General features: G+C 72.9%; 100 protein-coding genes, 13 tRNA genes and 1 other RNA gene (1 of these 114 only partly in view). 62 read left to right on the top strand and 52 right to left on the bottom strand.

Features of this window, described 5'->3' with window-relative positions; translation table 11 throughout:
* From IE248_RS13850 to IE248_RS13810, 9 genes are all read left to right on the top strand, one after another.
* Positions 1 to 299: the 3' portion of a DUF6344 domain-containing protein gene (locus tag IE248_RS13850; protein WP_073797719.1), read on the top strand. 142 nt of this gene lie to the left of the window's left edge; the window shows 299 of its 441 coding nt (coding positions 143–441); its start codon lies off the left edge, out of view; its stop codon occupies positions 297 to 299.
* A 602-nt stretch (positions 300 to 901) separates the two neighbouring features.
* Positions 902 to 1,213, top strand: coding sequence for a hypothetical protein (locus IE248_RS13845; RefSeq protein WP_073797718.1), 312 nt, complete (start codon positions 902 to 904; stop codon positions 1,211 to 1,213).
* Between the two features lie 159 nt (positions 1,214 to 1,372).
* A complete protein-coding gene (locus IE248_RS13840) occupies positions 1,373 to 2,545 on the top strand; it encodes an acyl-CoA dehydrogenase family protein (protein WP_190030880.1) in 1,173 nt (390 codons plus the stop codon).
* The gene (locus IE248_RS13835) at positions 2,542 to 3,483 is read left to right on the top strand and encodes a bifunctional MaoC family dehydratase N-terminal/OB-fold nucleic acid binding domain-containing protein (RefSeq protein ID WP_190030879.1); all 942 of its coding nucleotides are present in this window, start codon (positions 2,542 to 2,544) and stop codon (positions 3,481 to 3,483) included. Before IE248_RS13840 ends, IE248_RS13835 begins: the two co-directional genes overlap by 4 nt.
* Entirely contained in the window at positions 3,483 to 4,619 is a 1,137-nt protein-coding gene (locus tag IE248_RS13830) for an acyl-CoA dehydrogenase family protein (RefSeq protein ID WP_190030878.1), read from the top strand. Before IE248_RS13835 ends, IE248_RS13830 begins: the two co-directional genes overlap by 1 nt.
* Positions 4,616 to 5,014, top strand: coding sequence for a MaoC family dehydratase (locus IE248_RS13825; protein WP_190030877.1), 399 nt, complete (start codon positions 4,616 to 4,618; stop codon positions 5,012 to 5,014). The genes IE248_RS13830 and IE248_RS13825 overlap by 4 nt, the downstream gene beginning before the upstream one ends.
* Positions 5,011 to 6,177 (top strand): lipid-transfer protein, encoded by a 1,167-nt coding sequence (locus IE248_RS13820; RefSeq protein WP_008741012.1) that lies wholly within the window; start codon positions 5,011 to 5,013, stop codon positions 6,175 to 6,177. Before IE248_RS13825 ends, IE248_RS13820 begins: the two co-directional genes overlap by 4 nt.
* 145 nt (positions 6,178 to 6,322) lie before the next feature.
* Complete coding sequence (locus IE248_RS13815) at positions 6,323 to 6,856, top strand: SigE family RNA polymerase sigma factor (protein WP_037792771.1); 534 nt, start codon at positions 6,323 to 6,325, stop codon at positions 6,854 to 6,856.
* 206 nt (positions 6,857 to 7,062) lie between these two features.
* Positions 7,063 to 8,712 (top strand): long-chain fatty acid--CoA ligase, encoded by a 1,650-nt coding sequence (locus IE248_RS13810; protein ID WP_124289041.1) that lies wholly within the window; start codon positions 7,063 to 7,065, stop codon positions 8,710 to 8,712.
* Positions 8,713 to 8,719: 7 nt separating this feature from the next.
* On the opposite strand, the gene IE248_RS37340 is transcribed toward IE248_RS13810, so the two are convergent.
* From IE248_RS37340 to IE248_RS13795, 4 genes are all read right to left on the bottom strand, one after another.
* Positions 8,720 to 9,088 carry a putative antibiotic biosynthesis monooxygenase gene (locus IE248_RS37340; RefSeq protein WP_229895306.1) on the bottom strand — a complete coding sequence of 123 codons (369 nt, stop codon included), beginning with the start codon at positions 9,086 to 9,088 and terminating at the stop codon, positions 8,720 to 8,722.
* A 6-nt stretch (positions 9,089 to 9,094) separates the two neighbouring features.
* Positions 9,095 to 9,292: a putative antibiotic biosynthesis monooxygenase gene (locus IE248_RS37335; protein ID WP_229895305.1), complete on the bottom strand. Its 198-nt coding sequence runs from the start codon at positions 9,290 to 9,292 to the stop codon at positions 9,095 to 9,097.
* A gap of 13 nt (positions 9,293 to 9,305) precedes the next feature.
* Positions 9,306 to 12,758 (bottom strand): PAS domain-containing protein, encoded by a 3,453-nt coding sequence (locus tag IE248_RS13800; protein WP_190030876.1) that lies wholly within the window; start codon positions 12,756 to 12,758, stop codon positions 9,306 to 9,308.
* Between the two features lie 119 nt (positions 12,759 to 12,877).
* Positions 12,878 to 13,333: an SSI family serine proteinase inhibitor gene (locus IE248_RS13795; RefSeq protein WP_008741005.1), complete on the bottom strand. Its 456-nt coding sequence runs from the start codon at positions 13,331 to 13,333 to the stop codon at positions 12,878 to 12,880.
* Between the two features lie 221 nt (positions 13,334 to 13,554).
* On the opposite strand from IE248_RS13795, the gene IE248_RS13790 reads away from it, so the two are divergent.
* From IE248_RS13790 to IE248_RS13735, 12 genes are all read left to right on the top strand, one after another.
* Positions 13,555 to 13,645, top strand: a tRNA-Ser gene (locus tag IE248_RS13790).
* 248 nt (positions 13,646 to 13,893) lie between these two features.
* A tRNA-Arg gene (locus tag IE248_RS13785) sits at positions 13,894 to 13,966 on the top strand.
* A 221-nt stretch (positions 13,967 to 14,187) separates the two neighbouring features.
* Complete coding sequence (locus IE248_RS13780) at positions 14,188 to 14,553, top strand: PH domain-containing protein (RefSeq protein WP_008741003.1); 366 nt, start codon at positions 14,188 to 14,190, stop codon at positions 14,551 to 14,553.
* A gap of 124 nt (positions 14,554 to 14,677) precedes the next feature.
* Complete coding sequence (locus IE248_RS13775) at positions 14,678 to 15,112, top strand: Lrp/AsnC family transcriptional regulator (protein WP_008741002.1); 435 nt, start codon at positions 14,678 to 14,680, stop codon at positions 15,110 to 15,112.
* Positions 15,109 to 16,017, top strand: coding sequence for a DUF2797 domain-containing protein (locus IE248_RS13770; RefSeq protein ID WP_190030875.1), 909 nt, complete (start codon positions 15,109 to 15,111; stop codon positions 16,015 to 16,017). Before IE248_RS13775 ends, IE248_RS13770 begins: the two co-directional genes overlap by 4 nt.
* A gap of 93 nt (positions 16,018 to 16,110) precedes the next feature.
* Positions 16,111 to 16,452, top strand: a complete 342-nt coding sequence (locus IE248_RS13765) for an antibiotic biosynthesis monooxygenase family protein (protein ID WP_037792769.1) — start codon at positions 16,111 to 16,113, stop codon at positions 16,450 to 16,452.
* On the top strand, positions 16,427 to 17,314 hold the full coding sequence (locus tag IE248_RS13760; RefSeq protein ID WP_190030874.1) for an amidohydrolase family protein: 888 nt from the start codon (positions 16,427 to 16,429) through the stop codon (positions 17,312 to 17,314). The genes IE248_RS13765 and IE248_RS13760 overlap by 26 nt, the downstream gene beginning before the upstream one ends.
* Positions 17,315 to 17,401: 87 nt before the next feature.
* The gene (locus IE248_RS13755; protein ID WP_008740998.1) at positions 17,402 to 18,169 is read left to right on the top strand and encodes a response regulator transcription factor; all 768 of its coding nucleotides are present in this window, start codon (positions 17,402 to 17,404) and stop codon (positions 18,167 to 18,169) included.
* Complete coding sequence (locus IE248_RS13750; protein ID WP_373301514.1) at positions 18,169 to 19,773, top strand: sensor histidine kinase; 1,605 nt, start codon at positions 18,169 to 18,171, stop codon at positions 19,771 to 19,773. The genes IE248_RS13755 and IE248_RS13750 overlap by 1 nt, the downstream gene beginning before the upstream one ends.
* 25 nt (positions 19,774 to 19,798) lie before the next feature.
* Positions 19,799 to 21,079: a bifunctional glycosyltransferase family 2/GtrA family protein gene (locus IE248_RS13745; RefSeq protein WP_073797707.1), complete on the top strand. Its 1,281-nt coding sequence runs from the start codon at positions 19,799 to 19,801 to the stop codon at positions 21,077 to 21,079.
* Positions 21,076 to 23,352 (top strand): glycosyltransferase family 39 protein, encoded by a 2,277-nt coding sequence (locus tag IE248_RS13740; protein WP_190030873.1) that lies wholly within the window; start codon positions 21,076 to 21,078, stop codon positions 23,350 to 23,352. Before IE248_RS13745 ends, IE248_RS13740 begins: the two co-directional genes overlap by 4 nt.
* 102 nt (positions 23,353 to 23,454) lie before the next feature.
* Complete coding sequence (locus tag IE248_RS13735; RefSeq protein ID WP_190030872.1) at positions 23,455 to 24,177, top strand: TetR/AcrR family transcriptional regulator; 723 nt, start codon at positions 23,455 to 23,457, stop codon at positions 24,175 to 24,177.
* A 63-nt stretch (positions 24,178 to 24,240) separates the two neighbouring features.
* Here the strand turns inward: IE248_RS13735 and IE248_RS13730 are convergent, their stop codons facing one another.
* Together IE248_RS13730 and IE248_RS13725 are read right to left on the bottom strand one after the other, a co-directional pair.
* Positions 24,241 to 25,827 carry an MDR family MFS transporter gene (locus IE248_RS13730; RefSeq protein WP_465269660.1) on the bottom strand — a complete coding sequence of 529 codons (1,587 nt, stop codon included), beginning with the start codon at positions 25,825 to 25,827 and terminating at the stop codon, positions 24,241 to 24,243.
* Between the two features lie 83 nt (positions 25,828 to 25,910).
* Positions 25,911 to 26,363, bottom strand: a complete 453-nt coding sequence (locus IE248_RS13725; RefSeq protein WP_047960622.1) for a MarR family winged helix-turn-helix transcriptional regulator — start codon at positions 26,361 to 26,363, stop codon at positions 25,911 to 25,913.
* Between the two features lie 103 nt (positions 26,364 to 26,466).
* On the opposite strand from IE248_RS13725, the gene IE248_RS13720 reads away from it, so the two are divergent.
* Positions 26,467 to 26,706 (top strand): hypothetical protein, encoded by a 240-nt coding sequence (locus tag IE248_RS13720; RefSeq protein WP_008740992.1) that lies wholly within the window; start codon positions 26,467 to 26,469, stop codon positions 26,704 to 26,706.
* 103 nt (positions 26,707 to 26,809) lie between these two features.
* Here the strand turns inward: IE248_RS13720 and IE248_RS13715 are convergent, their stop codons facing one another.
* From IE248_RS13715 to IE248_RS13665, 11 genes are all read right to left on the bottom strand, one after another.
* Positions 26,810 to 27,628 carry a hypothetical protein gene (locus IE248_RS13715; RefSeq protein WP_229895304.1) on the bottom strand — a complete coding sequence of 273 codons (819 nt, stop codon included), beginning with the start codon at positions 27,626 to 27,628 and terminating at the stop codon, positions 26,810 to 26,812.
* Between the two features lie 62 nt (positions 27,629 to 27,690).
* A complete protein-coding gene (locus IE248_RS13710; RefSeq protein ID WP_037792764.1) occupies positions 27,691 to 28,530 on the bottom strand; it encodes an RNA polymerase sigma factor SigF in 840 nt (279 codons plus the stop codon).
* A 220-nt stretch (positions 28,531 to 28,750) separates the two neighbouring features.
* Positions 28,751 to 29,668 carry an RNA polymerase sigma factor SigF gene (locus IE248_RS13705; protein WP_229895303.1) on the bottom strand — a complete coding sequence of 306 codons (918 nt, stop codon included), beginning with the start codon at positions 29,666 to 29,668 and terminating at the stop codon, positions 28,751 to 28,753.
* A gap of 263 nt (positions 29,669 to 29,931) precedes the next feature.
* Entirely contained in the window at positions 29,932 to 30,093 is a 162-nt protein-coding gene (locus IE248_RS13700; RefSeq protein WP_164496315.1) for a hypothetical protein, read from the bottom strand.
* Between the two features lie 364 nt (positions 30,094 to 30,457).
* On the bottom strand, positions 30,458 to 30,745 hold the full coding sequence (locus IE248_RS13695) for a hypothetical protein (protein WP_037797861.1): 288 nt from the start codon (positions 30,743 to 30,745) through the stop codon (positions 30,458 to 30,460).
* A gap of 207 nt (positions 30,746 to 30,952) precedes the next feature.
* A tRNA-Ser gene (locus tag IE248_RS13690) sits at positions 30,953 to 31,039 on the bottom strand.
* A gap of 57 nt (positions 31,040 to 31,096) precedes the next feature.
* Positions 31,097 to 31,525 carry a tRNA adenosine(34) deaminase TadA gene (gene tadA, locus IE248_RS13685; protein ID WP_073774149.1) on the bottom strand — a complete coding sequence of 143 codons (429 nt, stop codon included), beginning with the start codon at positions 31,523 to 31,525 and terminating at the stop codon, positions 31,097 to 31,099.
* Positions 31,526 to 31,638: 113 nt separating this feature from the next.
* Entirely contained in the window at positions 31,639 to 32,187 is a 549-nt protein-coding gene (locus tag IE248_RS13680; RefSeq protein WP_008740985.1) for a tRNA adenosine deaminase-associated protein, read from the bottom strand.
* Between the two features lie 335 nt (positions 32,188 to 32,522).
* Positions 32,523 to 32,717: a hypothetical protein gene (locus IE248_RS13675; protein ID WP_037792810.1), complete on the bottom strand. Its 195-nt coding sequence runs from the start codon at positions 32,715 to 32,717 to the stop codon at positions 32,523 to 32,525.
* Positions 32,718 to 32,844: 127 nt separating this feature from the next.
* Positions 32,845 to 33,795, bottom strand: coding sequence for a universal stress protein (locus IE248_RS13670; RefSeq protein WP_037792759.1), 951 nt, complete (start codon positions 33,793 to 33,795; stop codon positions 32,845 to 32,847).
* Entirely contained in the window at positions 33,792 to 33,977 is a 186-nt protein-coding gene (locus tag IE248_RS13665) for a hypothetical protein (protein ID WP_190030869.1), read from the bottom strand. Before IE248_RS13665 ends, IE248_RS13670 begins: the two co-directional genes overlap by 4 nt.
* Before the next feature lie 90 nt (positions 33,978 to 34,067).
* On the opposite strand from IE248_RS13665, the gene upp reads away from it, so the two are divergent.
* Positions 34,068 to 34,703: a uracil phosphoribosyltransferase gene (gene upp / locus IE248_RS13660; RefSeq protein ID WP_008740982.1), complete on the top strand. Its 636-nt coding sequence runs from the start codon at positions 34,068 to 34,070 to the stop codon at positions 34,701 to 34,703.
* A gap of 174 nt (positions 34,704 to 34,877) precedes the next feature.
* On the opposite strand, the gene IE248_RS13655 is transcribed toward upp, so the two are convergent.
* Together IE248_RS13655 and IE248_RS13650 are read right to left on the bottom strand one after the other, a co-directional pair.
* Positions 34,878 to 35,537, bottom strand: coding sequence for a LytR C-terminal domain-containing protein (locus IE248_RS13655; protein ID WP_073797701.1), 660 nt, complete (start codon positions 35,535 to 35,537; stop codon positions 34,878 to 34,880).
* 79 nt (positions 35,538 to 35,616) lie between these two features.
* Positions 35,617 to 35,913, bottom strand: a complete 297-nt coding sequence (locus IE248_RS13650) for a type II toxin-antitoxin system VapB family antitoxin (RefSeq protein ID WP_008740979.1) — start codon at positions 35,911 to 35,913, stop codon at positions 35,617 to 35,619.
* An 87-nt stretch (positions 35,914 to 36,000) separates the two neighbouring features.
* Between IE248_RS13650 and IE248_RS13645 the strand changes: the two genes are divergently transcribed.
* On the top strand, positions 36,001 to 37,593 hold the full coding sequence (locus IE248_RS13645) for a helicase HerA-like domain-containing protein (RefSeq protein ID WP_190030868.1): 1,593 nt from the start codon (positions 36,001 to 36,003) through the stop codon (positions 37,591 to 37,593).
* A gap of 60 nt (positions 37,594 to 37,653) precedes the next feature.
* On the top strand, positions 37,654 to 38,568 hold the full coding sequence (opcA, locus tag IE248_RS13640) for a glucose-6-phosphate dehydrogenase assembly protein OpcA (RefSeq protein ID WP_073797700.1): 915 nt from the start codon (positions 37,654 to 37,656) through the stop codon (positions 38,566 to 38,568).
* Positions 38,569 to 38,718: 150 nt separating this feature from the next.
* Here opcA and IE248_RS13635 read toward each other — a convergent pair whose 3' ends face one another.
* Positions 38,719 to 39,321 carry an HhH-GPD-type base excision DNA repair protein gene (locus IE248_RS13635; protein WP_100581367.1) on the bottom strand — a complete coding sequence of 201 codons (603 nt, stop codon included), beginning with the start codon at positions 39,319 to 39,321 and terminating at the stop codon, positions 38,719 to 38,721.
* A gap of 103 nt (positions 39,322 to 39,424) precedes the next feature.
* On the opposite strand from IE248_RS13635, the gene IE248_RS13630 reads away from it, so the two are divergent.
* From IE248_RS13630 to IE248_RS13620, 3 genes are all read left to right on the top strand, one after another.
* The gene (locus IE248_RS13630; protein WP_008740975.1) at positions 39,425 to 40,249 is read left to right on the top strand and encodes a VOC family protein; all 825 of its coding nucleotides are present in this window, start codon (positions 39,425 to 39,427) and stop codon (positions 40,247 to 40,249) included.
* A gap of 113 nt (positions 40,250 to 40,362) precedes the next feature.
* A complete protein-coding gene (locus IE248_RS13625; protein ID WP_008740974.1) occupies positions 40,363 to 40,554 on the top strand; it encodes a DUF1059 domain-containing protein in 192 nt (63 codons plus the stop codon).
* A 148-nt stretch (positions 40,555 to 40,702) separates the two neighbouring features.
* Positions 40,703 to 41,122 carry a TOBE domain-containing protein gene (locus IE248_RS13620; protein WP_008740973.1) on the top strand — a complete coding sequence of 140 codons (420 nt, stop codon included), beginning with the start codon at positions 40,703 to 40,705 and terminating at the stop codon, positions 41,120 to 41,122.
* A 47-nt stretch (positions 41,123 to 41,169) separates the two neighbouring features.
* Here the strand turns inward: IE248_RS13620 and IE248_RS13615 are convergent, their stop codons facing one another.
* The 3 genes from IE248_RS13615 to IE248_RS13605 form a co-directional block, all read right to left on the bottom strand.
* Positions 41,170 to 41,616 carry a molybdopterin-dependent oxidoreductase gene (locus IE248_RS13615; protein ID WP_229895302.1) on the bottom strand — a complete coding sequence of 149 codons (447 nt, stop codon included), beginning with the start codon at positions 41,614 to 41,616 and terminating at the stop codon, positions 41,170 to 41,172.
* A gap of 80 nt (positions 41,617 to 41,696) precedes the next feature.
* Positions 41,697 to 44,504, bottom strand: coding sequence for a molybdopterin-dependent oxidoreductase (locus tag IE248_RS13610; RefSeq protein WP_190030867.1), 2,808 nt, complete (start codon positions 44,502 to 44,504; stop codon positions 41,697 to 41,699).
* Positions 44,501 to 45,328, bottom strand: a complete 828-nt coding sequence (locus IE248_RS13605) for an FAD binding domain-containing protein (RefSeq protein ID WP_190030866.1) — start codon at positions 45,326 to 45,328, stop codon at positions 44,501 to 44,503. The genes IE248_RS13610 and IE248_RS13605 overlap by 4 nt, the downstream gene beginning before the upstream one ends.
* 225 nt (positions 45,329 to 45,553) lie before the next feature.
* Between IE248_RS13605 and IE248_RS13600 the strand changes: the two genes are divergently transcribed.
* Positions 45,554 to 47,041 (top strand): helix-turn-helix domain-containing protein, encoded by a 1,488-nt coding sequence (locus tag IE248_RS13600; protein WP_190030865.1) that lies wholly within the window; start codon positions 45,554 to 45,556, stop codon positions 47,039 to 47,041.
* A gap of 48 nt (positions 47,042 to 47,089) precedes the next feature.
* Here the strand turns inward: IE248_RS13600 and IE248_RS13595 are convergent, their stop codons facing one another.
* On the bottom strand, positions 47,090 to 47,488 hold the full coding sequence (locus IE248_RS13595) for a TOBE domain-containing protein (protein ID WP_008740971.1): 399 nt from the start codon (positions 47,486 to 47,488) through the stop codon (positions 47,090 to 47,092).
* A 9-nt stretch (positions 47,489 to 47,497) separates the two neighbouring features.
* Positions 47,498 to 48,148: a TetR/AcrR family transcriptional regulator gene (locus IE248_RS13590; protein ID WP_190030864.1), complete on the bottom strand. Its 651-nt coding sequence runs from the start codon at positions 48,146 to 48,148 to the stop codon at positions 47,498 to 47,500.
* 158 nt (positions 48,149 to 48,306) lie between these two features.
* Here IE248_RS13590 and IE248_RS13585 point away from each other — a divergent pair, with 158 nt between their 5' ends.
* Positions 48,307 to 49,209: an NADP-dependent oxidoreductase gene (locus IE248_RS13585; protein WP_190030863.1), complete on the top strand. Its 903-nt coding sequence runs from the start codon at positions 48,307 to 48,309 to the stop codon at positions 49,207 to 49,209.
* 653 nt (positions 49,210 to 49,862) lie between these two features.
* Complete coding sequence (locus tag IE248_RS13580; protein ID WP_073797694.1) at positions 49,863 to 50,654, top strand: alpha/beta fold hydrolase; 792 nt, start codon at positions 49,863 to 49,865, stop codon at positions 50,652 to 50,654.
* A gap of 103 nt (positions 50,655 to 50,757) precedes the next feature.
* Here the strand turns inward: IE248_RS13580 and IE248_RS13575 are convergent.
* Positions 50,758 to 50,845: transfer RNA gene (locus IE248_RS13575), tRNA-Ser, on the bottom strand.
* 129 nt (positions 50,846 to 50,974) lie between these two features.
* Between IE248_RS13575 and ffs the strand changes: the two genes are divergently transcribed.
* The 6 genes from ffs to IE248_RS13545 all read left to right on the top strand — a co-directional run bounded on the left by ffs (position 50,975) and on the right by IE248_RS13545 (position 59,378).
* Positions 50,975 to 51,073, top strand: an RNA gene (gene ffs, locus IE248_RS13570) — signal recognition particle sRNA small type.
* A 109-nt stretch (positions 51,074 to 51,182) separates the two neighbouring features.
* Positions 51,183 to 53,417, top strand: coding sequence for a DNA polymerase III subunit gamma and tau (locus IE248_RS13565; RefSeq protein ID WP_190030862.1), 2,235 nt, complete (start codon positions 51,183 to 51,185; stop codon positions 53,415 to 53,417).
* A 60-nt stretch (positions 53,418 to 53,477) separates the two neighbouring features.
* Positions 53,478 to 54,731, top strand: a complete 1,254-nt coding sequence (purD, locus tag IE248_RS13560; RefSeq protein ID WP_037797860.1) for a phosphoribosylamine--glycine ligase — start codon at positions 53,478 to 53,480, stop codon at positions 54,729 to 54,731.
* 306 nt (positions 54,732 to 55,037) lie between these two features.
* Positions 55,038 to 56,657, top strand: a complete 1,620-nt coding sequence (locus tag IE248_RS13555; protein WP_008740961.1) for a M48 family metalloprotease — start codon at positions 55,038 to 55,040, stop codon at positions 56,655 to 56,657.
* Between the two features lie 250 nt (positions 56,658 to 56,907).
* Complete coding sequence (locus tag IE248_RS13550) at positions 56,908 to 58,389, top strand: N,N-dimethylformamidase beta subunit family domain-containing protein (RefSeq protein WP_190030861.1); 1,482 nt, start codon at positions 56,908 to 56,910, stop codon at positions 58,387 to 58,389.
* Positions 58,390 to 58,475: 86 nt separating this feature from the next.
* Complete coding sequence (locus IE248_RS13545) at positions 58,476 to 59,378, top strand: phosphoribosylaminoimidazolesuccinocarboxamide synthase (RefSeq protein ID WP_008740958.1); 903 nt, start codon at positions 58,476 to 58,478, stop codon at positions 59,376 to 59,378.
* 46 nt (positions 59,379 to 59,424) lie between these two features.
* Here IE248_RS13545 and IE248_RS13540 read toward each other — a convergent pair.
* The 8 genes from IE248_RS13540 to IE248_RS13505 form a co-directional block, all read right to left on the bottom strand.
* Positions 59,425 to 59,497 (bottom strand) — tRNA-Gly (locus tag IE248_RS13540).
* 24 nt (positions 59,498 to 59,521) lie between these two features.
* Positions 59,522 to 60,133 (bottom strand): response regulator transcription factor, encoded by a 612-nt coding sequence (locus tag IE248_RS13535; protein ID WP_008740957.1) that lies wholly within the window; start codon positions 60,131 to 60,133, stop codon positions 59,522 to 59,524.
* Positions 60,130 to 61,365 (bottom strand): sensor histidine kinase, encoded by a 1,236-nt coding sequence (locus IE248_RS13530; RefSeq protein WP_190030860.1) that lies wholly within the window; start codon positions 61,363 to 61,365, stop codon positions 60,130 to 60,132. Before IE248_RS13530 ends, IE248_RS13535 begins: the two co-directional genes overlap by 4 nt.
* Before the next feature lie 18 nt (positions 61,366 to 61,383).
* Positions 61,384 to 62,163: an ABC transporter permease gene (locus IE248_RS13525; RefSeq protein ID WP_100583916.1), complete on the bottom strand. Its 780-nt coding sequence runs from the start codon at positions 62,161 to 62,163 to the stop codon at positions 61,384 to 61,386.
* Positions 62,160 to 63,113, bottom strand: coding sequence for an ABC transporter ATP-binding protein (locus tag IE248_RS13520; protein WP_190030859.1), 954 nt, complete (start codon positions 63,111 to 63,113; stop codon positions 62,160 to 62,162). Before IE248_RS13520 ends, IE248_RS13525 begins: the two co-directional genes overlap by 4 nt.
* 154 nt (positions 63,114 to 63,267) lie before the next feature.
* A tRNA-Gly gene (locus tag IE248_RS13515) sits at positions 63,268 to 63,340 on the bottom strand.
* 81 nt (positions 63,341 to 63,421) lie between these two features.
* Positions 63,422 to 63,493 (bottom strand) — tRNA-Gly (locus tag IE248_RS13510).
* A gap of 111 nt (positions 63,494 to 63,604) precedes the next feature.
* Positions 63,605 to 63,922: a histone-like nucleoid-structuring protein Lsr2 gene (locus IE248_RS13505; protein WP_073774106.1), complete on the bottom strand. Its 318-nt coding sequence runs from the start codon at positions 63,920 to 63,922 to the stop codon at positions 63,605 to 63,607.
* Positions 63,923 to 64,267: 345 nt separating this feature from the next.
* Here IE248_RS13505 and purS point away from each other — a divergent pair, with 345 nt between their 5' ends.
* The 5 genes from purS to IE248_RS13480 all read left to right on the top strand — a co-directional run bounded on the left by purS (position 64,268) and on the right by IE248_RS13480 (position 68,936).
* Positions 64,268 to 64,519: a phosphoribosylformylglycinamidine synthase subunit PurS gene (purS, locus tag IE248_RS13500; RefSeq protein WP_008740952.1), complete on the top strand. Its 252-nt coding sequence runs from the start codon at positions 64,268 to 64,270 to the stop codon at positions 64,517 to 64,519.
* A 2-nt stretch (positions 64,520 to 64,521) separates the two neighbouring features.
* Positions 64,522 to 65,202, top strand: coding sequence for a phosphoribosylformylglycinamidine synthase subunit PurQ (purQ, locus tag IE248_RS13495; RefSeq protein ID WP_008740951.1), 681 nt, complete (start codon positions 64,522 to 64,524; stop codon positions 65,200 to 65,202).
* Positions 65,199 to 67,448 (top strand): phosphoribosylformylglycinamidine synthase subunit PurL, encoded by a 2,250-nt coding sequence (purL, locus tag IE248_RS13490; protein ID WP_008740950.1) that lies wholly within the window; start codon positions 65,199 to 65,201, stop codon positions 67,446 to 67,448. Before purQ ends, purL begins: the two co-directional genes overlap by 4 nt.
* A 131-nt stretch (positions 67,449 to 67,579) precedes the next feature.
* Positions 67,580 to 68,362, top strand: a complete 783-nt coding sequence (locus IE248_RS13485) for a maleylpyruvate isomerase family mycothiol-dependent enzyme (protein WP_037792749.1) — start codon at positions 67,580 to 67,582, stop codon at positions 68,360 to 68,362.
* Between the two features lie 58 nt (positions 68,363 to 68,420).
* Complete coding sequence (locus IE248_RS13480; protein WP_190030858.1) at positions 68,421 to 68,936, top strand: META domain-containing protein; 516 nt, start codon at positions 68,421 to 68,423, stop codon at positions 68,934 to 68,936.
* Positions 68,937 to 69,016: 80 nt separating this feature from the next.
* Here IE248_RS13480 and IE248_RS13475 read toward each other — a convergent pair whose 3' ends face one another.
* Together IE248_RS13475 and IE248_RS38560 are read right to left on the bottom strand one after the other, a co-directional pair.
* A complete protein-coding gene (locus IE248_RS13475) occupies positions 69,017 to 70,420 on the bottom strand; it encodes a sulfatase-like hydrolase/transferase (RefSeq protein WP_100583920.1) in 1,404 nt (467 codons plus the stop codon).
* A 137-nt stretch (positions 70,421 to 70,557) separates the two neighbouring features.
* Complete coding sequence (locus IE248_RS38560; protein ID WP_350877587.1) at positions 70,558 to 70,653, bottom strand: putative leader peptide; 96 nt, start codon at positions 70,651 to 70,653, stop codon at positions 70,558 to 70,560.
* A 147-nt stretch (positions 70,654 to 70,800) separates the two neighbouring features.
* Between IE248_RS38560 and purF the strand changes: the two genes are divergently transcribed.
* A complete protein-coding gene (gene purF, locus IE248_RS13470) occupies positions 70,801 to 72,318 on the top strand; it encodes an amidophosphoribosyltransferase (protein WP_008740944.1) in 1,518 nt (505 codons plus the stop codon).
* A 105-nt stretch (positions 72,319 to 72,423) separates the two neighbouring features.
* Positions 72,424 to 73,494, top strand: coding sequence for a phosphoribosylformylglycinamidine cyclo-ligase (gene purM, locus IE248_RS13465; protein WP_073774112.1), 1,071 nt, complete (start codon positions 72,424 to 72,426; stop codon positions 73,492 to 73,494).
* 79 nt (positions 73,495 to 73,573) lie between these two features.
* Here the strand turns inward: purM and IE248_RS13460 are convergent, their stop codons facing one another.
* Both IE248_RS13460 and IE248_RS13455 read right to left on the bottom strand, forming a co-directional pair.
* Positions 73,574 to 73,840, bottom strand: coding sequence for a DUF3073 domain-containing protein (locus IE248_RS13460; RefSeq protein WP_008740942.1), 267 nt, complete (start codon positions 73,838 to 73,840; stop codon positions 73,574 to 73,576).
* Between the two features lie 301 nt (positions 73,841 to 74,141).
* Positions 74,142 to 75,248 (bottom strand): Leu/Phe/Val dehydrogenase, encoded by a 1,107-nt coding sequence (locus tag IE248_RS13455; protein WP_271244335.1) that lies wholly within the window; start codon positions 75,246 to 75,248, stop codon positions 74,142 to 74,144.
* A 215-nt stretch (positions 75,249 to 75,463) separates the two neighbouring features.
* Between IE248_RS13455 and IE248_RS13450 the strand changes: the two genes are divergently transcribed.
* Both IE248_RS13450 and bldC read left to right on the top strand, forming a co-directional pair.
* Positions 75,464 to 76,294, top strand: coding sequence for a DUF8083 family protein (locus IE248_RS13450; protein WP_037792786.1), 831 nt, complete (start codon positions 75,464 to 75,466; stop codon positions 76,292 to 76,294).
* Between the two features lie 589 nt (positions 76,295 to 76,883).
* A complete protein-coding gene (gene bldC, locus IE248_RS13445) occupies positions 76,884 to 77,090 on the top strand; it encodes a developmental transcriptional regulator BldC (RefSeq protein ID WP_003949541.1) in 207 nt (68 codons plus the stop codon).
* 343 nt (positions 77,091 to 77,433) lie between these two features.
* Here bldC and IE248_RS37330 read toward each other — a convergent pair whose 3' ends face one another.
* The 3 genes from IE248_RS37330 to hrpA all read right to left on the bottom strand — a co-directional run bounded on the left by IE248_RS37330 (position 77,434) and on the right by hrpA (position 81,803).
* Entirely contained in the window at positions 77,434 to 77,631 is a 198-nt protein-coding gene (locus IE248_RS37330) for a DUF6274 family protein (protein WP_229895301.1), read from the bottom strand.
* 42 nt (positions 77,632 to 77,673) lie between these two features.
* A tRNA-Asp gene (locus IE248_RS13440) sits at positions 77,674 to 77,747 on the bottom strand.
* A 114-nt stretch (positions 77,748 to 77,861) separates the two neighbouring features.
* Positions 77,862 to 81,803 carry an ATP-dependent RNA helicase HrpA gene (gene hrpA / locus IE248_RS13435; protein ID WP_190030857.1) on the bottom strand — a complete coding sequence of 1,314 codons (3,942 nt, stop codon included), beginning with the start codon at positions 81,801 to 81,803 and terminating at the stop codon, positions 77,862 to 77,864.
* A gap of 107 nt (positions 81,804 to 81,910) precedes the next feature.
* Between hrpA and IE248_RS13430 the strand changes: the two genes are divergently transcribed.
* From IE248_RS13430 to IE248_RS13420, 3 genes are read left to right on the top strand one after another with little or no spacing between them, the layout of a single operon-like run.
* Positions 81,911 to 82,366, top strand: a complete 456-nt coding sequence (locus IE248_RS13430) for a hypothetical protein (RefSeq protein ID WP_190030856.1) — start codon at positions 81,911 to 81,913, stop codon at positions 82,364 to 82,366.
* Positions 82,367 to 82,419: 53 nt separating this feature from the next.
* On the top strand, positions 82,420 to 83,148 hold the full coding sequence (locus IE248_RS13425; RefSeq protein WP_037797859.1) for a DsbA family protein: 729 nt from the start codon (positions 82,420 to 82,422) through the stop codon (positions 83,146 to 83,148).
* A complete protein-coding gene (locus IE248_RS13420) occupies positions 83,145 to 83,981 on the top strand; it encodes a cytochrome c biogenesis CcdA family protein (RefSeq protein WP_037797858.1) in 837 nt (278 codons plus the stop codon). Before IE248_RS13425 ends, IE248_RS13420 begins: the two co-directional genes overlap by 4 nt.
* Positions 83,982 to 84,026: 45 nt before the next feature.
* Here IE248_RS13420 and IE248_RS13415 read toward each other — a convergent pair.
* From IE248_RS13415 to IE248_RS13405, 3 genes are all read right to left on the bottom strand, one after another.
* Positions 84,027 to 84,103 (bottom strand) — tRNA-Phe (locus IE248_RS13415).
* A gap of 22 nt (positions 84,104 to 84,125) precedes the next feature.
* Positions 84,126 to 84,199 (bottom strand) — tRNA-Asp (locus IE248_RS13410).
* A 39-nt stretch (positions 84,200 to 84,238) separates the two neighbouring features.
* Positions 84,239 to 84,311: transfer RNA gene (locus IE248_RS13405), tRNA-Glu, on the bottom strand.
* Between the two features lie 127 nt (positions 84,312 to 84,438).
* On the opposite strand from IE248_RS13405, the gene IE248_RS13400 reads away from it, so the two are divergent.
* From IE248_RS13400 to IE248_RS13380, 5 genes are all read left to right on the top strand, one after another.
* A complete protein-coding gene (locus IE248_RS13400) occupies positions 84,439 to 84,789 on the top strand; it encodes a metallopeptidase family protein (RefSeq protein WP_030726307.1) in 351 nt (116 codons plus the stop codon).
* Positions 84,786 to 85,328, top strand: a complete 543-nt coding sequence (locus IE248_RS13395; protein ID WP_078899711.1) for a FluC/FEX family fluoride channel — start codon at positions 84,786 to 84,788, stop codon at positions 85,326 to 85,328. The genes IE248_RS13400 and IE248_RS13395 overlap by 4 nt, the downstream gene beginning before the upstream one ends.
* Complete coding sequence (gene crcB, locus IE248_RS13390; protein ID WP_073774117.1) at positions 85,325 to 85,699, top strand: fluoride efflux transporter CrcB; 375 nt, start codon at positions 85,325 to 85,327, stop codon at positions 85,697 to 85,699. The genes IE248_RS13395 and crcB overlap by 4 nt, the downstream gene beginning before the upstream one ends.
* An 82-nt stretch (positions 85,700 to 85,781) precedes the next feature.
* Positions 85,782 to 86,372: a hypothetical protein gene (locus IE248_RS13385; protein ID WP_190030855.1), complete on the top strand. Its 591-nt coding sequence runs from the start codon at positions 85,782 to 85,784 to the stop codon at positions 86,370 to 86,372.
* 260 nt (positions 86,373 to 86,632) lie between these two features.
* Entirely contained in the window at positions 86,633 to 88,954 is a 2,322-nt protein-coding gene (locus IE248_RS13380; protein WP_073774119.1) for a DEAD/DEAH box helicase, read from the top strand.
* 156 nt (positions 88,955 to 89,110) lie between these two features.
* Here the strand turns inward: IE248_RS13380 and IE248_RS13375 are convergent.
* Positions 89,111 to 89,183: transfer RNA gene (locus IE248_RS13375), tRNA-Lys, on the bottom strand.
* Between the two features lie 292 nt (positions 89,184 to 89,475).
* Between IE248_RS13375 and IE248_RS13370 the strand changes: the two genes are divergently transcribed.
* The 3 genes from IE248_RS13370 to IE248_RS13360 all read left to right on the top strand — a co-directional run bounded on the left by IE248_RS13370 (position 89,476) and on the right by IE248_RS13360 (position 92,276).
* A tRNA-Met gene (locus IE248_RS13370) sits at positions 89,476 to 89,549 on the top strand.
* 55 nt (positions 89,550 to 89,604) lie between these two features.
* Positions 89,605 to 90,906 (top strand): PP2C family protein-serine/threonine phosphatase, encoded by a 1,302-nt coding sequence (locus IE248_RS13365; RefSeq protein WP_373301513.1) that lies wholly within the window; start codon positions 89,605 to 89,607, stop codon positions 90,904 to 90,906.
* A 302-nt stretch (positions 90,907 to 91,208) separates the two neighbouring features.
* Positions 91,209 to 92,276 (top strand): M23 family metallopeptidase, encoded by a 1,068-nt coding sequence (locus tag IE248_RS13360; protein WP_190030854.1) that lies wholly within the window; start codon positions 91,209 to 91,211, stop codon positions 92,274 to 92,276.
* Here the strand turns inward: IE248_RS13360 and IE248_RS13355 are convergent.
* From IE248_RS13355 to IE248_RS13340, 4 genes are all read right to left on the bottom strand, one after another.
* Entirely contained in the window at positions 92,185 to 93,510 is a 1,326-nt protein-coding gene (locus IE248_RS13355; protein WP_229895344.1) for a PrsW family intramembrane metalloprotease, read from the bottom strand. The two genes, IE248_RS13360 and IE248_RS13355, sit on opposite strands and share 92 nt — an antisense overlap.
* 86 nt (positions 93,511 to 93,596) lie before the next feature.
* Complete coding sequence (trmB, locus tag IE248_RS13350) at positions 93,597 to 94,403, bottom strand: tRNA (guanosine(46)-N7)-methyltransferase TrmB (protein ID WP_037791430.1); 807 nt, start codon at positions 94,401 to 94,403, stop codon at positions 93,597 to 93,599.
* A 119-nt stretch (positions 94,404 to 94,522) separates the two neighbouring features.
* Positions 94,523 to 95,761, bottom strand: coding sequence for an L-2-hydroxyglutarate dehydrogenase (lhgD, locus tag IE248_RS13345; RefSeq protein WP_190030853.1), 1,239 nt, complete (start codon positions 95,759 to 95,761; stop codon positions 94,523 to 94,525).
* A gap of 29 nt (positions 95,762 to 95,790) precedes the next feature.
* Complete coding sequence (locus IE248_RS13340) at positions 95,791 to 97,359, bottom strand: NsdA family TPR-like regulatory protein (RefSeq protein ID WP_008738588.1); 1,569 nt, start codon at positions 97,357 to 97,359, stop codon at positions 95,791 to 95,793.
* A 686-nt stretch (positions 97,360 to 98,045) separates the two neighbouring features.
* Here IE248_RS13340 and IE248_RS13335 point away from each other — a divergent pair.
* Both IE248_RS13335 and IE248_RS13330 read left to right on the top strand, forming a co-directional pair.
* Positions 98,046 to 100,334: an asparagine synthase-related protein gene (locus IE248_RS13335; RefSeq protein ID WP_373301512.1), complete on the top strand. Its 2,289-nt coding sequence runs from the start codon at positions 98,046 to 98,048 to the stop codon at positions 100,332 to 100,334.
* 99 nt (positions 100,335 to 100,433) lie between these two features.
* Positions 100,434 to 103,673 carry an ATP-binding protein gene (locus IE248_RS13330; protein ID WP_190030851.1) on the top strand — a complete coding sequence of 1,080 codons (3,240 nt, stop codon included), beginning with the start codon at positions 100,434 to 100,436 and terminating at the stop codon, positions 103,671 to 103,673.
* On the opposite strand, the gene IE248_RS13325 is transcribed toward IE248_RS13330, so the two are convergent.
* Both IE248_RS13325 and IE248_RS13320 read right to left on the bottom strand, forming a co-directional pair.
* On the bottom strand, positions 103,660 to 105,633 hold the full coding sequence (locus IE248_RS13325) for a sigma-70 family RNA polymerase sigma factor (protein ID WP_190030850.1): 1,974 nt from the start codon (positions 105,631 to 105,633) through the stop codon (positions 103,660 to 103,662). The genes IE248_RS13330 and IE248_RS13325 overlap by 14 nt on opposite strands.
* 304 nt (positions 105,634 to 105,937) lie before the next feature.
* Positions 105,938 to 106,708, bottom strand: a complete 771-nt coding sequence (locus IE248_RS13320; RefSeq protein ID WP_073798072.1) for a TetR/AcrR family transcriptional regulator — start codon at positions 106,706 to 106,708, stop codon at positions 105,938 to 105,940.
* Positions 106,709 to 107,048: 340 nt separating this feature from the next.
* Here IE248_RS13320 and IE248_RS13315 point away from each other — a divergent pair, with 340 nt between their 5' ends.
* Positions 107,049 to 108,443, top strand: coding sequence for an NAD(P)/FAD-dependent oxidoreductase (locus tag IE248_RS13315; RefSeq protein ID WP_190030849.1), 1,395 nt, complete (start codon positions 107,049 to 107,051; stop codon positions 108,441 to 108,443).
* A gap of 178 nt (positions 108,444 to 108,621) precedes the next feature.
* Complete coding sequence (locus IE248_RS13310) at positions 108,622 to 110,379, top strand: ATP-binding SpoIIE family protein phosphatase (RefSeq protein WP_190031021.1); 1,758 nt, start codon at positions 108,622 to 108,624, stop codon at positions 110,377 to 110,379.
* 71 nt (positions 110,380 to 110,450) lie between these two features.
* Here the strand turns inward: IE248_RS13310 and IE248_RS13305 are convergent, their stop codons facing one another.
* Positions 110,451 to 111,740 carry an MFS transporter gene (locus tag IE248_RS13305; protein ID WP_073798074.1) on the bottom strand — a complete coding sequence of 430 codons (1,290 nt, stop codon included), beginning with the start codon at positions 111,738 to 111,740 and terminating at the stop codon, positions 110,451 to 110,453.
* A gap of 124 nt (positions 111,741 to 111,864) precedes the next feature.
* Here IE248_RS13305 and IE248_RS13300 point away from each other — a divergent pair, with 124 nt between their 5' ends.
* Positions 111,865 to 112,401 (top strand): MarR family winged helix-turn-helix transcriptional regulator, encoded by a 537-nt coding sequence (locus IE248_RS13300; protein ID WP_008738578.1) that lies wholly within the window; start codon positions 111,865 to 111,867, stop codon positions 112,399 to 112,401.
* The last annotated feature ends 333 nt before the right edge of the window (positions 112,402 to 112,734 follow it).

The following is a 112,734-nucleotide window of genomic DNA, read 5'->3' as shown; positions in this document are numbered from 1 at the left end:
CGACCGCCGCCGTACGCCGTCCGGTGATGATGGCGCGGCGGACGTGGCGGGCGATGATGCGGGGCGGTTCGCTCCCGCCGACCATCAAGCAGCGCATCCGTGCCGAGGCCCATGGCAAGACCCCGTCCGTCCGCCGCTCGACCACCGCTGCCACCGCCCTGTCCGACGGAGCACCTGCCGGAGCGTCTGCCGGTACGCCGACGGGAGCAACGGGCCGGGCGATCACCCGAACGTCGGCTGCGATGCCGGCCGGAGCGTCCGCCGGAGCCGCCCGCGAAGCGCTGGCGCTCGCCGCGTAGCCGTTGCGAGTCCACGTACAAGCCGTAGAAGTCGTACAAGCCGCACAAGCCGCACAAGCCGTAGAGGTCGCACAGGCCGTGCAGGGCACGGCGAGCACGCAGAGCATGTAGCTCAGGCAGTCCACGCAGTCGATGTAAGACGTACGCGAACGCAGGCGCTGGAGACCGGTCGGTGACGGCCGTGGCTCGCGCCGTGCTGTGCCCCGGCGTGGGGCACCGCGTGATCGCCCCGGCGGGCGCCGGGGGCGCGCAGGGGGCGCGAAGCTTGGTAGCGCAGGGCCGCAGGCTCGGGAGACGGTGGGGTTCCCGAACGACGCGGCCCTCATCGGCATGTCCGGGGTGCGCCGTTTTGCCGGAACGTTCATCCCGTGGGGCGCCCGGGTTTCAACCGGTTCCGGGGTGCTGACCTGGGGCGTTGGGGGCGCGAATGAGGTTTATCCGATGTTGCTCATGCTTGCGGGGGATTCGGGGCCTCTCGGGTGGTTCGCCGGGGATCCGTGGGCAACTCTGATCTCGCGAAGACGTCACCGCGTAGATCGATCGGGGCAGTCGGCCAACTGTCCTGGAGCAAAGCCCATTTCGGTTTTCTGGAGGATGAATACATGGCAAGCATCCGTACCGCCCGCGTCGTCGCCGTCATCGCCTCGCTCCCCCTCGCCCTCGCGGTCTTCGGCGGGGTCGCCTCGGCGGACAACGGCGCCCTCGCGAACGACGGATCGAATGCGAGCGTGGCCGGCATCCTCGGCAGCGGCGTGGGTGGCGACAACAACGGCAACTCCGCCACCTCGCAGCAGGTCGCCACGGGCTCAGGTGCGTCCAACCAGAGCAACACGGCGCAGGTCAACGGCTCGGCCTCCACGGCCCTCAACCAGGAGAGCCAGAACATCGCGGTGAACTTCCTCCCGCTGCCGTAGGCGCTCCTGAGTCGCTCCGACCACTGAGGGCGCCCGTGTGACCGGACCGGCTGGGGTCCGGTACCGCGGGCGCCCTCGCGCGTTCCCGACCTTGACACCGACCAGGAATCTGACGGACAGTCAGGTTCACTCGTCGATGTCGTCCGGGAGGCCCGCGCCGTGCACCTCGCCCCGACCGAAGGTCAGTTGAGGCTCCGCGCCGAACTGCGTGAGTACTTCCGCGATCTATTGCCCGACGGAGCCCCCGAGGATCCCGCGGCCCAGCGCGCGCTGCTGCGCCGCATCGGCGCCGACGGACTGCTCGGCCTGGGCTGGCCCGTCGAGTACGGCGGCCAGGGCCGGGGCGCCGACGAGCAGTTCGTGTTCTTCGACGAGGCCTACCGGGCCGGGGCACCCGTCTCCATGGTCACCCTCAACACCGTCGGCCCGACCCTGATGAAGTACGGGACGCGGGAGCAGAAGGACTACTTCCTGCCCCGCATCCTCGCGGGGGAGCTCGTCTTCGCCATCGGGTACTCCGAGCCCGAGGCCGGCACCGACCTCGCCTCACTGCGCACCCGGGCCGTCCGCGACGACGGCGCTGGCCGGGGCACCGCCGGGGACTGGGTGATCGACGGACAGAAGATCTTCACTTCCAACGCCCAGAACGCGGACTGGATCTGGCTCGCCTGCCGCACCGATCCGCGGGCACCCAAGCACAAGGGCATCTCCATCATCCTGGTGCCCACGGGCGCCCCCGGCTTCGCCTGGACCCCGATCGAGACCGTCGGAGGGCTGACCACCACGGCGACGTACTACGACTGCGTCCGCGTACCGGCCGGCAACCTCGTCGGGCCCGAGCACGGCGGCTGGGGACTGATCACCAACCAGCTCAACCACGAGCGCGTGGCCCTCGCCGCCATCGGCATGCAGGCCGAGGACTTCTACGAGGACGCGCTCCGCCACGCCCGCACCCCCGACCCGGTGACCGGCGAGCGCCCGGCCGACCGGCCCTGGGTACGGTCCCGGCTCGCCGAGGCGCACGCCCGCCTGGCCGCCGTACGCCTGCTCAACTGGCGCCTCGTCCAGGACGTGGGCGGCGGCGCCCTCGCCCCCGGAGACGCCAGCGGCGTCAAGTTCCTCGGCACCGAATCCACCGTCGAGGTGTACCGGATGTGCCAGGAGGTGGTGGGCGAGGAAGCCCTCGTCCGGGGGCCCGGGGCCTTCGCGGGCGGGGAACTGGAGCGGATGAACCGGGCCGCCCAGATCAACACCTTCGGCGGCGGGGTCAGCGAGGTCCAACGGGAGATCGTCGCCATGATGCGGCTCGGCATGAAGGGGAGGAAGCGATGACGGCCACGGCCGACGAAGAGGCGGCCCGGTTCCACGAGCTGCTCAAGGCCTTCGAGGGGCGGCCCGCGGCCATCGCCGGACGGGCCAAGGACCCGGTCAACGAGCCGATGATCCGCCACTGGTGCGAGGCGATGGGCGACACCAGCCCCGCCTACACCGGTCCGGACGCCATCGCACCGCCCACGATGCTCCAGGCCTGGACCATGGGCGGGCTCTCCGGCCACAGCGACCGCTCCTGCGCCTACGACCAGCTCCTCGCGCTGCTCGACGGGGCGGGCTGCACCTCCGTGGTCGCCACCGACTGCGAGCAGGAGTACCTGAGGCCGCTGCGCCCCGGCGACGCGGTCACCTTCGACGCCGTCATCGAGTCGGTGTCTGCGCGCAAGACGACCAAGCTGGGCACCGGCCACTTCGTGACCACCCGCATGGACGTCCGCGCGAACGGCGAGCCCGCCGGGACGCACCGCTTCCGGATCCTCAAGTACCGGCCGGCGGCCACGACAGCGCAACCCGCGCGGCCACTGCCGCCGAAGCAGCCCGCCCGGCGCCCCCGCCCCGTGATCAACCGCGACAACCACGGGTTCTGGGAGGGCGTCCGCGCGCACCGGCTGCTGATCCAGCGCTGTTCCTCCTGCGCGACGCTCCGCTTCCCGTGGCTCCCCGGCTGCAACGCCTGCGCGAGCCCGGAGTGGGGCACCGTCGAGGCGTCCGGAGCCGGCACGGTCTTCTCGTACGTCGTCATGCACCACCCGCCGTTCCCGGCCTTCGACCCGCCGTACGCGGTCGCGCTCGTCGAACTCGCCGAGGGCGTCCGGATGATCGGCAACATCACCGGTGTCCCGTACGACAAGGTGCGCATCGGCATGCCCGTGCGGCTGGAGTTCCTGCGCGTGGACGAGGACCTGGAACTGCCCGTCTTCCGGGGGAGCGAGGGCTGATGGACTTCCGTCCCACCGAGGAGCAGGCCGCCGCGGCCGGACTCGCCGCCCGGATCTTCGGCGACCTCGCCACCCACGACCGCCTCGCCGCCGCGGGCACCGGCAGCGACGCCGAGCTGTGGAAGGCCCTCACCACCGCCGGCCTGACCGCCGCCGTCGAGGACGTCGGCCTGCTCGGCCTGGTGCTGCTGCTGGAGGAGCAGGGTCGCACCACCGCGCAGGTCCCGTACGCCGCCACCTGCGTGTACGGCATCCTGCCGGTCGCCGGACACGGCAGCCCCGAGCAGCGGGCCCGGCTGCTGCCCGTGCTCGGGACGGGTGAGGCGGTGGCCACCGGCGCCTTCCCCGCCCGCGGCCGGATCACCGCCTCGCCGGACGGGCGGCTCACCGGAACCGCGCCCGTCGTGCCCTGGCTCCGCGAGGCCACCCACGTCCTGGTCCCCGACGCGGACCGGGCCCTGTGGTTCGTACGGACGGACGCGCCCGGCGTGCGCACCGAGCCGGTCGAGACCACCGCCCCCTGGTCGGCGGGCCGGCTGAGCCTGACCGGGGCGCCGGCCGAGCGGCTCGGCGCCGGGGACGCCCACGACCAGGTCCTCGCCGCCGCCCGGACCGCCTTCGCCGGGCTCCAGGCGGGGGTCTGCGCGGGCTCGCTGGCCCGCGCCGTGGAGTACACCTCCACCCGCGAGCAGTTCGGCCGCCCGCTGTCCACGAACCAGGCAGTCATGCTGCGCGCGGCCGACGCCCACATGGACACCGAGGCGATCCGGGTCACCGCCTACGAGGCGGCCTGGCGCATCGACGAGGGGCTGCCGGCGCGCGAGCACGCGCTGACGGCGGCCTGGTGGGCCTCCGAGGCGGGCAAGCGGGTCGTGCACACGGGCCAGCACCTGCACGGCGGGATGGGCGCCGACCTGGACCACCCCGTCCACCGCCACTTCCTGTGGGGACGCCAGCTGGACGCGTACCTGGGCTGCGGCAGCGAGCTGCTGGCCGAGCTGGGCGCCCTCATATCCGCCGAAGAGCCGGACACACCCGACACACCGGAGGCGCCAGATCCGGCTGATCCGGCTGATTCGGCTGACGCACCGGACGCGCCGCACGTGTCCGGCACACCCGAGGGGGATGACGCATGAACGTCGGCGACACACTGGCGCCGCTGGAGATCCCCGTGACCCGCACCCTGATCGTCGCGGGCGCGATCGCCTCCCGCGACTACCAGGACGTGCACCACGACGCCGAGCTCGCGAGGGCGAAGGGCTCCCCGGACATCTTCATGAACATCCTGACCACCAACGGCCTGGTCGGCCGCTACATCACCGACCGCCTCGGGCCGTACGCCGTCCTGCGCAAGGTGGCCATCCGCCTCGGCGCCCCCAACTACCCCGGCGACACGATGACCCTGTCCGGCACCGTCACCGCCCTGAACGGGAACACCGCCGAGATCCGGGTGACCGGCGCCAACGGGATCGGCCACCACGTCACCGGAACCGTCACCGTCACCCTCGGCGCCGAGGAGGTCCCGGCATGAGCGTGCGCAACCGCGACGGACTCGGCGGCCGCGCCGCCATCGCCGGCATCGGCGCGACCGAGTTCTCCAAGGACTCCGGCCGCAGCGAGCTGGGGCTCGCCGTCGAGGCCGTCCACGCCGCGCTCGACGACGCCGGGCTCAGCCCCGGCGACGTCGACGGCATGGTCACCTTCACGATGGACACCAGCCCCGAGATCACCGTGGCCCAGGCGGCAGGCATCGGTGACCTCTCCTTCTTCTCCCGCATCCACTACGGCGGCGGCGCGGCCTGCGCCACCGTCCAGCAGGCCGCCCTGGCCGTCGCGACCGGGGTCGCCGAGGTCGTGGTCTGCTACCGCGCCTTCAACGAGCGGTCCGGGCGCCGCTTCGGCTCCGGCGTGCAGCAGCGCGAACCCTCCGCCGAGGGAGCTGCCCTCGGCTGGGCGCTGCCCTGGGGGCTGCTCACCCCCGCCTCCTGGGTGGCCATGACCGCCCAGCGCTACCTGTACACCTACAACCTGACGCCCGACGCCTTCGGCCACGTCGCGGTCACCGACCGCCGCCACGCCGCGAACAACCCCGCCGCCCACTTCCACGGCAAGCCCATCACCCTCGCCGACCACGCCGCCTCGCGGTGGATCGTCGAACCGCTGCGGCTGCTGGACTGCTGCCAGGAGACGGACGGCGGCCAGGCCCTCGTCGTCACCAGCACCGAACGGGCCAGGGACCTGAGGCACGCACCCGCCGTGATCACGGCGGCCGCGCAGGGCGCCGGCCGCCGCCAGGAGGCCATGACCTCCTTCTACCGCGACGACCTGACCGGACTCCCGGAGATGGACGTGGTCGCCCGCCAGCTGTGGCGGACCAGCGGGCTGCGCCCGTCGGACATCGACGTCGGCATCCTCTACGACCACTTCACCCCGTTCGTGCTGATGCAGCTGGAGGAGTTCGGCTTCTGCGGGCCCGGAGAGGCCGCCGATTTCATGGCCGCCGACGCGCTGCCCGTCAACACCCACGGCGGCCAGCTCGGGGAGGCGTACCTGCACGGTATGAACGGCATCGCCGAGGCCGTCCGCCAGCTCCGCGGCAGCTCCGTCAACCAGGTCGCCGGCGCGGCGCACACCTTGGTCACGGCCGGTACCGGGGTGCCGACCTCCGGTCTGATCCTCGGCGCGGACGGCTGAGGAGGTCCCGCGGACTGGTACCGCGGGACCCCGTCCCCTCCACCTTCAGGAGGTGGGACGGGCTCCGCCCCTACAACCTGAGACGGATCCCCCTTCGGCACCTGCGGCCGATCCCAGAACAGGAGCGCGCTCATAGCGTGGACACATGACCACGCCTGTGTGCACGCTCGCCTCGAATCCGACGCCGTACCCGTCGTTCTCGGCGTACGTAAGGACCCGGGGCACCGTCCTGATGCGCACCGCCCGCTCCCTCACCGCCAACCCGTGCGATGCCGAGGACCTGCTCCAGACGGCCCTCGCGAAGACCTACGTCGCCTGGGACCGGATCGAGGACCATCGCGCCCTGGACGGCTATGTCCGGCGGGCCCTGGTCAACACCCGCACCTCCCAGTGGCGCAAGCGCAAGGTCGACGAGTTCGCCTGCGAGGAGCTCCCCGAGACCGAAGCGGCCCCGGCAGCCGATCCCGCCGAGGCGCAGGCGCTGCGCGATGCCATGTGGCGCGCGGTGACCCGGCTGCCCGACCGGCAGCGGGCGATGGTCGTCCTGCGCTACTACGAGGACCTGACCGAGGTGCAGACCGCCGAGCTCCTCGGGGTCTCGGTCGGCACCGTCAAGAGCGCCGTCTCCCGCGCCCTGGTCAAGCTCCGCGAGGATCCGGAACTCACCCCGGTCCGCTGACCGGGCGATGTTTCACGTGAAACGGGCGCGCCGTGTTTCACGTGAAACAGAGCGGGTGTTTCACGTGAAACCTCCCGCCGACGGGCTTACGCGGCGAATACTCGACGTGTTTGTACATTCGGGTAGTGACATGCCGACCGGTACGTGCGCAGAATCGGCAGCATCCGTAGCCGTCGCAGCGCCGCAGCGCCTTCCGGGAGGACGCTTTGCTGAGCACCATGCAGGACGTACCGCTCCTCGTCACCCGCATACTCCGACACGGGATGACGATCCACGGGAAGTCCCAGGTCACGACCTGGACCGGGGAGGCTGAGCCGCAACGCCGCAGCTTTGCCGAGATCGGTACCCGCGCCACCCGCCTCGCCAACGCTCTGCGTGATGAGTTCGGCGTCCAGCAGGACGAACGAGTCGCCACCTTGATGTGGAACAACGCTGAGCACGTCGAGGCGTACTTCGCGATCCCCTCCATGGGCGCGGTGCTGCACACCCTCAACCTCCGGCTGCCCCCGGAGCAATTGGTCTTCATCGTCAACCACGCCGCGGACCGGGTCGTGCTGGTCAACGGCTCCCTGCTGCCGCTGCTCGCGCCGCTGCTGCCGCACCTGCCGACCATCGACCACGTCGTGGTCTCCGGCGTCGGCGACCGCTCCGTGCTCGAAGGCCTCGACGTGCGCGTGCACGAGTACGAGGAGCTGATCGCGGGCCGCCCCGACACCTACCCCTGGCCCGAGCTGGACGAGCGCCAGGCAGCCGCCATGTGCTACACCTCCGGCACCACCGGGGAGCCCAAGGGCGTCGTCTACTCGCACCGATCGATCTACCTGCACTCCATGCAGGTCAACATGACCCAGTCGATGGGGCTGACCGACAAGGACACCGCCCTCGTCGTCGTCCCGCAGTTCCACGTGAACGCCTGGGGCCTGCCGCACGCCACGTTCATGACCGGCATCAACCTGCTGATGCCGGACCGCTTCCTTCAGCCGGCCCCCCTCGCCGAGATGATCGAGCGGGAGAAGCCCTCGTACGCCGCGGCCGTCCCCACGATCTGGCAGGGACTGCTCGCCGAGGTCACCGCCAACCCGCGCGACCTGAGCTCGATGAAGCAGGTCACCATCGGCGGCGCGGCCTGTCCGCCCTCGCTGATGGAGGCATACGACAAGCTCGGCGTCCGGCTCTGCCACGCCTGGGGCATGACCGAGACCTCCCCGCTGGGCACCATGGCGCACCCGCCGGGCGGCCTGAGCGCCGAGGAGGAGTGGCCGTACCGGATCACCCAGGGCCGCTTCCCGGCGGGCGTCGAGGCGCGCCTGGTCGGCCCCGGCGGTGACCTCCTTCCCTGGGACGGGGAGTCGGCGGGCGAGCTGGAGGTGCGCGGCGCCTGGATCGCGGGCGCCTACTACGGCGGGGCGGCCGGCGAGCCCTTCCGCCCGGAGGACAAGTTCAGCGCCGACGGCTGGCTGAAGACCGGCGACGTCGGCGTGATCAGCGCGGACGGCTTCCTCACCCTGACCGACCGGGCCAAGGACGTCATCAAGTCCGGCGGCGAATGGATCAGCAGCCAGGAGCTGGAGAACGCCCTGATGGCGCACCCCGAGGTCGCGGAGGCGGCGGTCGTCGCCGTGCCCGACGACAAGTGGGGCGAGCGGCCGCTGGCCACCGTCGTCCTCAAGGAGGGCGCGACCGTGGACTACGCGGGGCTGCGCGCGTTCCTCGGCCAGTCGATCGCCAAGTGGCAGCTGCCCGAGCGCTGGACCCTCATCGAGGCGGTTCCCAAGACCAGCGTCGGCAAGTTCGACAAGAAGGTGATCCGCAAGCAGTACGCGGACGGCGAGCTGGCCGTCACCACGCTGGAATAGCCGTGGCTCACTTCGTCAGCCACGGCCGCAGCAGCCTGCTGACGGCCGGCATCGCCAGGTAGGTCATCAGGGTGCTGAAGACGACGGCGAAGGCGGCCGTCCGCAGGACGAAGTGCAGATCCACCAGGTACGGCCCGAGCACCGCGTTGCCCGCGAGCGAGATCGGGAAGATGGCCAGCCCCGAGCTGACCGCCATCTTCCAGCGCGGCGGCGCGGGCCGGGTCGTACCCGGCTTGGCGAACCAGGTCTCCATCCCGTGCAGTTCCCGCCGGGCTATCTCCGTGTGGTGGTGGCCGAGGCAGTTCGAGAACCACTGGGCCCGCTCGGCGGAGTCCTGCCAGCGCTGGAACGCCGCCTCGTTGCGGAAGCGGTGCACCAGGAATCAGGGGCCGCCCTCCGTCGCCGGACGGAACAGTCCGTACCCCAGGTGGTCCGGGAAGGCCGCGGCCGTCTCCAGGATCCCGTGGGCCCACGCCTCGAACGTCTCCTCGTGGCCCGGCTCCACCTGGCGGGCGATGAGCAGGTTCACCTCACCGTTGTCGGCGGGGACGGTGTGCTCGGGCGTGTCGGTGATGGCCATGCGGCCAGGATGACTAGTTGGTTCCGATCTTGGCCAGCAGGTCCACGATGCGGCCCTGTACGTCCGCCGTGTTGGCCCGTTCGGCGAGGAACAGCACGCTCTCGCCCGAGGCCAGCCGCGGCAGTTCGGCGGGCTCGATCCCCGTCGCCGTGTAGACGACCAGCGGAGTGTGGTTCAACTGTCCGTTGGCACGCAGCCAGTCCACGATCCCGGCGCGCCGACGGCGGACCTGCATCAGGTCCATGACCACCAGGTTGGGTCGCATCCGGGTCGCCAGCTCCACGGCGTCGGTGTCGGCCCCGGCCCGGGCGACCTGGAGGCCGCGCCGCTCCAGCGCGGCGGTCAGCGCGGTCGCGATCGCGTCGTGCTCCTCGATCAGCAGCACCCGGGAAGGGTGCTGTTCGCTGTCCCGGGGCGCGAGCGCCTTGAGGAGGACGGCCGGATCGGCGCCGTACGCCGCCTCGCGCGTGGCGTGTCCCAGCCCGGCCGTGACCAGTACGGGCACCTCGGCGGCCACCGCAGCCTGGCGCAGGGACTGCAGGGCGGTCCGGGTGATGGGACCCGTGAGCGGGTCCACGAACAGCGCGGCGGGGAACGCGGCGATCTGCGCGTCCACCTCCTCGCGGGAATGCACGATCACCGGGCGGTAGCCGCGGTCGCTCAGCGCCTGCTGCGTCTGCGCGTCGGGCGCGGGCCACACCAGGAGCCGGCGCGGGTTGTCCAGGGGCTCCGGGGGCAGCTCGTCGTCCACGGGCGCCGGTACGGGCCGGTTGACCACCTCGACGGCGCCACCGGGGCCGTCCAGCGGCTCGGGGCCCTCGGCGGAGCCCGCTTCGGGAGCCCCTATGGCGAACGCCCGCCCCTGGGGCGCGGGCTCGGCGAGCCGGCGACGGCGTCCGGAGCCGGAGGCGTCTACGGAGATGCCCTGGCCCAGGGTGCCGAGCGCACGCACGCTGATCGGCTGCCCTGACTCAGCCGGGGCCTCCTGGGGACGACGGGCACCGGGTACGGAGAGCGGCCCCGCGGCGGAGTCGTCCTCGTCGGGGGTCCGCGCCGCCGGTACGGGCCACGCGGGGGTCGCGGGCAGTGCACGGCGCCGCCCCGTCGGGGGCACCGTCTCCCCGGACTCCGGCGCCGCCTCGGGGGCCTGCGCGTCGGGAGCCTCGGGCTGCGCCGCGGGGGCGCTCAGGGTCCGGCGGGCACGACGGCCGGCCGGGGCTTCGCCCTCGGCGTCGGTCCCGGCGGGAGCGGGCACCGCACCGGCCATGGCGGGGGCCTGCGGTGCGGAAGGCGCGGGCTGCGCGGAAGGTGCCGGAGGGGCGGAAGGAGCGGAAGGAGCCGGAGGAGTCTGCGAAGCCGGCGGAACCGGCGCGGCGGCCTGGCCGGGCGCGGCGGCGGGGGTCGGTCCGGCCGGCAGCGCGAAGCCGCCCTCGGGCGCGATCGGCCGTACCGGAGCCGCGGCCGGAGCGGCGGGGGCGAGCCCGGTCGCCGGCACCGGACCACCGGCCTGCGCGGCCGGGCCGGCCGGACCCAGCGCCCTGCGGCGCGCGGCCGGATGCTCGGTCACCGGGATCGGGGGCACCGGCACGGGCGGCAGCGCGGGCATGGCGGTGCCCTGCGGGGGCACCGGCCGCCCGGAGCCGCCCTGGCCGCCCTCGCCGCTGCCGTCGCCGTCCCGGCCGCGACGGCGCCCGGTGCCCAGGCCCGCCGGGTTCACCGGGGACTGCGCGAGCTCGGGGCCCGCGTCACGGGCACCGGCCTCGCCGCCCCGCCGCCGCCCGGACGGCAGCGCCAGCGCGCCCCCGCCCTCGCGGCCCTCGGGAGCCTTGGCGGAGGCCGCCGCGGCGTCGGCCGCCTCGTCTTCCAGGAACGCGTCCACACCGCGCCGGGCACGCCGCCCGGCGGGACCCGCGGGCCCGCCGGCCTTGGCCGCGTCACGGTCGCCGCCCTCGCCGCCCCCGGCCGCCTTGTCGCCTTCCGGCTCCTCCGCCGGCTCGGGCAGCGTCACCGTCCCGGCCCCCGCGCCCAGCGGAAGCTCCAGCACGTACGCCCCGCCCGGAGCACCCGGCACCTCGACCGTCTGGAGCACCCCGCCGTGCGCGGTCACGATGCCCCGCACGATCGGCTCGTGCACCGGGTTGCCGCCCTCGTAGGGGCCGCGCACCTCGATCCGTACGACATCGCCCCGCTGCGCGGCGGCCACCACGATCGTGGAGTCCATGTACCCGCTGCCCTGGGGCGTCTTGCCGGTGGCGTCCACCCCGGCGACATCCGCGACCAGGTGCGCGAGCGCGGTCGAGATCCGCTCCGCGTCCACCTCGGCCTCGATGGTCGGCGCGTGGATGGCGAACTGGGCCCGCCCGGGCCCGATCAGCTCGACGGCGCCGTCGACACCGGCCGCGACGACCGTGTTGATCAGGACCTTCTTCTTCGCGAGCCTGTCCGTGCCCGCGTCCAGGCGCTGGAAGCCGAGCACGTTGTCCACCAGCGTGGTCATCCGGGAGTACCCGGCGGCCAGATGGTGCAGCAGCTGGTTGGCCTCCGGCCACAGCTGGCCCGCGTCGTCGGCGGCCAGCGTCGCCAGCTCCCCGCGCAGTTCGTCCAGCGGACCGCGCAGCGAGTCGCCGAGCACGGCCAGCAACTGGGCGTGGCGCGCGGCGAGGGCGTCGTAGCGGCGCCGGTCGGTGAAGGTCATCACGGCGCCGACGAGCAGCTCGCCGTCCCGTACGGGAGAGGTCGTCAGGTCCACGGCGACCGGCTGCCCGGCCTTGTTCCACAGGACCTGGCCGCGGACCCGGTGCTTGCGGCCGCTGCGCAGGGTGTCGGCGAGCGGGGACTCCTCGAAGGGGAACGGCGAACCGTCGGCGCGCGAGTGCTGGATCAGCCCGTGCAGCTCGCGGTTGCCGAGGTCGGTGGCGCGGTAGCCGAGGATCTGGGCCGCGGCCGGGTTGACCAGGACGACCCGGCCGTCCGTGTCGGTGCCCACGACGCCCTCGGCGGCCGCCCGCAGGATCATCTCGGTCTGGCGCTGCGAGCGGGCCAGCTCGGCCTCGGTGTCCACGGTCTCGGAGAGGTCCCGTACGACGAGCATCAGCAGCTCGTCGCCGGTGTACGAGGGCTGGGGCTCGCGGTAGGCGTCACGGCCGTCGAGATGGGCGCTGGTGACCTCGACGGGGAACTCGGAGCCGTCGGTACGGCGCGCGATCATCCGCTGTGGTTTGGCGCGCCCGCCCTCGTCCTCGCCGGGCCGGCGCATGGAGCCGGGGATCAGCTTGGAGTCGAACTCGGGCAGGAGGTCGAGCACCCCGCGGCCGACGAGCCCGGTGCCGGGGCTCTCCATGACCTCAAGGGCGATCGAATTCGCGTTGACGACCGTGCCGTTGGCGTTGACGAGCAACAGCGCGTCCGGAAGAGCGTCGAGTATTGCTGCGAGGCGAGCAGCGCCTCGGGATGGCCTGCTGCTCACGACGAGCTTCCTCCCTGACCACAACTACCGGCATGTCACGGGAGGAGTCTAAGCGCACTGCCCCGCGGCGGGGTGGCGGATGCGGGTGCGGAACCTCCACATCCCGGCATCCTCCCTGGTCAGGCGCGCGCGGGCGGAAGCACAGGTTCCAAATCGTTCCAACGGCTGATCTCACAGCCGTTCTTCCTCCGGAACGTGGTGTCCACTTTGTGTCCCTGCCAGGTGCCGGTGACATGGGCGGTGGCCGGACCACCGTCCTGCATCGTGCACAGCTGCCGCCTGTTGTCGGCCGCGAAGGGGTCTTTGCCCGCTTTCGCGAACTCGCCGAGGCGGGCGCACGCCTGCTCGGCCTCGGGGTGGTTGCCGCCGACGGGTTCGCACTCCAGCAGGTACTCGCCGTCGGCCAGCGGATTGCCGGTGCCGGAGACGACGATGGTGAGGCGGTCGGGCTGCCCCCCGTTCAGCAACCGGGTCACGGGCAGCGAGGACAGCGGTGGCAGCGGAGGCCCGGCGGCGGCCAGTGCGGCCGGGGCGGCCAGGGCGGAAGTGACGGCGAAGGCGGCGAGACGCAGCATGGTGCACTCCAGGTCGTCCGTACGCGTACGCCTGATCAACGACGCGCGTGCCCCGACGTTGCGTACGGGGGCACGTTCGATTGCGTCGCCGCCTCCGGGTGCGGGCGCGGGGATAAGGCTTTGCCCTGCGGCCTCCGCTGCTTGTACCGTGGGAGCGGATTGGTGAGCGGCCCCCGGGCTGTGTCATCATCTGCACGCACCCTCGTACGCGGGGGTGTGCTGGAGGCGTCGCCTAGTCCGGTCTATGGCGCCGCACTGCTAATGCGGTTTGGGGCTTACCCCCCATCGAGGGTTCAAATCCCTCCGCCTCCGCACCTTGCGAAGCCCCGGTCCTCACGGACCGGGGCTTCCGTGCGTTCGGGCCCCGTTCCCGCGCGGAGCACCCCGGGACCTGCGGCCCGCCCCTCCTCAACGCCGCCGCCGATCACCGTCGAATGATCTTCGTTCTGGCCGTTTCCGCAGGTCAGAGGCGGTTCGCCTAATGGATTTCGCGTCCCGCCGAGGTCCATGTATTGTTGTTCTCGCAAGGCCAACGGGGCGCAAAACCCCGGGAAGCCCAAGCACTCGTAGCTTAACGGATAGAGCATCTGACTACGGATCAGAAGGTTGCAGGTTCGAATCCTGCCGAGTGCACAGCCGAAGAGGCCCCCCGGTTCGCCGGGGGGCCTCTTGCGTTGTCCGGTGTGGTTCTGGGTTCACCTCTCCTCCTCTGTGGGGAGGGGTGGCTCGGGGGAGCTTCCGGGTTCGGGTCGGTCCGGCGGGGGACGTGGGGGGCCGGGGGCCTGGCTACGGTTTCGGGAGATCGTCCGGAACGGCCCCGTGGCCGGTTCCGGCACCGGCAAAGGGGGACTCTCATGGGCCTGTTCGGGAACGCGCACTCCACCGATCCGGCGACGGCGCAGCGCGACTACGCGCGGCTGCTCGGCCAGGGGGAGCAGGTGCACGCCGCCTACCTGCTGATACGCGACACGATCCTGTTCACCGACCGGCGGCTGGTGCTCATCGACAAGCAGGGGCTCACGGGCAAGAAGGTCGAGTACCACTCGGTCCCGTACCGGAGCATCACGCACTTCTCGGTGGAGACGGCCGGCCACTTCGACCTCGACGCCGAGCTCAAGATCTGGATCTCGGGCACGGCCGCGCCGATCGAGAAGACGTTCACCAAGGGAGTGAACATCTACGAGGTGCAGGCGATCCTCACCGAGTTCGTCGCCCGCTGACCGGGGCGGTGGAAGTCCCCCTCGGTCCGGGATGGATTTTCGAATCTTGTTCGGTGTGATGGTGGGATTGCAGGATCAGGTACCGTCTGCGCAAGAACTGACGGGCCGGTGGAAGGAAGATCGCGTGGACGACATCGACCGGGCGCTCGTCCGGTGCCTCCAGGAGGACGCGGGTCAGTCGTACGCCGTGCTCGGCGCGGCCGTCGGGCTGTCGGCCGGGGCCACCCACGAGCGGGTGCGCAAACTGCGCGAGCGCGGGGTGATCCGGCGGACGACGGTCGACGTGGACCCGGCCGCGGTCGGCATCGGGGTGCTGGCCTACGTCATGGTCGACTCCAACGCGTGGATGGGTGACTCGGGGGCCGCCTTCGAGGGCATCGCCGAGATCCAGGAAGCGCACGTCATCGCGGGCAGTGCCTCCGTGCTGGTGAAGGTGCGCACGGCGTCGACCGAGCAGCTGCAGGACGTGCTGCGCCGCCTCTACGCCATCGAAGGCGTCAGCGGCACCCACGCGACCGTCGTGCTGGACACCTTCTTCGAGCGCCCGCTCCCGCTGTGACCTGGTGGTGCACCGGCATCCGGTGGAGCGGCGGGAGCCCGGCCATCGGCTGGTACGGGGAGGGGCGCGGGGAGCGCACCAGCCCGCTCGCGTACGGCCGGCCCCTGGCGTTCGCCGCGCGGGGCGAGCGCCACTGCCTCGGCGTGTGGCGGGCCGGGAAGCGGACGGCCTGTCCGACGGCCCGGGCGGTGCCGGGGCGGACCGGGAGCGCGCAGTGCCCCGAGTGCGCCCGGCTGGACCGGTCGTTCTCCGTCGCCGCCGACACCAACGCCGCCGATCCGCGGACCTACCGGGTCTACCTGGCTTGGTTCGGGCCCGGGATGGTCAAGGTCGGCATCACCGCCGAGGAGCGCGGCGCGGCCCGGCTGCTGGAGCAGGGCGCGGTGACCTGGACCTGGCTGGGGCGGGGGCCGCTGATGGCCACCCGCCGCACCGAGGAACTGCTGCGGGCGGCGCTCGGGGTGCCCGACCGGATCGCGTACGCCCGCAAGCGCGCCGTACGGGACCGGTTGCCGCCGGCCGCCGAGCGGGCCGGGGAGGTCGCCGAGCTGCACGCCCGGGCCGCGGCGCTGCCGGGCTGGCCGGATTCGCTGGAGCGGCTGGGCTGTGAAGTCACCGACCATGCCGGGGCGTTCGGGCTGGCCGGGCTGCCGGTCGCCACGCGGGTGGTCACGGAGCTGGTGCCCGGCGGGACCGTGGCGGGGCTGCTGGCGGGAGCCGCCGGGCCGGACCTGCACTTCGCGGACGGGCTCGTGGTGGACACCCGGCTGCTGGCCGGCTGGGAGCTGACGGCTCCCGCGGCGGACGGGGCGGGCCGCGGCTCCCGTTCCGGGCCCGGCACCGACGTGCCCGTCGCGGAGATCGCGCCCGCCGGTCCCGCCGCCGAGCAGGACGGGCTGTTCTGAGACTGCCGTCCAAGGTCAAGACTTGGATCCCGTTGGCCTCCGGGGCCCCATTCCGCTGGACACGCCGGGGGGCCGCCGCCGAGGGTGGAGGGCATGAGCATCCAGCCCGTACAGGCATTCGAACCGCCGTACTTGATGGCCGTTTTCACCAATGTCCGCACCCCTGACGAGACCGGATACCCCGAGACGAACGCCCGGATGAACGAGATCGTCCGGGCGAACCCGGGTTTCCTCGGATACGAGTCCGCGCGGACCCCCGGCGGCCTCGGGATCACCGTCGCCTACTTCCGCGACCACGCCTCCCTGGCCGCCTGGCGCGAGGACATGGAACACCAGGCGGCCATGAAGCGCGGCCGCGCCGACTGGTACGAGAGCTACACCCTGCACGTCGGGACCGTCGAGCGGAGCCATGGCTTTGTCCGCGACCACGGCTGAGGCCCTGCGCGCCTTCCGGGAGCGGCTCGGACTGCCCGGACTGGTCGACGTCCACACGCACTTCATGCCCGAGCGGGTCCTGTCGAAGGTGTGGGACTACTTCGACGCGGCCGGCCCGCTGACCGGCGTCGCATGGCCCATCACCTACCGGCACGAGGAGGAGCAGCGGGTCGCGCTGCTGAGGGAGTTCGGGGTCCGGGCCTTCACCGCCATGGTCTACCCGCACAAGCCCGGGATGGCCGCCTGGCTGAACTCCTGGTCCGCCGGCTTCGCGGCGCGGACCCCCGACTGCCTGCACACCGCGACCTTCTTCCCGGAGGAGGGCGCGGCGGCGTACGTCCGGCAGGCCGTGGAGGGGGGCGCCCGGATCTTCAAGGCGCACATCCAGGTCGGCGGCTACGACCCGAACGACGGTCTCCTCGATCCGGTCTGGGGGCTGCTCGCCGAAGCCGGCATCCCCATCGTGATCCACTGCGGGTCGGGGCCCGCCCCGGGCAAGCACACCGGGCCCGGGCCGGTCGCCCGGCTGCTGTCCCGGCACCCGGCGCTGCCCCTGGTCATCGCGCACATGGGCATGCCCGAGTACACGGACTTCCTCGACCTGGCCGACCGGTACGCGCAGGTCCGGCTCGACACCACCATGGCGTTCACCGACTTCTCCGAAGGGATCAGCGGGTTCCCGCCGGGCGAACTGGGCCGGCTCGCCGACCTCGGCGACCGCATCCTGCTGGGCACCGACTTCCCGAACATCCCCTATCCCTACGAGCACCAGCTCGACGCCCTCGACCGCCTGGGGCTGGGCGACGACTGGCTGCGCGCCGTCTGCCACGACAACGCGGCCGGGCTCTTCCGGCTCGTCTGAGGGGCCCCCCGGGGCCGCCGCCCGTTTCTCAGGAAATTCACAGGAAGGGCCAAGGACGCTCTCAGAGCCGCCGGTCAGCGTGGCCCCATGACAGCGACGACCACCTCCCACGCGTCCACGTCCACCAGCAACCCCACGGCCCTCGTCCGGCCCGACGGCGGCCCCTGCCGGGTGCTCGTCGTCGACGACGAGGCCTCGCTCTCCGAGCTGCTGTCCATGGCCCTGCGGTACGAGGGCTGCGAGGTCCGCAGCGCGGGCGACGGGGCGGGAGCGGTGCGGGCGGCCCGGGGATTCCGGCCCGACGTCGTGGTCCTCGACATCATGCTCCCCGACATGGACGGGCTGGCCGTCCTCGGACAGCTGCGCCGGGAGATCCCGCAGGTCCCGGTGCTCTTCCTGACCGCCAGGGACTCCGTCGAGGACCGCATCGCCGGCCTGACGGCGGGCGGCGACGACTACGTCACCAAGCCGTTCAGCCTGGAGGAGGTCGTGGCCCGGCTGCGCGGACTGGTCCGGCGCTCGGGCGCGGCCCAGGCGGCGCGCGGCGGCTCCGTCCTGGCCGTCGGTGACCTGCGGCTGGACGAGGACAGCCACGAGGTGACCCGGGGCGGCCAGGAGGTCCACCTGACGGCCACCGAGTTCGAGCTGCTGCGCTACCTGATGCGCAATCCGCGCCGGGTGCTGAGCAAGGCGCAGATCCTGGACCGGGTCTGGTCGTACGACTTCGGCGGCCAGGCCAACGTGGTCGAGCTGTACATCTCCTACCTGCGGCGCAAGCTGGAGGCCGGTACCGGTCTGCCGCCGATGATCCACACCCGGCGCGGCGCCGGCTACCTGATCAAGCCGGCCGAGTAGTGGCACCCGGACTCGCGCGCGGACCCCGCCGGGCCAAGGGCGAGCCCCGCGAGGCCCCGGAGCCCCGCCGACGGCGGCTGTGGCGGCCCTGGTCCCTGCGGACCCGGCTGGTCGTCTCCGCCGTCGCGCTGATCGCCGTCGTCGGCGCCGCCATCGGCGCCGTCACCACCCTCTCCCTGCGCTCGTACCTCGTCGACAGGCTCGACGACCAGCTGCGCACCTCCGTCGGCATGGCCACCCGCGGTCCCGGCGGGAAACCGCTCCGCGAGAGCGGGCTCGGCTTCGTCATGGCCCCCGGCACCCCGCTCGGCACCGTCGGGATCCGCCTCGACGCCGACGGCAACGTCCTCGGCTCCGCCCGCAGCGACGCCATCGGCGGACCCTCGCTCGACCACCGCCAGCCCCTCACCGACGCCCAGACGGCGGTCCTCACCCAGGCCGTCCGCAAGGCCGCCGCGCAGAGCCGGCCCGATCCGGTGGACCTGGAGCTGCCCGAACTCGGCGGCTACCGGGTGCTGACCGCCCCCGAGGGGAGCCTGCTCCTCGGCTTCCCGCTCGACGACGTCGACTCCACCGTGCGCACCCTGATCGCGGTCGAGGTCTTCGTCACCCTGGCCGGTCTCGTCGCCGCCTCCCTCGCCGGACAGGCCCTCGTCGGGGTCGCCCTGCGCCCGCTGCGCCGGGTCGCCGCGACCGCCACCCGAGTATCCGAACTGCCCCTGCACAGCGGCGAACCCGCCCTGCACGAGCGGGTCCCCGATGCCGAGGCCGACCCGCGCACCGAGGTCGGCCAGGTCGGCGCCGCCCTCAACCGGATGCTGGGCCATGTCTCCTCGGCCCTCACCGCCCGCCAGCAGAGCGAGACACGGGTCCGGCAGTTCGTCGCCGATGCCAGCCACGAGCTGCGCACCCCGCTGGCCTCCATCCGCGGCTACGCCGAACTCACCCGCCGGGGCAGGGAGGAGCCCGGGCCCGACACCCGGCACGCCCTGGGCCGGATCGAGTCCGAGGCCACCCGGATGACCGGGCTGGTCGAGGACCTGCTGCTGCTGGCCCGGCTCGACGCGGGCCGCCCCCTCTCCCGTACCGACACCGACCTCGCCCCGCTGGTCGTGGACGCCGTCAGCGACGCCCGGGCCGCCGGGCCCGTGCACCACTGGCGCCTGGAACTCCCCGACGGACCCGCGCCCATCCGCGCCGACCCGGCCCGGATCCAGCAGGTCCTGGTGAACCTCCTCGCCAACGCCCGCACCCACACCCCGCCGGGCACCACCGTGACCGCCCATGTTTCACGTGAAACACGCGCCGTCCGGCTACGGATCGAGGACGACGGACCGGGCATCGCGCCCGATCTGCTCCCCCACGTCTTCGAGCGCTTCGCGCGCGGAGACGCCTCCCGCTCCCGCTCGGCGGGCTCCACCGGCCTCGGGCTCGCCATCGTCGCGGCCGTGGTCTCGGCGCACGGCGGACAGGTCGACGTGGCGAGCGAACCCGGACGCACCCGCTTCGAGGTCCTGCTGCCCCTCGACGACCGCGACGAGGACATCGCGGACCTGGTCCCGGCCGACTCACAGACAGGCCACAGGCTCACCACACAGCGGTGACAGGCCGCCCGGCGAATGTCGGTCCATGAGAACCGACACCTCTCCCGGACCCGGTGCCCTCCCGGCCCGGGCGCCCCTCGCGCTCGTGCCGGGGATGCCCGTACTCGACGTGGTGATCCCGGTGTTCAACGAGGAGAAGGACCTCGGGCCGTGTGTGCGCCGGCTGCACGAGCACCTCACCCGCACCTTCCCGTACCCCTTCCGCATCACCATCGCCGACAACGCGAGCACCGACCGCACCCCCGAGGTCGCGGCCGCCCTCGCCACCACCGTCGAGGGCGTCCGCAGCACCCGGCTGGAGGAGAAGGGCCGCGGCCGCGCACTGCGCACCGTGTGGTCCCGGTCGGAAGCGCCCGTCCTCGCGTACATGGACGTGGACCTCTCCACCGACCTCAACGCACTGCTGCCGCTGGTCGCCCCGCTGATCTCCGGGCATTCCGACCTCGCGATCGGCACCCGGCTGGCCCGCTCCTCGCGCGTGGTGCGGGGAGCCAAGCGGGAGTTCGTCTCCCGCGCCTACAACCTGCTGCTGCGGTCCTCCCTCGCCGCCCGGTTCAGCGACGCCCAGTGCGGCTTCAAGGCCATCCGCAGGGAGGTCGCCGAGCGGCTGCTGCCGCTGGTCGAGGACTCCGGCTGGTTCTTCGACACCGAGCTGCTGGTGCTCGCCGAGCGGGCCGGGCTGCGGATCCACGAGGTGCCGGTCGACTGGGTGGACGACCCCGACTCCACCGTCCACATCGTGCGCACCGCCACCGACGACCTCAAGGGCGTCTGGCGGGTGGGCCGGGCGCTGGCCGTCGGAGCGCTCCCCCTCGACCGGCTCGCCCGCCCCTTCGGCGACGACCCGCGCGACCGCACCGCGCTGCCCGGCGTACCGCGCGGACTGGCCCGCCAGCTCCTCGGCTTCTGCGCCGTCGGACTGCTCAGCACCCTGCTCTACCTGCTGCTGTACTCCGCCTTCCGGTCCGGGACCGGGCCACAGCTCGCCAACGCCGCCGCGCTGCTGCTCTCGGCCGTCGCCAACACCGCCGCGAACCGGCGGCTCACCTTCGGGGTCCGCGGCCGGGACCGGGCCGTGCGCCACCAGGCCCAGGGCCTGCTGGTGTTCGGCATCGGACTGGCCCTGACCAGCGGCTCGCTGGCCGCGCTCGACGCGGCCGTACCCGCCCGGTCCGCCTCCCACAGCACCGAACTGGCCGTCCTGATCGCCGCCAACCTCGCCGCCACCGTGCTGCGCTTCCTGCTCTTCCGCGCCTGGGTCTTCCCCGACCGGCGCGCCACCTCCGCGAAGGACGACAACCGATGACCACGGCCGTACCACCCCTGGGCTCACCCTTCCCGGAACGGGGCCCGAACGCGGCGGCGGACGCCGCGACGGACCAGGCGCCCGCCACGGCGGCCACCGCGCCACGGCCCCGCTGGGAACGCCCCGCCTACCTCGCGCTGCTCCTCGGCACCGCCGCGCTGCTCCTGTGGAACCTGAGCGCCTCCGGCTACGCGAACTCCTTCTACTCCGCCGCCGTCCAGGCGGGCAGCGAGAGCTGGAAGGCCTTCTTCTTCGGCTCCTCCGACGCGGGCAACTCCATCACCGTCGACAAGCCCCCGGCCGCCCTGTGGCCGATGGCGCTGTCGGTCCGGCTGTTCGGGCTCGGCTCCTGGCAGATCCTCGTCCCGCAGGCCCTCATGGGCGTCGGGACGACCGCCGTCCTCTACGCCGCCGTACGCCGCCAGTTCGGGCCCGCGGCCGCGCTGCTGAGCGGCGTGACCTTCGCGCTGACCCCGGTCGCCGCGCTGATGTTCCGCTTCAACAACCCCGACGCGCTGCTGACCCTGCTGCTGACCGTCACCGTGTACTGCGTCCTGCGCGCCCTCGACGGGGCGCACACCAAATGGCTCGTCCTGGCCGGCGCCGTGATCGGTCTCGCCTTCCTCACCAAGACGCTCCAGGCGTTCGTCATCCTGCCGCCGCTCGCCCTGCTCTACGCCGTCTGCGCGCCCACCCGGCTGCGCCGGCGGCTCGGCCAGCTGCTGCTCGCCGGGCTCGCCATGGTGGTGGCCGGCGGCTGGTGGGTGGCGATCGTCGAACTCTGGCCGGCCGGCTCGCGCCCGTACATCGGCGGCTCCCAGAACAACTCCTTCCTGGAGCTGACCCTCGGCTACAACGGCCTCGGCCGCATCAGCGGCGACGAGGTCGGCAGCGTCGGCGGCGGCGCCCGCCGCGCGGGCGGAGCCGGCGCGGGCGGTGGGGGCGGAGGCTGGGGCGAGACCGGGATCGACCGGCTCTTCTCGGCCAACATCGGCGGTCAGATCTCCTGGCTGCTGCCGGCGGCCCTGATCATGCTGGTGGCCGGTCTGGTCATCACCTGGCGGGCCCGCCGGGCCACCGACTCGGTGGAGAGCATGGCCCGCGCGGCCTTCCTGGCCTGGGGCGGCTGCCTGCTGATCACCGGGCTGATCTTCAGTTACATGCAGGGCATCTTCCACGAGTACTACACCGTCGCGCTGGCGCCGTTCGTGGCCGCGCTGGTCGGCATGGGCGTCGCCGTGCTGTGGGAGGAGCGGGGCGGCCTGGCCGCCTCCCTCACCCTTTCCGCGACCGTCGCGCTGACCGCGTGGTGGTCGTACGCACTGCTCGGCCGGGCCTCCGGTTACCTGCCGTGGCTGCGCTGGACGGTGCTGGCCGCCGGTCTCCTCGCGGCGGCCGGGCTGCTGATCGGCTCGCGGTGGCGGCCGGGGTCGCGGACGGGCGGCCGGCTCCTGCGGGGCGCGGCGGCGCTGGGCGTGGGCGCGGCACTGGCCGGGCCCTTCGCGTACTGCCTGACGACGGTGGACTCCGGGCGGAGCGGTTCGATCGTGACGGCCGGGCCCGCGGTGGCGGGCGGCGCCGGCGGTCCGGGCGGCATGCGGTTCAAGCGGGCGGCCGCCGAGGGCTTCCGGGGCGGTTTCCCGGGCGGCCCGCAGGGCGCAACCCAGGGCGCGCCGCAGGGTGGTTTCCCGGGCGGTGCGCAGGGCGGTCCCCAAGGTGGCATGCCAGGCGGCGCTCCCCAGGGCGGGCAGGCCGGAGCGGCCCCCGGCGGCCAGGGTGGCCAGGGTGTTCCCGGCGCGGCCGGTGGCGCCGGAGGGCGCGGCGCCCGCAGTGCCATGGGCGGCCCCGGCGGCGGCCTGCTGAACGGGACCAAGGCGAGCGCCGAGGCGACGGCCGCGCTGCGCGCGAACGCGGGCGGCTACACCTGGGCGGCGGCAGCCGTCGGCGCGCAGAACGCGGCGAGCTACCAACTGGCCTCGGGCGAGCCGGTGATGCCGATCGGCGGGTTCAACGGCAGCGACCCTTCGCCGACGCTCGCGAAGTTCCAGGAGTACGTCAAGGCGGGGAAGATCCACTACTTCATCGGGCAGAACGACGGTGGCACCGGCGCGGAGGGCGGCCAGGGCGCGCGCGGCGGGGCCGGCGGCCCCGGCGGACCCGGAGGCGGCACCAGCAGCGCCATTGCGGAGTGGGTGAAGGCCGGCTTCAAGGCCACCACGATCGGCGGGGCCACCTTCTACGACCTCACGGCGCCGGTGTCCGGCACGTCCTGATCCGGCCGGAACACGGGACGCACCCCCTAGCATCGAGAGGAGCATCAACAGGGCGGACCGGGCATTCCGGGCTGATCCGCCTGTCGTGAGGAGGGTGCCTCCGTGGTGACCGCGGCCGATCCCGAGGAGACCCGGACCAGCGTCTGGCTGACCGCCAGGCCCGCCGCCCCGGCCAGACGCCGCAGCGAGGCGCCGTCCGGCCTCGACCGGGAGCGGATCACCGCGGCGACGGTCCGGCTCCTCGACGCGGAGGGGCTGGGCCGGTTCTCGATGCGGCGGCTCGCGGCCGAGCTGGGGGTCACCGCGATGTCCCTGTACTGGTACGTGGACACCAAGCACGACCTGCTCGAACTCGCCCTGGACCGGGCGCTGGGAGAACTCGCGCTGCCGGCCGCGCCGGACCCAAAGCCCGAGTCACCGCCCGAGGCACTGCCCGAGTCACCGCCCGAGGCGGGATCCGAGGCGGGGCCCGGGACGGGGCCTGCGGCCTGGCCCGGTCGGCTGCGGGTGCTGGCATGCGGGTACCGGAAGCTGCTGGTGGCCCACCCGTGGGTGGCCCCGCTCACCGCCGCGTACCCGAACATCGGGCCGCACGCCCGGGCCTTCGACGCCGCTCTGCAGCGGCTGCTCGACGCGACCGGCCTCGCGGAGGCCCGCCGGACCGGCGCCCATCTGGCCGTCTCGTACTTCCTCCACGGCTGCGGGGGCGCGGCCCGGCGGTTGCCCGAAAGGGACTTCCGCCTCGCGCTCGACGTCCTGATCGCGGGCATCGGGGGCGTCGCAGGCATCGGGGGCGTCGCGGGGAGCGCGGCCAAGACCGCCTAGGACGGAACGACCGCGGGGCCGGGGCCTGATGGCCCCGGCCCCGCGGTCGTCGTCGCTCCGCCGTCAGGCCTGCGCCCGGGCCGCCTCCACGGTGGCCGGGGCCTCCGCGGCCGCCTCCGCCGCGCCGGATGCCTTCGGGGCGTGGGCGGCCGGCTTCGACTTCAGCGCGACCTCCTTGATGAACAGCACCAGCACCAGCGAGAGCAGCGCGAACGGGGCCGCGTAGAGGAACACGTCGCCGACGCCGTGCCCGTACGCGGACTCGAAGACCTGGCGGAACGGCGCGGGCAGCTTGTCGAGGTCGGGGATCCCGCCCCCGGCGGTGCCGCCGTGGCCCAGGGCCGCCGCCTTCGGGCCGAGCGCGGTCAGGCCGTCCTGGACGTAGGAGGTGACCCGGTTGGCCATCACCGCGCCGAGCGCCGAGACGCCCATGGCGCCGCCGAGCGAGCGGAAGAAGGTGACGACCGAGCTGGCCGCGCCGAGGTCCTCGGGGGCGACCTGGTTCTGCGTGGCGAGCACCAGGTTCTGCATCATCATGCCGAGGCCGAGTCCGGTCAGCGCCATGTAGATGGCGATGTGCCAGTACGGGGTGTCGTACCGCAGGGTGCCCAGCATGCCCAGACCGGCCGTCAGGAGCACGCCGCCGGAGACGAGCCAGGCCTTCCACTTACCGGTCTTGGTGATCACCTGACCGGAAAGGGTGGAGGAGACGAAGAGCCCGCCGATCATCGGAATCGTGAGGATTCCGGACATCGTGGGGGACTCGTTGCGGGCCAGTTGGAAGTACTGGCTGAAAAACACGGTGCCCGAGAACATCGCGATGCCGACGAACAGCGAGGCCGCCGAGGCCAGGCTGATGGTCTTGTTGCGGAACAGCCGCAGCGGGATGATCGGGTCGCTCGCCCGGGACTCGACCAGGATGAACAGCAGGCCGAGCGCCACCGCGCCGCCGGTCATGGCCCAGGTCTGCCAGGAGATCCACTCGTAGGAGTCGCCGGCCTGGGTGACCCAGATCAGCAGCAGGGACACGGCCCCGCTGATCAGGAAGGCGCCGAGCCAGTCGACCTTGACGTCGCGCCGGACGACCGGGAGGTGCAGGGTCCGCTGGAGGACGATCAGCGCGATGATCGCGAAGGGGACGCCGACGTAGAAGCACCAGCGCCAGCCGAGCCACGAGGTGTCCGTGATGACGCCGCCGAGCAGCGGGCCGCCGACGGTGGCGACGGCGAAGACCGCGCCGAGGTAACCGCTGTACCGGCCGCGCTCGCGCGGGGAGATCATCGCGGCCATCACGATCTGTGCGAGGGCGGAGAGGCCGCCGACGCCGATGCCCTGGACCACGCGGCAGGCGATGAGCATGCCGGTGTTCTGGGACAGGCCGGCCACGACCGAGCCGAGCACGTAGATGACCAGGGATATCTGGACCAGCAGCTTCTTGCTGAAGAGGTCGGACAGCTTGCCCCACAGCGGGGTCGCGGCCGTCATCGACAGCAGGGCGGCCGTGACCACCCAGGTGTAGGAGGACTGGGTGCCGCCGAGGTCGCTGATGATCTGCGGCAGTGCGTTGGAGACGATCGTCGAGGACAGGATCGCCACGAACATGCCGAGCATCAGCCCGGACAGCGCCTTCATGATCTGGGCGTGGGTCATGGGGGCGCTGTCGGACGTGGTCTCCGACCGGCCGCCTTCCCGCACACCGCCTGGTGTGGTCGTAGCCATGTGTTTCCTTTGCTCTAGAAGCTCGATCGGAGTCGGGCCAGCAGGGTGTTCAGTACGTCGATGTCTTCGGCCGGCCAGTCGGCCAGGGCTCTTTCCAGTGCGCCGGTGTAGCGGGCGCTCAGGTCGGCCAGCAGGGCCACCCCGGCCGGGGTGAGGCGCAGGATCCGGCAGCGGGCGTCGCCGGGGTCGGTCTCGCGGGCGATCCAGCCGTGGTCCGCCACGTACGTGACGTGGCGGCTGGTCACCGAGACGTCGACCGCCATCAGCTCGGCGAGCCGGCTGAGCCGCATTTCGCCGTGCCTCTCCAGCACGGTCAGGACGGCCGCAGCGCCGGGCGGGCAGTCCGGGGGGAGGTGGCGGGCGAGGTCGCGCTTGACCGCGCCGATGCCGGTGAGCTGGCGGGCCAGCTCCTCGTACGTGCCCCGAGCCGCTCGTACGGCCTGAATCGTCACCGGGCTGCCCCCCATCTCGTTGCTTAGAGCAACCATAGGATCAGATGGTTGCTACAGGCAAATTAATGGAGGGGGGTGAGCGGTAAAGGAATCGGAAAACCCGCTAGGGTCCTGCTCCATGGCTGACAACCACACCACACAGGGCCCCGAGGGCAACTACGACCCCGCGGGCAGCACCCAGATGTTCCGTGCGTTCGTCGAGGAGGCCGCGCCGACCGGGCCCACGACGCCGGGGGCGCGGACGCAGCGGCGCGCGGCGGCCCGGCAGGAATCCGGATCGTCGACGGGCGCGCGGATCGGGCTGGCGTTCGGTCTGCTGCTCATCATCGCGGCGGCGGCCTGGCTGACGCTCCGCTAGAAGTCGCTTTCGCTCGGACGCCGTTCGCCCGGGCGCCGTTCGCTCGGGCGTCGTTCGCTCGGGCCCGGCCCGCCCAGGCCCGACCTGCCCAGGCCCGGCCCGCTCAGGACCAGGTCGCCGTGACGTTCCGGGTCTCCACACGCATGCCCAGCGGGACGCGCCATGCCTCCAGGCAGACCGTGTAGGTCCGGGTCGCGGCCGTGCCCCCGGCGATCGGGGCCGGGAGGGGCTGGGCCGTGGTGATCGTGGCCCAGTCGATGCCCAGGGCCCCGATGATGTGCGTCGCGAAGGTCACCGTGCCCGAACGGGCCGCGGCGCCGCCGGTGTTGGTGAACGTGACGGTGACCCGCTCGCACCACCGGTCGGAAGCCGCCGCGCGGGCCGGAGGGCTCAGGGTCAGCTTCGCCGGGGTGGCCGGACCGCCGCCGCCCGGAGGTGTGGTGGGCGCGGTCGGCGTGGCCGGGCCCGGGGTTCCGGGCCTCGGGGTGGCGGGCTGGGTGGCGGCGGGCCCGCCGGAAGGGGCTCCGGGGCCGGGTGGGCTGCCGCCCGGGGCGGGTGAGGTGCCGGGCCGCGTCGCGGAGCCGCCGGGTGCGGCGGGCGGGCCCGCGCCCGGGGTGGAACCGGCCGCGCCCTCGGATCCCGGGGCACTGGCCGACGTACTCGACGAGGCGGACGACGCGGACGACGCGGGCGACCCAGCGGAGCCGGCCGGCGCGTCCGGTGCGGAGAGTGGCTGGAATTCGACCCCGCTCCGGGGTGCCACGTTCTCCCCCGCGCCCCGTTCGGGACCCGGGGCCGCGGCCCCCACGGCCACGTAGCCGTCCGGTGCCGGGCCGCCGCATCCCGTGAGGGCGACGACGGCCGTACCGCACAGGGCGAGCCAGGCGAACGTGCCTCGTGGTGCCCGTGGTCCCCTTCGCATCGCGCCAGTGTCACTGACGCTCCGTCAAATGGGAACCCGGGTGCGGCGGATGCGCGGCCGGGCTACTCGCCGATCAGGCCCAGGCGCAGCTGCGCGAGGGTGCGGGTGAGCAGCCGGGAGACGTGCATCTGGGAGATGCCGACCTCCTCGCCGATCTGCGACTGCGTCATGTTGGCGAAGAACCGCAGCATGATGATCTGCCGTTCCCGGGGCGGGAGTTTGGCCAGCAGCGGCTTCAGCGACTCGCGGTACTCGACGCCTTCGAGCGCGGTGTCCTCGTAGCCGAGGCGGTCCGCGAGCGAGCCCTCGCCGCCCTCGTCCTCGGGGGAGGGCGAGTCGAGCGAGGAGGCCGTGTACGCGTTCCCGACGGCGAGGCCGTCGACGACCTCCTCCTCCGACACCCCGAGCACGGCGGCGAGTTCCGGCACGGTCGGCGAGCGGTCGAGCTTCTGGGCGAGCTCGTCACTGGCCTTGGTGAGGGCGAGACGGAGCTCCTGGAGGCGGCGCGGGACGCGCACCGACCAGGAGGTGTCCCTAAAGAATCGTTTGATCTCGCCCACGACGGTCGGCATCGCGAACGTCGGGAACTCCACGCCGCGTTCGCAGTCGAACCGGTCGATCGCCTTGATCAGGCCGATCGTGCCGACCTGGACGATGTCCTCCATCGGCTCGTTGCGGCTGCGGAACCTGGCGGCCGCGTACCGCACCAGCGGCAGGTTCAGCTCGATCAGGGTGTCGCGTACGTAGGCCCGTTCGGGGCTGTCCGCGTCCAGGGCGGCCAGTCGCTGGAAGAGGGAGCGGGAGAGGGTGCGGGTGTCGATGGCTTCCGAGCGGTTGGACACTGCCGGCAGCTCACGCTTGACGAGCGTGAGCACCTTGGAGCTGCCCTGGTCTACGGACATGCCACCCCCTTGAGGTCGCGGACGGTCGCGTTCTCTGCGCGCCCGTCGGAGGAACGCAGCCTCCACCTGAATACCGGAGGCGGGGCTGCGGCAAACGCGGTTCCAGCAGAATGTCACATGTCGGCAACACGCTGTAGCGCCATGTCGACATGTAGTTCCAGCGACAGACCGGAATGAGCCCGTTCTGCCGGAATCGCGGAGCGATCTCCACTCGAACCGGTTACGCCTCGATCCTGTTTGCGGATCGCAGCCGGGCGAAGCTCCGGGCGAGCAGCCGGGACACGTGCATCTGGGAGACGCCCAGCTCGGCACTGATCTGTGACTGCGTCAGATTGTTGTAGTACCGCAGGAGCAGGATCCGCTGTTCGCGCTCGGGCAGCTGTACGAGGAGGTGGCGGACCAGGTCGCGGTGCTCGACCCCGGCCAGCTCCGGGTCCTCGTAACCGAGCCGGTCGAGCAGCCCGGGCAGCCCGTCGCCCTCCTGGGCGGCTTCGAGCGAGGTGGCGTGGTAGCTCCGCCCGGCCTCGATGCAGGAGAGCACCTCCTCCTCGGTGATCCGCAGCCGCTCGGCGATCTCGGGCGTCGTCGGGGTGCGGCCGTGGAGGGTGGTGAGGTCCTCGGTGGCCGCGTTGACCTGGACCCACAGCTCGTGGAGCCGGCGCGGTACGTGGACGGTGCGGACGTTGTCGCGGAAGTACCGCTTGATCTCTCCCACGACCGTCGGCATGGCGAAGGTCGGGAACTGCACCCCGCGGTCCGGGTCGAAGCGGTCGATCGCGTTGATCAGGCCGATGGTGCCGACCTGGACCACGTCCTCCATCGGCTCGTTGCGGCTGCGGAAGCGGGCGGCCGCGTACCGGACGAGCGGGAGGTTGGCCTCGATCAGGGCGCCGCGCACCCGGGTGTGCTCGCTGGTGCCGGGCTGGAGGCCCTTCAGCTGGCCGAACAGCACCTGGGTGAGGGCCCGGGTGTCCGCGCCCCGGCTCTGCGGTCTGGGGGCGGGCGGGGGCTGCTGCGGGGGCTCCGCCGGAGGGTCCTGCGGGGCGTCCTGCTGGGGCGGGACCTGGGAGTCGTGCGGGGAGTCCCGGGCGTCCCGGGCATCCCTGGCATCCCGGGCGTCGTCCTGCTGGGGTGGCACCTGAGGCGCTGTACTGGCCGGCACGGTCACGCCACCCCTTCAGTCGACTATCCGTCAAAAGCGGTCATAGCATCACAAGACATGTGCATTGTGTGCAAGCACCGTATATCGCCGTGTTGAGGGCAAGTTGGGCGTATTGGGGCGTGCAGGCTATCGCCGTGCAAGGCCCCGGACCCGGCGCCGGACCGCACCGGAACACGAAAAGCCCCCCACGTGCGCGAGTGGGGGGCCGGACGGCCGAAGAACCGATTCAGCGCAGAGGCTCAGCGCACCAGCTCGGTCATGAACGCGCCGATCGCGTGGGCGGCGTCGGAGATGCCCTGGAAGCCGAGGAGCACGAGGTCCGCCGCCTTCACCGGCTCGGTGATGATCACGAAGAGCACGAACACGACGAGCGCGCCCATGACAAGCTTCTTGGTCTCCATGAGCGGTGTCGGCCTCCCCAACCGGTACTGCAAAGTCGGGTGAGTCTAACCGGTCGGGTTTGGACACTCACCCGGCCTTTAAGGACCAAGGACCCGGTGGTCCGGGTCCTTTGGCGGTCCGCCCGGGGGCGGGGGGAGCGCAGGATGGGAGGCGAGCCCGCCGGTTCTGGCAGGAAACCGGTGGGTGAGGGACAGGGCCTGACTGCGGGGTCCGAGCCGTCGGCTTCCCCCTGACGCGGCGCGGACTGGCAGGTCCGTCCTCGTCGGGGGAAGTGGCTTGTCCCCCCGACGCCACTTCCCCCGTCCCGTCCCGTACGTCGAAGGCCCCGATCCCGGTCGGGGCCTTCTTCGCGTTCCGGAGGTCCTACTGGATGGCGCCGGCCAGGTCCGTGATCGGCTGTACGGGGGCGATCACGGGCGCCAGCTGGTTCGGCAGGTCCATCAGCTGGTTCAGCTGGTTCAGGTCGTTGAGCTTGGCGCCGATGTCCTGGACCGAGTTCGGTGTGGCCCCCTCCGGCATCCCCGGGGCCGCCGTCGGCAGGTCCGGAAGGGTGAGCGGGGCGATCGGGGCGGCGGAGGCGGCCGGCGCGGCGAGGCCCGCGGCGGCCCCCGCGAGGGCGATGGCGGCGAGCATGCGCTGGGTCTTGGTCATGCCGTGACAACGGCCGAGCGGGCGGCCGGTCACGCGGATGTCCCCCGTAGGGCCCTCGGCCGCCCGGCGCGGCCGCGGAGGCGGGCCGCGGACGCGGGCCCCGTATCCCGCTTCCGGACCTCGGTTCCGGACCCCCGGCCACCGCCGCGTGCGCACCGGAAAACGCCGAGAGCCCCGACCCTTGCGGGGCGGGGCTCTCGATCAGAGCGGTAGCGGTGGGATTTGAACCCACGGATAGCTTGCACCATCACACGCTTTCGAGGCGTGCTCCTTCGGCCGCTCGGACACGCTACCGAGAGAGAGCTTAGCCCAAGGTGGCCCGTGCTCTGAAATCCGTATCCGCGGGGCCCGTCAGAGATCGCGGAAGAAGTCCGTGAGCTGCCGGGCGCACTCCTCGGCGAGCACCCCGCGGATCACCTCCGGCCGGTGGTTGAGCCTGCGGTCCCGTACGAGGTCCCACAGCGACCCCGCCGCGCCCGCCTTCTCGTCCCCCGCCCCGTAGACGACACGGGCCACCCGCGCCTGTACGAGCGCGCCGGCGCACATCACGCACGGCTCCAGGGTCACCACCAGGGTGCACCCCGGAAGCCGCCATTCCCCGAGCTCGGCGGCCGCCCGGCGCAGTGCCAGCACCTCGGCGTGCGCCGTGGGATCGCCGGTGGCCTCCCGTTCGTTGTAGCCGGTGGCGAGGAGTTCCCCGTCCGGGCCGAGGACGACGGCGCCGACCGGCACGTCGCCGGCCGGTACCGCCCGGGCGGCCTCCCGGAGCGCCAGGCGCATGGAGGACCGCCACGGGTCCCGGACGGGATCGCCGACGCCACCGGGGTCGCGTGCGGGATCCCGGCCGGGATCGGAACCGGGGTCGTGCGTAGAGGTCGCGTACGGGTCGGTCACTAGCGGACGGCCTCCAGCACCTCGGTGGCGCCGAGCGAGTCGGCGATCTCCGAGAGGGCGTCCCCGTCGAGGGTCATCAGTTGTTTGTGGCTCACCCCGAGGTCGTCCAGCAGCCGGGGATCGCCGAGCGGACCGGCCGGTACCGGCTCCGCGCCGGTCCCGCCCTTCTCGTCCGCGTCGTCGTCCTCGTCCGTGAACGCGGCGATGGATTCCTCCTCGCCGTCCTCGGTGCCGTCCAGGTCCAGCTCGTCGAGTTCGTCGTCCTCCTCGTCGCTGCCGAGCAGCTCGTCGGTCAGCATCGAGCCGTAGGAGCTGCGGGAGGCCGCGGAGGCGTTGGATACGAAGTACCGCGGGTCCTCCTCGCCGTCCACGCGGACGACGCCGAACCAGGCGTCCTCCTGCTCGATGAGGGCGACCACCGTGTCGTCGTCGACAGCGGCGGACCGGGCGAGATCGATCAGATCACTCAGAGACTCGACATCGTCGAGTTCCATGTCGCTCGCTTCCCACCCGTCTTCGGTGCGCGCGAGCAGTGCGGCGAAGTACACCGTGACTCTCCCACTGGTCATAGGCGTGCCGGTTGGAGGTCCCCCCGGCCGGAGGTTGGGGGTGGAACGGCCGTCGTGCTCACCGTTCATGCCCCGCCCAATCGGCATCGTGGCAGAAACAGCGGCTTTGCGAGAGGTCTTCCGCGCTGCGTCGTTCCGTGCCGTGTGCTCGGCGGCTCTTACGGGGCCTGCCCGGCGGGGCTCCGAACGGGCTCGGCGAGGCGCCGGCGCGGCGCCGGAACGGCTTCCGGGGACCCGGTTCGGCGCCCGGCGCGGCGGTTGCTGCGTGTGGCGGTACGAGGGTCACCCGGCGGGGCGCGGCGCACCCCGGCGGACTACCAGCGGAAGGTGCGCATGCGCATCTGCTGGCGCATCCGGGCCGCGCGGGCGCGCCGGGGCTGGACGCGGTCGCGCAGCTCCCGCGCCTCCATCAGGTCGCGCAGGAACTGCGCGCGGCGCGCCCTGCGCTGCGCCGGCGTCTCCGGCGCGTGGAGCTCGTCGCTGTCGTCGGTCGGGTGCACGTCGGGCATCGGCAACCACCCCGGGCTGGTCCGGTCGTCCTCCTCCGCCGGCGCGAAGCAGTCCCCCCGCACCCACCTTCCCCCCGATGGCCCGATTGATGCCACCCCCTCGCAGGTCAGGGACCTCAGTGCCGGATCAGGGGGAGCCGGGCGGCCGGCCGTCGTCCCGCAGCGGCGGTACGACGGCCACCGGACCGTGCGCGTGCTGGAGCACCGCGTTCGCCACCGACCCGATCAGCAGGGACCGCACCCGCGGATGGTGGCGGCCGACCACGACCAGCGCCGCCGACCGCGAGGCGTCCACCAGCGACCCCGCCGCGTCCCCCGGCACGGCCACCTGTTCGACCGGCACGTGCGGGTACCGCTCCCGGTACGGGGCCAGCCGCTCCGTCTGGGACCGCAGCATCTCCCGCTCGGCCGGGACCCCGTCGCCGCCGTCGGCCAGCCCCTCCGGGGTGATCACCGCGAAGGGCGAGTCGATCAGCGCCACCGGCGAGGGCGGCACGGCGTACGCGGAGACCACCTGGACAGCGGTCCCCCGCGCGGCCGCCTCAGCGAACGCGAAGTCGGGCACGTCGTCGGGCGTCTCGGCGGCGTGCAGCCCGAGCACCACCCGGCCGGCCGAAGCCCCCTCGGCCGCGCCCGCGCTGCGCGCCCCGTGCGGGACCACCACCACCGGGCACGGCGCGCTGGTGGCCACCGCCCGGCTGTTCGAGCCCAGCAGCAGCGTGGCGAACCCGCCGCGCCCGCGCGAGCCCATCACCAGCATCAGGGCCTCGGCCCCGATCACCCGGAGCGCCTCGGGGACGGAGCCCTCCAGGGACTCGTACCGCATCTCGGCGGGGAGTTCGGGGGCCCGCGCGAGGAGGGCCCGCAGGTTTTCGGCCACCGGATCGACGAAGGCGTCCGGCTCGGACCGGTCGTGGAGGGAGCTGCGGCGGCCCGCGTACAACTGGGAGCTGTCGGAGAGCACATGGGCGACCATCAGCCCCGCCCCGTGCCGCAGGGCCTCGGTCCGGGCCCATTCCAGGGCCACCAGGCTGTGCTCGGATCCGTCGACGGCCGCGATCACCAGTCCGTTGCTCACCAGTCCAGCGTGCTGGCCATCGCGCGGGCGCGCATCCCCGGCGGTCCGGCCGCGCGGACCGGCGTGTCCACCGGCGCGTGCACAGGAGCGTCCACCGGCGTGTCCGCCCCCGCGCACCCCCACGTGTCCGCCCGCGCGTCCGCCCACACCTGCACCCGCGCGGACGCTTCGGGTCGGCTCACCGCGTAGCCTTTTGCGTGTGGGTCGCGTGTTGCGGCCGTTTGCGCAGGTCGCAGGTCGAAAACCCGAAGCTTTGAGTCTTGGAGGATGTTGTGCGTTTGCAGGTCGTCGATCACCCGTTGGTGGCGCACAAACTGACCACCCTGCGCGACAAGCGCACCGACTCCCCCACCTTCCGCCGGCTCGCCGACGAGCTGGTGACCCTGCTGGCCTACGAGGCCACCCGTGACGTGCGCACCGAGCAGGCCGACATCGAGACCCCGGTCGGCCCGACCACCGGCGTGAAGCTGTCGCACCCGCGCCCGCTGGTCGTCCCGATCCTGCGCGCCGGTCTCGGCATGCTGGACGGCATGGTGCGGCTGCTGCCGACCGCCGAGGTGGGCTTCCTGGGCATGGTCCGCAACGAGGAGACCCTGGAGGCCTCCACGTACGCGACGCGCATGCCGGAGGACCTCTCCGGGCGCCAGGTGTACGTGGTGGACCCGATGCTCGCCACCGGCGGCACGCTGGTCGCGGCGATCCAGGAGCTCATCAAGCGCGGCGCCGACGACGTCACGGCCGTGGTGCTGCTGGCCGCGCCCGAGGGCGTCGAGGTCATGGAGCGCGAGCTGGCGGGCACGCCGGTGACGGTGGTGACGGCCGCCGTGGACGAGCGGCTCAACGAGAACGGCTACATCGTGCCGGGCCTGGGCGACGCGGGCGACCGCATGTACGGCTCGGCCGAGTAGGACCCGCGCCCGGACTCCGGTGACGACGGCCACGCCTACGGGAACGCGTTCACGCTCCCGTACGCGTGGCCGGTCACGTTCAGGCCAGGTCGGCTCCGGCCAGGTCGGCTCCGGCCAGGTCGGGTCCGGCCAGGTCGGGTCCGGTCAGGTCCGGTCGGGTCAGATCGGGTCGGGTCAGCACTTCTTGGCGACCGCGGGCACCGGGTTGGCCAGCAGGGCCAGCGCCTTGTCCGCGTCCTCCTTGGTGCTGAGCTCCTTGAAGGAATCGCCGAGGATCAGGTCGATGTCCGCGGTCTCGCGGGTGTCGCTCTGCTGGGTGGTGCCGGCGAGCTGGGTGCCGAGGACGGAGTAGGCGGCCTTGTCGGTCTTCGGGGAGCCCAGCAGTATCCCGGTGCCGGGGACCTTCTTGTCGAAGTCGGCCGGAGCGTTGCCGACGTTGCCGATGGTGAAGCCGCGTTTGCGGAGTTCGTCGCCTACGGCCTTGGCGAGCCCCGCGCGCGGGGTGGCGTTGTAGACGTTGACCTTGATCTGGGCGGGCTGGGGGAGGGCGACGGCCGGTTTCGGGGACGCGGCGGCCGCCGAGGCGGCGGCGGGGCCGGCCTTGGGCGCCGTGGTCGGACAGTCCTTGCCCGCGGCCGCGTTCCGCTTGGCGGTGTCGCCGCGGAACACGTCGATGAGCTGCAGAGCCCCGTAACCGAGCAGGGCGAGCGTGAGGACCGAGCCGAGCAGGGCGAGCACGATCCGGCGGCGACGCCGCGGACGGCTCATGCGGGGGTAGGCGGCTCCCGTTACGCGGTACTTTCCGCCCATGCCGGGGGGAGTGAGCATGCTCATGGGCGCAGCGTAGTGCCGTACCGGAACGATGCCTACTAAATGATCTGTTGATCGGGTAAGGCAGACCCGAAAGGCGCAATCAGTCCATCTCAAGGACGCGTGCATGCAGCACCTGGCGCTGCTGCAGGGCCGCGCGCACGGCGCGGTGCAGCCCGTCCTCCAGGTAGAGGTCGCCCTGCCACTTCACGACGTGCGCGAAGAGGTCGCCGTAGAACGTCGAGTCCTCGGCGAGGAGCGTTTCGAGGTCCAGCTGCCCCTTGGTCGTCACGAGCTGGTCGAGCCGGACCGGGCGCGGGGCGACATCCGCCCACTGCCGGGTGGTTTCCCTGCCGTGGTCGGGGTACGGCCGCCCGCTTCCGATGCGCTTGAAGATCACACGGAAAGCCTACCGGGCCGGTGCCTGCGGGCGCAGCCTCGTACCAGCGGTGCAAAAGTGACAAGGAGTGCTATTTCGGGAGTGATCATGAGCGAGAGCACCGACCCCGCGTCTCCGGCCGGCCGGATCGCCGCCGGGTACGCCTTCACCGGGCCCGCCCTCGACCTGGGCGCGCTGCTCTGGGACGGGGCCTGCCGGCCCGACCTCCAGATCCGGATTCCGCTGTCGATGCTCAACCGGCACGGCCTCGTCGCGGGTGCCACCGGCACCGGCAAGACCAAGACCCTCCAGCTCGTCGCCGAGCAGCTGTCGGCGAACGGCGTCCCCGTCTTCCTCGCGGACATCAAGGGCGACGTGTCGGGGATCTCCGCGCCGGGCGTGGCGAACGAGAAGGTGACGGGGCGCGCCGCGGACGTGGCCCAGGAGTGGGAAGCCACCGGATTTCCCTGTGAGTTCTACGCGCTGGGCGGGATCGGCACCGGCATTCCGGTACGGGCCACCGTGACGGGTTTCGGTCCGGTGCTGATGTCCAAGGTGCTCCAGCTCAACCAGACGCAGGAGCAGTCGCTCGGCCTGATCTTCCACTACGCCGATTCCAAGGGACTGGAGCTGATCGACCTCAAGGACCTCCGGGCGGTCGTCGCCTTCCTCGTCTCCGACCAGGGGAAGGCCGAGCTCAAGGGCATCGGCGGGCTCTCCACGGTGACGGCCGGGGTGATCCTGAGGGCGCTGACCGCCTTCGAGCAGCAGGGCGCCGGCGAGTTCTTCGGGGAGCCCGAGTTCGACACGAGCGAATTCCTGCGGACGTCCGCGGACGGCCGCGGGGTGGTGTCCGTACTGGAACTCCCGGCGGTGCAGGACAAGCCGCAGCTGTTCTCCACCTTCCTGATGTGGCTGCTGGCCGACCTGTACGCGGACCTGCCCGAGGTCGGCGACGTGGAGCAGCCGAAGCTGGTCTTCTTCTTCGACGAGGCGCACCTGCTGTTCAACGGCGCCTCCAAGGCCTTCCTGGAGTCCATCACCCAGACGGTCCGGCTGATCAGGTCGAAGGCGATCGGGATCTTCTTCGTGACCCAGACCCCGAAGGACGTGCCGGCGGACGTGCTGGCCCAGCTCGGCAACCGGGTGCAGCACGCGCTGCGCGCCTTCACCCCGGACGACGCGAAGGCGCTGAAGGCGACGGTGAAGACCTTCCCGAACTCCCCCTACGACCTGGAGGAGCTGCTGACCGGGCTGGGTACGGGCGAGGCGGTGGTCACCGTACTCAGCGAGAACGGCGCCCCGACGCCGGTGGCGGCGACCCGGCTGCGGGCCCCGCAGTCGCGGATGGGGCCGGTCGAGCCTGCGGCGCTGGAGCAGGCCGTGAAGTCCTCGCCGCTCTACTCGCGGTACGCCGAGGCGGTGGACCGGGAGTCGGCGTACGAGAAGATCAGCGCCGAGCAGGCGGCCGCCGAGGCGCAGGCGGAGGCCGCGGCGGCGGCAGCGGCGGCCGACAAGCAGGCCAAGGAGCAGGCCAAGGAGGAGCAGAAGACCGCCCGCGGCGCGCCCAAACCGGATCCCTCGCTGGCGGAACAGGTGGTGGGGAGCGGGCTGTTCCGCTCGCTGGCCCGGTCGGTCGGGACCCAGCTGGGACGGGAGATCTCGCGGTCCCTCTTCGGGACGGCGAAGCGGAGACGATAACTCCGGTCGGATGTTCGTACCGGGTGCCCGTTCCCGGGCGGACGCTGACAGACTCGGGGCATGCGGACCGAACTCACCGACACCACGTCCAGCAAGATCGACCGGGCGCTGCTCGCCGCCCGACGGGCCGTCGGCAGCCCCACCATGGGGCTGGTGCTGACCCTGGTCATAGCCACCGACGAGGAGAACGCCTACGACGCCGTGCGCGCGGCCTCCGAAGCCTCCCGCGAGCACCCTTGCCGGATCATCGTGGTGATCAAGCGGACCTCGCGCGGGCCGCACAAGCTCCGCCAGACCCGGCTGGACGCCGAACTGCGCGTCGGCTCCGACGCCGGTTCCGGGGAGATCGTGGTGCTGCGGCTGTACGGGGAGCTCACCGGACAGGCCGGTTCCGTCGTCCTCCCGCTGCTGGTGCCGGACGCCCCCGTGGTGGCCTGGTGGCCCGCCGAAGCCCCCGCCGACCCGGCCCGCGACCCGCTGGGCGCGCTGGCGCAGCGCCGGATCACGGACGCCGACGCCACCGAGGACCCGATCGCGGCGCTGGCCGAGCGGGCCGCGTCGTACGCCCCTGGGGACACCGACCTGGCGTGGACCCGGCTGACGCCGTGGCGGGCGCTGCTGGCCGCCGCCCTGGACCAGAAGCCGGTTCCGCTGACGGGCGGCGGCGTGGAGAGCGAGGCCGGCAACCCGAGCGCCGAGCTGCTGGCGCGCTGGCTGGAGGAGCGGATCGCGGTGCCGGTGGACCGGCTGGCCACCGACGGCCCGGTGATCACCGGGGTCCGGCTGGACACGACGGCCGGGGAGATCCGGGTGGACCGCCCGGACGGGGCCCTGGCCACGCTGATCCTGCCGGGCGCCCCGGACCGTACCGTGGCGCTGAAGATCCGCAGCACCGCCGAGCTGCTCGCGGAGGAACTCCGGCGGCTGGACGCGGACCTGAGCTACGCGTCGGCACTGCGCCGACTCCCGGCCTGACGTCCGGGCGGTCGGTCCGCGCGTTCCGCCAGCGGCAGGCTGCGGGTCGGCCGTGGGTAAGCCGCGGGTCGGCCGTGGGTCACTCCGCGGGTCGGCCGCCGGTCAGCCGTGGGTCAGGCCGCGGTCAGCCGTGGGTCGGCCGCCGGTTGGTCAGTTGGAGGCGGCCTTCTGCTCCGCCTTGGCGGCGGCCTTCATCTCCTGCTTGTGCGCCCGCACCTTGGCCAGGGACTCCGGGCCGGTGATGTCGGCCGCCGAGCGGTAGACGTTCGCCGGGCCGTAGCCGCCGGCGGCCTCCCGCCAGCCCTTCGGGCGGACGCCGAAGCGCTTGCCGAGCATGGCCAGGAAGATCTGCGCCTTCTGCTCCCCGTAGCCGGGCAGTTCCTTCAGCCGCCGCAGCACCTCCGCGCCGGTGCCGACGCCCTTCCAGACGGCCTCCGCGTCCCCGTCGTAGTGCTCCACCAGGTACGCGCACAGCTGCTGGATCCGCTTCGCCATCGAGCCGGGGTAGCGGTGCACGGCCGGCTTGCGCGAGAGCAGCGCGGCGAAGGCCTCCGGGTCGTACGCGGCGATCGCGTGCGCGTCCAGGTCGTCGGCCCCGAGCCGTTCGGCGATCGTGTACGGCCCCGAGAACGCCCACTCCATCGGGACCTGCTGGTCGAGCAGCATGCCGACGAGGGCCGCGAGCGGGCTCCTGGCCAGCAGCGCGTCCGCCTCCGGCTGCTGGGCCAGACGCATGGTGATGTCCTTGTCCATGGCTCCAGCCTCCCCCTCGGACGCGTTCCCCGCGCGGTCGCCGCACCGCGCGCCTAGCGTGTGTCGGGTACGCCGTCGGACCCGACACAGGAGTCGATCGAGCATGAGTGAGTACCCGGAAGGCGCCCCGTGCTGGGCGGACGCGATGTTCGCCGACGTGGAGGGCGCGAAGGCCTTCTACGCGGACGTGCTGGGCTGGACCTTCGGTGAGGCCTCCAGCGAGTACGGCAACTACACGCAGGCCTATTCCGACGGCAAGGCGGTCGCGGCCGTGGTCCCGCCGATGCCGGGTGCCGACGCCCCCTCGCAGTGGTGTCTGTACTTCGCCTCGCCCGACGCGGCGGCCACCGCCGAGAAGATCAAGTCGGCGGGCGGCGAGCTGCTGATGGAGCCGATGCAGGTCGGCACCTTCGGCACGATGGTGATCGCGAAGGAGCCGAGCGGAGCGGTCTTCGGCGTCTGGCAGCCGGGCGAGCACAAGGGCTTCGAGAAGGCGGGGAAGCCGGGCTCGTTCGCCTGGGCCGAGGTCTTCTCCCGGGACGTGGGGAAGGTGGACGGATTCCTCCCGAAGGTCTTCCCGTACGAGGTCCAGCAGATGGACATGGGCGACAGCCCCGAGGGCGCGGCCATGGACTTCAAGATCTTCAGCCTGGGCGGGCGCGGCCCCGAGAACGCGGTGCTGGGCCGGATGGGCATGGGCGACGAGTTCCCGCCGGAGATCCCCTCCTACGTCCAGGTCTACTTCGGCGTCCCGGACTGCGACGAGGCGGTCTCCAAGGCCCAGAAGCGGGGCGGCCAGCTCCACTTCGGTCCGATGGACAGCCCGTTCGGCCGTTTCGCGGCCCTGACCGACCAGCAGGGCGCGGCGTTCGCGGTGATCGACCTGTCGAAGACTTCGGGAGAGATGCCGCAGACGAAGGACGTCTAGCCCGGCGGGTACGGCCGGCTCGGCCGAGCCGGCCGTACCGCCCGGCGAGGGCCCGGCTTCCGTTCCCGCGGCCCGCGGAGGATCGTGGGGAGGGAAGGGAAAGGAGGCGCGCCATGCGCAAGGTCATGGACTGCAGGGAGTACCCCAGCGACATCGGGTGCACCCTGACCATCATGGGTGAGGAAGACGAAGTCATGGGGGCCGCCGTCCAGCACGCCGTCGCCGTGCACGGCGAGGAGGACACTCAGGAGTTCCGCGACGCGCTGCGCGGCATGCTGAAGCCCGAGGTGCCCCAGCACGCCTGACACCCGCAGCCGCAGAGGCGAGCCGGTCGGGTGGTTCAGGGTGGCGGATGCGACCGGCTGAACACGGGTCAACGCCGCGGTGCCTACGGTCGGTCCCGTGCGGTCGCCCCCGGCCGCACGACACGCCTACACACGAGGTCAGCCACTCATGAGCCTGAGCATCCGCAACCAGATCCCCGGCACCGTCACGGCCGTCACCAGCGGTGAGGCCATGACGACGGTCAAGGTCCGGCTGGAGGGCGGCCAGGACATCGTCGCCGCGATCACCACCGACGCCGTCAAGGACCTCGGCATCACCACGGGCACCGCGGTCAAGGCGCTGGTCAAGGCCACCGAGGTGGCGCTCGCCACCGCCGCGGTCGACGGGATCAGCATCCGCAACCAGATCCCCGGCACCGTCGCCGGCATCGCCTCCGGCGGCGCCATGGCCTCCGTCAAGGTCGACGTGAACGGCGGCGGGCTGACCGCCGCCATCACCAACGACGCCGTGGAGGCGCTCGGCCTGGGCGCCGGCTCCTCGGTCGTCGCGCTGATCAAGTCGACCGAGGTCTCCCTCGCGACCGTGTGATCCGGCCGCGTCGTCACCCGCCCCGCGTCGTCACCTGCCCCGCCTCGTCACATGCCCAGGCTCGGCGGGGACAGCGCGCCGAACCACACGTGCGTGACCGCGCTGACGTAGCGCGCCCCGCACAGGTCCGTGGGGACCACCAGCTGACAGCCCGCCTCGTCGAGGTCCTCCCCGTCGAGGCGGGTCGCCAGCAGTACCGGGTTGTTGCCGAAGTCGGCGTCCAGCTCGGCCCAGGACAGCACCGTGTGGTGGCCGTCCCCGCCGCTGACCGCGATCAAGAACCGGCTGCGGTCCTTGCGGCGGCGCGCGTCGAAGGCCGGACCCGCGTGCGCGACGACGTCGCGGAGCAGCGGGCCCTCGAACACGTGGTGCTGCGGGCCGTTCGTCGCGCAGTCGAACGTGACCTCGGCCCGGTGCTGTACCCATTCCCGCAGGTCCGCGGCGCTCAGGGTCGCCGGGTGGTCCAGGTCTCCGTGGAGCATGAGTTTGGCCATGGGGATGTCATGCCCGGGAGCGCCCATTCCGGAACCTCACCTGCAAGGTCGGCGGCTCATTGTGAGCCGCAGATGAGCGCCTATTGCCCGCCTGTGCCTGGCAGATCCGGCGGGCGTTCCCCCGACCGTTCCCGCGCGATCCGCTGCCACACCACGTCACGCGTCACCGGCAGCTCCGTGAAGCGGATCCCCGTCGCGTCCCGGAGGGCGTTCGCGAAGGCCGGGGCCACCGGGTTGAAGGGGCTCTCGCTCATGGACTTGGCGCCGAGCGGGCCGATCGCGTCCGAGGTCTCCATGAAGTGGACCTCGGTGCGCGGGACGTCCGCGTACTGCGGCAGCCGGTAGCGGCGGAACGCGGCCGTGGTGACCTCCCCGCGCTCGTCCACCCGTACCGTCTCGAACAGGGTCGCGCCCAGCGCCTGGGCCACGCCGCCCTCCACCTGGCCCCGGCACTGCATCGGGTTCATGACCTTGCCGGCATCCGCCGCGTGCACGCTGCGCAGGATCCTCATCTCGCCGGTGTCCGGGTCGACCGCCAGCCGGAACCACTGCGCGTTGAAGGCGACCGAGCGGGGGGAGCCGCCCCAGTGGCCGTCCGCGGCGATCTCGTCGAGCGCGTTCCTCTCGTACGCGGCCTCGTAGAGCTCCTTCAGGGTGACGGTCCGGCCCGCGCAGTCGAAGGCCTCGGCCCCCGGCTCGCACAGGTGCCGGGCGACGCCTGTGTGCCGGGCCGCGAAGGTCCGCAGCCGCTCGGCGAGGGAGTTCGCCGCCAGCATCACGGCCTTGCCCGCCACCACCGTGCCGGCCGAGCCGAAGGCGCCGGTGTCGTGGCGGACCACGTCCGTGTCGGACTGGCGGACCGCGATCCGGTCGACCGTGGTGTTCAGCGCGCCCGCGGTGATCTGTTTGTGGACGGTGGTGGTGCCGTTGCCGAACTCGGCCGTGCCGACCGCGATGTCGTACGTGCCGTCGCGCAGCAGGCTGACCCGGGCGTCGGCGAAGTGGCCGCCCGGCGGTCCGGTCGCGATCATGGCGACGGCCGCTCCCGTGCCGGTGAGCCAGCCCTCGGGGACGTCCTCGTGGCTGCGGTCCTCGGCGATGGCCTTGCGGACGACGTCCATGCACTGCTTCATCCCGTACGAGGCGATGAACAGGTCCTCCTCGTGACCGATCGGGGTCACCAGGTGGTCGCCGGCGCCGATGACGTTCTTCTCGCGCAGGACGAGCGGGTCCATGCCGAGCCTGACGGCGAGCTCGTCCATCACCGATTCGAGGGCGAAGAGGACCTGGCCCAGGCCGTAGCCGCGGAAGGCGCCCGCCGGCACGCCGTTGGTGTAGACGGAGTACGCCTCCACCTCCTTGTTCGGCGCCTTGTAGACGGCGAAGGACTCGCCCACGCTGTGGAACATCACGGCCGGGCCGTGGTTGCCGTAGGCGCCGGTGTTGGAGAGCACGCGGATGCGCAGCGCGGTGAGGGTGCCGTCGGCCTTGGCGCCGATCTTGACGGTGATCTTGAAGGGGTGGCGGGTGGTGGCGCCGTAGAACTGCTCCGCGCGGGTGAATTCGAGTTTCACCGGGCGCCGCAGCTTCAGGGCGGCGAGGACCACGATGTCCTCGGTGAGCATCTCCTGCTTGCCGCCGAACCCGCCGCCCACGCGGCCCGCGACCACGCGCACCTCGTCCTCGCCCAGGTCGTAGAGGGCGCACAGCGCCCGCCGGGTCAGGAACGGCGCCTGGGTGGAGGAGCGGACGGTGATGCGCTCGCCGTCGCCCGCCTCCTTGGGCTCGAAGTACGCGACGCTGCCGTGGGTCTCCAGGCTGGCGTGCTGCACGCGCTGCGTCTGGAAGGTCTCCTCGTGAACGACGTCCGCCTCCGCGTACCCCTTCTCCATGTCGCCGAGCGTGTGGTGGACCTCGCCGCACACGTTGTTCTCGGCGCGGAAGATCCCCGATTCGGGGCCCTTGGGGTGCAGGACGGGGGCGCCCGGCAGCATCGCCTCCTCCGGGTCGATGACGTACGGGAGTTCCTCGTACGTGACGACCACGCGCCGGCAGCCCTCCTCGGCGGCCTGCTCGCTGTCGGCGACGACGGCCGCCACGCGCTGGCCGACGAAGCGCACCACGTCGTCCAGGACCCGGGTGTCCATCGGGTCCTCGGTGGGGTGCTCGTGGCGCGCCGAGGAGTACAGCCGGTCGGGGGCGTCGTGGTGGGTGAGGACGGCGTGCACCCCGGGGACCCGGAGGGCTTCGCGGGTGTCGATGCCGACGATGCGGGCGTGCGGGTGCGGGGAGCGCAGCAGCTTCATGTGGAGCAGCCCGGGCACCTCGACGTCGAAGGTGTAGCGGGCGGTGCCGGTGACGACCAGCGGCCCGGCCGGGGCGCCCAGGGAGCGGCCGACGGCCTGGCCGGCCTCGGGCAGCTCGGTGTGCCTGACCCCGCGCACGGCGTCCTCGATGGCGCGGTAGCCCGTACAGCGGCAGATGTTGCCCTTGAAGGCGCGCGGGAGGTCGTCGAGCTTGCCGTCGTCGTGGGCGGTGCCCCGCTCCGCCTGGAGGGCGGCCGTGGTCATCAGGAAGCCGGCCGTGCAGAAGCCGCACTGGAAGCCCTGGGCGTCGAGGAACTGCCGCTGGGCGGGGTGGAGCTCGCCGCCCGCCGCGGCGAGTCCCTCGACGGTGGTCACCGAGCGGCCCTCGGCCCGGACGGCCGGGTAGAGGCAGCTGTGCACCGGCTGCCCGTCGACGTGGACGGTGCAGGCGCCGCAGTCGCCCTGGTCGCAGCCCTTCTTCACACCGAACCAGCCGCGCTCGCGCAGATAGGTCCGCAGGCACTGGCCGGCCCGGGGCTCGGTGTCGAAGCGCTCCTTGTTGATCTCGATCTCGTAGCTCATCGGGAAACCTCCTCCAGCGTGAGTTCGCGGCGGATCTCCTCGGCCAGGAGCAGCGCCATGTGGCGCCGCCAGGCGGGCAGGCCGTGGATGTCGTCGAACCATTCGTCGGGCCGGACGGTGTCGTCGATCGCCGCCCGCAGTTCGGCGGCGGTGGGCGGCAGGGCGAACCAGAGGCGGAAGGGGCGGGTCGTGGCGGCGGAGACGGTCAGCGAGAACGAGCCGTCCTGGGGGTCGCAGGTGCCGATGACCAGCGCGCCGGAGCGCCCGAGCCCGTAGAGCGAGGCCTGCCGGAAGGCCGTACGGCACGCCAGCGCGCGGGCGGGGACCCGGACCGAGCGGAGCAGCTCGCCCTCGCGCAGGTCCTTGACGCCCGCGCCGAGGACGAAGTCGGTGACGGGGAGCCGGCGGGTGGCGCCGTCCTGGCCCTGGAGCAGGCAGCTGCCGTCCAGGCCGGCGGTGAGCGAGATCATCGGGCCGGCGGGGAGGCCGTTGCAGAGGTTGCCGCCGACGGTGGCCATGTTCCAGATCTTGAAGCTGGCCAGGAAGGCCCGGCAGCACTGCTCGACGAGCGGGGCGGCGGTGGCCGGCAGCGTCCGGCCGAACCGGGACAGCTCGGTGATGGTGCAGGTGGCGGCGATGTCGAGGGAGCCGTCGGGCTGCCAGGCCAGGGGCGGCCAGCCCATCCGGGACAGGTCGACCAGGCGGCGGATGTGCGGCTGCGGCTCGGAGAAGAGGTACGTGCCGCCGCCGAGCCAGGCGTCGCCGGGGCGCCAGGGTTCGCGGCGGCGCGCGTCGCGTACGTCGAGCACCGTGTTGAGATCCAACGCGCTCCGCCTTTCCGTGGTTGTCCGCCGGCCGTTTCAGCCAGTGAAGCAACGCGGAGGGGGCCGGGACGACTGTGGCCGGACACGGAAAGAGGCCGGCTCCGGAGGGTCCGCCCTGGACGATCAACCAGGAGCCCCTCTCAGGCCTTGCCCTTGCATTTACGATGGGCGTTCTCGTATTCACCTGGCGAATGTGGGTCGCGCCCACCGCAAGGAGTCCCTGCCATGCATGTCCTCGACCTGCTCCAGTCCGACAGCCTCGGCCTCACCCTGCTCTGGGGCGACGAGGACCTTCTCGGCCAAGAGGTCAACGGCGTCACGGCCACCGACCTGGAGGAGCCGGGCCGGTTCCTGGGGCCCGGGGAGCTCGTCCTGAGCGGACTGGTGTGGTGGACGGCGGGCGATCTCGCGAAGGCGGACCGGTTCGTCTCCGCGCTCGCCGCGGCCGGGGCGACCGCGCTGCTGGCCGGCGAGGAGACCCACGGCAAGGTCCCCGACGAGCTGGTCGCGGCCTGCCGGGCCCACCGGGTGCCGCTGGTGGCCGTGCCCGCGCGGACCAGCTTCCGCGCGGTGACCGAGGCGGTGTACCTGCGCCAGTGGGGCGACCTGAGCCGCCGCCCGACCCGGCTGTTCGCCCTCCCCGAGAACGTGCGCGGCGAGCTGAGCGGGCTGCTGGAGGGCGGGGCCGGCCCGGCCGAGCTGCTCGACCGCGCCTGCGCGCACCTGGGGCCCGTGGCCTGCTACCTGCTCACCGCGACCGGCCGCACGGTGGCACGTACGCCCTCCGCCCCGGCCGTCCCGGCGCGGCGGCCCGGCTCGGTGCGCGGCGGGGTCACGCTGCGCGTCGAGGCCGAGAGCTCGCCGTACGACGCCTGGCACCTGTACGTGCCCGACGCGGACGCGGCCCCGCCGCGGGTGCTCCACGAGATCGCCGAGGTGTTCGCCCAGTACCGCGACGGGCAGGCGCGCCGGGTGGCCGCCGGGCGCGCGGCGGGGCAGGAGCTGATCGGGGTGCTGTCGGGGGACGGCCCGGCGGATCCGGGGGTGCTGGAGGAGGCCCTCGGCGCGGCCGGGCTGCCCGCGGGCGGGCCGTACCGGGTGCTGGTCGCCACCTCGGGCGACGCCCTCGCGGAGGCGCTGGGGCACCTGGGGGAGGCGGCCCGGTACGCCGTGGGGGACTCGGCGGCGGTGCTGTACGAGGACCCCGGCGCGGACGGCGATGTGACGGGCCGGCTCCGCTCGGTCTGGCCGCTGCTCCAGGCGTGCGGCGCGGCGGTGCCGGACGCGTCGGCCCCGGACGCGGGGGCGGACACCGCGCTGCGGCTGGGCGTGGGCTCGTCGGCCTCCGGGGCGCAGGGGCTGCGGGCCTCGCTCGGCCAGGCCCGGTTCGCGCTGGCGGCGGCCGGCCCGGAGGCTCCGGTGCGCGGGGTCGAGCAGCTGGACACCCTCGCGGAACTGCTGGCCGGGGTACCGCGGGAGGTCCGGTCGGTGTTCGGGACCCGGACGCTGGGCGCGCTCGGGGAGGGGATGCTGCGGGAGACCCTGGAGGTGTTCCTCGCCAACAACTGCTCCTGGACGCGCACGGCGGAGGCGCTGCACCTGCACGTGAACACCGTGCACTACCGGATCGAGCGGGTGGAGACCCTGACGGGCCGTGACCTGTCGCGGCTGGACCACAAGCTGGACCTGTACGCGGCGCTGCGCTGCCTCTGACCCGGCCGGCCGGGTCGCCGATCGACGCGTCACGCGGCCGCAGCGGCGTCACGGGACGTCGATGTGGACCTCCGTGGACTTCACGCGGGCCGTGACGCTGACCCCGACCGCGATGCCGAGTTCCTCCACCGACTCCCGCGTCACCACCGACACCACGCGGTGCGGGCCCGACTGGACCTCCACCTGGGCGGCCACGTCGTCGAGCCGGACCGAGGTGACGATCCCGGCGAAGGCGTTGCGCACCGAGGTGGCGGCGGCGGTTTCCGGCACCGGGTGCAGCCCGGCCGCCCGCTCCTTCGCGAAGGCGGCGAGCACCACGCCGTCCACGGCCCGGGCCCCCTCGGCGACGCGCCGCACGGGCAGCCGCCCGGCGTCGGCCCAGCGGCGGACGGTTTCGGGGCTCACGCCCAGCAGACCCGCGGCCTGCCCGATCGAGTACGAGGGCACGCGCGCAGCCTAGCGCCGCTCCCGCGCCGGGCGGACGCCGTGACCGTCGCCGTCGCCATCGCCGTTGCCGCCGTCGCCGTCTTCGAGTCGCAGGGTCGTGAGCCACTGGGCGACGACGGCGTCGATGAAGGCGTCGGTGGCCTGGGCGCGGTCGAAGAAGAGCCGGGCGACGACCGGCCCGTACAGCAGGGTGTACTCCTCGGCGCTGACCCGCACCCCGGCGGGTTCCAGCATCCCGTTGAAGGCGGCGTGACGGTCCTCGACGATGCGGACGAGGGCCTGCGCGCTGTCGGGGTCGTGGTCGGCCTGGGCGGTGACGGCGAGGACGGCGGGGCGGACGGCGGGGGCGTTCATGCCGTCGCGCATGCTCTTCAGCCAGGCGGTGGCCACGGTGCGCACATCGGGGCCTGGCTCGGGGTAGTTGCCGAGGTCGGGGCCTTCGAGGATGAGGTCCGAGAGCAGGGCGGCGCGGTTGTGCCAGTGCCGGTAGACGGTCTGGCGGGTGACGCCGGCCCGCTCGGCCAGCAGTGCGTACGTCAGCCCTGCCGGGCCGACCTCGGGCAGCAGTTCGCGCGCGACGGTGATGATCCGCGCGCGGGTGCGCTGGACCCGCGGATTGCTCGGGGTCGGCTTGCGGCGGTGGACGGGGGTCGACGACATGAACGACACCCTACCTAAAAATCATACGTGCCGTGTGATCTGTGTCATGCCGGCCAGCCTTCGCGAATCATACTCAACGTGTGATACACAGGAATGGCAATCACACGCACCGAATGATTCAGGGTGTGTGCGGCTTCCCCTCTTTCCGGGAGTTCCTGATGTCCACTGCGATCGCTTTCTCCGAGTACGGCGGCCCCGAGGTGTTGCGGCTGTCGGAGGTCACCCCGCCCGAGCCGGGCCCCGGCCAGGTCCGGATCAAGGTCAAGGCCGCCTCGGTGAACCCGCTCGACATGAAGATCCGCTCCGGGCTGATGGCCGATGTCATCCCGGCCCGTTTCCCCGTGATCCCGGGCCTGGACGCGGCCGGTGTCGTCGACGCGGTCGGCGAGGGCGCCGACGCGGCCGTGGGCGACGAGGTCCTCGGCGCCACCGCGGGCGGCAGCTACAGCGAGTACGCCCTCCTCGACCTGCCCGTGGCCAAGCCCGCGGCCCTGTCGTGGGAGACCGCCGCCTCGCTGGTCACGGTCGGGCAGACCGCGTTCCGCGTCCTGGCCCAGCTGGGCGTGGGGGCGGGGCAGACGCTGCTCGTCCACGGCGCCGCCGGCGGCGTGGGCGTCGTCGCGGTGCAGCTGGCCGTCGCCCGGGGCGTCACCGTCATCGGCACCGCCGCCGAGCGGGACCTGGAGCAGGTGGACCGCCTCGGCGCCACCGCGGTCCGCTACGGCGACGGCTGGGCGGAGCGGGTGAAGGCCGCCGCCCCGGGCGGGGTGGACTTCGTCTTCGACGCCTCCGGCGCCGGCGTGCTCGCCGAGTCCGTCGCCCTGACCGGCGACGCCGCCCGGGTGACGACCATCGCCGACATGGCCGCCGCGCGGCACGGCGTGCGCTTCAGCGCGGGCACCGGCGAGGAAGGCCGGTCCCTCCCGGAGCTGGCGCGACTGGCCGCCGACGGAAGCCTCGCCGTACCGGTCTGGCGCAGCTACCCCCTGGCCGAGGCCGCACGGGCCCACGCGGACCTGGAAGCCCGCCTGGGCCGAGGCAAGGCCGTCCTGCTCCCCTGACCCCGCGCCCGGTCCCGCGAGGGCCGACCGGCCCGGCTGGCTCCGTCGGCTCCGTCGGTCTCGTCGGTTCCGACTGGTTTCCGCCCGGCCGCGCCGGTCCCCACCGGTCCCGACCGATCCCGGCCGGCTCCGTCGGTCCCCTCGGTCCCGACCGGCCCCACCGGCACCCACCAGCACCCACCAGCACCCACCAGCACCCACCAGCACCCACCGGCCCCGACCGGTCCCGACCGGCCGCGCCGGCCCCACCGGCCCCAACCGGCCCCAACCGGTCCCGACCGGCCGCGCCAGCTCCGTCGGTCCTGTCGGTCCCGTCAGTCCCGACCGACGCCGACCGGCTTTCGACCGGCCGCGCCGGGCCCGTGGGCCCCACCGGCGCCGACCGGCTCCCGCCCAGCCGCGCCGGACCCGCCCGACCCAGCCGGGTTGGCCGAACCCCGGGCCTGGCCAACCCGGCTGGGCCCGCCAGAACCCGCCGGGCCCCTGGCCAACCCCGCCGCCACGCCCGGCTTCGGCCGAGCCCGCCGGTCACGACCAACTCCCGCCCGGCCCCGGAACCACCCCGCTCACCCCAGGAGCGGATCCGTTCCTTCCAGGTCGTGGCGCCGCAACTCCCACTGACGTTCGCTCCTCCAAGAAAAGGAACCAGACCCATGTCCGCACGTCCCCTGCCCGAAGCCACCTTCGCCCGCACCGTCCTGGGCTCCGGCCCCGGTCTCGCCCTGGCCCACGGCGCCGGCAGCAGCGTCGACCAGACCTACGGCCCGATCCTCGAAGGCCTGGCCGCCGGCCACAAGGTCGTCGGCGTCGACTACCCCGGCAGCGGCGGAACCCCCCGGTCCACCGCCCCGCTGTCGCTGGACGACCTGGCCGACCAGCTCGTCGCCGCCGCCGTCGCCGAGGGCCTGGAGACCTTCGCGGTCTCCGGCTACTCCCTGGGCGGCCCGGTCGCCATCCGCGCGGCGGCCCGCCACCCCGAGCGCGTCACCGCGCTGGTGCTGACCGCGACCTTCGCCCGCCCCGACAACCGGCTCGCCCTCTCCGCACCGATCTGGGGCAAGCTGGCCGAGACGGACCAGGAACTCCTGGCCCAGTTCCTGGTCATGATGGCCACGGGAGCCGACGCGCTGGGGGCTATGGCGCCCGAGCAGCTCCGGCAGGCCGTGGCGTACACCGCCGCCGGCATCGCCGAGGGCTCTCCCGACCACGCCGAACTCGTCGACCGGATCGACGTCCGCGAGGACCTCGCCCACATCGCGGTGCCCACCCTGGTCGTCTCCACCACCCAGGACTGGTTCGCCTCCCCGCGCCTGCACCACCACCTCGCCGAGAACATCCCCGGCGCCCGGCTCGTGGAGATCGCCACCGGCCACCTGCCCATGGTGGAGCGCCCGGGTGAATGGCAGAAGCTCATCACCGACTTCCTGGCACAGCACGCCGCCTGATCACGGCCCGTCCCGGAGTGACCGGGACGGAAGGTGAGACGGAGCAACGCAGAAGGCCCCGGCCGGTTTCCCGGTCGGGGCCTTCAAGTGCCCGGTGAGGCACTGGCGGAGGATACGAGATTCGAACTCGTGAGGGGTTGCCCCCAACACGCTTTCCAAGCGTGCGCCCTAGGCCACTAGGCGAATCCTCCGCGGCAAACAATACAAGACGTTGAGGGGTGCTCGCGAACGTGATCGTCCGCGGAGGATCCGAAGGGGATCCGGGCGCGATCCGCGGAGGGCCCGGCTCGATTCCGGGGGCTTCCATCCGCTAGGGTGGGGCCAGCCCCTCACGTGGCGCTATCTCACCCAACTCCCCCAGGGCCGGAAGGCAGCAAGGGTAAGTGGGCTCTGGCGGGTGCGTGGGGGGCGCTTTGCGTTCCGGGGCGGTTCCCCGGACGGTCCCCAGGCGGTCCCCGGTGGTTCCCGGGTGGATCCCGCGGGGTCGGCGGGCCGCTGTTGTCGGTGGGCCCGGATAACCTCGTAGACGTGTCGTCCCTTGCGCTGTACCGCCGCTACCGCCCCGAGTCGTTCGCCGAGGTCATCGGGCAGGAGCATGTCACTGTCCCCCTGATGCAGGCCCTGCGGAACAACCGGGTCAATCACGCGTACCTGTTCAGCGGTCCGCGAGGCTGTGGCAAGACCACCAGCGCGCGGATCCTGGCCCGCTGCCTGAACTGTGAGCAAGGTCCCACGCCCACCCCCTGCGGCGAGTGCCAGTCCTGCCGGGACCTGGCGCGCAACGGCCCCGGCTCGATCGACGTCATCGAGATCGACGCCGCTTCGCACGGTGGTGTGGACGACGCCCGTGACCTGCGGGAGAAGGCCTTCTTCGGGCCCGCCTCCAGCCGCTACAAGATCTACATCATCGACGAGGCGCACATGGTCACCTCGGCGGGCTTCAACGCCCTGCTGAAGGTGGTCGAGGAGCCGCCGGAGCACCTCAAGTTCATCTTCGCCACGACGGAGCCGGAGAAGGTCATCGGGACCATCCGGTCCCGGACCCACCACTACCCCTTCCGCCTCGTACCGCCCGGCACCCTGCGCGAGTACCTCGGCGAGGTCTGCGGGCGCGAGGGCGCCACCGTCGAGGACGGCGTGCTGCCGCTCGTCGTGCGGGCGGGCGCCGGGTCGGTGCGTGACTCCATGTCCGTCATGGACCAGCTGCTGGCCGGCGCCGCCGACCAGGGTGTGACGTACGCCATGGCCACCTCCCTGCTGGGGTACACCGACGGGTCGTTGCTGGACTCGGTGATCGACGCCTTCGCCGCCGGGGACGGCGCCGCCGCGTTCGAGGTCGTCGACCGCGTCGTCGAGGGCGGCAACGACCCGCGCCGCTTCGTCGCCGACCTGCTGGAGCGGCTGCGCGACCTGGTCATCCTGGCCGCCGTGCCCGACGCCGGGGAGAAGGGCCTGATCGACGCCCCCGCCGATGTCGTGGAGCGGATGCAGGCCCAGGCGTCGGTGTTCGGGGCCGCCGAGCTCAGCCGCGCCGCCGACCTGGTCAACACCGGGCTCACCGAGATGCGCGGCGCGACCTCGCCCCGGCTGCAGCTGGAGCTGATCTGCGCCCGCGTGCTGCTGCCCGCCGCCTTCGATGACGAGCGGTCCTTCCAGGCGCGCCTCGACCGCCTGGAGCGCGGTGGCATGGCCGCCGCGGCCGCGCTGGCGGCCCCGCCCGTCGGCGCCCCCGCCATGGGCTACGTGCCCGGCCCCGAGGCGCACGGCATGGCGCCCGCCGGTCCCGGCGGCGGTGTCGCGGCCGCGCGCGCGGCCGTACGGGGAGCGGGGCCGGAGGAGTCGGCCCCGCCCGCCCCCGCTGCCGCCCCGGCGCCGGTGGCGCAGGCTCCCGCGCCCGTTGCCGCCCCCGCCCCCGCGGCGCCCGAGCCGGCCCCGTCCCCCGTGGCTCCGCCCGCCGCCGAAGCCCCGGCCCCGGCCTCCGCGCCGGGTGCCTGGCCCGGCGCCGCCAAGCCCGGCTCCGGGGCCCCCGGTGCCTGGCCGGGAGCCTCCGCTCCCGCGGCCCCCGCTGCCGGTGCCTGGCCCAGCGCCGCCGCGCCCGGTACGGGGCCCGCCGCCCCGGCCCCGGCTCCCGCTCCGGCCGCCGCCCCCGCGGCCCCGGCTCCCGCCGCCCCGTCCCCCGGCATGGCCGCCGGCGCGGGCCAGGTGCAGGCGATGTGGCCCGGCGTGCTGGAGGCCGTCAAGAACCGGCGCCGCTTCACCTGGATCCTGCTCAGCCAGAACGCCCAGGTCACCGGCTTCGACGGGACGACCCTCCAGCTCGGCTTCCCCAATGTGGGCGCCCGCGACAACTTCGCGAGCAGCGGCAGCGAGGACGTCCTCAAGGCCGTCCTGGCCGAGCAGTTCCAGGTCAACTGGAAGATCGACGCCGTGGTCGGAGGCGGCGGTGGCGGCCAGCCCGCGCCCCAGGGTTCGTACGCGGCGCCGCCCGCGCCCGCCTACAACCCGCCGCCCGCCGCTCCCGCGGCCCCGGCCCGGCAGGATCCCGGCCCGCAGCAGTCCTCGTACCAGTCGTCGCAGCAGCAGCAGGGTCAGTCCGCGCCCGCGCAGCAGCCTCCCGTACGGCAGGCGCCGCCGCCGGTCGCGCCCGAGGACGACGTGCCCGAGGAGGATGATCCGGATCTGGTCGAGAGCGCGCTGACCGGGCACGACCTCATCGTGCGGGAGCTCGGGGCGACCGTTGTAGAGGAATATACGAACGAGTAGGGCCGTCTCATTGGGTGGCCGCACGAAAGAGAATCCGGAGCGCGGGCTACGCTTCATGCCGTGAAGGTCCTCGTCATCGGCGGCGGCGCCCGCGAACACGCCCTGTGCCGCTCTCTGTCCCTCGACCCCGACGTCTCCGCGCTCTACTGCGCTCCCGGCAACGCCGGCATCGCCGAGGTGGCGGAGCTGTACCCGGTCGACGCCCTCGACGGCGCGGCCGTAGCCGCGCTCGCCACCGAACTCGGCGCCGGCCTGGTCGTCGTCGGCCCGGAGGCCCCGCTGGTCGCCGGCGTCGCCGACGCGGTCCGCGCGGCCGGCATCCCCGTCTTCGGCCCGTCCGCCGAGGCGGCCCTGCTGGAGGGGTCCAAGGCGTTCGCTAAGGACGTGATGGCCGCCGCCGGGGTCCCGACCGCGCGCAGCTACGTCTGCACCACCCCGGAGGAGGTGGACGAGGCCCTCGACGCCTTCGGCGCCCCGTACGTCGTCAAGGACGACGGCCTCGCCGCCGGCAAGGGCGTCGTGGTCACCGCGGACCTGGCCGCCGCCCGCGCGCACGCGCTCGGCTGCGACCGCGTCGTCATCGAGGAGTTCCTCGACGGCCCCGAGGTGTCCCTCTTCGCCATCACCGACGGCGTCACCGTGCTGCCGCTCCAGCCCGCGCAGGACTTCAAGCGCGCGCTCGACGGCGACGAGGGCCCCAACACCGGCGGCATGGGCGCGTACTCCCCGCTGCCCTGGGCGGACCCGAAGCTGGTCGACGAGGTCATGGCGAGCGTCCTGCAGCCGACGGTCGACGAGCTCCGCCGCCGCGGCACCCCCTTCTCCGGCCTGCTCTACGCCGGCCTCGCGATCACCTCGCGCGGCGTACGCGTCATCGAGTTCAACGCCCGCTTCGGCGACCCGGAGACCCAGGTCGTCCTGGCCCGGCTGCGCACCCCGCTCGCGAGCGTGCTGCTGGGCGCCGCCACCGGCACCCTGCACACGGAGCCCCCGCTCAACTGGCGCGAGGACGCGGCCGTCACGGTGGTCATCGCCTCGCACAACTACCCCGAGACCCCGCGCACCGGGGACCCGATCGAGGGCCTGGCCGAGGTGGCCGCCGAGGACGCCCCCGAGGCGTACGTGCTGCACGCCGGGACCCGCCGCGAGGGCGACGCCGTCGTCAGTGCGGGCGGTCGCGTGCTGTCGGTGACGGCGACCGGTTCCGATCTGGCGCAGGCCCGCGAGCGGGCGTATAAGGCCGTCGGCCGGATCCGGCTGGACGGCTCGCAGCACCGCACGGACATCGCCGCGAAGGCGGCCGAGGGCCGCTGAGGCGCTGAACCGCCGATTCGCGGACTCCCCTGGACCCCGCGGGCCCGGTGCGCACACGGTGCGCCCGGGCCCGCGCGCATGCCCGCGTACGCCTGCATCCGCTCGCGTTCGAACGCACCCAGCTTTACCCAAAGCCATTCCATCGGGTGATCGTCACCCGGTCTGCCTGACGACCGCCCCGGCCCCAACTAGGGTGCGGCGCAAGCATTCCGGCACATGGCCCACCGGCATTGCGATGTCAGTGGCGGGTGTCACAGTGGGGGAGTGAGCAAAGCCGCCGCAGGGCAGAGGGGGTGAGGTCCGGCCGTGTCCGGAACCGGTTCGATCATGGAAGTGGGCGCGCCGTCCGCGCGCTCCCGGGCCCTCGCCGTGCTGCGGGTCCGCAGCAGGGCGCTGGCCGTCCTCCTGCTGCCCGCCGCGCTCGCGGTGGTGCTCGTGGCCGCCCGGATGACGGACCGGCTCCTCGCCGACCCCTGGCCCGCCGTGACCGTCGTGGTCTGTGCGGTCGCCGCGCTGGTGCTGCTGGCCGGCGGGGCCTTCGCCGCCGTGGTGCTGCGGGCGAGCCCCGCCGTGACGCCGACGGTGCCGCTCTCGGAGACCGCCGCGCCCGACCTCTACCGGCTCGTCCGGGACCTCGCCGACCGGATGGACGTGCCCGCGCCCTCCGCCATAGCCCTGACCCCGGACTGCGACAGCTGGCTGGAGGACCGTACGCATGCGGCGCACCGGCGCGGGTCCGGGAGCGGCGGCATATCCGCCGGTCCCGAGACCGAGCCGGGGGCGGCCCCGGTGCTGGTGATCGGCTCCCCGTTCCTGTGGTGGATGCGGGTCGCGGAGCTGCGGGCGGTGCTCGCCCCGGTCGTCGCGGGTACGGGACCCTCCGCGCACCCGGACATAGCCGATGCGCGGGGCTTCCTGCGCGGGCTCGACGCCGCCGTGGACATCGGCGGCCGGCGCGGTGCCGGCTGGATCGCCCGGCCCGCGCGGCTGCTGCTGCGGCTGTGCCGGGAGGACGCCGCCGAGATGGAGCGCGGGGTGGCCGCGGCCGCCTCGGCGCGTGCACAGGGTGTGGACTACGCGCTGCGGATCCTGGCCCAGGAGCAGGTCGGGCTGGCCTACGCGGGCTGGGACCGGCTGCTGACCCGGGTGGCGCTGCCCGCCTGGCGGATGGGCCGGTGGCCGGCGCGGCTCGACGCGGGCGTGGTCTCCGCGCTGACCGAGCTGTCCCGGCGGGACCGGCTGGCCGACGGGTTCACCTCGCGGCTGGGCGAGCGGCCCGCCTGCGACCTGCTGGAGCAGCCCGGCGTGATCGACGAGGCGGCCTCGCTGCTCGCCGCGCGGCTGTTCCACGGCGGTCCGGCCGAGGCCGGACCCGACTGGTCCCCGGTGGACTGGGCGGCGTATCCGGAAGAGGTCGTGGACCGCAAGTGGCGCACGGAGGCGTCCCGGCTGCACGCCGCCCTCGACGCGCTCGCCGTCCCGGCCGGTCCGGCCGCGGGCCCGGCGGGCCCGACGCTGGAGCGGGTGCTCGGCTATCTGACGGGCGCGGCCGGCGAGGGTGCGGCCGGGGAGGCGCTGGCCGGCCGGCTCAGCGGGGACCTGGCCCGGGAGGACCGCGCGGGCGGCCCCGGCGCGGCCCGGGACGCGGAGGCGGTGCCGCTGGTCCCGCTGCAGGCGCCGCGCAGCGCGCGGGACCTGCTGGCCGATCACGTGACGGCGCTGGTGTGCTGCGCGGCCGTGGACTCGGCCGGTGGCGCGCCGGGACTGGACTGGCTGGACGGCCCGGTGCTGCTGATCTCCGGCGACCGGCGTTCCGATCTCGCGCCCCACGTGCTGTGCCTCGTCGAGGACGGCGATCCCGAACCCCTGCGGGGCTGGCTCGCGGAGGTGGGCGTACGCCCGGAGAAGCCGGTCCGGCTGGTGTGAACCCGTCGCGCACCGCCGTGCCCCGCCCGTGCCCCTCGTGGCCGGGCGGTGCCCTCCCGGCCCGGTGTGACGCGCTCCGCCGCCGGGTAGACCCTCCCCCCGAACCTGTGCTCCCCCGTCGCAGGTACGGCCGGATATGGCGAACAGTGACGGAGTGCGTGCGTTATGTGATGTGCTGGGACCGCTCGCGACAGCCTCGTGGGCGCGGCCGCAGGCTGCGGCGTCCGGGGGAGTGAGGGAGGGGAACGGTATGGGTGCTGACCCGATCCGGCGGTGGGAGTCAGGTGCGCTCGCGCACGCGGTGAACGACCCCTTCGGCCAGGGCCCCCTGCCCTGGTTCCGGGGCAGCGAGCTCTACTTCGACGACACCGGCCATGTCGTCCCCTGGTACGTGGACCCCGCGGCGGCCGGCGCGGGCCAGATCCCCCGCGCCCGCGGCGCCGGCGGCCCCCGTACGGCGGACGACGTGCACCGGCAGATCAAAGGGTTCGCCTCCACCGGCGCGGTCGCCCCGGGCGAGGCCATCGACTTCCACATCACCGTCGATCCGCCCCAGCAGTTCTCCGTGGACGTCTACCGCATCGGCCACTACGGCGGTGACGGCGCCTCGAAGATCACCACCAGCCCGAGGCTCTCCGGCATCGTCCAGCCCGCCCCCCTCACGGCCGACCGCACCGTCTCCTGCCACCACTGGTGGCTCTCCTGGCGGCTCCAGGTCCCCTCGTACTGGAACCTCGGCGCGTACGTCGCGGTCCTGACCACCGCCGACGGCTACCGCTCCCACATCCCGTTCACGGTCCGGGACGACCACCCGGCCGATCTGCTGCTCCTGCTGCCCGACATCACCTGGCAGGCCTACAACCTCTATCCCGAGGATGGCCGGACCGGGGCCAGCCTCTACCACGCCTGGGACGAGGAGGGCCGGCTCCTCGGCGAGGCGGACGCGGCCGTCACCATCTCCTTCGACCGCCCCTACGCGGGCGCCGGCCTCCCGCTGCACGTGGGCCACGCCTACGACTTCATCCGCTGGGCCGAGCGCTACGGCTACGACCTCGCCTACGCCGACACCCGCGACCTGCACGCCGGCCGCGTCGACCCCACCCGCTACCGCGGCCTGGTCTTCCCCGGCCACGACGAGTACTGGTCGGCACCCATGCGCCGCACCGCCGAGCGCGCCCGCGACCACGGCACCTCGCTCGTCTTCCTCTCCGCGAACACCATGTACTGGCAGGTCGAGCTGGCGCCCTCCCCCTCCGGAGTGCCCGACCGGCTCCTCACCTGCCGAAAACGCCGGGGCCCCGGCCGTCCCTGCCTGTGGCGCGAGGTCGACCGCCCGGAGCAGCAACTGCTCGGCATCCAGTACGCGGGCCGGGTCCCCGAGCCCGCGCCGATGATCGTGCGCAACGCGACGCACTGGCTCTGGGACTCCACCGGCGCCGCCGAGAACGACGAGCTCGACGGTCTGGTCGCGGGCGAAGCCGACCGCTACTTCCCGCGCACCCAGCTCCCCGAGCACCAGGACCGGATCCTGCTCGCACACTCCCCGTACCTCGACGGCGAGGGGCACAAGCGCCACCAGGAGACCTCCCTCTACCGGGCGCCCAGCGGGGCCCTGGTCTTCGCCTCCGGCACCTTCGCCTGGTCCCCCGCGCTCGACCGGCCCGGGCACGTCGACGAGCGGGTCCAGCGCGCCACGGCCAACCTCCTCGACCGGATCTGCAAGCGCGACTGAGGTCCGGCCGGGCACCCCCTGGGGAGCGCGCGGGCCCGCGTACGGGAGAATGGGACCGCGCTCGTACAGAACCACAGGGAGACCCCGTGTCCGGATTCGTCGAAAAGCCCGAGCCGGTTCAGGTGCCCGGCCTCGTCCACCTCCACACCGGCAAGGTCCGCGACCTCTACCGCGACGAGGACGGCAACCTCGTCATGGTCGCCAGCGACCGGATGTCCGCCTTCGACTGGGTGCTCCCCACCGAGATCCCGGACAAGGGCCGCGTCCTCACCCAGCTCTCCCTCTGGTGGTTCGACCAGCTCCGGGACCTCGTGCCGAACCACGTCATCAGCACCGAACTCCCCGCCGGCGCCCCCGCCGACTGGGCCGGCCGCACGCTGATCTGCACGAGCCTCGACATGGTCCCCGTCGAGTGCGTGGCTCGCGGCTACCTCACCGGCTCGGGCCTCGTCGAGTACGACCAGACCCGCACCGTCTGCGGACTCGCCCTCCCCGAGGGCCTCGTGAACGGCTCCGAGCTGCCCGCGCCGATCTTCACCCCGGCCGCCAAGGCCGAGGTCGGCGAGCACGACGAGAACGTCTCCTACGAGGAGGTCGCGCGCACCACCGGCCCCGAGACGGCGGCGCTGCTGCGCCAGACCACGCTCGCCGTGTACGGCCGCGCCCGGGACATCGCCCGCGAGCGCGGGATCATCCTGGCCGACACCAAGTTCGAGTTCGGCTTCGACAAGGACGGCCGTCTGGTCGCCGGCGACGAGGTGCTGACCCCGGACTCCTCCCGCTTCTGGCCGGCCGACCAGTGGGAGCCGGGCCGGGCCCAGCCCTCGTACGACAAGCAGTTCGTCCGCGACTGGCTGGCCTCCCCGGCCTCCGGCTGGGATCGCAAGGGCGAGCTCCCGCCGCCGGCCCTCCCGCAGGAGGTCGTCGAGCAGACCCGCGCCAAGTACGTCGAGGCGTACGAGCGGCTCACCGGCCTGGCCTGGTCCTGAGACACGAAGAAGCCCCCGGTCGAGGACCGGGGGCTTCTTCGTTCTGAGCGGACAACGCGACTCGAACGCGCGACATCCACCTTGGCAAGGTGGTGCTCTACCAACTGAGCTATGTCCGCAGGTGCGCCGTAGCGCGGGACCTACTATACCCAACCTCGCTCCCGTGCGAGACGCACTGCCGTGTGCCGGTTCTCCGCGCCCAGCTTCGAGGCCGCCGAGGACAGGTAGTTGCGCACCGTCCCCTGCGACAGCGAGGCCCGCTCGGCGATCTCCGCGATCGGTGCCCCGTCCCCCGCCAGCTCCAGTACCTCCGCCTCGCGCGCGGTCAGCGGGGAATCTCCCGCGCTGATCGCGTCGGCCGCCAACTCCGGGTCCACGTAACGCCCTCCGGCGTGAACGGTCCGGATCAGCTCGGCCAGCCGCTGCGCCGACACCGTCTTCGGGGCGAAGGCCCGCACCCCCGCCGCGAGGGCCCGCTTCAGGTGCCCGGGACGGCCGTGACTCGTCACGATCATGGTTCGGATGCCCGGGAGTTCGGCCCGCAGCGCTGTGGCGACACTCACACCGTCCGCCCCCGGCATCTGCAGGTCCAGCACCGCCACGTCCGGCCGGTGCGCCCGCGCCATCGCGAGGGCCTCCGGCCCGGAGGCCGCCTCGGCGACGACCAGGAGGTCGTCCTCCAGGCCCAGCAGAGCGGCCAGCGCGCCCCGGATCAGGTGCTCGTCATCGGCCAGAAGTACGCGTACGGGGCTCATGCCCGCACCTCCACTCGTCTCAGTCCTCGGCCCGGGACCTCCGCCAGCAGCCGGAACCGGCCACCGTCCACGGGCCCCGCCCGCAGGGTGCCGTCCACCACCGCGAGCCGCTCCCGCAGCCCCGCGAGCCCCGATCCCGGCGGCCCGGCCGGCGCCTCGGGCGCCCCGTCGTTCTCCACCAGCAGGGTCAGCGCGCCCTCGTCGTCCGCCGTCAGCCGGATCAGGCAGGTGCGCGCGTCCCCGTGCCGCAGGACGTTCGTGGTCGCCTCCCGCACCACCCAGCCGAGCGCCGACTGCACTTCGGCGGGCAGCGCCCGGCCGGCCTCGAACTCGACCAGGCAGTCCATCCCGGCGGCGCTCAGCACCCCGCGCGCGCCCTCCAGCTCCACGGCCAGGTCCGCCTCGCGGTAGCCGCGCACCACGTCCCGCACCTCGCGCTGCGACTCCCGCGCGATCCGCTGCACCTCGATCATCTGGTCCACCGCCTCCGGGCGTTCGCGCCGGGCCAGCTGCACCGCCAGCTCGCTCTTGAGCGCGATCACCGCGAGGTTGCGGCCCATCACGTCGTGCAGGTCGCGCCCGAAGCGCAGCCGCTCCTCGGCCACCGCCAGCTGCGCCTGGAGCTCCCGGGCGTGGTCGAGCTCGTAGACGGTCTTCAGCAGCCACCCGGAGAACCCGTAGGCCAGGCTCATGAACAGGCCGGTCAGCAGCACCCCGACCGCGTACCCGCAGGCCTCTCCCACCCCCACGCCGAGCGCGAGCACCGTCAGCGCCGAACCGGCGGCCCAGGCCGGGGCGACGCACCACTTGCGCCACAGCCGCCCCACGCCCAGCACCAGCGAGCCGGTGGCGAAGCAGGTCATGCCCGTCACGATCGGCGCGGCCACCGCTCCCTGGAGCGTCCCCGCGCCGCGCAGCGCGATCAGGGTCAGGCAGCCCGCCGCCGTCAGGACCACCACCGTCACCGCGAGCCGCACCGGCCGCTCCCGGCGGCCCACGATCCAGTCGAGCGCGCGGGAGGTGTGGAAACCGGTCACCACGGCGTGTACGGACACCAGCAGCATGACCGCGATCGCGATCCCCGCCGGGGTCTCCTTGTCCGCCGCGCCCAGCGCGCTCAGCCCGAACGAGAAGATCTCAAGCAGCACGAAGGAGTGGAAGGACCAGCGCGTGTACAGCTCGACCTTCCCCGCGCTGCTGCGGTTCTTCCACCACCCGGTCAGCTTCGCCACGGCCCGTCCCCCCGACTTCTAGCGGCGCGGTTCCCAGCGGAACCACGTCCGGACAGCAAACACCGTGATCATGATCCAGGCCAGCGTGGTGAGCCCCGCCCACAGCAGGTCCCCGGTCTCGGCGCCGCCGGTCCAGCCGGCCCGCACCAGGGTCATCACACCGCTCAGCGGCAGCAGTTCGCACACCGTGGCCAGCTGCCCCGGCAGCGACTCCGGCGGCAGGAACAGCCCGGAGCCGAGCGCCGTCACCAGGAACAGCGGCAGCGTGGTGATGCCCGCGCTCTCCACGTTGCGGGTGAAGGAGCTCGTCAGCGCCGAGGCCCCGGCCAGCAGTACGACGGCGGCGAGCACCGCCGCGGCCAGCAGCAGCGGCTCGCGCGGCATCCGCGCGTCCAGGGCGGCCGCCCCGGCCACCGCGAGGACGAGGACCTGCCCGACGGCGAGGACCGCGGCGGGCAGCGCGGTCCCGGCCAGGATCTCCAGGTCCCGCGCCTCGCCGGTGCGCAGCCGCTTGAGGACGAGCTCCTCGCGCCGGGCCACGTAGGCGGAGACCAGGCTCATGTAGACGACGAGGACCAGCACCATGCCGATGCCGCCGGTCAAGGTGGCCTCGCCGAGGGACGCCCGGCCCTCGCCGCCGACGCCGTCCACGCCGCTCAGGGTCGAGCGCAGGACGAACACCATCAGCAGCGGCATCAGCAGCGCCACGGTCAGCGCGCCGCGGTTGCGCACCAGCAGGGTGAGCTCGGAGCGGCCCAGCGCGGCGAGCCGGCCGGGGTTCAGGGCCGGTGCGTTCATCGGGCTCCCGCCATCGGGCCGGTACGGCCGGCAGGGCCCCGGCGGTTCTCAGCGATCTCCAGGAAGGCCTCTTCCAGGGAGGCGGCGCGGGCGTCGAGCCCGGCGAGTTCGATCCCGGACTCCCCGGCCCAGCGCAGCAGCGTCCCGAGGTCGGCCTGGAGCCGTTCGGTACGGATCTCCACCCGCTGCCCCTCGGCCGCCGCGCACAGCGCCAGCGGGAGCCGGGCGGCGGGCACCCCCTGCGGCAGCGTGAAGCGGATCCGGGCGGGCCGCGCCCCGGTCACCTCGGCCGGGGTGCCGGTCAGGACCAGCTCGCCCTCGTGGAGGATCGCCAGCCGGTCGGCGAGTTCCTCCGCCTCCTCCAGGTAGTGCGTGGTCAGCAGCACCGTGGTGCCCTGCGCCCGCAGCTCCCGTACCAAGGCCCAGGTGTCGCGGCGGCCTTCGGGATCCATTCCGGTGGTGGGCTCGTCGAGGAACAGCACCTCGGGCCGCCCCAGCAGGGCCAGCGCCAGGTCCAGGCGCCGCCGCTCGCCGCCGGACAGCTGCTTGACGCGTACGGAGGACCGCGCGGCCAGGCCGACCAGTTCCAGCACCTCCGCCGCCGGGCGGGCGCCGGAGGTGACCCCGCCCCACATGCCGACGGTCTCGGCGACCGACAGGTCGGAGGGGAACCCGCCCTCCTGGAGCATCACCCCGGTGCGCGGGCGGACCCGGGCGCGCTGCCTGTACGGGTCGAGCCCGAAGATGCGCACCTGGCCGCCGCTGGGCGCGGCCAGCCCCTCCAGGAGCTCGACGGTGGAGGTCTTGCCCGCTCCGTTGGTGCCGAGCAGCGCGAAGACCTCGCCGCGCTCCACGGAGAAGGAGACGCCTCGGACGGCTTCGAACCCCCCGGCGTAGCCGCGGCGCAGTCCCTCGGCCCGGATCACTGTCCGGTGGTCGCTGTCAGTCATGGCTCAAGCCTCGCGGCGGCCCGGTGACGGCGGCAGTGCGCGCTGTCACGGCCCCCGATGACATTTGTCATCGGGCATCGCCATCGGGGTCCGGAGATGTGACCCAGGACATACGACAAAGGCCCCGATCGATGATCGGGGCCTTTGTTCTCTGAGCGGACGACGCGACTCGAACGCGCGACATCCACCTTGGCAAGGTGGTGCTCTACCAACTGAGCTACGTCCGCATGCTTGCGGCGACACGAATGTCGCTGCGATGCGTGCATCACTGTACCTGATCCACAACTGTGGCCGGTAAAGCGATGCAGAGCGGGTGACAGGGATTGCACACTGCGCCTCCCCCCTGGAAGGGGGGTGTTCTGCTACTGAACTACACCCGCACGACCTTCGGGGTTTTGGCCTTCCGGCCTCGCCCCTCGGCGTGATCCACACACTAGCCGATCAGAGGGGGTGGATGCCAAATCCGGGGTCGGCCCGGCCCCGGGAGCGGCTCAGTGGGCCTCGTTGTAGGCCTCGTAGACCCGCTTCGGGATGCGACCGCGCGGCGGCACGTCGAGCTGGTTGGACCGGGCCCAGGCCCGGACGACGGCCGGGTCCGGCGCGATCGCGGTGTGCTTGAAGGCCTTCCCCGAGCGCGACTGGCGGCGGCCGGCGGCCACGAAGGGGGCCAGGCTCTTCCGCAGTTTCTTTGCGTTGGTCTCATTGAGGTCGATCTCGTACGACTTACCGTCCAGAGCGAACACGACCGTTTCCGTCGCGTCTCCGCCGTCGATGTCGTCGGAGATCGTGACTACTACGCGCTGCGCCACGGATATCGGTCCCTTCGTGCGACCTCGCGCCACGTGCTGACGTGCGGTGATGTCGACTGTGTGGATGTTTCGGAGCAATGCGACTTTCGCCGCCCGTTGTGAAGCGGCAAAACTCGCGGTGCCGAGGGATTCCTTTGTACCGTGATTCCCTTTGAATTGCGAAGCCCAGTTAATTGTCTCCGCGTGTCCCGCCGCAATCCCGGGCGCGTGGTTTTCCGGTGGATTTTGCGAAGCGTTGGTGAAGCCGAAACCGCCCGGGGATCAAGGTGAACACATATCTACCCGCGTAGAAATTTCGGCCGGGTACGCTGATGGAACCGCCTTCGCACCAACCACCCAACGGGAGTGCCAGTGGCACGCGTCGTAGTCGACGTCATGCTCAAGCCGGAGATCCTCGACCCTCAGGGCCAGGCGGTGCAGCGTGCACTGCCGCGCCTGGGCTTCGAGGGGATCGCCGACGTCCGCCAGGGGAAGCGCTTCGAACTGGAGGTGGAGGGACCGGTCGACCAGGCCGCCCTCGACCGCATCCACAAGATGGCCGAAACGTTCCTCGCCAACACCGTCATCGAAGACTTCACCGTGAAGGTCGAGGCCTGACGGTGACCACTCGCATCGGAGTCGTCACGTTCCCCGGAACGCTCGACGACCGTGACTCGCTGCGCGCCGTCCGCCTCGCGGGGGCCGAGCCGGTCTCGCTGTGGCACCGCGACAAGGACCTGCACCAGGTCGACGCGGTCGTCCTCGCGGGCGGCTTCTCCTACGGGGACTACCTGCGCGCCGGAGCCATCTCCCGCTTCTCGCCGGTGATGGAGACCATCATCGAGCAGGCCAAGGCCGGCATGCCCGTCCTCGGCATCTGCAACGGCTTCCAGGTCCTCACCGAGGCGCACCTGCTGCCGGGGGCGATGCTCCGGAACAACCACCTGCACTTCATCTGCCGCGACCAGAAGCTGCGGGTGGAGAACGCGGAGACCGCGTGGACCGGTGACTACACCGCCGGCCAGGAGATCTCCGTACCGCTCAAGAACATGGACGGCCGCTACGTCGCCGACGAGCGCGTGCTCGACGAGCTGGAGGCCGAAGGCCGAGTGGCCTTCCGGTACGTCGACATGAACCCGAACGGGTCGCTCCGCGACATCGCCGGCATCACCAACGCCGCCGGCAACGTCGTCGGCCTGATGCCGCACCCCGAGCACGCGGTCGAGCCGCTGATCGGGACGGGCCGCACCGACGGCCTCCCGTTCTTCACGTCGGTCCTGAAGAAGCTGGTCTCCGCATGAGCCTCGACACGGTCAAGAACGCCACCGAAACCCCGGACGCCTCCCAGCCCTGGAAGGAACTCGGCCTCAAGGAGGACGAGTACGCCCGGATCCGCGAGATCCTCGGCCGCCGCCCGACCGGCGCCGAGCTCGCCATGTACTCCGTCATGTGGTCCGAGCACTGCTCCTACAAGAGCAGCAAGGTCCACCTGAAGCAGTTCGGCGAGAAGGCCCCCGAGAACACGGCCATGCTCGTCGGCATCGGCGAGAACGCCGGCGTCGTCGACGTCGGCCAGGGGTACGCGGTCACCTTCAAGGTGGAGTCGCACAACCACCCCTCGTACATCGAGCCCTACCAGGGCGCGGCCACCGGCATCGGCGGCATCGTCCGCGACATCCTCGCCATGGGCGCCCGCCCGGTCGCCGTCGTGGACCCGCTGCGCTTCGGCGCGGCCGACCACCCCGACACCAAGCGCGTCCTGCCGGGCGTGGTCGCGGGCATCGGCGGCTACGGCAACTGCCTGGGCCTGCCGAACATCGGCGGCGAGGTCGTCTTCGACGCCTGCTACCAGGGCAACCCGCTCGTCAACGCCGGCTGCATCGGCGTGATGAAGCACGAGGACATCCACCTGGCCAAGGCCTCCGGCCCCGGCAACAAGGTCATCCTCTACGGCGCCCGCACGGGCGGCGACGGCATCGGCGGCGTGTCCGTGCTGGCCTCGGAGACGTTCGACGACTCCAAGCCGACCAAGCGCCCCGCCGTCCAGGTCGGCGACCCCTTCCAGGAGAAGCTCCTCATCGAGTGCACCCTGGAGATCTTCAAGGAGAAGCTGGTCGCGGGCATCCAGGACCTCGGCGGCGCCGGGCTCTCCTGCGCGACGAGCGAGCTGGCCTCCGCCGGTTCCGGCGGCATGCGCGTCGAGCTCGACACCGTGCCGCTGCGCGACGCGACCCTCTCGCCCGAGGAAATCCTCATGAGCGAGTCGCAGGAACGCATGTGCGCGATCGTCGAGCCGCAGCACGTCGACCGCTTCCTGGAGATCTGCGAGAAGTGGGACGTCATCGCCACCGTCATCGGTGAGGTGACCGAGGGCGAGCGCCTGGAGATCTTCTGGCACGGCGAGCAGATCGTGGACGTGCCGCCCGGCACCGTCGCCCACGAGGGCCCCGTCTACAACCGCCCGTACGCCCGCCCCGAGTGGCAGGACGCCCTCCAGGCCGACGACGCGGGCAAGCTGCCCCGCCCGCAGACCTCCGAGGAGCTCCGCGCGCAGGTCCTGGCGCTGGTCTCGTCCCCGAACCAGGCCTCGAAGTCCTGGGTCACCGACCAGTACGACCGCTTCGTCCAGGGCAACACGGTGCTGTCGCAGCCCGAGGACGCCGGCATGGTCCGCATCGACGAGGACACCAACCTCGGCGTGGCCATGGCGACGGACGGCAACGGCCGCTTCGCGAAGCTCGACCCGTACACGGGCGCGCAGCTCGCGCTGGCCGAGGCGTACCGCAACGTCGCCGCGACCGGCGCCAAGCCGCTCGCGATCTCCGACTGCCTGAACTTCGGCTCGCCCGAGGACCCGGGCGTCATGTGGCAGTTCGCCGAGGCCACCCGCGGTCTCGCGGACGGCTGCCTGGAGCTGGGCACCCCGGTGACCGGCGGCAACGTCTCGCTATACAACCAGACCGGTGACATCGCGATCCACCCGACCCCGGTCGTGGCGGTCCTCGGTGTGATCGACGACGTCAACCGCCGTACGCCGATGGCGTTCGCGGAGGCCGGCCAGCTGCTGTACCTGCTGGGCGACACGGCCGCGGAGTTCGGCGGCTCGGCCTGGTCGCAGGTCGTCCACGACCACCTCGGCGGCATGCCCCCGAAGGTGGACCTGGGCCGCGAGAAGCTGCTCGGCGAGATCCTGATCTCGGGCTCCCGCGACGGCATGATCGACGCCGCGCACGACCTCTCGGACGGCGGCGTCATCCAGGCGCTGACCGAGTCCTGCCTGCGCGGCGGCAACGGCGCGCGGATCGTGGTGCCGGAGGGTCTGGACGCGTTCACCTTCCTGTTCTCCGAGTCGGCGGGCCGGGCCATCGTGTCCGTACCGCGCAGCGAGGAGCTCCGCTTCACCGACATGTGCGGTGCGCGGGGCCTGCCGGCCACCCGCATCGGCGTGGTGGACGGCGAGGAGATCGAGATCCAGGGCGAGTTCACGCTCCCGCTGGCCGAGCTCCGCGAGGCGCACGAGGCGACGATCCCGGCGCTGCTGGCCTGAGCCACGGCGACGGCCGACGAAGCCGGACCGAAGCCCCGCACGGACCGCCGTGCGGGGCTTCGGCGTTCCCGCGGCGGTGGCGGTGGCGGTGGTGGCTGCGGGGGCGGCGACCGATCGGGCAGACTCCCGGCATGGCACCCAAGACCCGCAGGTACGACGCCGCGAAGATCAGGGCGGCCGTGACGGCGCAGTTCGGCCACGTCGCCGACGCCGTCGCGGAGCTGACCCCCGGGCAGCTGGCGCGGCCCAGCGGACTCGGGGACTGGACCGTGGGCGATCTGGCCGCGCACATCGCGTGGATCGCGGACTCGCTGGGCGCCGGTCTGGAACGGCCGCCCGCCGCGGTCGCCGAGCTGTCGGTCACCGAATGGCCCTCCGCCACCGCCTCCCTCGCCGGGCGGATCGCCGAGGCGGCCAAGGAGACCCTGGACGGCGGACCGCTGCCCGAGCTGTTCGCGCGGGCCGGCGAACGGCTGGCGGCCGGGCTCGCTGCGAACCGCGGCGACCGGGTGCTGAGCCTGTGGACCGGGGCCATGACCCTGGCCGACTTCATGGTCACCCGGGCCGTGGAACTGGTGGTGCACACCGACGACCTGAACCGGGCCGCGGGCCTGGACATCCCGATCGAGCGGCAGGCCCTCGCCGCCTGCACCCGGCTGCTCGCCGACGCCCTCGCGGTCAGCGCGCCGGGCGCCTCGGTGGAGGTGCGCATCCCGCCGTTCGCGGTGGTCCAGTGCGTGGCGGGGCCCCGGCACACCCGCGGCACCCCGCCGAACGTGGTGGAGACCGACCCGCTGACCTGGATCCGGCTCGCGACGGGCCGTACGCAGTGGGCCGAGGCGGTGTCCGCAGCGCGGGTCAGCGCCAGCGGGGAGCGGGCGGACCTGTCGGCGCTCCTCCCCCTGCTGGGCTGAGCGGACCCGGACGGCCCAGCGGGCGGAACCGGCGCGGCCGGGCATCCGTCCCAGGGGCATGCGTACCTTCCGGCACGTCCCCGTCGCCCTGGCCGCCGCGCTCGTCGTGGCCGCCGCCGCCACCGCGTGCGGTGACGGCGGCGCGGCCCTGATGGCGCAGAACCCGCACCCCGCGACCGGCACGGTCACGCTCACCGCACCGGCCCCCGACACCCCGCTGACCGCCACCGAATGGACCGTGGACTCCCTGCTCGGCGGGGCCACCGCGGCCTCCCTCCCTGCCGGCGCCGCCGGCCGGGCCCGGTTCACGATCGCCGCCGACGGGGCCGTGAGCGGCAGCCTCGGCTGCAACCGGTTCCGCGCCCCGGTCACCGTCTCGGGCGCCTCCCTCACCGTCGGCCCGCTCACCACGACCCGGATGGCCTGCGAGGGCGGCCCCGGCGAGGTCGAGCGGACGCTGACGGGGCTGTTCGGCAGCGGCCCGCTCGGCTGGCGGATCCGGGACCGGACCCTGACGCTCAGCGCGCCCGACGGGACGGGCCTGACCGCCCGGGCCGCCCCCGCGGCCGGTTAGCGACCGAGCAGCCGGGGCCGAGCAAGCCCCTGCCGCCGAGCCGTCGAGCCGTCGAGCCGCCGAGCGGCCGGCGGACGGGCTCAGGCCGGGTACGGGAGCAGGCCCGCGTCGGTCTTCTCCCACGCCGCCCGCAGCCGTGCCAGCCGGTCCGGCTCCGCCGCCGCCCGGTCGGCCTGTTCGCGGAGGTCCCCGGCCAGGTTGAACAGCTGGTCCCGGCCCGTCTTGCCCCGGTAGTACTTCCAGTCCCCGCGGCGCAGCGCCCGCTCCCCGCGCACCCGCCAGAACAGGTCCCGCTCCGCCGCCTTCTCGCCGCGCAGCAGGTACCCGGCCAGGCTCGCCCCGTCCAGCGGGTACGCCCGGTGCGGCCGGGTCCCGGCCAGCTCCAGCAGCGTCGCCGTCCAGTCCGGGCTGAACACCGGGACGTGGCTGACCTGGCCGCCGTCGATCCGGGCGGGCCAGCGCAGGATGTTCGGCACCCGGATGCCGCCCTCCTGGAGCGAGGCCTTGTTGCCGGAGAGCGGCCAGTTGTACGAGAAGCGCTCGCCGCCGTTGTCGCTGGAGAAGACGACCAGGGTGTCGTCCTCCTGCCCGGAGCGCTTCAGCGCCTTCAGCACCTCGCCGACCGAGCGGTCGAGGTCCTCCACCATCTGCTGGTACTTCTCGACCGATCCGCCGTCCTGGTGCCACAGCGCGCGGCCGTCGCCCGCCTTGATCCGGCGGACGATCTCGGCGCTCTGTTCGGTGTCCCCGTCCGCGATCCACGGCCAGTGCGGGGTGGTGAAGTTCAGGTTCAGCAGCCAGGGCCTGCCGCCGTGGTCGCGGGAGACGTACTCGCTCGCCCGCTCGGTGATGATCCGGGTGTAGTAGCGCAGGTCCTTGTACTCGGCGTCGCCCTCGTAGAGGTCGTACTCGCCGCCCAGGCCCAGCTTCGAGTAGTACTCCAGCGCGCCGCCGAAGTTGCCGAAGAACTCCTCCCACCCGGAGCGGGTGGGGCTGTAGTCGGGCAGGTAGCCCGCGTGCCACTTGCCGATCAGCGCGGTCGCGTACCCGGCGTCCCGCAGCAGCGAGGCCAGCGTCGGGTGGGTGGGCTCCAGGCCGGCGGACCTGTCGGCGATGGGCTCGGCCAGACCGCCCTCGGTGCGGCCCGGGTAGCGCCCGGTGTACAGGCTGAACCGGGTCGGGGAGCAGGTCGCCGAGCCGGCGTAGGCGTCGGTGAACCGGACGCCCTGCCGGGCGAGCCGGTCCAGGTTCGGGGTCTTGATGTGCGGCGAGCCGTACGAGGACAGGTCGGCCCAGCCGAGGTCGTCCCCGAGGATGAACAGGATGTTCGGACGGCGCGAGCGACGCTCCCGCGCGGCCCGGAACGGACGCTCCGAACGGCCCTCCCGAGGGGCCTCGGAAGCGGCGGCCGGACCGCCCCCGAGCCCCACCGCGGCGGCCGCCGCGCCCACTCCGACGGCACCTCCGAACGTACGACGGGACACATTGCTGTTGTACGAAGACACAAGGACTCCAAGGCGCGGCCCGGCCGCCCCGCCCCGGGCGGGCGCGGGGACGGCGCGCGGCACGGCGGGGCGGGGCTGGGCGGAGCGAAAAGGGAAAGGGGGAGAAAGAGTTGTGGCTACGCGGGACAGCGACAGATGGCGCTCGCGACACGGACCAGGTCTACGTGGCGGCGCTCAACGAGGGTGACTGATCGGTCACCGAGAGGCTGCATGGGGCGAGAGCCTGTACGAATCCTCTTGTAGATGTCAACAAAGGATCCGAATACCGAGACGGGGGTCTGCCGTCACCCTCTGTGCTGTGACATTTCCCGGCCATCCCCAATTCGGACCGGTGGTCGATCTCGCCTACACTCGGGGGCGTGCCTCGTGGTGATGGACGACTCAACCACGACCTGCTCCCCGGCGAAAAGGGCCCCCAGGACGCTTGCGGCGTCTTCGGTGTCTGGGCTCCGGGTGAAGAGGTCGCCAAGCTCACCTACTTCGGACTGTATGCATTGCAGCACCGCGGACAAGAGTCCGCGGGCATCGCTGTGAGCAACGGTTCCCAGATCCTCGTCTTCAAGGACATGGGCCTCGTTTCCCAGGTCTTCGACGAAACCTCTCTCGGCTCGCTCCAAGGTCATATCGCGGTCGGTCACGCCCGCTACTCGACCACCGGAGCCTCCGTCTGGGAGAACGCCCAGCCGACCTTCCGCGCGACCGCCCACGGCTCCATTGCCCTGGGTCACAACGGCAACCTGGTGAACACCGCCGAGCTTGCCGAGATGGTCGCCGACCTCCCCCGTCAGGACGGCCGTGCCACCCAGGTGGCGGCCACCAACGACACCGACCTCGTGACGGCCCTGCTCGCCGGCCAGACCGACGACGAGGGCAAGCCCCTGACCATCGAGGAGTCGGCCGCCAAGGTCCTGCCTCAGGTCAAGGGCGCCTTCTCGCTCGTGTTCATGGACGAGGGGACCCTCTACACCGCCCGTGACCCGCAGGGCATCCGCCCGCTGGTCCTCGGCCGCCTGGAGCGCGGCTGGGTGGTCGCGAGCGAGACCGCCGCCCTCGACATCTGCGGCGCCAGCTTCGTCCGCGAGGTCGAGCCGGGCGAGCTCATCGCGATCGACGAGAACGGTCTGCGCTCCTCTCGTTTCGCGGAAGCAAAGCCCAAGGGCTGTGTCTTCGAGTACGTCTACCTGGCGCGCCCGGACACCGACATCGCCGGCCGGAACGTCTACCTCTCGCGTGTCGAGATGGGCCGGCGCCTGGCCAAGGAAGCCCCGGCGGACGCCGACCTGGTGATAGCGACGCCGGAATCCGGCACGCCCGCCGCCGTCGGATACGCCGAAGCCAGCGGGATCCCGTACGGATCCGGCCTGGTCAAGAACGCCTACGTCGGCCGGACCTTCATCCAGCCCTCGCAGACGATCCGCCAGCTCGGCATCCGCCTGAAGCTCAACCCGCTCAAGGAAGTCATCCGCGGCAAGCGGCTGGTGGTCGTAGACGACTCGATCGTCCGCGGCAACACCCAGCGCGCCCTCGTCAAGATGCTCCGCGAGGCCGGCGCGGCCGAGGTCCACATCCGGATCTCCTCGCCGCCGGTGAAGTGGCCGTGCTTCTTCGGCATCGACTTCGCCACCCGGGCCGAGCTGATCGCCAACGGCATGACGGTCGACGAGATCGCCACGTCACTCGGCGCGGACTCGCTCTCGTACATCTCGATCGACTCGATGATCGAGGCGACGACGATCCAGAAGCCCAACCTCTGCCGTGCCTGCTTCGACGGCGAGTACCCCATGGAGCTGCCCGACCCGCAGCTGCTGGGCAAGCAGCTTCTGGAGAGCGAGCTGGCGGGCGGCACCGACGCCGCCGACGCGCTCCGGCGCCCGTAGCCGGCAGCCCGTAACCCTGGCTCAACCTGCGCTGGGCCCTGCCTTTCCAGCTTCTCCCAGGGCCCAGCACCACACGCAGCAACGACACGAAAGCTCTCTCCTGTCATGACAGAGAAGACCACCGGTGCCAGCTACGCAGCCGCGGGCGTCGACATCGAAGCCGGAGACCGCGCGGTCGAGCTGATGAAGGAGTGGGTGAAGAAGACGCAGCGCCCCGAGGTCCTCGGCGGCCTCGGCGGATTCGCCGGCCTCTTCGACGCCTCCGCCCTCAAGCGCTACGAGCGCCCGCTGCTGGCCTCCGCCACCGACGGGGTCGGCACCAAGGTCGACATCGCCCGCCAGCTCGGCGTGTACGACACCATCGGCCACGACCTGGTCGCGATGGTCATGGACGACATCGTCGTCTGCGGTGCCGAGCCGCTCTTCATGACCGACTACATCTGCGTCGGCAAGGTTCACCCCGAGCGTGTCGCGGCGATCGTCAAGGGCATCGCCGAGGGCTGTGTCCTCGCCGGCTGCGCCCTGGTCGGCGGCGAGACCGCCGAGCACCCGGGCCTGCTGGGCCCGGACGACTTCGACGTGGCGGGCGCCGGCACCGGTGTCGTCGAGTACGACCGGCTGCTCGGCGCGGATCGCATCCGTACGGGTGACGCCGTCATCGCCATGGCGTCCTCCGGGCTTCACTCGAACGGGTACTCGCTGGTCCGGCACGTGCTCTTCGACCGCGCCAAGATGTCGCTGGAGAGCCACGTCGAGGAACTCGGCCGGACCCTCGGCGAGGAGCTCCTGGAGCCCACCAAGATCTACTCGCTGGACTGCATGGCCCTCACCCGTACGGCCGAGGTGCACGCGTACTCGCACATCACCGGCGGCGGCCTCGCCGCCAACCTGGCCCGGGTGATCCCGGACCACCTGCACGCCACGGTCGACCGTACGACCTGGGCCCCCGGCGCCATCTTCGACCTGGTCGGCAAGGCCGGACAGGTCGAGCAGCTGGAGCTGGAGAAGACCCTGAACATGGGCGTCGGCATGATGGCCGTGGTCCCGCAGGAATCGGTGGAAGTGGCCCTGACCGCGCTGGCCGACCGGGGCGTTGACGCCTGGGTCGCGGGCGAGATCCTGGACCGGGGCGACCGCAGCGAGGGCGCGACCCTGACCGGTACCTACGCGAGCTGAGCAGCACTGAACCCGGTCCGGGGCGAAGGCCCTGGACCGGGTTCAGTGTTTTGAGATGTCGTGCAGACGCGAAGAAGCGTCAAGCGCCGCGACGCTGAGCCGACGGACCGGACTCTTCGTCCTCGTCGTCGTCATCGCTGTTGTACAGATCCGCGTACTTGGCGTACGGGTCGTCGTCGTCATCCTGATCGTCATCGACTTCGACCGGCTCGCTGACAGGCAGCAGCGGATCCGTCGGCGATGCGCCCAGCTCATTGGCCAGACGCGAGAGGTCAGTCCCGCCGCTGTTGTACTTCAGCTGGCGGGCGACCTTTGTCTGCTTGGCCTTGGCCCGGCCGCGCCCCATGGCTCGACCCCCTCGGTGACGGGGCTCGACGGCCCCAGAGTCTGACACGCGTTCATGGTTCGGAGCGGGCTCTCCGTGGAGAGACCGTCCGTAGGGGTTTAACGGTACCTGCTTCCGCGGCCATACGGTACGCCGCCCGCATGACGCGCCCCGGTGCAGAACCAGAGAAGCGCCCCGTCCTCGCTGGTCAGCTGCGATTTTAACCTGATCCTGACGGGCGACCCGCCGAAGTGCAGTGAGTTCCGTCTCGCCGCACCCCGGCGGGCGCACCCGCGGGGTCCCCGAGGGGCCCCGAAGAGGGTCAGGCCGTGCGCGCGGCGCGGGCCTCGGCCATCCGCTGCTCGGCGATCCGGTCCGCCGCGGCGGCCGGCGGAATGCCGTCCGCCTTCGCACGAGTGAAGATCTCCAGGGTGGTGTCGAAGATCTTCGTGGCCTTCTTCTTGCACCGGTCGAAGTCGAAGCCGTGCAGCTCGTCCGCGACCTGGATGACCCCGCCCGCGTTGACCACGTAGTCGGGGGCGTAGAGGATCCCGCGGTCCGCGAGGTCCTTCTCCACACCCTGGTGCGCGAGCTGGTTGTTCGCGGCGCCGCACACGACCCTGGCGGTCAGCGCGGGCACGGTCTCGTCGTTCAGCGCGCCGCCGAGCGCGCACGGGGCGTAGATGTCCAGGCCCTCGGTGCGGATCAGCGCGGCGGTGTCCGCGACCGCGGTGACCTGCGGGTGCTTGTCGAGGACCCGGCGCAGGGACTCTTCCCGTACGTCCGTGATGACGACCTCGGCGCCGTCCTCCAGCAGGTGCTCGACCAGGTAGTGGCCGACCTTGCCGACCCCGGCGACACCGACCTTGCGGCCGCGCAGCGTCGGGTCGCCCCACAGGTGCTGGGCGCTGGCCCGCATGCCCTGGAACACGCCGTAGGCGGTGAGGACCGAGGAGTCGCCGGCGCCGCCGTTCTCGGGGGAGCGGCCGGTGGCCCAGCGCGTCGCGCGGGACACGACGTCCATGTCCGCCACGTACGTGCCGACGTCGCAGGCGGTGACGTAGCGGCCGCCGAGGGACTCCACGAACCGGCCGTACGCCAGGAGCAGTTCCTCGGACTTCAGGACGTCGGGGTCACCGATGATGACGGCCTTGCCGCCGCCCAGGTCGAGACCGGCGAGGGCGTTCTTGTACGACATGCCGCGCGCGAGGTTCAGCGCGTCGAGGACGGCCTCCTCGTCCGAGGCGTACGCGTGGAAGCGCGTGCCACCGAGGGCGGGGCCCAGGGCGGTGGAGTGGATCGCGATGACGGCCTTGAGGCCGGAGGCTCGGTCCTGGCACAGCACGACTTGCTCGTGGCCACCCTGCTCCGTGCGGAACAGGGTGTGCAGGACGCCGTCGGTCATTTCGGTCACGGTGGTGACTCCCATGGAAGAGATGCGGCGGAAAGACGCCCGCCCTGCGGGTGGGGGAGGGCGTGCTGGGAGCAGCGTAAGACCTGTGGGGCGGGTCCAGGCGATCTGTCCGAGGATCGGAATCGTCCCGTGCTGCGCGGGCCCGCGCGCCGCGCCGGGGGCGGCCGGGCGGAGTACCCGCGGGCGGTGCGGGGGAGTACGAGAGCGTGAGCGAATCCCCCGACCGCCGACTGCCCGCAGCGCGCCCGGTGCCGTCCGTCCCGTACGCGTCCTACCTGCGCGTCTACGAGCCCTTGGCGGCCTTCCCCGAGCCGGAGCGCGCCCACTGGGCCGACTACGCCCGGCGCGGGGCGGCCCCGACCGCCCAGGACGAACTGCGCAGGTCCCTCACGGATTTGGTCCGGGTCCCGGTGGTCGGGGTCCCGGCGCACGAGAGCGCCGACGCCTTCACGGCGGAGGTGGACGGGGTGCTGCTGGTCTGCCCGTGGCGGACCAGGCTGCGCGGCTGGCTCGCGCTCCAGGAGCTGGTGGCCGACTTCCCGGGCCCGGTGCTCGACGCGGCGCTCCCGCCGGGGGAGCGCCGGCGGGCGGCCGAGGAGTTCGCGGCCTGGCGCGAGCGGAACCCGGACGCGCGGCCGTGGATCCGGACCGGGGTGTGGCAGGTGCCGCTGCGCTGGTTCGTGCTGGTGTCCGACGAGGAGCGGGAGTACCTTCCGGGCGAACGGCTGCGCTACCGGACCCCGATGGTGCAGGCCCGGCGGCGGCTCGCGCGGGGGCTGCGGACCCTGCGGGAGGCGGAGGGGTACGGGGGGCTGGTCCAGGGGCTGGTCGAGGTCGGGAGCTGGCTGGAGGAGTTCCACCCGCGCTCGATGGTCGAACTGGACTACGGGGGGCTGCTGCACGCGCTGCCGGCCGACCGGCTGGCGGCCGACCGCTCGGCCCGGGACCTCGCGGCGGGGATCGCGGCGCTCCGGGCGGGCGACATGTCGGTGGCGGCGGGGAAGTACGGGGAGCTGGCGGAGCGCTGGCGGGCGGTGCGGGAGAGGCTGTTCGCCAATTAGGGGCTCGCGCCGGGTGTGACGCGCCCGACACACCCGGCGGGCGGAGCGCCGGGGTACCGGAGGATCGTACGTACCGCCCGTATCGGCTGATCGGGCATAAAGCGCAGATCAAGGCCTTGATCGCTACATTTGGGCCTTAGGGCCAGGACCTACGTCCCGATACGGGCCATTGGCCCAAGCGTGACGGACCGCACTATCTACACCCTTGCGCCCTTCCCCTACCCTCGTGCCAAAATAGGACAAGGAGTCCGGGGAGGGTTCCTTCCGCCCAACTAAGGGCGGAATGCTCGGTATTGCACTCTACGGGGGGTCTGACGACTCCTGATCGCTCTGTGACTGATCGTCACAGTGGGGTGACTGTCCGTTATGGGGCGGTCCATCGGCTTCCGCCGCTGATGAACACCTCGGAGGGCAATTCCATCGGTTTGGCCCTTGGGGCTGGACGGATGGTGTAGTTGTAGTGCCGAGGACAAGCCGTTCGTCCTATAACCGACTCGGCCTGCGTATGTCCATTTCGGGCAACGCGGGCCAAGGTGCAGAATTTAGAGGAAAGAACCGAGATGGTTCGGTTCTCCCGAGGAGGCCGCTCATGACCGCTCGCACCCCTGATGCCGAGCCGCTGCTGACCCCGGCTGAGGTTGCCACGATGTTCCGCGTGGACCCGAAGACGGTCACCCGCTGGGCCAAGGCTGGCAAGCTCACGTCCATCCGCACCCTGGGTGGACACCGCCGTTACCGCGAGGCCGAGGTTCGCGCACTGCTCGCGGGAATTCCGCAGCAGCGCAGCGAGGCCTGAGGTACGTAGCACCCCGTTTTGAAGGGTTCGTATCGGGTCCCCCAATCCGATGAAACCCACATGGCTTCAAACGGCTGAACCTGCCCCAACAGGTTCTGGTCGTTCGATCGCGCTGGACTCCGCCGGGTCCAGCGCGATCTTTTTTTATGCCCGGATCCCGGCCGGACCGGGAAGGGGTGAGGGTGCTGGAGGGGTGGGTGCCATTGCACATATTAAATCGAGCTCGCGTAGGGGTGCGATAAATGCGCATGTCCCGAAAACTCATGTGGTGACACCCATCACAGATGATCACTCTTGTACTACGCGCAATGCACCCGTAAGGGGACGTGCGTCGCAGACCGCTTCATGCGGACGGGGGATTCTTCCCCTCGTGGCCGAGGAACAGCGCGAGGCGCTGGAGGCGATGGCAGGCGGGGCAGTGACGCGTGAGGTGGCGGTGCCCCCCGGCGGCCCTCAGATGGGCCTTCAGGAGCGCTCTGAGCTCGTCCCGGCTCGTCACCAGGGTCCTCGCTTCCTGTCGCCGGTTCGTCTGGCAACGCATCAGGGCCCGTATCCCTGGGGGATACGGGCCCTGATGTTATTGCGAACCTGACGGGACTTGAACCCGCGACCTCCACCTTGACAGGGTGGCGAGCTAACCAACTGCTCCACAGGTCCTCGATTTGCGGCCACTGGGTGGCTGCGAATCAGACTATACAGCAGCTCAGGGGGTGCAGTCGAACCGCCTGCGCGACCCGCCCTCCGACCCTCCGGAACCCCTCCCGGAGGCCCTCACGGGGCCGCCGCGTCCACCGCCTTGACGATCCGCTTGTCGGAGATCGGGTACGCCGTCCCGAGCGCGTGCGCGAAGTAACTGACGCGCAGCTCCTCGATCATCCAGCGGATCTCGGTGACCGCCTCCGGCACGGGCCGGCCCTTCGGCAGCTGCTCCAGCAGCCACAGGTACTCGTCCCGCATCTCGTGGACCTTCTCCATGCGCGTGGTGTCGCGCTGGACGCCCGTCGGCATCTGCTGGAGCCGGCGGTCGACCGCCACCAGGTAGCGCATCAGGTCCGGCAGCCGCTTCAGCCCGGTCAGGGTCACGAAGCCGGCCGGCATCAGCGCCGCCAGCTGCGTCTTCGCGTCCTGCACGTTCGCCATCAGGGCCAGGCTGTTGGTCGCCTTCAGGCGCCGCTCGCAGGCCTGCCAGGCCGCCAGCACCTGCTGGACCTGATCCACCGTCCGCACCGTCGTGTCCACCAGGTCGGCCCGGACCGCGTCGAAGAGCTTCCGGAAGGAGGCCTCGTCCCAGGCCGGACCGCCGTGCGCGGCGATCAGCCTGTCGGTGGCCGCCGTCGCGCAGTCCTCGAACAGCGCCTGGACGGAGCCGTGCGGATTGCGCGAGAGGGCCAGCTTCTGCTGGTTGGTCAGCTTGTCCGAGGCGAACTTCGCCGGGTTCACCGGGATGCCCAGCAGGATCAGCCGCCGGGTGCCCAGCCACATCGCCTGCTGCTGCTCGGCCTCGGTGTCGAAGAGCCGTACGGAGACGCTCGCGCCCTGGTCCACCAGCGCCGGGTAGGCCTTCACCGGCTGGCCGGCCCGCCGGGTCTCGAAGACCCGGCTCAGCGTCCCGATCGTCCAGTCGGTCAGCCCGGTGCGCTCCACCGACTCCCCGCCCGCCCGCTCGGCGGTGGCCGCGGCGGCCTTGGAGAGGGCCTGGCGGGCCTTGGGCTTCAGCCGCAGCCGCAGGGCCTCCAGGTCCTTGTCCTCGGCGAGGTTCTTGCGGCGCTCGTCAACGATCCGGAAAGTGATCTTCAGGTGGTCCGGGATCCGGGACAGGTCGAAGTCCTCGGCGGACACCGGGACCCCCACCATCCGCTGGAGCTCGCGCGCCAGCGTCACCGGCAGCGGCTCCTGGAGCGGCACGGCCGTGTCCAGGAAGCGCGAGGCGAAGTTCGGCGCGGGCACGTAGTGCCGGCGGATCGGCTTCGGCAGCGACCGGATCAGCTCGGTGACGACCTCTTCCCGCAGACCCGGGATCTGCCAGTCGAAGCCCTCGTCGGTGACCTGGTTCAGCACCTGGAGCGGCACGTGCACGGTGACACCGTCCGCGTCGGCGCCCGGCTCGAACTGGTAGGTCACCCGGAACTTCAGCTGCCCCTGCCGCCAGGAGTCCGGGTAGTCGGCCTTGGTGACCCCGGCCGCCTTCTCGGTCAGCAGCATCTCGCGCTCGAAGTCGAGCAGTTCGGGCTCGTCCCGCTTCTTGTGCTTCCACCACGAGTCGAAGTGCGCCCCGGACACCACGTGCTCGGGGATCCGCTGGTCGTAGAAGTCGAACAGGGTCTCGTCGTCCACGACGATGTCGCGGCGCCGGGCCCGGTTCTCCAGCTCCTCCACCTCGGTGAGGAGCTTGCGGTTGTCGGCGTAGAACTTGTGGTGGGTCCGCCAGTCGCCCTCGACGAGCGCGTTGCGGATGAACAGCTCGCGCGAGACCTCGGCGTCGATCCGGCCGTAGTTGATCTTCCGCTGGGCCACGATCGGCACGCCGTACAGCGTGACCTTCTCGTACGCCATCACCGCCGCCTGGTCCTTCTCCCAGTGCGGCTCGCTGTACGTGCGCTTGATCAGGTGCTGGGCCAGCGGCTCGACCCACTCGGGCTCCACCTTGGCGTTGACCCGGGCCCACAGCCGCGAGGTCTCCACCAGCTCCGCCGACATCACGAACTTCGGCTGCTTCTTGAACAGCGCGGAGCCCGGGAAGATCGCGAACTTGGCGGACCGGGCGCCCAGGTACTCGTTCTTGTCGGTGTCCTTCAGGCCGATGTGCGAGAGCAGACCCGCCAGCAGCGACACGTGGACGTGCTGCTCCGGGGCATCGGCCTCGTTGACGTGGATCCCCATGGACTTGGCGACCGTACGCAGCTGCGAGTAGATGTCCTGCCACTCGCGGATCCGCAGGAAGTTCAGGTACTCCTGCTTGCACATCCGGCGGAAGGAGGACGAGCCGCGCTCCTTCTGCTGCTCGCGGACGTAGCGCCACATGTTCAGGAACGAGAGGAAGTCGCTGGTCTCGTCCTTGAAGCGGGCGTGGTTCTGGTCCGCCTGCGTCTGCTTGTCCGACGGGCGCTCGCGCGGGTCCTGGATGGACAGGGCCGCCGCGATGACCATGACCTCGCGGACGCAGTTGTTCTTGTCCGCCTCCACGACCATGCGGGCGAGCCGCGGGTCCACCGGGAGCTGCGAGAGCTGCCGGCCCATCGGCGTGAGCCGCTTGTGGGCGTCCTTCTCGGAGGGGTCCAGCGCGCCGAGTTCCTGGAGCAACTGGACGCCGTCGCGGATGTTGCGGTGGTCCGGCGGGTCGATGAAGGGGAACTTCTCGATCTCGCCGAGGCCGGCCGCGGTCATCTGGAGGATGACGGAGGCCAGGTTGGTGCGCAGGATCTCGGCGTCCGTGAACTCCGGACGGGAGAGGAAGTCGTCCTCGGAGTACAGCCGGATGCAGATGCCGTCGCTGGTGCGGCCGCAGCGGCCCTTGCGCTGGTTGGCGCTCGCCTGGCTGATCCGCTCGATGGGCAGCCGCTGCACCTTGGTGCGGTGGCTGTAGCGGGAGATCCGGGCGGTGCCCGGGTCGATCACGTACTTGATGCCGGGGACGGTCAGGGAGGTCTCGGCGACGTTGGTCGCGAGGACGATCCGGCGCGTCGTTCCCGCGGGGGGCCGCTGGAACACCCGGTGCTGCTCGGCGTGCGAGAGGCGCGCGTAGAGGGGCAGGACCTCGGTGAAGCGGAGGTTCCGCTTGTTGAGCGCGTCCGCCGTGTCGCGGATCTCGCGCTCGCCCGACAGGAAGACGAGCACGTCGCCGGGGCCCTCGCCCTGGAGCTCGTCCACGGCCTCGCAGATCGCGGTGATCTGGTCCCGGTCGGAGTCCGCCGCCTCCTCGGCGTCCTCCTCCAGCAGCGGCCGGTAGCGGACCTCCACCGGATACGTACGCCCGCTGACCTCGACGATCGGGGCCTCGCCGAAGTGCCGGGAGAAGCGCTCCGGGTCGATCGTCGCGGAGGTGACGATCACCTTGAGGTCGGGGCGCTTGGGCAGCAGCGTGGCGAGGTAGCCGAGCAGGAAGTCGATGTTGAGGGACCGCTCGTGGGCCTCGTCGATGATGATCGTGTCGTACGCGCGCAGCTCGCGGTCCGTCTGGATCTCGGCGAGCAGGATGCCGTCCGTCATCAGCTTCACGAAGGTGGCGTCCTGGTCCACCTGGTCGGTGAACCGGACCTTCCAGCCGACCGTCTGGCCGATCTCGGACTTCAGCTCCTCCGCGATGCGCTCCGCGACGGTGCGCGCCGCGATCCGGCGGGGCTGGGTGTGCCCGATCATGCCCCGGACGCCGCGGCCCAGCTCCATGCAGATCTTGGGGATCTGCGTGGTCTTGCCGGAGCCGGTCTCGCCCGCGACGATCACGACCTGGTGGTCGCGTATCGCCTCGGCGATCTCGTCCTTCTTCTGGCTGACGGGCAGGTTCTCGGGATACGTGACCTCCGGCATCCGCGAGGCACGGCCGGCCAGTCGCGCGGCGGCTTTCCCGGCCTCCGCGGCGATCTCGTCGAGCACGGCCTGCTTGGCCTCGGGCTTGCGGATACGGCGGGCGCCTTCGAGGCGGCGGCCGAGGCGGTGCGCGTCACGGAGCGAGATCTCACCGAGAAGCGTCTGCAGGGCGGCGAAGGAAGTAGACATACCTGGTCGAGGATCTCACCCGGGAGCGTCGGGTGGCGAACGCATTTGTGTACCGTCCCCGTACCATTTCGGGACGAGATCACCAGAACCGACGTGAGAGGCCCGCCATGTCCCGCGCCGCCCGCGCCCTGTGCTGCCTGATCGCGGCGCTGGCGGCCCTGCTCTGCGGCGCGGCGTCGGCGGCCCCGGCGGCTTCCGCGGCGCCGGCGGCCCCTGCGGCGTCGGCCGGTGCGGTGCGCGCGGCCGGTCCGGCGCACGCGACCCCGGCCGGTGTGGCGCAGGCGGGCCCGGCGCAGGCCGTCACCGACGGCCCCGCGCCGGGCGGGGCGGCGGTCGCCGGAGCGGTGGAGGGTTCGGGTCCGGCCTGCGGGCCCGGCGGGGCGGAGGACGGGATACCGCCGGCGGCGCCCCCGCGCGCGAGCGCGGAGCACGCGCACACCCCCCTGGCCCGGGCCGTCGTGGAGCCGGACGGGGGCGGCCGGGCGCTGCCCGCGCGGGTCCCCGTACGCGGGCCGGACCAGCCGGCGCCGGGGCCGGTGGAGCTCTCGGTGATGCGGGTCTAGGAGGACCGGTCGTCCGACTGGTCCGCCCTCACCCGTAGCCCTGGAGCACCCGTATGTCCTCTTCCTCCCGTAAGCCCCTGCTGATCTGCGCCGGGGTCGCCCTCGCCTCCGTCGCCTTCGGGGTCGTGTCCTGGCAGGCCACCGCGCCCGGGGACACCCCCGCCAAGCCCTCCTCGGCGTCCGCGCCCGAGGCCGACGCGGGCACCAGCGAGCTGCTGAAGCTCGCCCGCCGGGAATCCGGCGACAAGCTGGCCGTCGGCCGGGCCGACGCACCCGTCGTGCTGATCGAGTACTCCGACTTCAAGTGCGGCTACTGCGGCAAGTTCGCGCGCGACACCGAACCCGAACTGATGAAGAAGTACGTCGAGGACGGCACCCTCCGCATCGAGTGGCGCAACTTCCCCATCTTCGGCGCCGACTCCGAGGCCGCCGCCAAGGCCGCCTGGGCCGCCGGGCAGCAGGACCGGTTCGCGGCGTTCCACGCGGCCGCGTACGCCGAGGGCTCCAAGGAGAAGGGCTTCGGCGAGGCCCGCCTCGTCGAGCTGGCCGGGCAGGCCGGGGTCCCCGACCTGGAGCGCTTCAAGAAGGACATGGCCGGCGAGGCCGCCGCCGAGGCGCTGCGCAAGGACCAGGAGGAGGGCTACCGCATCGGCGTCAGCTCCACCCCCTCCTTCCTCGTGGGCGGCCGGCCCATCGCGGGGGCCCAGCCCCTCGACGCCTTCGAGTCGGCGATCGCCGATGCCAAGGCGCGGGCCGAGGCCCCCGGGGCGGCGAAGCGGTGACCGACATCGGATACCTGGCCGCCCTGCTGGGCGGCCTCCTCGCCCTGCTCAGCCCGTGCAGCGCACTGCTGCTGCCGGCCTTCTTCGCGTACTCGATCGACTCCGCCTCGCGGCTGCTGGCGCGCACCGGGATCTTCTACGCCGGTCTCGCGAGCACCCTCGTACCCCTCGGGGCGGCCGGTTCGTACGCCGGACGGTTCTTCCACTCCCACCGGGACGCGCTCGTCCTGGCCGGCGGCTGGCTGATCATCGTGCTCGGGATCGCGCAGATCCTCGGCCTCGGCTTCGCCTCCCGGCGGCTCTCGGAGCTGTCGGGCCGGATCCGGCCGACCACCGCCCTGTCGGTGTACGCCCTCGGCGCGGTCTACGGGCTGGCCGGGTTCTGCGCCGGCCCGATCCTGGGCAGCGTCCTCACGGTGGCGGCCGTCAGCGGCAGCCCCGTCTACGGAGGCCTGCTGCTGGCGGTGTACGCGCTGGGGATGGCCGTACCGCTGTTCGTGCTGGCCCTGCTCTGGGAGCGGTTCGAGCTCGGCAAGCGGCGCTGGCTGCGCGGCCGGCCCCTGCGCGTCGGCCGCCTCGAACTGCACACGACCTCGCTGCTGTCCGGTCTGTTCTTCATCACCCTGGGCGCCCTGTTCCTCGTCTATGACGGGGCGAGCGCGCTGCCCGGACTGCTCGACGTGGACGACTCGTACGCCGTGGAGCAGCGGGTCCGTTCCCTCACCGGCGCGGTCCCGGACTGGGCGCTGCTCGCGCTGGTCGCGGCGGCGGCAGTGGCCGTCGGCCTGGCGCAGTGGCGCGGCCGCGTCCGCGAGACGGCGGAGAAGGAATAGGGGAGGAACGCGGAAGGCCCCCGTCCGAGGACGGGGGCCTTCCTGTGGTGGCTGGGGCCGGGGTCGAACCGGCGACCTATCGCTTTTCAGGCGATCGCTCGTACCAACTGAGCTACCCAGCCACGAGACCGTTTCCGGCCTCAGCGAACCTGACGGGACTTGAACCCGCGACCTCCACCTTGACAGGGTGGCGAGCTAACCAACTGCTCCACAGGTCCTTGCAGTGTGCGAGACCAAGTCTTGCACACGGTAATGCGTACCCCCAACGGGATTCGAACCCGTGCTACCGCCTTGAAAGGGCGGCGTCCTGGGCCACTAGACGATGAGGGCTAAAGGCCCGCCGGGCACTTTCCAGCGCGTCGGGGACGTGAGAAGCATATGGGATCCGGGGAGCTATCGCCAAAACGGTTTCTCCCCGGCACGCGGGAGGCACCTCCACCGGAGGGACAATGGCCGGGTGCTGGAGATGACGCGCGAGGAGTTCGAAGAGCTCGTCGCAGAGGCCCTGGACCGGATTCCGCCGGAGCTCACGCGGCTGATGGACAACGTCGCGGTGTTCGTCGAGGACGAGCCGCCCGCCGACGACCCCGAGCTGCTCGGCCTCTACGAGGGGACCCCGCTGACGGACCGGGGCGAGTGGTACGCCGGGGTGCTGCCGGACCGGATCACGATCTACCGCAACCCCACGCTGCGCATGTGCGAGGACCGGGAGAGCGTGGTCGCGGAGACGGAGGTCACCGTCGTGCACGAGATCGCCCACCACTTCGGGATCGACGACGACCGGCTGCACGCGCTGGGTTACGGATGACCGGCCCGGCCGACGGCTCTCGCGAAGACCCTTCAGGCGACCCTTCCGGCAGTGACCCCTCCGGCGGCAGCCCCTCCGGTGGCGACGAGGCCATCGACCCCGACATCGACCTCCGGGTGCCCGCGCAACGCGCCGAACCGCAGGGCCGGGTGCTCGCGGCGGTGGCGGCGGGCGGCGCCCTCGGGGCCTCGGCGCGGTACGGGGTGGCGCTGCTGTGGCCGGCCGCCCCGGGGGCGTTTCCCTGGGCGACGTTCTGGATCAACGTGAGCGGGAGCGCCCTGATCGGCGTACTCATGGTGCTGATCAGCGAGGGCGGGCGCACCGCCCCGCATCCGCTGGTGCGGCCCTTCGTCGGCGTCGGGGTGCTGGGCGGCTTCACCACCTTCTCCACGTACGCGGTGGACTTCTCGCTGCTGCTGGACGAGGGCGAGGCCGGGACGGCGCTGGCCTACGCGGGGCTCACGCTCGCCGGCGCGCTCGGCGCCGTGTGGGCCTCGGCCTCGGTGACCCGGCGCGCGGTGGACGGGCGGCGCGGATGAACTGGCTGCTCGTGGTGGTGGGCGCGGTCGTCGGCGCGCCGCTGCGCTACCTGACCGACCGGGCCGTGCAGACGCGGCACGGCTCGGTGTTCCCGTTCGGCACCTTCGCCGTGAACACGGCCGCCTGCCTGCTGTTGGGGGCGCTGACCGGGGCCGTCCTGGCCGGGGCGGACGCCTCGCGGCTCCAACTGCTGCTCGGGACGGGGCTGTGCGGGGCGCTGAGCACCTACTCGACCTTCTCGTACGAGACGCTGCGGCTGGCCGAACGCGGCTGGCGGTTCCTCGCGGCGGTCAACGTGGTGGCGTCGGTGCTGGTCGGGCTGGGCGCCGTGCGCCTGGGTTCGTGGCTGGCGGGGGAGCTGTTCGGCTGAGGGCGTGTCTCTTACGGGGTAAAGGGAGTTGGGCACATTGACCCGCTCATCGCGGACCCCCGTAGTTCCGGAGGTGCCTCCCGTGCGCCAGTTTTCCGCTTCCCTCCGACTGGCCGTCACCGCACTCGCGGTCGCGGCGACGGCGGGCTGCATGAGTGTCGGCGCGGACGCCGCGAAGCCCGGGCCCTCCTCACCCGTCGACCGCAAGGGCGCGGCCGCCGACTCCGGCGGGGGCGCCGCCGCCGGCCGGGGCTCCGGGATCCACGGCAACGGCCACGGCGTGAAGGACGGTACGGGCAAGCCCGGAGGGAAGCCCGGCGAGGAGGGCAAGGCCTCCGGGGCGACCGGGGCCTCTCCCAGCCCGGGCGCGCCCGCCGGGCTGCCCGGGGCCCCCTCCCCTACGGCCGGTCCGGGCGGCGGGGCGGGCGGCCAGGGTCACCAGCAGCCCTCGTCGGGCGGCGGGGCCTCCGCCGGGGGCGGCTCCGGCGGCGCGGGTGGTTCGGGCGGCTCCGGCGGGGCGGGCGGGTCCGGTGGTACCGCTCCCACCCCGCCCACGGCGCCCCCGACCCAGGACCCTCCTCCTGTGACGGAACCCACGCCGGTTCCGACGCCTCCGGAGACGAAGCCGAGCACCGACCCGGGAGGTCCGCCGCAGGCACTCCGCGCCCTCTGAGTGCTCTCCGGGCTCAGCCCCGAGCTCTCCAGCGGAAGGCGTCTTCGCAGGTCAGGGCCATAGTGGCCGGGGTGACTTGCCAGACCCCCAGGAGGGTGCGTATGGTTATAGATCGTTTGATCCCATTGCCCGGCGCCGAATCCGAAGAGCGCCGTGTGGCGCGTACTCTCCCTAGCCGTGGCTGACCGCATTGAGGCGGTCGATTTGCGATTCACGGAGTTTGGGCGCGTGCCGAGACTCCGGAAGGTTTCGCATTTCGCATGTCCATTTCCAGTTCTGACCGTGCCGTCATGCCCGAGAACGACTCGAACGAGCTCGTCGCCGATGCCGAGACCCTTGCGGTCACCGAGGCCATCGAGGCCGCTGAGGCGAACGAGATCATCGAGGCTCTTGAGGCCGACGTGACGACCGACCAGTCCACTGACGACTTCGAGGACGGCGCCGCCGACGCGGAGCCCACCATCACCTTCGGCGACCTCGGTCTGCCCGAGGGGATCGTGCGCAAGCTCGCCCAGAACGGCGTCACCTCCCCCTTCCCGATCCAGGCCGCGACCATCCCGGACGCCCTGGCCGGCAAGGACATCCTCGGCCGTGGCCGCACCGGCTCCGGCAAGACCCTCTCCTTCGGTCTGCCGACCCTGGCCTCGCTGGCCGGCGGTCACACCGAGAAGAAGAAGCCCCGCGCGATCATCCTCACGCCGACGCGTGAGCTCGCGATGCAGGTCGCGGACGCCCTCCAGCCCTACGGCGACGTGCTCGGCCTCAAGATGAAGGTCGTCTGCGGCGGTACCTCCATGGGCAACCAGATCTACGCCCTGGAGCGCGGTGTCGACGTCCTCGTCGCCACCCCCGGCCGTCTGCGCGACATCATCAACCGCGGCGCCTGCTCCCTGGAGAACGTCAAGATCGCGGTCCTCGACGAGGCCGACCAGATGGCGGACCTGGGCTTCCTGCCCGAGGTCACCGAGCTGCTCGACCAGATCCCCGGCGGCGGCCAGCGCATGCTCTTCTCCGCCACCATGGAGAACGAGATCGGCACCCTGGTCAAGCGCTACCTGACCAACCCCGTCACGCACGAGGTCGACAGCGCGCAGGGCAACGTCACGACCATGACGCACCACGTCCTCGTCGTGAAGCCGAAGGACAAGGCGCCGGTCACGGCCGCCATCGCCGCCCGCAAGGGCCGCACCATCATCTTCGTCCGCACCCAGCTGGGCGCCGACCGCATCGCCGAGCAGCTCATCGAGTCCGGCGTGAAGGCCGACGCGCTGCACGGCGGCATGACGCAGGGTGCCCGCACCCGCGTCCTCGCGGACTTCAAGGACGGCTACGTCAACGCGCTCGTCGCGACCGACGTCGCCGCCCGCGGCATCCACGTCGACGGCATCGACCTGGTCCTGAACGTGGACCCGGCCGGTGACCACAAGGACTACCTGCACCGCTCGGGCCGTACCGCCCGCGCCGGCAAGTCGGGCGTCGTGGTCTCGCTGGCGCTCCCGCACCAGCGCCGTCAGATCTTCCGTCTGATGGAGGACGCGGGCGTGGACGCCTCGCGCCACATCGTCCAGGGCGTCGGCGCGTTCGACCCCGAGGTCGCCGAGATCACCGGTGCGCGTTCGCTCACCCAGGTCCAGGCCGACTCCGCGAACAACGCCGCGAAGCAGGCCGAGCGCGAGGTCGCCGACCTGACCAAGCAGCTGGAGCGCCTGTCGCGCCGTGCCGTCGAGCTGCGCGAGGAGGCCGACCGCCTGGTCGCCCGCTCCGCGCGTGAGCGCGGCGAGGACCCGGAGGCCGCTGTCGCCGAGGTGGCCGAGGCCGCCGAGGCCGAGGTCGCGGCTGCCGTCGCGGCCGCGCCGGTCGCCGAGGAGCGCCCCGCGTTCCAGAGCCGTGACGACCGTGGCAACTACGAGCGCCGCGACAACCGCGGTGGCGACCGTGGCGGTGACCGTGGTGGCTTCCGCCGCGACGACCGTCCGTCCGGTGGCTTCCGTTCCGGTGGCGACCGTCGTGACGACCGCGGTGGCGACCGTGGCGGCTTCCGCTCCGGTGGCGACCGTCCGTCCGGTGGCTTCAACCGTGACGACCGTGGTGGTGACCGTGGTGGCTTCCGCCGCGACGACCGTCCGTCCGGTGGTTTCCGTTCCGGTGGTGACCGTCGTGACGACCGCGGTGGCGACCGTGGCGGCTTCCGCCGCGACGACCGTCCCTCTGGTGGCTTCAACCGTGACGACCGTGGTGGCGACCGTGGTGGCTTCCGCCGCGACGACCGTCCGTCCGGTGGCTTCCGCTCCGGTGGCGACCGTCCGTCCGGTGGCTTCAACCGTGACGACCGTGGTGGCGACCGTGGTGGCTTCCGCCGCGACGACCGTCCCTCCGGTGGCTTCCGCTCCGGCGGTGACCGTCCGTCCGGTGGCTTCCGCTCCGGTGGCAGCGACCGTCCCTCCGGCGGCTTCCGCTCCGGCGGCGCCGGCGACCGCCCGTACGGCCGTCGTGACGACCACCGTCCCTCCGGTTCCGGTTCCACCGGTTCCTTCGGCGGCGGCCGTCGTGACGACAAGCCGCGCTGGAAGCGCAACGGCTGACGCCTGAGCGCCAACTGATCGAGACTCGGCCCCCACAGCACTCCGGTGCGGTGGGGGCCGAGCCCGTTCCCCACACCTCCCGGCGCCCCCGGCACGGCCCCGGAAACGACGAAGCGCCCCGCCCGGTGAAAACCGGACGGGGCGCTTCGTGAGCAGTAGGCCATGTCGGACTCGAACCGACAACCAACGGATTAAAAGTCCGCTGCTCTGCCAATTGAGCTAATGGCCCTCGGCGTGCTCACCCCAGAGCATAGCCGGAGAGGGGCGGATGACCGATCGGGTATCGACCGGAGTGGCTCCGGCGGTTTCCCGCCAAGGCCGGTCGCCGTGGGGAGTTGGCCGCGTCCGGTGCCTTCGTGGCCGCGGGCGCTCGGTCCCCGGCGGCTGCCGCAGGGGCCTCATGGCGCCCGGCTTTCGCCGCCTTGAACCGCTCTGACCTGCGGTGATGTACGTGTGGGAGGTGCCTCGGAGGTTAATTGGCGCAGGCCCTCCCACAGATGGCGTAGAGTTGTGTTTACCGACGCGGGGTGGAGCAGCTCGGTAGCTCGCTGGGCTCATAACCCAGAGGTCGTAGGTTCAAATCCTGCCCCCGCTACTCAGTACGAAGGCCCGGTTCCCTCAGGGGAGCCGGGCCTTCGTCGTTCCCCCGGGTGTTTCCCGTCCCCTCCTGCATCCCCCGACGTTCCGTCACCCGGTCGGCCCGGCCGGGTCGCCGTACGGGCGGCCTTGCGGCCAGCCTTGAGGGCGTGGCGGGCAGCGGCCCCCGTGCGAGGGACCGGCAGGAGAACAGCGTGGTGGGGCTGGCGCAGCAGGAGTACGGCAGGGGCGCGGGCGGTGCGTCCCGGCGCGTGGCGCGGCTGATGCCCCTCGTGCTGATCGCGCTCGGGTTCCTCTTCGACCTGCTGACCCCGCCCAAGTTCACGGGGTCCCCCTTCTTCACCGCGGGCCCGCTGATCGCGGCGTCGGTGTTCTCGCTGGCGGCGACCGTCGTGACCGGGGCGCTGGCCTCCCTCGCGGTGGTCGTGCTGCACCTCTCCAGCAGCACCTTCTGGCGGGTGGAGGCGCTGACCGATCTGGCCACCGTCCTCACCGTGTCCGGGCTCGCCGTCCTGATCAACCGGGTCGTGCGCCGCAGCGGCGAGCGGCTCGCCTCCGCGCGCGACATCGCCGAGGCGGCCCAGCGCGCGGTGCTGCCGAAGCCCGCCGAGCGGATCGGGGGCCTGCACGTCGCCGCGCGGTACGAGGCGGCCCAGGCGGACGCGTTCATCGGCGGGGACCTCTACGCCGTCCAGGACACCCCGTACGGGGTGCGGCTGGCGGTCGGTGACGTCCGGGGCAAGGGGCTGGGCGCGGTGGAGGCCGTCGCGGTGGTCCTGGGGGCCTTCAGGGAGGCCGCCGAGACCGAGCCGACCCTGGAGGGTGTCGCGCGGCGGCTGGAGCGGGCGCTGGCCCGGGAGGGCAGCCGGCGCGACAGCCTGGACGCGGTCGAGGGGTTCACCACGTGCGTGCTCGGGGAGATCCCGCCGGAGGGCGGGGCGTTGCGGCTGGTGAACCGGGGGCACCCGGAGCCGCTGCTGCTGTCCGCCGACGGGGGCCTCGTGGCGCTCGCCCCGGCGCAGCCGGCGCTGCCGCTCGGCATGGGGGACCTGGCGCTCTGGCCGGACCGGGTGGAGGAGTGGCCGTTCCCGCAGGGCTCCACCCTGCTCCTGTACACCGACGGGCTGACCGAGGCCCGTTCCGGGGCGGGGGAGTTCTACGATCCGGCGGCCCGGCTGAGCGGCAGCGTGTTCTCCGGGCCGGAAGCCCTGCTCAGCGCGCTCAGCAGCGATGTGCGCCGGCACACGGGCGGTGGGGCGACGGACGACATGGCGCTGCTGGCGGTCGGCCGGCCGGGGGAGGGGGAGCCGGGGCGCCGGCGGACCGTCCCGGTGGTGCGGCGCGAGAAGGCGTAACGGGGTGGTGACGGGCTGTGAGTGAACGGGTGCGCTGCGCAAGATGCCTGACGGACCGTCAAGTAACGCCTGTGGCTGGAGTGATATGGGTTTCGGCCGATTTTTGCCCGAGTTGACACGGTAATGCGGTAAAAGTCCTGGCCAGAGCTGCGCGTTGAGTGGCTGGATTGTGTGAATGTTCCAGCACAACAGCTTGGAATCACTCCCCCACGTCTATTACCGTTCGATAACGCAGCGCGGTCGTCCCAGCCGTCGTAAGAGATGGCGCCGTGCGCGTGCGCCTCAATGAGGAGTGTGCCCCGGTGGCCTCCAACTTGCCTGCCCCCGAAGGCATGGACACCCAGGACCAGCCCACCGCGGGGGCCTGGGGCGAGTGGAATCCCACCGAGGACTCGGTCCGGCCGGTCAGGGGCAAGCACCGGGTGGCCAAGCAGCGCGGCGGACTCGCCCGCAGCTCCACCGTGCTGGGCGTCGGCGTCATCGCGGCGGTCGGCGCGGGCGGTATCGCCACCGCCCAGGACCGCCCCCAAGTGGCCATATCCATGCCGTCGTTCCCCGGCCTGACCGACGACTCCGGCGATTCGGCCGACTCCGGCCGCGACACCGCGGACGGCCCGGACGCCTCCGCCGGAGCGGACACCGCGGCCGGCTCCCGCTCCGGCGCCCCCGCCGCGCGGGCCGGACTCCTCGCGCAGCACGACCAGTCGGGCTCCGGCGCCGGCGAGGTACTGCTCAACCGGATCCTCCAGCAGGCCGAGTCCCAGCAGGACGCGGCCTCCGCGCAGGACCGCGCCCGGGCCGAGCTGGCCGCGAAGGAAGCCGCCGCCAAGGAGGCCAAGGAGCAGGCAGAGGCAGCCCGTCGGGCCGCCGACAAGGTGGCCGAGGACGCCCGGGTGGCCGCCGAGAAGGTGGCCGCCGAGGCCAAGGCCAAGGCGGACGCGGCGGCCGAACAGGTGCGGGAGGCGAAGGCGTCCGGCGGGTACTCCCTGCCCACCTCCGCCTACACCCTCACCTCGCACTTCGGTGACTCCGGCTCCATGTGGTCCTCCGGCCACCACACCGGCCTCGACTTCGCCGCCCCCACCGGCACCCCCGTCAAGGCCGTCGGCAGCGGCAAGATCACCTCCGCGGGCTGGTCCGGCGCGTACGGCTACCGGATCGTGCTCCAGCTCGATGACGGTACGGAGATCTGGTACTGCCACCTGTCCTCGATGGCGGTGACCTCCGGCGCGGTCGGCGCGGGCGAGACCATCGGCCGCGTCGGCGCCACCGGCAACGTCACCGGAGCCCACCTCCACCTGGAAGTGCGCAAGGGTGGCTCGACGACGGATCCGCTGGCGTGGCTGACCTCGAAGGGTCTGAACGTCTAGGAGCCGGTACGCCCGCCGGCGCGCCGGGGCCGGCCCACCAGGCCGGATCGTCCGCGGCGCGCGGCGGGAGCAGCTCCTCCAGGACCGCCGCCCGGGACAGCGCCGGCCCCGCCGTCGCCCGGCGCAGCCACAGCCCCCGCAGCAACTCCCCCTCCCGGCGCGTGAACTCCGGCTCCCACGCGGGACCGCCCCGCCTGGCGCGCCGGCGCAGCAGCGCCAGCGCGGCCGCATCCGCCGCGTACCGGGACACCGCCCGCCCCGCCGCCCGGCCTCCGCTGTGCCGCGCCAGGGCGCAGGCCAGCGACCGGGCCGGCATGGACGCCAGGGCCGGTACCTCGGCCGGCGCGAGCCAGCCCGCGGAGGCGTACACCGCCAGCTCGGCGGCGACCGCCCGCAGCCGGCGCCGCCGCATCCGCACCGCGAGCCACAGCAGCACCCCGAACACCGGGACCATCACCGAGCCGTACACCACGGCGAACCCGTACTCCCCGAACCGCGAGGAGCTGTTCCACAGCGCGTGCGTCCCCATGGCCAGTGCCAGGCCCGCAGCCGGCAGCCCGAACCGGCGCGCCCGGCCGGCGCCGAGCGTGGCCGCGCCGAAGCCGAGCCCGCTGAGCACCGTGAACAGCGGGTGCGCGAACGGCGAGACCATGACCCGTACGAAGAAGGTCGCGGCCGTCATCGACTCCAGCACCCCGGTACCGCTGGCCAGGTCCTGCCCGTAGGCGTTGCCGAGGTAGAGGATGTTCTCGGTGAAGGCGAAGCCGGTCGCGGTGAACCCGGCCGCCACCAGCCCGTCGGCGGGACCGGCGGACTGCCGTCTTCGGACCGCGAACACCAGCAGGACGGGCGCCGCCTTGGCGAGCTCCTCGACCACCGGGGCGATCGCGACCGACCCGAGCCGGTCCGCGGCCGAGGCGTCGGCGGTGGTCCTGGCTATCCACTCGGTGGCGAAACTGTTGGCCAGTATGGCGATCAGCGCGGCGGCGCCGGCGCCCCAGCCGAAGCAGAACAGCAGCTCCGCCCGGGGCCGCGGCGCGGCCCGGCCCACCCAGCCGAACGCCGCGAGCAGCGGCGGCACCGGCAGTACGGCAAGGCCCAGCCCGACGAAGAACCCGGGCGTGCCCGTCTGCTCCCGGACCAGCTCCAGGATCGCCAGCCCCGACAGGGTCAAGGCGGCGAGCAGGGCGACGAGCACGCACGTACGGACCGCGCCCGACGGGCGTGCGAGCACGGAAGGCAGCGCTCGGAACACACGATGACTCTAGCGAGCGGGTCTGACACGGGGAGTTACCTGCGCCTCCCCGTCAGCCCTCCGCGTCAGTTCTCGGTGTTCCCCACGCGCCGGAAGAGCAAGTCGTGTACGACGTGGCCCTTGTCGAGGCCCTGGCCCTCGAACCGGGTGAGCGGCCGGAAGTCGGGGCGCGGCGCATAGCCCCCGTCCGCCTGGGTGTTCTCGAAGTCGGGGTGCGCGGTGAGCACTTCGAGCATCTGCTCGGCGTACGGCTCCCAGTCGGTCGCGCAGTGCAGCACGCCGCCAGGCGCGAGCCGGGTCGCGGCCAGGGTGAGGAACTCGGGCTGGATCAACCGCCGCTTGTGGTGGCGGGCCTTGGGCCACGGGTCCGGGAAGTACACGCGCAGGCCCGCGAGGGAGTCCGGCGGCAGCATCTCGCGCAGCAGGATGATCGCGTCGCCGTTCGCGACCCGGATGTTGTCGAGCCCGCCCCGCTCGGCGAGGGCGAGCAGGTTGCCCTGGCCGGGGGTGTGCACGTCGGCGGCGAGGATTCCGGTGCCGGGGTCGGCGGCGGCCATCTGGGCGGTCGCCTCGCCCATGCCGAAGCCGATCTCCAGGATGACGGGGAGGCCGTCGAACATCTTCTTGAGGTCGAGGACGCGGTGGCCGTCGATGTCCAGGCCCCAGGTGCCCCAGAGCCGCTTCAGGGCCTCGCCCTGGCCGGTGGTCACACGGCTGCGCCGCGGCTGGAAGCTGCGGATCCGGCGCTCGTGGTGCGAGCCGGCCGGATCGGGCGACGGGCCCTCGGGGAACCGGGGCTCGGTCCGCCACTTCGGGGGGACGTAGGAGTTCGCCGCCGGGGCGCTGGGCTGGGGATTCAGGGACTCAGACACAATGCCCAGATTCTACGACCCCACCCCCTCGCCGTCCCCTCGACGCAGCCCCGCCCGGGCCCGCGGCGCGGTGGCCCCCGCCCGCGCCCTGGCCCGCGCCCCGGCCGCGCTCCGGCCCGTCAGGCCGTGCGCAGCACCGACAGGGCGCGGCACGCGATCTCGCGCCCGATCGGGAGCGAGGCGGTCGCCGCCGGTGAGGGCGCGTTCAGCACGTGGACCGTGCGGGGGGCGTCCCGGATCAGGAAGTCGTCCACCAGCGTCCCGTCCCGCAGGACGGCCTGGGCGCGGACCCCGGCCGCCGCCGGGACCAGGTCCCGCGAGGACACGGCCGGCAGCAGCCGCCGCACCGCCTCGGTGAAGGCCTGCTTCGACAGCGAGCGGTGGATCTCGCCCGCCCCGTAACGCCAGTGCCGGGCGGCCATCCGCCAGGATCCCGGCCAGGCCAGCTCGTCCGCGACGTCCCGCGGCCGCACGACCCCCCAGCCGTACCCCTCCCGGGCCAGCGCCGGCACCGCGTTCGGCCCGACATGGACGCCGCCGCCGATCCCCCGGGTCAGATGGACGCCGAGGAAGGGGAACGCCGGATCCGGCACCGGGTAGACCAGCCCCCGCACCAACGAGGGCCGCGCCAGGTCGTAGTACTCGCCCCGGAAGGGGACGATCCGCATCCCGGGCTCGTCCCCGGCGAGCCGCGCGACCCGGTCGCACTGCAGGCCCGCGCAGTTCACCAGGACCCGCGCCCGCACGACCACCCCGGCCGTCGTGCGCACCGCGACCCGGTCCGCGCGCCGGGAGATCAGATCCGCCGCACCGCCGTAGACGATCTCCGCGCCCGAGGACTCCGCCAGCTGCTCCGCGACCCGCCCGTAGTCCACGATCCCGGTCGAGCCGACATGGATCGCGGCCAGGCCGCGCACCTCCGGCTCGTACTCCGCGATCTGCGCCGGGCCCAGCTCGCGCACCGGAATGCCGTTCTCCCGGCCGCGCTGGACCAGCGCGTGCAGCCGCGGCAGCTCGGCCCGCTCCGTCGCGACGATCAGCTTGCCCGTCACCTCGTGGGCGATGCCGTGCTCCGCGCAGAACTTGACCATCTCGGCGGCCCCGCGCACCGCGAACCGCGCCTTCAGCGAGCCCGGCCGGTAGTAGATGCCGCTGTGGATCACGCCGCTGTTGCGGCCCGTCTGGTGCCGGGCGGGGCCGGGTTCCTTCTCGAGGACGACCACCCGCGTCCCCGGAGCGAGGCGCGAGAGGGCATGCGCCGTCGACAGACCGACGATCCCGCCACCGATCACCAGCACATCGCAGTCCACGCCGCGCCCGCCGCCCACGCTGCCACCTCCCACCCCTGCATACTGCACCCCGCCACTGACAAAGGGGTGACGCGGGGCTACGCGGGCGCCACGAGCAGCGGGCGCGCCCGCTCGCGCAGCTCCGCGACGCGCGGCTCGTCCCCGTACGGTTCCAGCCGGTGCAGCAGGTCCCGTACGTACTCGTTCGTCCGCGCGGAGGAGATCCGCCCCGCGACCTCCACCGCCCGGGTGCCCGCCGCGCACGCCGCGTCGAGATTGCCCGACTCCAGCTCGGCGACCGCGCTCACCACCAGCCGCAGCCCGTGCGAGCGCGCGTACTCCTCCGTCGGCCGCGACAGGGCCTGCTCGGTGAACCGCCGTACCTGACGGGGCAATTTCAGATCCCGGTAGCATTCCGCCGCATCCGCCGCGAACCGGTCGTGCGAGTAGAAACCCAGCCAGGTCGGATCCGCGTCGCCCTCCCGCGCCCGCTCCAGCCAGCCCTCCGCCGCCCGCAGCGCCGCCCCGGCGGCCGCCGAATCGCCCGCCTTCGCGTGCGCCCGGGCCTCGACCAGCCGGAAGAAGCTCATGGTGCGCGCCGTCGCCAGCCCCCGGTTGCGCTCGACGGCCGCCTGCGCCAGGTCCACGCCCTCGTCCGGGAAGTCCCGGTACGTCGCCTGGAGCGACATCGAGGCGAGCACGTACCCGCCGAGCGGGACGTCGGCGGCGGCACGGGCCAGGCGCAGCGCCTGGATGTAGTAGCGCTGCGCGGCCTCCTGCTGACCGGTGTCGAAGGCCATCCAGCCCGCCAGCCGCGTCAGTTCGGCGGTCGCCCCGAACAGCGCCCGGCCCACCTCGTCGGAGTACGAACCCAGCAGCAGCGGCGCCGCGTCCACCCGGAGGCACTCCGGCACCATCGACGAACGCCAGTCCCCGCCGCCGTACTTGGAGTCCCAGCGGCGCGCGTCCTCGGCGGCCTCGCGCAGCTTCGTCACATCGCTGTGCCCCACCCGCTGCGGGCTCAGGTCGGACGGTGTGACGGCCGCCGGCGCCACCGCCGGTACGAGGCCCTGCTCGCGCGGCGCCTGCGGAGTTTCGGCTCCGGGCTGCGCGGGCACAACCGAGGACGGCGGTCCCGCCCCCAGGCCTTCCGGCGGGGTTCCGGGAGCCGAGGCCGCCCGTGCGGGAGCGGGTTCGCGCGCCACCGAGCTGTCGGCGGGCGATATCAGCCAGCGCGAGGCCGGAGTGGCGTACGCCGAGACGGCGAAGGAGCCCGCCAGCGACTGCCAGATACCGCCACCGCCGCGCCGGCCCGCGAGGTCGAGGCGGTACAGATCGGTGGCCGAGCGCACGGCCGCGCCCACGTCGCGCGGGAAGGCCAGACCCACCTCGGGCGCCGGATCCGCGTCCGCCAGTCCGATCTCGTGCAGCGGTACCGGCCGGCCCAGCTTCGCCCCGATGGCGGCGGCGATCAGATGCGGGGCGGCGCCCTGCGGAACCATCCCCTTCGACACCCACCGCGCCACCGACGTCTTGTCGTACCGAAGCGTCAGGCCGCGCTGTGCGCCGAGATCGTTGACGCGCCGGGCCAGCCCGGCGTTGCTGATGCCCGCCAGGGCGAGGACGGCGCCGAGCTTCTCGTTGGGCTCGCGGAGCTCCCTGGACATGCGCCACCCCTCGTCACACGCGGAACGCAGACGCCGCCGGGGCATAGGCGCCCGGCATTTCGTAAACCCAGCGTAGTTCCCCGCCTCCCAAGCGTTAAGGCCTCCTGTTCCGTATGGCGGGATTGTTGTCCGTATGCACAGTCGGGGCCGGGCCCGCGCCCGGGGCGCACTCCTTCGGGCGTGCTCCGCCCGTGTGGCCGTGCGCCCGGCCGTGCGCTCTGGCCGCTCCGCAGGCCCGGCGATTCGATGTGCGGTGCGTGGGTCGGCCCGTTCGCGTTGATCGGCGGGTCGGGGGATGCCGCCGCCTCAATCCCCGCGGGTGGCGGAACGGTCCGGGGGGCGGATCCCGTCTCCCGGACCGCAGCCGCGCGGCCCGCGCGCCGCGGGTGCGGCGCAGGCCGGGTACGTCCCGGGTGCGGCCGGGTGTGGCTCCGGTGCGGCCCGGGTGCGGCTGTGGCGAGGGCGAAGAATGGCTGAAACCGACCTATCGGGCGGTGGGAACGGAACGCCAAATACCGCGTGACGGGGGCGTGTTCGTTTGCATGTGCGCCCCCCATACCCCCTCTCGTACGCCTGTCTCGTGGCAGCATGGTCCCGGAGCCACCCGGGGTCCGGCCGGCCGCGCCCTCAGCGCTGACCATGCCGTTCGTGCCCCGGTCATTTGCCCACGGGCTGGGGAGGCGGCGGTGCGCTGGTTGGTGGGCTGGAGCAGTATCGCCGCGAGCTTCGGCACGGCGGGACGGGTCTCCGGCCAAGGCCCCGGACACGGTCCCGGACAGGGCCCGGGGCAGGGCCCGGGACGAGGCCCCGGACAGGGCGGACACGGCGGATACGGCGGATACGGCGGATACGGCGGACAGGGCGGATACGGGCACCCGTACGACGTCCCTCCCTACGGCGACTCCCCCCACGGCGGCATCGCCGACGCCGACCACCCCGACGACCTCTCCCCCGACGCCGAACGCACCGTCCACCCCGTCGGCGCCCAGCTCCTCTGGGGCGACCCCGACCCCCTGTGGGCCGTCGGCGACTGGCGCCCCGACGAGATCCGCACCGTCACCGCCGACCCCGCCGACCCCTTCACCCGCCTCGCCGTCCTCGGCTGCTGCGGCGCCACCGACGCCCAGCTGCGCCGCGCCCTCTACGCCGCCCGCGGCGGGGCCCTGCGCCACCTCACCGAGTGGTCCGGCAGCTACACCGCCGTCGTCCAGGCGGGCCGCCGCATCACCGTCCTCGGCGACCTCGCCGGCGCCCGGCCCGTGTTCTACACCCCCTGGGCCGGCGGCACCGCCTACGCCACCGCCGCGCTGCCCCTCGCCGACCTCATCGAGGCACAGCTCGACATCGGCCACCTCGCCGCCCTGCTGGCCTGCCCCGACAGCCCCGAGGCACTGGGCGACGGCACACCGTACGTCGGCGTCCGCCGCATCCCGCCCGGGCACACCCTGATCCTGCGCGAGGGCTCCCGGGAGATCACCGGGTACGAGCCGGTGGCCTCGCTCGCCGTGGCCGCGCCCGAGGCCGACGCCGAGCGCGCGGTGGAGGGCGTACGGGAAGCATTGGTGGACGCGGTGCGCGCCCGGCTCACGGCACCCCGGCATGCCCCCGACATGCTGGTACCCGATCCCGGTCCCGTGCCCGGAATGGGACCCGCCGACCGGCGCGCGGCCCGCGGCGCCCCGGCCCCCGCCCCCGGAGTGGGCGCCGACCTCTCCGGCGGCAGCGCCTCCGCGACCCTCGCGCTGCTCGCCGCCGGACTGCCGGGAGCGCCCGGCACCGTCCTGAAGCAGTCCGGCGAACGGCTGCTGGCCGTCACCTTCAACGACCTCGCCACCCCGCAGGGCCGCGAGGGCGAACTGGAACGCGCCCACGCCATCGCCTCCAACCCGCGCCTGCACCACGTCGTCGTGGCCGCCGCCGAGGAAGCCCTCCCGTACGCCGAACTCGACGGCCCGCTGACCGACGAACCCGGCCCCTCGCTCGTCTTCGCCGCCCGCGAGCGGCGCCGGCTCGCCGCCGGCTCGGCCGACCACTTCGTCGGCCACGGCGCCCGCCAGGTCCTGGACGCCCACCCCGCCCGGATGGCCGACCTCCTGATGGACCGCCGCAGACGCCACCTGCTGCGCCCGGTCGCCGCCCTCGCCCGCGCGACGCCCGGGGACTCCCTGCTGGTCCCGTTCTCCGTCTACTCCGCCGCCCGCCGGCTCGCCCGTACGCCGTACCGCGCGGGCATGGAGGCCGCTGCGGCCCGGCTGCGCGAAGGCGCCGTCGCGGGCGACGTCTGCACCCCGGTCGACGCCTCCCTCGCGGCGCTGACCTGGTCCCGGCCCGGACCGGCGGCCGGCTGGCTGACCGGAGAGGCCCTGGCGGAAGTCTCGATCCGGCTGTCGGCCGCCGCCGGCCGGCCCCCGCTGTCGCTGCGGCCGGGCGAGGCGCGCGCCCGAGCCGTCCTGACCCGGCACGCCGCCGACCACCGCGTCTTCGAACAGGCCGTCGAGGTCCGCAGCCAGCGGCTGCACGCCCCGTTCCTCGACAACCAGGTCCTACGGGCGGCCCGTGCGCTCCCCGAATCCCTGCGGGTCCAGCCCGGGGCGCGGGCCGCGATCCTGCGCGGAGTCCTGTCCTCGGCCGGCGTCCGCGACCTCCCGCCCGGCTGGGGCGCGAGCGCGCACGCCCCGAACGAGACGGCGACCCGGCTGGGCCTGCGGACGGCCCTGGAGGGGCTGCTGGCGCTGTTCGCCGCCCCGCTGCTGGCCGACGCCGGACTGATCGAGGCCCGCGTCGTCCGGCAGGCGCTGCTCGACGCGGCGGACGGCCGGCCGGTGCCGCTGGACGGGCTCGCGGAGCTGGTGTCGATGGAGCTGTGGCTGCAACGCCTGCTCGCCCGGCGCGGCACCTGCTGGACGGGCACCTCCGCGCCGCGCCGCCGCGCCGTCCCCACCGGCATCCCCCACCGCCGCCCGGCCCTCTCCTGACCCCCCGCGGGATGTCGCCGCGCACCGCGACGCCGCCGCGCAGCGCGGCCGCGGATTAACTCCCCTACGCCCCCGGCGAAGGCAAGGCAGAATTGCCCGGTGCGGTATCTCATCCTTGGCGTCACCCAGGCGCGCGACGAGACCGGCGCCCCCCTTTCCATCGGCGGCGCCCGCCTGCGCGCGCTCCTCGTCGCGCTCGCGCTGCGCGCCGGCGGTCCGGCGGCGGCGGCCGTGCCCGACCTGGTCGACGAGGTCTGGGGCGACGACCCGCCCCGGGACGCCCCCGCCGCCCTCCAGGCCCTCGTGGCCCGGCTCCGCCGCGCCCTCGGCGCCCGCGACAGCATCCGGGCCGACCCCGCCGGCGGCTACCGCCTCGCCGTCGCCGACCGCGACGACATCGACCTCCACCGCTTCACCCGGCTCGCCCGCACCGGCGCCCGGGAGCTGGCCGCCGGCGACCCCGCCGCCGCCACCACCCTCCGTACCGCCCTCGGCCTCTGGCGCGGCCCCGCCCTCGCCGACCTCCCCGAGCCCGCCCGCACCGCCCACGCCGCCGCCGCCGAGGCACACCGCGCCACCGCCCTCCGCGACCGCATCGAGGCCGAGCTGCGCGGCGGCGGAGCCGACCCGGCGGCGCTGCTCCACGAGATCGAGACCCTGATCCGGCAGCACCCGTACGACGAACGCCTGCGCGCCCAGCAGCTCCGCGTCCTGCGCGCCGCCGGCCGCCCCGCCGACGCCCTCGACGCGTACGAACGCACCCGCCGCGCCCTCGCCGAAGGCCTCGGCACCGACCCCGGGCCCGAACTCGCCGCCCTGCACGCGGAGCTCCTGCGGCCGCCGCCGCCCCGCGCACCGGAGGGCAACCTCCGCCCCCGCCTCACCTCCTTCGTCGGCCGCGAGCCCGAACTGGGCTCCCTCCGCGCCGACCTGCCCCGCCACCGCCTCATCACCCTCACCGGCCCCGGCGGTTCCGGAAAGACCCGCCTCGCCGAGCACGCCGCGGCCGCCCACCCCGAGCCCGCCTGGCTCGTCGAACTCGCCCGCCTCGACCACCCCGACGCCGTCCCCGACGCCGTCCTGAGCGCCCTCGGCCTGCGCGAGACCGTCCTCGTCGCCCGTGAGAAGACCGTCCCCGAGGACCCCACCGCCCTGCTCCTGGAGCACTGCGCGCACCGCGCCCCCACGCTCCTCGTCCTGGACAACTGCGAGCACGTCATCGGCGCCGCCGCCGAACTCGCCGAGCGCCTCCTCACCGACTGCCCCGGCATCCGGATCCTCGCCACCAGCCGCGAACCCCTCGGCGTCCCCGGCGAAAGCGTCCGCCCCGTCGAGCCGCTGCCGCCCGCCCCCGCGCACCGCCTCTTCGCCGACCGCGGCGCCGCCGCCCGCCCCGGCTTCGCCCCCGCCGACGACCCGGACGCCGTCGCCGAGATCTGCGCCCGCCTGGACGGCCTCCCGCTCGCCATCGAGCTGGCCGCGGCCCGGCTGCGGCTGCTGACCCCGCGCCAGATCGCCGACCGCCTCGACGACCGATTCCGGCTCCTGACCAGCGGCTCCCGGACCGTCCTGCCCCGCCAGCAGACCCTGCGCGCCGTCGTCGACTGGTCCTGGGACCTCCTGGACGCGCCCGAACGCACCGTCCTGCGCCGCCTCTCCGTCTTCGCCGGCGGCTGCGACCTCGCCGCGGCCGAGGCCGTCTGTGCCGATGACCCCGGCGACCGGCACGCCACCGACGCCCTGGACGTCGCCGACACCCTCGGCTCCCTCGTCGACAAATCCCTCGTGCTCGCCGACCCGACCCCCGCCGGCATGCGCTACCGCATGCTCGAAACCATCCACGAGTACGCCGCGGACCGCGCCGCCGCCGACCCGCGCGACCGCGCCGGGACCGTCCGCCGCCACACCGCCCACTACCTGGCCTTCGCCGAGGAGGCGGAACCCCTCATCCGGTCCGCCGCGCAGCTCCCCTGGATCAGCCGCGTCGAGACCGAGTACGACAACCTCCGCGCCGCCCTGGAAACCGCCACCGGCACCGCCCCGGCGGGACCCGGCGACGCCCCCGACCCCACCCCCGACCCCGAGACCGCCCAGCGCCTCGCCTTCGCCCTCGGCTGGTTCTGGTGGCTGCGCAACTACCGCCTCCAGGGCGCCGAATGGACCGCCAGGGTCCTCGCCGTCACCCCCGAGGACCCGCCCGAGGACTCGCTCGCGTACTGGCGCTTCATGCGCCTCCAGGTCCTCCACGTCTTCCTCCTCGCCGAAGGCCGCTCGATGGAGGAGTTCCGCACCCCCGAATACGTCGAACTCGCCGCCCGGATCCGGCAGGCCTTCCGCCACAGCGGTCCCGAGTCCGCCCGCTTCCCCGGCATGCTCTGGCCCATGACCGGGTTCCTCACCGGCGATCCCGTCGACCTCCACCTCCACCTCGACGAAGCCGTCGAGAACTGCCGCCGCCACGCCGGGGACTGGGAACTCGGCGTCGCCCTCATGCTCCGCACCCACGTCGCCATCGACCTCACCGGCGGCCTCCCCGCGGTCGAGGCCGACCTCGCCGAGCTCCACGAGATCGCCCACCGCGTCGGCGACCGCTGGACCCGCGCCCAGGTCGCCAGCGCCAGCGGCGAGTTCGCCCTCTCCCGGGGCCAGTACGACGCCGCCCGCGCCGAGTACGAGGAGTGCCTGCGCCTCGCGCACGAGATCGGCGCCCACATCGAGGCGCCCTTCGCCCTCGTCCGCATCGCGGAGGCCGCCCTGTGCGCCGGGGACTTCGACACCGCCGACCGCTTCCTCGCCGAGGCGGAACGCGAAGCCGACCGGTTCGGCGGGGTGTTCGACGTCCGCGCCTACGGCCGGCTCGTCGAGGCGCTGATCGCCCTCTTCCGCGGCGACCTCGACCGCTCCCGCACCGCGTGCGACCTGGCCCGGGCCGAGGCCGCCCTGGTCACCGTGCCCCCGCAGCTCACCGCCGGGATCGCCAACGTGGACGCCGTCCTCACCGCCCGCGAGCAGGGCCCGGCGGCCGGCCTGGCCCTGGTCGGACCGGCACTGGACGTCGCCGTCACCGCCCGCTGCGCCGAGCGCATCGTGGCCAGCCTCGCCGAGACCGCCGCCGCCCTGCTCGCCGCCGCCGGCCGCCCCGCCGACTCCGTACGGGCCTTCACCGCGGCCACCGTCTGGCGCGCCGGACACCCCCGCTCCGTCCCGGAACGGACCGTCCTGCGCGACCTCCCGGACCGCAACCGCGCCGCCCTCGGACCGGACCGCTACACCGAGGCGGAGGCGGCGGGCGCGGAGCTCACCCCCGCCGATGTCGTCCGCCTGGTCAACGGCAGCTGATCACGGCGTCGGCCCAGCTCGCCAGCGCCGGCAGGGCACCGCCCCCGGCGCGCTCCACCACCAGCCGCAGCGTGCCGCGCCCGGTCAGCGGGACATCCACCGGCGCCGCCGGATCCTCGTACCCGAGGGCGCCGGACTGCCACAGCCGCTGTCCGTCCGCGTACACCGAGAACCGCACCGAACCGTCGGTGAACCTCGACAGCCCGTCCACCCCGGCCCGCGCCGAGAAGGCCGTGCACTGCCGGTTCAGGGCGATCTCCACCGAGGAACGGGAGTTCACCGTGATCCCCTGCCCGTACCGCCGGCCGCCGATCTCCAGCCCGCCGCGCTGCCACACCCAGCCGCTTTGCCAGGTCTGCACCTCGGGCCCGCTGTGGTCGCCGAGGGCCGACTGACGGAGCCGGGCCAGCGGGAACCCCCGCGCCGGGGCCGGCCGCTCCGCACTCGGCGTGGGCGTCGGAGTCGGAGCCGGCGAGGGCTTCGCCTTGCTCGGCGAGGGCAGCGGCGCGGCCGGCGCCGGCCGGGAACGCGAGGGTGAGGGAGTCGGCGTAGGCGAAGGCGGGGGAGTGCTCGGCGAAGGCCGTACGGATTCCCGCGCGGCCGGTGTCTTCGCGGCGGACGGCCGCGCCTTCGGCGCGGGCGGGGCGGAAACCTCCGGAGCCGGCACGACGGGCGCGGCCACAGCCGGCGCGGGCCGCTCCCGCACCGGCGCGTCGGGGTCGTCCCCGGCCAGCGCGAACACCACCCCGGCCGCCGCGGTGATGGCGATCCCGGCGGCCAGCGCGGCCTTGACCGGCAACCCCAGCCCCTCGGAGACCACCGCTCCCCCGGCCCCGCCCCCACCGGCGCCCGAGGCCCCGGCAGCCCCCGCACCGGCGCCCGCACCCGCCCCGGCCCCGGCACCGGCCGTCGACCCTCCGGAAGCGGCGGCCGCGGCCCCCGCCCCGCCCGCGGCGACGGCACCACCGGCCACCACCCCGGCGGCCTTCGCCGTGTACCCGGCGGCGAACCACCCGATGACCGCGACCGGCAGCAGCGCGGGGATCCCGGCGTTGACGTCCTTGAGCTCCCCGGCCGCCAGCCGGCACTTCACGCACTCCTCCAGGTGCCCGCGTAGCCCCCGCTCCGCCCGCATCCGCAACCCGCCCCGCGCATACGCGCCCAACCGGTCCGCGTACCGCGCGCAGTCGCCGCCCTGGCTCAGCGCGGAGCTGACGTGCGCCTGGAGGTAGGCCTGCTTGAGGCCCTCCCGGGCCCGGCTGGCCAGCACCGCGGTCGCGTTGGCGCTCAGCCCGAACAACGGGGCGACCGCACTCGGCGATGCCTCCTCGACGGTGGTGTGCCACAGCACGGCCTGCCACCGCTCGGGCAGACTCCGGAACGCCTGCATCGCCAGCGACCGCTCCGCCTCGTGCATCGCCCGCACGTCGGCGCCCAGTTCCAGGGTGTCGTCCCCGGAGAGCCCGCCCCTGCTGTCGGCACCCGCGGCGGCCTGCTCCGCGAACACCGCGAAGTCCTCGACCAGCTGCTCCCGCCTGGCCGTCTTCGCCCAGGCGGCCGCGACCCGGCGCACGGTGGTCAGCAGGTAGGCCCGTACCGACTGGTCCGGCCCGGCCCCGCCCCGTACCGCCTGGAGCGTCCGCGCGAACACCTCGGCGGTCAGGTCGTCGGCGGTGTGCCGGTCCCGGCAGCAACCGCGCGCGTAGCGCCGCACGGCATCGGCGTGCCGACGGAACAGCTCCTCGTACGCCGCGTCGTCCCCCCCGCGCGTCCGGACGACCAAGTCGGCATCGGAACCCGGCACCTCGCCCCCGGAAGCCCCGGAAGCCGCACGCGGTCCGCCCCGGCCACGCTGCGCGGGCACCTGCCGCCCGGACAGCCCCCCGCTCCCGGTCCCGGCCCCCGCCCCGGTCTCACCGGCGGCGCCGCCGAGTGACTCGTCCAGCCCGTCAACGCTCATCGAGGGAGCCCCCGCACGACACACTCAGACCGGTACACCAATCCAGCGTGTCACACGGCGGACACACGCCGAAGCCCTCTCCGCACCAACCACTCATCTGGGCACAATGCGGCGAATCGCCGTACTGATCCTCACTCGTTCGAGCGAGCAGCCGTTCGCTGCGGCGGTGTTGTGCGAGCGCGGCCGTGACCAGGCAGATCCGGTCACGGCCACCACCCGAACCACGCGGAGGCGACCCACGCGGAGGCGACCCACGCGGGCCCAACGGCGCCCGCGCCTCAGAGCGGGGCGACCCCCGCACGGCTCACGCCGTCCGGGACCGCAGCCCCTCCAGCAGGATGTCGAGCAGCCGGGACGAGGCCGCGGCCTGCTGCGCCGGATCCGGCAGCGCCGGCGCGGCGGTCGCTATCACCAGCAGCACATCCGCCACCGTGACATCGGTCCGCAGCTCACCCGCCTCCCGGGCGCGGTCCACCAGCCGGCCGACCACCTCCAGGAGCGCACCCGCGCCCGCGTCCTCCGAGGGCTCGTCCTCGGCCGGCACCCGAGCGCCCACGACCCGCAGGTCGGGCGCCCCGGTCACGCCGGCCTGCCGCTGGTGCGGAACCCGCACGGCCTCCGGCTCCTCGACGCCGTCCTCACTGGACGAGCCCACCCGCAGCACCTGCGGCGGCAGCAGCCGCCCCGCGCCCGAGGCCACGGAGGTGCGCAGGAAGCGCGACAGCGCCTGCCACGGCTCCTCCTCCTGGCCCAGGGCGGACTCGGCCTGTTCGGTCAGCCGGGCGGTCTCTTCCTCGGCTATCCGCCGGACCAGTACGTCCTTGCTCGGGAAGCGCCGGTACACCGTCCCGACACCGACCCGGGCACGCCGCGCCACGTCCTCCATCGGCGCCCCGTAGCCCAGCTCGCCGAAGACCTCGCGGGCCGCGCGCAGGACGTGTTCGAGGTTCCGCTGGGCGTCCACGCGCAGCGGCGTGGAACGGCCCACCGCGTGGGTCGTGGCGCTCGTCATCACGCGGCCGCTGCTCTCGGTCGAGAGGGCGGTCGCAGAGCCATGGAAATCTGAAATATGCATGTGTATCCCCCGGTAATCACTTGTCTCCCCCCGGAGACACTCCCCGCCTTCGCGTCGAGGGGGGCCACGGTCATGGGGCCCCGGTCCTACTTCTCGACGCATACGAACATAGTTGAGCCAGAGTCAATTCAGAAGAGGCAGCCCCGGACGGACCACCGCCCGATCGGAGCATTCACCCCCACTTTTCCGCAGCAAGCCCCCGGAATCACCCGCTCCGCAGCTCCTGACCTGCGAACTTCAAGCCCCATCCAAGCCAACAGGCAACCCCGTCCCGGCGCCCCCACCGGTCACACGATTTGCCGGGCCTGTGGACAAACTCCCGGCCACGTTGCGTCATGGGATGGTGAAGGCTGCTAACTCCCGGGGCACAGACCCCGGTACCCCGCCCCGCACGCGCATCCTCGTCGTCGGCGGCGGTTACGTCGGCATGTACACGGCGCTCCGCCTCCAGAAGAAGCTGAGAGACGGAGAAGCCGAGGTCACGGTGGTCACCCCCGAGCCCTACATGACGTACCAGCCCTTCCTCCCGGAAGCCGCCGCCGGCTCGATCTCCCCCCGCCACGTGGTGGTCCCGCTGCGCCGGCTCCTCCACAAGTGCCGCATCGTCATCGGCGAGGCCCGCAGCATCGACCACGCCAAACGGACCGCCACCATCACCACCCTCGCCACCGACGAGGAGGGCACCGGCCCCACCGAGATCGAGTACGACGAACTCGTCCTCGCCCCCGGCTCGGTCTCCCGCACCCTCCCCATCCCGGGACTCGCCGACTACGCCATCGGCTTCAAGACCGTGGAAGAGGCCATCGGCCTGCGCAACCACGTCATCGAGCAGATGGACATCGCCTCCTCCACCCGCGACCCCGCCATCCGCGACGCCGCCCTCACCTTCGTCTTCGTCGGCGGCGGGTACGCGGGCGTCGAAGCACTCGGCGAACTGGAGGACATGGCCCGCTACGCGGCCCGGTACTACCACAACGTCAAACCGGAGGACATGAAGTGGGTGCTGGTCGAGGCCAGCGACCACATCCTCCCCGAGGTCGGCCCCGAGCTGGGCGTCTACACGATCCGCGAACTGCGCCGCCGCAACATCGACCTGCGCCTGGAGACCCGGCTCGAATCCTGCGAGAACCGCGTCGCCGTCCTCAGCGACGGGGCCCGCTTCCCCACCCGCACCGTCGTATGGACCGCCGGCGTCAAACCCAACCCCGTCATCGCCGCCTGCGACCTCCCCAAGAACGAGCGCGGCCGGCTCGCCTGCACCGCCTTCCTCACCGTCGAAGGCGTCGAACACGCCTGGTCCGCCGGCGACGCCGCCGCCGTCCCCGACATCACGGCGCAGGAGAAGGGCCGCGAATGCGCCCCCAACGCGCAGCACGCCGTCCGCCAGGCCAAGGTGCTCGCCGACAACCTCCTCGCCGCCCTGCGCGGCGAAGTCCTCACCGAGTACGCGCACAAGTACTCCGGATCCGTCGCCTCCCTCGGCTTCCACAAGGGCGTCGCGCACGTCTACGGTCACAAGCTCAAGGGCTACCCTGCCTGGCTGATGCACCGCACCTACCACCTCAGCCGGATCCCCACCTTCAACCGCAAGATGCGCGTCCTCGCCGAATGGACCCTCTCAGGTCTCTTCAAACGCGAGATCGTGTCCCTCGGGTCCCTCGAACACCCCAGGGCAGAATTCGAACTCGCCGCAGGCGGGGGGCCGAAGGACCCCCCGAAGAAGAACGGAGGCTGACGTTGTCAGTGCCGTCGACCACACTGGACGTGTGACCATAGGTGGGCTCACACCTGCACAGAGTGACACCGTCCAGCGGCCGAACCCGGACACTTCCGGGGGAAACCCCAGCGCCAGCCGGGGGAGGCCGCTGGGGGAGACACAGCGACCACGAGCGACACCACGAGGCTTGAACGCAGTGAACTTCACGCGCTGGAGCGCCCGGTTCCCCGGAACGCAGCGTCGCGCCGCCGCCCGGTCCGAACACGCCGCCGCCCAGGCCAAGCGGGGTGAGGGCTCGGTCCCGGCCGCCCGCGGCGCCGCCGGGCCCGCCGTCACGCCGGACGGGCGCCCAGCCGATCCCACCGTCTGCGGTACGGGCTCGGGCACCGCGGCGGGCGCCGGAGCGAGCGCCCCGGTCCCCACCGTCGTCCCCTCCCTCGACGAACTCTCCCTCGGGGAGGTCCTCGGCCTGCTCCCGGCCCTCGTCGCCCTCGTGCACGGCCCCGACCACCGCGTCGCCTACGTCAACGAGGCCTACACCGCCGGATTCGGCCCCCGCACCACCGGCGCCCCGGCCCACGCGTCCCTCCCCGAACTCGGCGAGCTCGGCCTGCTCCCGCTCCTCGACCAGGTCCAGCGCAGCGGCAAGCCCCGTACCGCCAAGAACCGCGCCGCGCCCGGCGGCGGCAGCTCGTACACCGTCACCTGCACCCCCGTCGAGTTCCCCAAGGCCGCCCCCGGAACCGACCCCGACCCCCACCACACCGGGGTCCTGATCCACCTCGCCGACGTCACCGACCACGCCGAAGCCGTCGAGCGCCTGCGCGCCAGCGAGCGGCGCCAGCGCGAGGCCGCCGTCACCCTCCAGCGCTCCCTGCTCCCGCAGGAACTGGAACAGCCCGACGACCTCCGCATCGCCGCCACCTACCAGCCCGGCGGCACCGAGGCCGCCGTCGGCGGCGACTGGTACGACGTCATCACCCTCGGCGCCGGCCGCACCGCCCTCGTCATCGGCGACGTCATGGGGCGCGGCGTGCGCGCCGCCGCCGTCATGGGCCAGCTCCGCACCGCCGTCCGCGCGTACGCCCGCCTCGACCTCCCGCCCCACGAGGTCCTGCAGCTCCTCGACGGCCTCGCCGCCGAGATCGACGCCAGCCAGATCGCCACCTGCGTCTACGCCGTCCACGACCCCAACGAGGGCCTGCTCGCGTACGCCTCCGCCGGCCACCTCCCGATCCTCGTCCGCGACGAGGACGGCACCGTCCGCCGCGCCGCCGACCCCACCGGCCCGCCGCTCGGCACCGGCGGCTGGCTCCACACCTCAGGCACCATCGCCCTCGGCCCCGGCTCCACCGCCGTCCTCTACACCGACGGCCTGGTCGAGCGCCGGGGCGAGGACATCGACGAGGGCGTCGCCGCCCTGGAGCGCGCCCTCTCCGGCGCCCAGGGCACCCCGGCCGTCATCTGCGACCGCCTGATGCGCGCCCTCGGGGTCGATGCCGACCACGACGACGACGTCGCCGTCATGGTCCTCCAGCAGCCCGCCCGCACCGGAGCCGATGCCGAGCTCTTCCACAACGCCGCCCTGGAACTCCTCGGCGGGGTCGAGGCCGCCCCGCGCGCCCGCGCCTTCGCGTCCGGAGTCCTCGCCTCCTGGCGGTTCCCCGTCGAGCTGTGCGACCTCGGCGTCCTCGCCGCCAGCGAGCTCGTCGCGAACTCCCTCCAGCACGGCACCCCGCCCATGCGGCTGAGGCTGCGCCGCACCGACCGCCGCCTGATCATCGAGGTCACCGACGGGGACGACCACCTCCCGCGCCGCCGCCGCGCCGAACCGGCCGACGAGACCGGCCGCGGCATCTCGATCGTCGCGACCATCGCCTCCTCCTGGGGCTCCCGCCGCACCCCGGGCGGCGGCAAGGCCGTCTGGTGCGAGTTCGCCCTCCCGGACAAGTAGCCGTCGCCCGAACGTGCTGAAGGCCCCGGTCCAAGGACCGGGGCCTTCAGCACGTGCGTGAGTACGTCGTTCTACGCGGCGACGGGTTCGCCGACCTTGGAGCCGGCCGCCGGGCCCTGCGCCACGATCCGGCTGCCCACCAGCGACGGGTTGTCCTGCGCCGGGCTCAGCTGCTTCCCGAGCCGCAGCGCCAGCGCCGCGATGCCCAGCGAAACGACGATGAACGTGCCGATGTAGAGCATCGGCACACCCGCGCCCAGCGGCACCCCGAGCGGGCCGAGCGCCAGCGCCATCTGCTTGACCAGGGCGAAAGCCGAGTTGTACTGCCCGACCGAACCCTCCGGAGCCAGATCGGCCACCAGCGGGGCCAGCGTCGGGGACAGCATCGCCTCGCCGATGCCGAAGAGCGCGTACGTGGAGATGAACGCGGCGGCGGCCATCATCGCGCTGCCGTGCCCCAGCCCCGAGAACCCGGCGATGACCCACGCCACGGTCCAGATCAGACCGACCAGCGCGATCACACGGGAGCGGCGGCGCTTCTCGACCAGCTTCAGCACCGCGAACTGCGCGACGACGATCGCACCGGTGTTGGCGGCGAGAGCGAACCCGAGGGTGGACGGCGAGATACCGGCGGCCTCGGTACCGAAGGCGGCTAGACCGGACTCGAACTGTCCGTAGCAGGCGAAGAAGATCACGAAGCCCAGTACCAGCAGCTTCACCATGGCCCTGTGCCGCAGCAGCCGCTGCCAGCCGCTGCCGCCCGCCTGCGCGGGGTCCCGCGGCACGGCGTCCTTGATGACCGGCGCGTGCGGCATCCGTACGGTGAGGATCACGGCGGCCAGCACCAGGAACATCACGGCCTCGATGCCGAACAGCAGGGTGAAGCTGCCGGGCCGGTTCTCGTCGACGATCTGGCCGCCGATGAGGCCGCCGATGCCCAGACCCAGGTTCTGCATGAAGAACTGCATGGCGAAGGACCGCGTCCGGGTGGCCGGCGTCGAGCACCACACGATCATCGTGGCGAGCGCGGGCTGCATCACGGCCTGCCCGGCGCCGAGCGCCAGGGCGGACAGCAGGATCGGCGCGATCCCGGTGGAGAGACCGAGGGCGAGCGCCCCAGCCGAGGCGGCGACCGCCGCACCCAGCACCACGGGGACGGGACCGCGCCGGTCGATGACCCGGCCGGTGAAGGGCAGCGCGACGAGAGCGCCGAGGGCGAAGGCCACGAACGCGCTCGTGGCGGCCATGGAGCCCAGACCTCGCACCTGCGCCACGTAGATGTAGAGGAACGGAACCGTGAAGCCGATGCCGAACGCGGTCAGCGCGTTGCCGGCCTGGATCCGCCGCATCGCGGCGCCCATCACCTTGGTCACTTCTCACCTGCCTTGATAGCTGAAGCCTGAAGACTTCATACCTAAAGTTCGATGCTTAACTCTACACATCGAAGGAGTTAGACGCCAACGGCTTCATGCGATACTTCGACCCATGGGTGACACCCCCGACGGCACTACGCCCGTCCACGAGCCGACCCTCGACGAGCAGATCGCCGTCTACCAGCGCGAATTCCAGGACCTCGACCCCCAGGTCGAGAAGGTGGTCTCGGCGCTGAGCCGCCTGAACCGCCGTATGAACGTCGCGTACGGACGCCAGACCGCGGCCCTGGGTATCAGCAACGCGGAGTGGGAGGTCCTCAAGGCCCTCGTCATCTCCGGAGCCCCGTACCGGATGGGCCCGAGCGAGCTCGCGAAGCAGCTCGGCCTCACGCCGGCGGCGATGACCCACCGGATCGACCGCATGACGGCGGAGGGCCTGGTCACCCGCGAGCGGGACGAGTCGAACCGGGTCCGCGTGATCGTGGAGCTCACGGACGAGGGCCGCAGCAAGTGGCTCGACGCGATGCGCGCGGCGACGGTCTTCGAGGAGGACCTCCTCCAGGACCTCTCCACGGCGGAGCGCGGGGTGCTCGGCGACATGCTGACCCGCCTGCTGGACCGTGTGGAAGACCTCCAGTCGCCCAGCTGAGCCGGCCCCAGCGGCGGGGTTGACACCGCCCCGCCGAGTCCGTAAGGTTCTTCGAGTTGTCCCTGAGCCACCTGGTTTTGGCGACAACAAAATCCGCCGCCTCGTTGCGGCACCCAACTCAGCACGATCTCCCACCGGGAACGAATTCGGCATGCCCGAATTGATTTCCGAAGGCCGATTATGAATCGACCGGGAAATCCACTAGAGTTCTGGGAGTCGGAAGGGCCCAACAGCCCGGAAGACAAACCCCGCTGACCGGGGGTCAGGCCCGAAAGGATCTGATAGAGTCGGAAACGCAAGAACGAAGAACGAAAGCCCGGAGGAAAGCCCGAG

The organism is Streptomyces goshikiensis, assembly GCF_014650555.1.
Taxonomy (GTDB): Bacteria; Actinomycetota; Actinomycetes; order Streptomycetales; family Streptomycetaceae; genus Streptomyces; species Streptomyces goshikiensis.
The sequence above is the reverse complement of the archived record's forward strand: the minus strand, read 5'-3'. Positions and strand labels throughout refer to the sequence as shown.

What these genes read in the sequence shown, in the direction of transcription:
- IE248_RS13845 (WP_073797718.1), top strand. Translation starts at nt 902, where the DNA reads ATGGCAAGCATCCGTACCGCCCGCGTCGTCGCCGTCATCGCCTCGCTC.
- IE248_RS13835 (WP_190030879.1), top strand. Translation starts at nt 2,542, where the DNA reads ATGACGGCCACGGCCGACGAAGAGGCGGCCCGGTTCCACGAGCTGCTC.
- IE248_RS13830 (WP_190030878.1), top strand. Translation starts at nt 3,483, where the DNA reads ATGGACTTCCGTCCCACCGAGGAGCAGGCCGCCGCGGCCGGACTCGCC.
- IE248_RS13825 (WP_190030877.1), top strand. Translation starts at nt 4,616, where the DNA reads ATGAACGTCGGCGACACACTGGCGCCGCTGGAGATCCCCGTGACCCGC.
- IE248_RS13820 (WP_008741012.1), top strand. Translation starts at nt 5,011, where the DNA reads ATGAGCGTGCGCAACCGCGACGGACTCGGCGGCCGCGCCGCCATCGCC.
- IE248_RS13815 (WP_037792771.1), top strand. Translation starts at nt 6,323, where the DNA reads ATGACCACGCCTGTGTGCACGCTCGCCTCGAATCCGACGCCGTACCCG.
- IE248_RS37335 (WP_229895305.1), bottom strand. Translation starts at nt 9,292, where the DNA reads ATGGCCATCACCGACACGCCCGAGCACACCGTCCCCGCCGACAACGGT.
- IE248_RS13795 (WP_008741005.1), bottom strand. Translation starts at nt 13,333, where the DNA reads ATGCTGCGTCTCGCCGCCTTCGCCGTCACTTCCGCCCTGGCCGCCCCG.
- IE248_RS13780 (WP_008741003.1), top strand. Translation starts at nt 14,188, where the DNA reads ATGGGCCTGTTCGGGAACGCGCACTCCACCGATCCGGCGACGGCGCAG.
- IE248_RS13765 (WP_037792769.1), top strand. Translation starts at nt 16,111, where the DNA reads ATGAGCATCCAGCCCGTACAGGCATTCGAACCGCCGTACTTGATGGCC.
- IE248_RS13760 (WP_190030874.1), top strand. Translation starts at nt 16,427, where the DNA reads ATGGCTTTGTCCGCGACCACGGCTGAGGCCCTGCGCGCCTTCCGGGAG.
- IE248_RS13755 (WP_008740998.1), top strand. Translation starts at nt 17,402, where the DNA reads ATGACAGCGACGACCACCTCCCACGCGTCCACGTCCACCAGCAACCCC.
- IE248_RS13745 (WP_073797707.1), top strand. Translation starts at nt 19,799, where the DNA reads ATGAGAACCGACACCTCTCCCGGACCCGGTGCCCTCCCGGCCCGGGCG.
- IE248_RS13740 (WP_190030873.1), top strand. Translation starts at nt 21,076, where the DNA reads ATGACCACGGCCGTACCACCCCTGGGCTCACCCTTCCCGGAACGGGGC.
- IE248_RS13730 (WP_465269660.1), bottom strand. Translation starts at nt 25,827, where the DNA reads ATGACCCACGCCCAGATCATGAAGGCGCTGTCCGGGCTGATGCTCGGC.
- IE248_RS13725 (WP_047960622.1), bottom strand. Translation starts at nt 26,363, where the DNA reads ATGGGGGGCAGCCCGGTGACGATTCAGGCCGTACGAGCGGCTCGGGGC.
- IE248_RS13720 (WP_008740992.1), top strand. Translation starts at nt 26,467, where the DNA reads ATGGCTGACAACCACACCACACAGGGCCCCGAGGGCAACTACGACCCC.
- IE248_RS13715 (WP_229895304.1), bottom strand. Translation starts at nt 27,628, where the DNA reads ATGCGAAGGGGACCACGGGCACCACGAGGCACGTTCGCCTGGCTCGCC.
- IE248_RS13710 (WP_037792764.1), bottom strand. Translation starts at nt 28,530, where the DNA reads ATGTCCGTAGACCAGGGCAGCTCCAAGGTGCTCACGCTCGTCAAGCGT.
- IE248_RS13700 (WP_164496315.1), bottom strand. Translation starts at nt 30,093, where the DNA reads ATGGAGACCAAGAAGCTTGTCATGGGCGCGCTCGTCGTGTTCGTGCTC.
- IE248_RS13695 (WP_037797861.1), bottom strand. Translation starts at nt 30,745, where the DNA reads ATGACCAAGACCCAGCGCATGCTCGCCGCCATCGCCCTCGCGGGGGCC.
- tadA (WP_073774149.1), bottom strand. Translation starts at nt 31,525, where the DNA reads ATGCGCCTGGCGCTCCGGGAGGCCGCCCGGGCGGTACCGGCCGGCGAC.
- IE248_RS13675 (WP_037792810.1), bottom strand. Translation starts at nt 32,717, where the DNA reads ATGCCCGACGTGCACCCGACCGACGACAGCGACGAGCTCCACGCGCCG.
- IE248_RS13655 (WP_073797701.1), bottom strand. Translation starts at nt 35,537, where the DNA reads ATGAGCATGCTCACTCCCCCCGGCATGGGCGGAAAGTACCGCGTAACG.
- IE248_RS13645 (WP_190030868.1), top strand. Translation starts at nt 36,001, where the DNA reads ATGAGCGAGAGCACCGACCCCGCGTCTCCGGCCGGCCGGATCGCCGCC.
- opcA (WP_073797700.1), top strand. Translation starts at nt 37,654, where the DNA reads ATGCGGACCGAACTCACCGACACCACGTCCAGCAAGATCGACCGGGCG.
- IE248_RS13635 (WP_100581367.1), bottom strand. Translation starts at nt 39,321, where the DNA reads ATGGACAAGGACATCACCATGCGTCTGGCCCAGCAGCCGGAGGCGGAC.
- IE248_RS13630 (WP_008740975.1), top strand. Translation starts at nt 39,425, where the DNA reads ATGAGTGAGTACCCGGAAGGCGCCCCGTGCTGGGCGGACGCGATGTTC.
- IE248_RS13625 (WP_008740974.1), top strand. Translation starts at nt 40,363, where the DNA reads ATGCGCAAGGTCATGGACTGCAGGGAGTACCCCAGCGACATCGGGTGC.
- IE248_RS13620 (WP_008740973.1), top strand. Translation starts at nt 40,703, where the DNA reads ATGAGCCTGAGCATCCGCAACCAGATCCCCGGCACCGTCACGGCCGTC.
- IE248_RS13615 (WP_229895302.1), bottom strand. Translation starts at nt 41,616, where the DNA reads ATGGCCAAACTCATGCTCCACGGAGACCTGGACCACCCGGCGACCCTG.
- IE248_RS13610 (WP_190030867.1), bottom strand. Translation starts at nt 44,504, where the DNA reads ATGAGCTACGAGATCGAGATCAACAAGGAGCGCTTCGACACCGAGCCC.
- IE248_RS13600 (WP_190030865.1), top strand. Translation starts at nt 45,554, where the DNA reads ATGCATGTCCTCGACCTGCTCCAGTCCGACAGCCTCGGCCTCACCCTG.
- IE248_RS13590 (WP_190030864.1), bottom strand. Translation starts at nt 48,148, where the DNA reads ATGTCGTCGACCCCCGTCCACCGCCGCAAGCCGACCCCGAGCAATCCG.
- IE248_RS13585 (WP_190030863.1), top strand. Translation starts at nt 48,307, where the DNA reads ATGTCCACTGCGATCGCTTTCTCCGAGTACGGCGGCCCCGAGGTGTTG.
- IE248_RS13580 (WP_073797694.1), top strand. Translation starts at nt 49,863, where the DNA reads ATGTCCGCACGTCCCCTGCCCGAAGCCACCTTCGCCCGCACCGTCCTG.
- IE248_RS13550 (WP_190030861.1), top strand. Translation starts at nt 56,908, where the DNA reads ATGGGTGCTGACCCGATCCGGCGGTGGGAGTCAGGTGCGCTCGCGCAC.
- IE248_RS13535 (WP_008740957.1), bottom strand. Translation starts at nt 60,133, where the DNA reads ATGAGCCCCGTACGCGTACTTCTGGCCGATGACGAGCACCTGATCCGG.
- IE248_RS13525 (WP_100583916.1), bottom strand. Translation starts at nt 62,163, where the DNA reads ATGAACGCACCGGCCCTGAACCCCGGCCGGCTCGCCGCGCTGGGCCGC.
- IE248_RS13520 (WP_190030859.1), bottom strand. Translation starts at nt 63,113, where the DNA reads ATGACTGACAGCGACCACCGGACAGTGATCCGGGCCGAGGGACTGCGC.
- purL (WP_008740950.1), top strand. Translation starts at nt 65,199, where the DNA reads ATGAGCCTCGACACGGTCAAGAACGCCACCGAAACCCCGGACGCCTCC.
- IE248_RS13485 (WP_037792749.1), top strand. Translation starts at nt 67,580, where the DNA reads ATGGCACCCAAGACCCGCAGGTACGACGCCGCGAAGATCAGGGCGGCC.
- IE248_RS13480 (WP_190030858.1), top strand. Translation starts at nt 68,421, where the DNA reads ATGCGTACCTTCCGGCACGTCCCCGTCGCCCTGGCCGCCGCGCTCGTC.
- IE248_RS38560 (WP_350877587.1), bottom strand. Translation starts at nt 70,653, where the DNA reads ATGCAGCCTCTCGGTGACCGATCAGTCACCCTCGTTGAGCGCCGCCAC.
- purM (WP_073774112.1), top strand. Translation starts at nt 72,424, where the DNA reads ATGACAGAGAAGACCACCGGTGCCAGCTACGCAGCCGCGGGCGTCGAC.
- IE248_RS13460 (WP_008740942.1), bottom strand. Translation starts at nt 73,840, where the DNA reads ATGGGGCGCGGCCGGGCCAAGGCCAAGCAGACAAAGGTCGCCCGCCAG.
- IE248_RS13455 (WP_271244335.1), bottom strand. Translation starts at nt 75,248, where the DNA reads ATGGGAGTCACCACCGTGACCGAAATGACCGACGGCGTCCTGCACACC.
- bldC (WP_003949541.1), top strand. Translation starts at nt 76,884, where the DNA reads ATGACCGCTCGCACCCCTGATGCCGAGCCGCTGCTGACCCCGGCTGAG.
- IE248_RS37330 (WP_229895301.1), bottom strand. Translation starts at nt 77,631, where the DNA reads ATGCGTTGCCAGACGAACCGGCGACAGGAAGCGAGGACCCTGGTGACG.
- hrpA (WP_190030857.1), bottom strand. Translation starts at nt 81,803, where the DNA reads ATGTCTACTTCCTTCGCCGCCCTGCAGACGCTTCTCGGTGAGATCTCG.
- IE248_RS13430 (WP_190030856.1), top strand. Translation starts at nt 81,911, where the DNA reads ATGTCCCGCGCCGCCCGCGCCCTGTGCTGCCTGATCGCGGCGCTGGCG.
- IE248_RS13425 (WP_037797859.1), top strand. Translation starts at nt 82,420, where the DNA reads ATGTCCTCTTCCTCCCGTAAGCCCCTGCTGATCTGCGCCGGGGTCGCC.
- IE248_RS13395 (WP_078899711.1), top strand. Translation starts at nt 84,786, where the DNA reads ATGACCGGCCCGGCCGACGGCTCTCGCGAAGACCCTTCAGGCGACCCT.
- crcB (WP_073774117.1), top strand. Translation starts at nt 85,325, where the DNA reads ATGAACTGGCTGCTCGTGGTGGTGGGCGCGGTCGTCGGCGCGCCGCTG.
- IE248_RS13380 (WP_073774119.1), top strand. Translation starts at nt 86,633, where the DNA reads ATGTCCATTTCCAGTTCTGACCGTGCCGTCATGCCCGAGAACGACTCG.
- IE248_RS13340 (WP_008738588.1), bottom strand. Translation starts at nt 97,359, where the DNA reads ATGTCCAGGGAGCTCCGCGAGCCCAACGAGAAGCTCGGCGCCGTCCTC.
- IE248_RS13325 (WP_190030850.1), bottom strand. Translation starts at nt 105,633, where the DNA reads ATGAGCGTTGACGGGCTGGACGAGTCACTCGGCGGCGCCGCCGGTGAG.
- IE248_RS13320 (WP_073798072.1), bottom strand. Translation starts at nt 106,708, where the DNA reads ATGCATATTTCAGATTTCCATGGCTCTGCGACCGCCCTCTCGACCGAG.
- IE248_RS13315 (WP_190030849.1), top strand. Translation starts at nt 107,049, where the DNA reads ATGGTGAAGGCTGCTAACTCCCGGGGCACAGACCCCGGTACCCCGCCC.
- IE248_RS13305 (WP_073798074.1), bottom strand. Translation starts at nt 111,740, where the DNA reads ATGGGCGCCGCGATGCGGCGGATCCAGGCCGGCAACGCGCTGACCGCG.
- IE248_RS13300 (WP_008738578.1), top strand. Translation starts at nt 111,865, where the DNA reads ATGGGTGACACCCCCGACGGCACTACGCCCGTCCACGAGCCGACCCTC.